We start from the raw sequence: 115,343 nt of genomic DNA, 5'->3' as shown, positions 1-115,343 counted from the left end.
CAGCTCGTCCAGTCCTACATCGACCAGAAGGTCGACGGGCTGATCGTCTCGCTCGCCAAGCCGGACGCCATGAAGGACGTCGTCCTCAAGGCCGAGAAGGCCGGCATCCCGGTGATCACGGTCAATTCCGGCGCCGAGGAGTCCAAGGCGTTCGGCGCGCTCAGCCACATCGGGCAGGACGAGACGGTGGCCGGCGAGGCGGTCGGCGAGGAGCTGAACAAGCGCGGCAAGAAGAAGGCGCTGTGCGTCCTGCACGAGCAGGGCAACGTCGGCCACGAGCAGCGCTGCGACGGTGCCAAGCAGACGTTCAAGGGCGATCTGCAGAAGCTGTACGTGGACGGCACCAACATGCCCGACGTCCAGGCGTCCATCGAGTCCAAGCTCCAGGCCGACCCGTCCATCGACGCGGTGGTCACCCTCGGCGCGCCCTTCGCCCCCACCGCCGTCAAGGCCAGGGAGCAGGCCGGAAGCAAGGCTGAGGTCGACACCTTCGACCTGAACGCGCAGGTCGCGGCGGGCCTCAAGGACGGCTCGCTGGGCTTCGCGGTCGACCAGCAGCCCTACCTCCAGGGATACGAGGCGGTCGACCTGCTGTGGCTGTACAAGTACAACTCCGACGTCCTCGGCGGCGGCAAGCCGGTGCTCACCGGACCCCAGGTGATCACCAAGAAGGATGCCGACGCGCTCCAGGACTACACGAAGCGGGGGACCCGATGAGCCACACCGACGCACCTCCCCGGCAGCCCGCCCGGCCGTCGAAGAGCGCGGGCGACGAACGGCTGCTGCACCGCTCGCTGGCGCGCCGCCTGATGGGCCGGCCCGAACTGGGCTCGGTGGTCGGCGCCATCGCGGTCTTCCTCTTCTTCTCCATCGCCGCCGAACCGTTCCTGCGGGCCTCCAGCCTCTCCACCGTCCTCTACGCGTCCTCGACGATCGGCATCATGGCCGTCCCGGTCGCGCTGCTGATGATCGGCGGCGAGTTCGACCTGTCGGCCGGTGTCATGGTCGTCAGCTCGGCGCTGATCTCGTCGATGTTCAGCTACCAGATGACCGCCAACACCTGGGTCGGCGTCGGGGTGTCGCTCGTGGTCACCCTCGCCTTCGGCGTCCTCAACGGCCTCCTGCTGACCCGTACGAAGCTGCCCAGCTTCGTCATCACGCTCGGCACCTTCTTCATGCTGACCGGCCTCAACCTCGGCTTCACCAAGCTGATCAGCGGCACCGTCTCGACGAAGTCCATCGCCGACATGGAGGGCTTCAACTCGGCGCGGGCGCTCTTCGCCTCGCATCTGACCATCGGGAACGTCGACATCCAGATCACCATCGTGTGGTGGATCGTGCTGGTCGCGGTCGCCACCTGGATCCTGCTGCGGACCAGGGTCGGCAACTGGATCTTCGCGGTGGGCGGCAACGCGGACGCCGCGCGGGCGGTCGGCGTCCCGGTCACCAAGACCAAGATCGGCCTCTACATGGGCGTCGCCCTCGCCGCCTGGATCTCCGGACAGCACCTGCTGTTCTCGTACGACGCGATCCAGTCCGGCGACGGCGTCGGCAACGAATTCCTCTACATCATCGCGGCCGCCGTCGGCGGCTGCCTGATGACCGGCGGCTTCGGCTCGGCGATCGGTGCCGCCGTCGGCGCGTTCATCTTCGGCATGACCAGCAAGGGCATCGTCTACGCACAGTGGAACCCGGACTGGTACAAGTTCTTCCTCGGCGCGATGCTGCTGCTCGCCACGCTGCTGAACGCCTGGGTCCGCAAGCGGGCGGAGGCCACATCATGACGGCGCTGGTCGAACTCCGGGACGTCAGCAAGCTCTACGGCAACATCAAGGCGCTGGAAGGCGTGTCGCTGGAGGTGCACGCGGGCGAGATCTCCTGTGTCCTCGGCGACAACGGCGCCGGCAAGTCCACCCTCATCAAGATCATCGCGGGGCTGCACCAGCACGACGCCGGCACCTTCGCCGTCGAGGGCGAGGAGACCCGGCTCGGCTCCCCGCGCGAGGCCCTGGACCGCGGCATCGCCACCGTCTACCAGGACCTGGCCGTCGTCCCCCTCATGCCGGTGTGGCGGAACTTCTTCCTCGGCTCCGAGCCGACCACCGGCTTCGGCCCGTTCAAACGGCTCGACGTCCGCACCATGCGCGAGACCACCCGCAGCGAGCTGCTGCGGATGGGCATCGACCTGCGCGACGTCGACCAGCCCATCGGCACGCTCTCGGGCGGCGAACGTCAATGCGTCGCCATCGCCCGCGCCGTCTACTTCGGCGCCAAGGTCCTCGTCCTGGACGAACCGACGGCGGCGCTCGGCGTCAAGCAGTCCGGCGTGGTCCTCAAGTACGTCGCCGCCGCCCGCGACGCCGGGCTCGGCGTGGTGTTGATCACGCACAACCCGCACCACGCCTACCTGGTCGGCGACCGCTTCGTCCTCCTCAAGCGCGGCACCATGGCCGGCAGCCACCTCAAGTCGGAGATCGCGCTGGACGAGCTCACCCGCCAGATGGCGGGCGGCAGCGAGCTGGAACAGCTCAGCCACGAGCTCGCCCGTACGGAGACCCCGGAATTCCCGGGAGGCCACCGCCCCGAGTGATCACGGCGGCGCCCCGCGGCGGCTCTCCGGCCGCCGCGGGGCCCCTCGCCCCACGTCGCGGTGCGCCGGACGGCGCGGTTGATGCACAATCGCAGCGGACCATCCGCGCCGAGGCCCCCGGCCTCCCCGAGACCCCGCAGGGACGAGACGACTCTTGCGAGCACTCAGCCGCCGCGACCGTAACGGCAGCCGTAACGGCGAAGAGGTGGGCCCATGAGCATGTACCGGGACCGGGTGCACCGAGGATCCGCCAGAGCCACCGTGCTGCGCACGGTCGGCACCCGGGAGCGCCGCTCCCACCTGACCGCCCCGCGCGTGCCCACCGTCGGCATCGACATCGGCGGCACCAAGGTCATGGCCGGCGTGGTCGACGCCGACGGCACCATCCTGGAGAAGGTCCGCACCGAGACGCCGGACAAGTCCAAGAGCCCCAAGGTCGTCGAGGACACCATCACCGAGCTGGTGCTCGACCTCTCCGACCGGCACGACGTGCACGCCGTGGGCATCGGCGCCGCCGGCTGGGTCGACGCCGACCGCTCCCGGGTGCTCTTCGCCCCGCATCTGAACTGGCGCAACGAACCGCTCCGCGACCGTCTCGCCGGCCGGCTGGCGGTCCCGGTCATGGTCGACAACGACGCCAACACCGCTGCCTGGGCGGAATGGCGGTTCGGCGCCGGCCGCGGCCAGGACCACCTCGTCATGATCACGCTCGGCACGGGCATCGGCGGCGCGATCCTGGAGGACGGTGCCGTCAAGCGCGGCAAATACGGTGTCGCAGGCGAGTTCGGCCATATGCAGGTCGTGCCCGGCGGCCACCGCTGCCCCTGCGGCAACCGCGGCTGCTGGGAGCAGTACAGCTCCGGCAACGCCCTGGTGCGGGAGGCCCGCGAGCTGGCCGCCGCCGACTCCCCGGTCGCGTACAACATCATCGAGCGGGTCGGCGGGCGCGTCCAGGACATCACCGGGCCGCTGATCACCGAGCTGGCCCGCGAGGGCGACGCCATGTGCGTCGAACTCCTCCAGGACATCGGGCAGTGGCTCGGCGTCGGCATCGCCAACCTCGCCGCCGCCCTCGACCCCTCCTGCTTCGTCATCGGCGGTGGCGTCAGCGCCGCCGACGACCTGCTGATCGGCCCTGCCAGGGACGCCTTCCGACGCCATCTGACCGGCCGCGGCTACCGCCCCGAAGCCACCATCGCCAAGGCCCAGTTGGGCCCCGAGGCCGGCATGGTCGGCGCCGCCGACCTGGCCCGCCTGGTGGCCCGCCGCTTCCGGCGCGCCAACCGCCGCCGAGTGGAGCGCTACGAGCGCTACGAACGGTCCGGCCGCCGATGACCGAACCGGACCTGCCCCCCATGCACGACGACCTGCCGCCCGTACGGGACGACCACACCGCGCTGCCGCCCCGCCCCAAGCGCCGCCGGCCCTTCCTCAAGGCGCTGATCATCTTCCTGCTGGTCACGATCCCGGCGGGCTACCTCGTGATCTCCGCCGGGCAGAGCCGCCAGAGCGGCGAGGACAGTCAGGCCGAGGCCGCCGTCACGGGCCTGACCAACGCCTTCCCCTCCAAGCTCCAGCAGCGGGTCTACGACGTCCCGGTACCGATCGGCTCCACGCCGGTCTACTACTACGAGACCAACTCCTGGCAGACCAGCTCGCTGTTCGTGCAGTTCCGGACCAACGACTGGGGCCTCGCGCACTACCTCGCGGCCGTCGGCTCCAGCACCGCGGCCCTCAAGAAGGACGCGATCACCATCGCGCCCGCACAGGCGGCCAAGGTGGGCTGGGACTTCGACGCCGACTGGCCCTGGCAGGGCACCACGGTCGCCAGGAAGGCGCCGCTGCCCACCCAGCAGATCATGGTCAGCAACGACGAACCGGGCCACCCCGTCGTCTACGTCGTCTCCACCGTGAAGTTCTGAGGGCCACGCCCCACCGCCCGCCGGCCCGCCGTGTTCCGGCCGGTTACCGGGGCGTTCCTGACCCGGGTGTCAGGATCGCGTCACGGAGTCGGTAGCGTGGTCGGGTGAGCGAGAAGACCCTGCAGCACCGGATCGACGGTCCCGACGACGCCCCCGTACTGGTACTGGGCGCGTCCCTCGGGACGACCTGGCACATGTGGGACCGGCAGATCCCCGAGCTGACCCGCCAGTGGCGGGTCATCCGCTTCGACCTGCCCGGTCACGGCGGATCGCCCGCCCACGCGGCGACATCCATCGCGGAAGTGGCCGACCGGCTGATCGCCACTCTCGACCTCCTGGGCGTGGAGCGCTTCGGCTACGCCGGCTGCAACATCGGCGGCGCCATCGGCACGCAGCTGGCCCTCACCCGCCCGCACCGCGTCACCTCCCTGGCGCTGGTGTCCTCGTCGCCGCGCTACGGAACCGCCGACGCCTGGCGCCAGCGCGGTGTGGTGATCCGGACCAACGGGCTCGACCCGATCGCCCGCACCGCGCCCGAGCACTGGTTCACCCCGGGCTTCGCCGGCGCCCAGCCCGCCATCGTCGAATGGGCCGTCCAGATGGTGCGGACCACCGACCCCGGCTGCTACATCGCCGCCTGCGAGGCGCTGGCCGCGTTCGACGTGCGGTCCTCCCTGGGCCGGGTCGGCGTGCCCACCCTCGTCGTCGTCGGCTCCGAGGACCAGGTCACCCCGACCACCGACGCCCGCGCCCTGGTCGCCGGTATACCGGACGCGGGCCTGGCACTTGTCCCCGGCACCTCGCACCTGGCCCCCGTCGAGCAGCCCGCGGCGGTCACCGAACTCCTCATCCGCCACTTCAGCACCGCCTGGCACGACAAGCCCGGCCCCGCCGGCCCGGCCGCCATCGGCGCCGCCGCCCCCAAGGCCCAGATCGCGCCCCCGATGCCGACGACGGCCCCGGCCGCCATCGAGTCCGGCCTCAGCCGGCCCGCCCAGGTCCGCGGCGGTACGTACGAGCAGGGCATCAAGATCCGCCGCGAGGTCCTCGGCAACGCCCACGTGGACCGCGTCGAGGCCGCCACCGACGACTTCAACGCCGACTTCCACGACTTCGTCACCCGCTACGCCTGGGGCGAGACGTGGACCCGCCCCGGCCTCGACCGCCGCACCCGCAGCGTCATCACCCTCACCGCGCTGGTCGCCCGCGGCCACTACGAGGAGCTCGCGCTGCACACCCGCGCCGCCCTCCGCAACGGCCTCACCCCCACGGAGATCAAGGAGGTCCTCCTCCACACCGCGGTCTACTGCGGCGTCCCCGCCGCCAACTCCGCCTTCGCGGTGGCCCAGCGGGTCATCCAGGAGGAGACGACACCGGAGGCGTGAGAGGCCCTTGTGGGGGGGGTGGGGGCGGGACTTCCGTGATCGGGCCTGAAGGGCCGGGGCCGGTCGACGGTCGCCCGCCCGCGGCCGCCGGGCGGCAGGATGGCCCCATGGAACTCACCAAGAAGACCCACGCCTGTGTCCGGATCACCAAGGACGGGCGGACGCTGGTCATCGATCCCGGTGTCTTCAGCGAGGCGGACGCAGCCGTCGGGGCGGACGCGATCCTGGTCACCCACGAGCACCTGGACCACTTCGACCAGGGCCGGCTCCGGGCGGGCATGGAGGCCAACCCGGGGGCCGAGATCTGGACCCTGGCGAGCGTCGCCGAGCAGATCTCCGCGGCGTTCCCCGGGCGGGTGCACACCGTGGGGGAGGGTGACACGTTCACCGCCGCCGGCTTCGAGGTGGAGGTGCACGGCCAGTTGCACGCCGTGATCCACCCGGACATCCCGCGCATCACGAACGTCGGCTTCCTGCTGGACGGCTCGGTGTTCCACCCGGGCGACGCGCTCACCGTCCCCGAGGGCCGCACCGTCGACACCCTGCTGCTGCCCGTCCACGCCCCCTGGAACAAGGTCGCCGAGATCATCGACTACGTCCGCGAGGTGGCGCCGCGCAGGGCCGTCGACATCCACGACAGCCTGCTCCAGGACCACGCCCGGCCGATCTACGACTCCCTGATCGACAAGCTGGGCGGAACCGACCACGGCCGGCTCGCCCCGGGCACCGGCACCGAGGTGGGGTAGCTGTCGGTGCCGGGTTGTAGGTTGGCAGACATGCGCATCGCCACCTGGAACGTCAACTCGATCACCGCCCGCCTCCCGAGGCTGCTGGCCTGGCTGGAGAGCACCGGCACGGACGTGCTGTGCATCCAGGAGACCAAGTGCTCCGCCGAGCAGTTCCCCTACGACGAGCTGCGCGAGCTGGGGTACGAGGCCGCGGTCAACGCCAGCGGCCGGTGGAACGGCGTGGCGCTGCTGTCCAGGGTGGGCCTGGAGGACGTGGTCCCGGGGCTGCCCGGCGGCCCGGACTACGAGGGCGTGCAGGAGCCGCGCGCCGTCTCGGCGACCTGCGGCCCGGCCCGCGTCTGGTCGGTCTACGTCCCCAACGGCCGCGAGGTCGACCATGCGCACTACGTCTACAAGCTCGGCTGGTTCGAGGCGCTGAGGACGGCCGTCGCCGAGGACGCGGCCGGCCCCCGGCCGTTCGCGGTCCTCGGCGACTTCAACGTCGCGCCGACGGACGACGACGTCTGGGATCCCGCCGTCTTCGTCGGCCAGACCCATGTCACGCCGGCCGAGCGCGCCGCGCTGGGCGCCCTGAGGGAGGCCGGCCTGGCGGATGTGGTGCCCCGCCCCCTGAAGTACGACCGGCCCTACACCTACTGGGACTACCGCCAGCTCGCCTTCCCCAAGAACAAGGGCATGCGCATCGACCTGGTCTACGGCAACGCGCCGTTCGCCAAGGCCGTCTCGGACGCCTATGTCGACCGCGAGGAGCGGAAGGGCAAGGGCGCCTCGGACCACGCCCCGGTCGTGGTGGACCTGGACGTCTAGGCGAAGCCGGGCCGCTCGCCGCTCGCCGGGGAGGCGTGCGGAGGTGGTGAGGTGGCGTGCGCGCCGCGCCGCGCGCCTGTGGCCCTGGCGCGGGGGCGGGTGGGACCCTCGCACCATGAACATGTCTTTCCTGGACAGGTGGCGCGGGCGCGCGCAGCGGGCCGGCTCGGTGCCGCTGGCGGAGTCGGTGCGCGCGGACCCCGAGAGCGTCGTCCAGCTGCTGTCCGAGTGCGAGCTGCTGCGTGACCAGGCGGCCACCGCGGGGGTCGAACTGGACGACTCCGTGGGGTCGTTGGAGGCGCTCGACCAGTTGCAGCCGGTGTGGCGGGACGACCCCGAGGTGCTGCCCTGGCTCGGCAACGACGCGGGGCTGTATCTCGGTACGGTCCTGGTCCGCACGGTGCGCGGCGCCGTCTGGCACGTGTGGCCGGACGGACAGCCGGTGGTGCGGCTGGAGTCCGGCCGGGAGATCGACGTGGTGGCGGCCGGCCATGAGTGGGCCGACGACGGCGCGCCCGAACTGTCCCAGGTGTACGCCGAGGTGGCCGAGGGCTGATCCGCCGGCGCGGTCCCCGCGGGTGCGGTCCCCGCGGGTGCCCGGCAGGGCGGCGGCGCGGTCCGGCCCCGGCGCCCGATGCCGCAATAGGTCCCCTCCATGCGTGTCAGCGGCTTATCGCCCCGTTCGTACGGGTAAGTTGCGGGCCCTGTGCTGCACGGACGACAGGGGGCAGGTCTCCACATGGCCGCTGAGGCGCTGATCGAACTGCGCGGGGTCAACAAGCACTACGGCGCACTGCACGTCCTCCAGGACATCGATCTCACCGTCGGCCGCGGGGAGGTGGTGGTGATCATCGGGCCCTCCGGGTCCGGGAAGTCGACCCTGTGCCGGGCCATCAACCGGCTGGAGACCATCGAGTCGGGCAGCATCGAGCTGGACGGCGTACCGCTGCCCGAAGAGGGGCGGGCGCTGGCCGCGCTGCGGGCCGAAGTCGGCATGGTCTTCCAGTCGTTCAACCTCTTCGCGCACAAGACCGTGCTGGCCAACGTGATGCTGGCGCCGGTCAAGGTGCGCCGGCAGAAGAAGGACGAGGCGGCGCGGCGGGCCCGCGAACTCCTGGACCGGGTCGGGCTCGCGGCCCACGCGGACAAGTATCCGGCGCAGCTCTCCGGCGGCCAGCAGCAGCGGGTCGCCATCGCCCGCGCGCTCGCCATGGAACCCAAGGCGCTGCTCTTCGACGAGCCGACCTCGGCCCTCGACCCGGAGATGATCAACGAGGTGCTGGAGGTCATGCGGCAGCTCGCCCGGGACGGGATGACGATGGTCGTGGTCACCCATGAGATGGGCTTCGCCCGCTCCGCCGCCAACCGCGTGGTGTTCATGGCCGACGGCCGGATCATCGAGGACCGCACCCCCGAGGAGTTCTTCACCGCGCCCCGCAGCGAACGTGCCAGGGACTTCCTCTCCAAGATCCTCAAGCACTGAACGGGGCGCCCGCGATGCCGCATCCGCCCACCTCGCCCGCGCCCCGCCGTACCCCCCGTGCCCGCCGCGCCGCCGTCGCCTGCCTCCTGGGCCTGATGGTCCTCGCGCTCGCCGCCACGGGCTGCGGCCGGCCCGGCAGCCCGCCCGTCAAGGGCCCCAGGGGCAGCGACCTGCCGAGGTATCCGGTGGCCCGGAACTTCTCGCTGCCCGCCTCCCCGATCTGGCGGGCCGCCGCGCGCCGCGGCCGGCTCGTCGTCGGCGTCAAGGAGGACCAGCCCTACCTCGGCGAACGGGACCCCGCCACCGGCACCTACAGCGGCTTCGACATCGAGATCGCCAAGATGGCGGCCGCCGCGCTCGGCTTCCCCGAGCGGTCCGTGGTGTTCCGCACCATCGCCTCCGCCAACCGCGAAACGGCGCTCCAGAACGGCCAGATCGACCTCTATGTCGGTACGTACACCATCAACGCCAAGCGCAGGCGGCAGGTGGGCTTCGCCGGCCCGTACTACATGGCGGGCCAGTCGCTCCTGGTCCGCAGCGACGAGCACGACATCCACGGCCCGCAGGACCTGGCCGGCAAACGCGTCTGCTCGGCGGCCGGCTCGACCGCCTACCAGCGCATCCGGGCCGACTACCCCCAGGCCGTCCTGGTCGCCTACGACACCTACTCGGTCTGCGTGGACAACCTGCTCACCTACCAGGTCGACGCGGTCACCACCGACGACGCGATCCTGCTGGGCTATGCCGCCAAGGTGCCCGACCAGCTGAAGGTGGTCGGCCGGCCGTTCTCCCGGGAGCCGTACGGCATCGGCGTACCGCGCGGCGACGCCCCGCTGCGGTTCGCGCTGGACGACGCGCTCGCCGCCGCCGAGAAGAACGGCAGCTGGCGGGCCGCCTACGACGCCACGCTGGGCCTGTCCGGTGTGCCCGCGCCGCAGCCGCCCCCGATCGACCGCTACCCGGCGGGCTGAGGACACCGGCCCCACGAGGAACCAGGACCGACCGATGAACGTGCTTCTCGACAACCTCTCCCTCTACGGGCAGGGCCTGCTGGGCACCGTCGAACTCACCGTCTACGCCTCGCTGCTCGCCCTCGTCCTCGGCTTCGCCATGGCGGCGTTCCGCGTCGCACCGGTCGGCTCGCTGCGGATCTTCGGCACGGTCTGGGTGACGGTGCTGCGCAACACCCCGCTGACCCTGCTGTTCTTCGCCGTGCTGCTGGGCCTGCCGCGCTTCGGGCTGGTGTTGCCCTTCCAGCTCTTCGCCGTCCTCGCGCTGGGCTGCTACACCTCCGCGTTCATCTGCGAGGCGGTGCGCTCCGGCATCAACACCGTGCCGGCCGGGCAGGGCGAGGCGGCCCGCAGCCTGGGCATGACCTTTGTGCAGACGCTCGGCCTGGTGGTCCTCCCGCAGGCGTTCCGGTCGGTCATCCCGCCCATCGGCTCGACCCTGATCGCGCTCGCCAAGAACTCCGCGATCGCCGGTTCGTTCAGCGTCGTCGAACTCCTCGGCGTCTACAAGCCGCTCAACGAGATGGGGTACGGCATCGTCTGGTCGTTCGTCTGGATCGCCGTCGGCTACCTGCTCGTGACCCTGACCATCGGCGCCCTCTTCAACGCGCTGGAGAAGCACTACGGAGTCGCCCGATGACCACCGCCCTCTACGACCTGCCGGGCCCCAGGGCCCGCCGGCGGCACCGGTGTTACGGGCTCGGCTCGACCGCCGTACTGCTCGCCCTGCTCGCCTGGATCGTCTCGCTGCTCTGGCACACGCACCAGTTCACCGCGGCGAAGTGGACCCCCTTCCTCTACCGCGGCATCCAGGACCTGCTCCTGACCGGACTCGGCAACACGCTGCGCGCCTTCGGGCTCGCGGCGGTGCTGTCGCTGGCGCTGGGCGCCGTGCTCGCGGCGGGCCGGCTGTCCGCGCACCGGCCGCTGCGCCGGGTGTGCACGCTGCTGGTGGAGTTCTTCCGCGCCATGCCCGTGCTCGTGATGATCTTCTTCGTCTATGTGGCGCTGCAGATGGCGCCGCTGACGGCGCTGGTCAGCGGGCTGACCCTGTACAACGGCTCGGTGCTCGCGGAGGTCTTCCGCACCGGCATCAACGCCGTCGAACGCGGCCAGGGCGAGGCCGCCTACGCCCTGGGCCTGCGCAAGACCCAGGTCATGACGTACGTCCTGGTGCCGCAGGCGGTCCGGGCGATGCTGCCGGCGATCATCTCCCAGCTGGTGGTCGCCCTGAAGGACACCTCGCTCGGCTTCCTCATCACCTACGAGGAGTTCCTGCACGCCGGCAAGCTCATCGCGTCCAACCTCGACTACGACCTGCCGTTCATCCCGGTCGTGCTGGTCATCTCGCCGGCCTACATCGGGATGTGCATGCTGCTGTCCTGGCTCGCCCACTGGGTCGCCGGCCGGCAGCGGCGCAGTCCCAAGGTGGCGGCGGACGAGGTGGCCGCGCCCCAGCCGGGCACGCTGCTGCCGGGGGACCACCGGGCGCGGGGCTGAACGGGCCCTGCCCGGCGCCCCGTTCAGCGGAACCGGCGGGCCATCCACGGGCTGAGCGCGGCGTGCCCGATCAGCTCCTTGTAGGTCTCGTCGCCGGGAAGCGGCACCACCAGCCACTGCCCCGGCGGGAAGAACCGGCTCCTGACATACGCCAGGTCGCCGTAGACCGCGCGCAGGAACGCCGGTACCGCGTCCCGGGGCACATCGGCGAAGTCCACCGCGTCCACGGTGATCCTCGCGTCGTCCTCGGGGTAGAGCTGGACGGTGACGGCGGGGGTGCCGCCCAGCTCCACGAACGCCTCGTGCGGGAGCGAGCCGTCCGGGTCGAGGACGGTGAACGCCCCGGCGGCGGTGCGCCGCGAGGTCCGGTCCGCGCCGATGTCGTCGGTGACGGTCAGCTCCAGGCCGTACTCGCCGGCGACGTCCCGGATCGCGGTGACCGCCGCCTCGGTCGTCGGCAGGTGCGGGTGCCGGCGCCGGCCGGGCGGCGGTGTGTCGCGGTGTCCCATGCCGCGATCATGCCGTATGCGGAGGTTCCGGGCGGGACCGGGGAGCCGGCGGCGTCAGACCTGCCAGACGCCGTCCCGCATCAGCTCCCGGTCGGCCAGTTCGTTCTCCTCGCGCCAGACCAGCAGCCGCCGCGGGGTGAACCGCAGGAAGACCCACCGCTCGCGGCCCCACGGGTTCCAGCCGAGCTTCGCCCCGAGCGCGTCCGCGGCGTCCCGCGGCAGCGCGTCGCTCGCCAGGACCTCCGCGGTGCAGTGGGCGAGCACCACGTCGCGGGTGGTCCCCAGCGCCACCCAACTCTCCCCGTTGGCAGCGAGGTTGCGGGGGGTGGGGTTCCGCCCCTTGGTCGCCATCACCAGGCGCTCGCGGTGCCAGACGAACGAGAGCGGCACCAGGGTGGGCGCCCCGTCGGCGGAGGCGGACGAGACCCAGGCGTCCTCGTCCGACTCCAGCCGCCGGAGCGCGTCCCGCTTGCGTTGCCCGGCATCGCGGGCCGGGGGGAGAGTCCTCATGGCCGGAGCGTAACGACGCGTGCCCGCCAGCCGCTTCGGGCGCGGGCCGTAGGGCGGTGGTCGTAGGCCCGGGTGCGGGCGGGGCGCGGCGGGTCAGTCGCGCACCGGCACCGACACATACGACGGGTCGTTCGCCGGGGAGGAGAACGTCAGCCGGGAGCCGGGCGGGTTCTGGGCTATGTAGAGCGGGTCGACGGTGTCCACGACCACCGCCAGCCGGTGTCCGGCCGGTACGTCGTACGCCGTGGAGAAGAGGTCCAGGTCCACGCCGAACGGCCGGCCCGGCGTCTTGCCGTGGAAGGTGAACGGGCCGTGCGTGACCAGTTTGCCCAGGCCGAGCGGGCCCACGTCGTAGAGGTAGGCGATGGCGGTGCCGCTCTCGGCGGTGCTGGTCACGGTGGTGTGCAGACGGGTGGTGCCGCGGACCCGCTGCCCGGTCTCGTACGGCGCGGACTGCCACACCGCGGCCAGCGAGCGCGGCAGCAGCGGGATCGACGCCATCGGCGGCAGCTTGAGGAACTGGTCCATCATGCTGGAGAGGAAGATCACCCCGCCGTCGGCACCGGAGTCCAGGTTGGTGCGGATCCGCTGACTGCCGTCGAGCGCGATCCTGCGGTGCGCGGACGGTACGTCCTGCCAGCTCTTGTAGCCCTCGTAGGCGCCGGTGGAGCGGGACTTGAGGAGCACCGGCGACTCGCGGTCGATGCCGTTGTCCGCGCCCTTGAGGTAGTGGTCGAACCACCGCTTGGTGTCGGTCCAGGTGTCGTTGGGCAGCCCGAAGAGGCCGAGCCCCTCGGCCGTCGCATGGTCACCGGGGCGGAACTCCAGCCGCTTGGGCCCCTTCAGCTTCTCGTAGAACGCGGCGTACTGGTTGGGCGGGAAGAGCGAGTCGCCCCAGGCGTTCCCGAGCATGATCGCCGCGCCGTTGGCGTTGATCTTGTCGATATAGGTGACCGGCGAGCGCTTCTTCCCCCACGCGATCATGTCCTTCTCCTTGGACATGTCGGCGCTCAGGAACTCCTTGAGGATCCGCTGGAGTTCGGGGCTGGGCCGGCCGGTCAGATCGCCCAGGCCGCCCAGCACCTCCGCCGCCTGGAGGTGCGGGGTGCGCCCGCTGTAGATCGAGTCGATGAGGTCGCCCCAGCCGCTGAGCGCCGCGACCGCCTTGACCCGCTTGTCGAACGCGGAGGTCAGCAGGCTGATGCCGGCGCCGTACGACACCCCGCCCATGCCGACCTTCCGCGGATCGGCCGGGGTGTGCGCCAGCGCCCAGTCGATCACCTTGGAGGCGTCGGCGATGTCCTGCGGTCCGGCCGTCTCGATCTTCCCGCCCGACTGCCAGAATCCGCGCGCGTTGTAGCCGACGACGACATATCCCGCGTCGGCCAGCTTCTTCGCCTGCGCCAGGTACTCGATCTGCGGCATGGCCCAGCTGGTGGGAAGCACGATGACCGGGTAGCGCCGGGTGCCGTCGGCGCCGGCCGGCGTGAAGACGTTCGCCTTGAGCGTGATCCCGCCCTCGCCCCTGATGTCGACGAACTTCAGGGACGGGAAGGCGGCGGCGGAACGCGCCGGGGCGGTGGGCGCGGTGGCGCGGTGGGACGCCGCGGCTCCGGCGGCCTGCGCCGGGGCGCCGGTGAGAACGGTGGCGGTGAGGACCGCGGCGGAGACGGTGCCGATCGCGGCGCGCAGCGTCGTGCGGGAGGGCGTCATCTTCTGCTCCAGATCTCGACGCGAGCCGCGCGGACGCTGTCCGAGGACAGGAGGGGCGTCCGGCGGCTCGATGTGACTGGAGGGTAAGGTCCGTTGCTTACCTCGGGTAACCCATCGGTAGGTTACGGGTGGGTAACGTCCGGGTGGGGGAGGGGTGTTCGCCGGGGCGGCGGGGGTCAGTGTGGAGGGTGTCGCGTTGCGGCGAGGGTCGGTCGAGGAGGCGTGCGAGGTGGTGGACGGGAGCCGGGTGGGCGGGGCGACCGGTGGGCACGAGGAGTCCGGCGTACGGGAGGGAGCCGTGGCGCAGACGCCGTTCGACGCGAGTGAGCGGCGGGCGTGGGCGGGACGGGCCGCGGCGTATGCGGACGGCTTCGGCAGGTTGTGCGCGTATACGGTTCCGCGGCTGCTGGACGCCGCCGGGGTGGATGCGGGCGCCCGGGTGCTGGACGTCGGCACCGGCACGGGGACGGTCGCCGCGGCGGCCGCCGCGCGCGGCGCGCGGGTGAGTGCCGTGGACGCCGAACCGGACATGGTGCGGTGCGCCGCACAGGCCGTTCCCGGGGCGGACGTCCGGGTCGCCGCACTACCCCGACTCCCCTTCCCGGACGGCGAGTTCCACTCCGTCGTCGGCAACTTCGTCCTCAACCACGTCGGCCGGCCCCGGGCCGCCCTCGCGGAACTGCGGCGGGTGACCCGGCCCGGCGGACGCGTCGCGCTGACGATCTGGGCCGCCCCCGCCGCACCGGGCCAGGCGCTGCTCGGCCGCGCCGTACGGGCCGCCGGGGTGAGCCGCCCGGCCGAACTGCCGGCCCTCGCACCCGAAGAGGACTTCCCGCGCACGGGGGAGGGGCTGGCCGGGCTGCTGCGCACGGCGGGGCGGCTGGCGGAGGTGCGCTGCGCCGCGCTGTCCTGGGAGCACCGCACGACGCCGGAGGAGTGGTGGCGCGGCCCGGCGGCCGGAGTGGCGACCATCGGCCAGGTCGTGATCAGTCGGGGAGCGGATGTCACCGAGCGGATCAGGCGTCAGTTCGCCGTGCTGGCCCGCGAGTTCACCGGACCGGACGGTGAACTTGTCCTGCCGCACACGGCACTGCTGGCGTCCGGGCGGGTGGCCGGGGCGGGGGCGTGACGCCCGGGCGCGGCGCGCGGCGCCCGCCCGGCACGGTGCCGCTCAGAGGCCCGGGTCGGGCCCGAAGACCTCGTAGTGGATGTCCGCTGGCCGCACGCCGGACGCCAGCAACTGGGCGCGGACGGCCTTCATGAAGGGGACCGGGCCACAGAGGTGGGCGGTGGTGCCTGCCGGGATGTCCAGCCGCGTCAGGTCCATCCGGCCGCCGTGTACGGTCACCGCCGGGGCCGGGCCGGGTGCCGCCGCGTCGGGCACGGCCCCCTCCTCGTACCAGAGTTCCGCCGTCGCACCGGTCAGCTTGCCGGTGAGCTGGACGAGTTCGGCGCGGAAGGCGTGGCTGTCCGGAGAGCGGTCCGCGTGTGCCGCGATGACGCGGCGCGGGGAGGCGTCGGCGGCCAGGTGGGCGAGCATGCCGATCACCGGCGTACAGCCGATGCCCGCGGAGGCCAGCAGGACCGGGCCCGGGCCGTCGTCCAGCACCACGTCACCGAAGGGCGCGCTCACCCGCAGCGTCTCGCCGACGTGGACGCGGTCGTGCAGATGGCCGGAGACCGCGCCGGCCGGTGAGCCGTCCGCTCCGGCGGCGACCCGCTTGACGGAGATCCGCAGCCCGCCGTCCGCCTGCCCCGACAGGCTGTACTGGCGTATCTGCCGGGCCCCGTCGGGGAGTTGCACCTGTACGGAGACGTACTGGCCGGGCCGGTGCGGCGGTACGGGCGCACCGTCGGCCGGGCGGAGGAAGAACGTCGCGACGTCCGCGGTCTCCTGGACCCGGCCGGCCACCCGGTATCTCCGCCACACCGCGCCGCCGACCGCGCCCGCCGCCGCGCACAGCCGTCTCTCGACGGCGATCAGGGCGTGCGCCATCAGCCAGTACACCTCGTCCCAGGCCGCGACGACCTCCTCGGTGGCCGCGTCGCCGAGCACCTCGGCGAGGGCCGCGAAGAGGTGCTCGTGCACGATCGGATACTGGTCCTCGCGCACCCCGAGCGAGGCGTGCTTGTGCGCGATCCGGGTCAGCAGGAGGTCCGGCCGGGTGTCCGGGTGCGCGAGCAGATGGCCGGCGAAGGCGGCGATGGATCCCGCGAGCGCCTGCTGCTGGCTGCCGACGGCCTGGTTGCCGCGGTTGAAGAGGTCGCGGAGCAGCTCGGGCCGGGCCGCGAACAGCTTCTCGTAGAAGAGCGGGGTGATCTCGCCGATGGCCGCCCCGACGGCGGGGAGGGTGGCGCGAACGGTGGCGGCGGACTTCGGGGAGAGCATGGGCGGGTCACTCCGGTTCTTCTTCGATCGATGCGGGCGAGGGTCGGGCGGGAAAGTGGCATGTGGGATGCGTATTTTTGGGCGTGGGGCGGTCGGGTGTGGGGCGCGATCGGGTGCGAGGGGGTGGGCGCTGGTGTGGGCTGGGCCCGGATCAGTCCGTGGCGCGGGGTGACAGGCTCAGCAGGAGCGGCCCCGTGGGGGCGCCGATCAGGTCCTCGATGGAGAGCGGGTCGAGCGCGGCGAAGAACGCCTCCTGTGCCGTGCGCAGGGCGCCCCGCAGGCGGCACCCGCCGCGCAGCGGGCAGGGCGGGTCGTCCTCGCAGCCGACGACGTCATCGGTCCCCTCCAGCGCGCGCACCAGGCGGCCGAGCGAGCCGGTCCGCCCCGCGGCGGTCAGCGTCAGTCCGCCGCCCCGGCCGCGGCGGGCCTCGACGGCGCCGAGGTGCTGGAGTCTGCTGACCACCTTGGCGGCGTGGGTGTACGGCACCTGGATGGCGCTCGCCACGTCGCGGGTGGTCGGGGCGTCCTCGGTGTCGTCCAGCACGGCCAGGCGCATGGCGATCCGCAGCGCGATGTCGGTGCTCTTGGTCAGTCGCACACCTGGACTATAGAGAAGTGGCATGTGAGATGCCAATTTTGGGTCGGTGGGGCGGCCTGTGGGGCGGCGCCCCGCGCGAGTCGCCGTTCCTGTCGGTCGGCGACAAGTGCGGGAGCCGGCGCCCGGTGACTGCGGGGGATTCGCGACGTGCGCCGAGGTGTGCGGGGCCCGGGGCGGGGTGTCGGCGACCGCCGGAATCTGCCTGACGTACCGTCAGGAAGACGTCGCGCGAAGGGATTCCAGGAACCGGGCGAGACCGGCGTTGAAGGCGTCCGGGCACTCCAGGTTCGGCATGTGGCCCGCGTCCTGAATGACGGTCAGGCTCGCCCCCGGCACCGATTCGTGGATGAGCCGCGCGTCCGCGACCGGGGTGAACGCGTCCTCCGCACCGACAACGACCCATGCCGGTACGGCGATCCGCGGCAGCAGGCCGGTGTAGTCCGGGCGCTCGGCGCGGCCGTACAGTGCGGCGGCGGCGCCCTCGGGGGAGGTGGTGCGCATCATGTCCAGGACGTGCTCGGCGACCGCCGGCTGCCGCGCGATGGTGTGCGGGGAGATCATCTTCGGCAGTACCTCCCGGGCGTAGTCGTCCATGCCGTCTTCGAGGAGGCGGGCGGCGGTCCGGTGGCGCACCGCCCTGCCCTCGTCCGTGTCGGCGAGGGCGAAGGTGTCGGCGAAGACCACCGCCCGGATCCGGTCGGGGAGCAGTCGGCAGAACTCCATGACGATCTGCCCTCCCATGGACAGCCCGCCGAGAACGCACCGCTCGATCCCCAAGTGGTCCAGGAGAGCGGCGATATCGCGGACGTGGGTATCCAGCGGGGTCTTTCCCGGGACGACGGTGCTGTCGCCGTAGCCGCGGAGGTCGGGGGCGATCACCCGCCATCCGGCGCGGCTGAAGTGGTCGATCTGGGGCCGCCACATGGAGCGGTTGAAGGGGTGCCCGTGGACGAGCACCAGCGGATTGCCGCCGCCCTCGTCCTCGTAGGCGACCGCTATCTCTCCGGAGTGGACCGATCCCATGGGATCTCCCTTCGTGCGCTGCGCTGGAGTTGACGGCTCGATGCTATAGGGGGCAATGTCTCGGCACAATGTTCACAATGTGCTCGGTGCAATAGAGGAGGAAGCGTGCCGGTGGAGGACTTTCGCGCGATCGCCGACGGCCTGGCGGCGGACATCGCCGCCGGCCGTCTCGGCCCGGGAGAACGGCTGCCGCCGCTGCGGCGGTTCGCCCGCGACCGGCGGATCGCCCCGTCGACCGCGGCGCGGGTCTACCGGGAGTTGGGGCGGCGCGGGCTGACCGTGGGCGAGGTGGGGCGCGGCACCTTCGTGCGTACCGCCGTGCCGCCGGCCGAGCCCGCACTGGCCGAGCCGGGCGGCCACCGGGTCGACCTGGAGCTGAACTTCCCGCTGCTGCCGGACCAGTCCGCGCTGCTCGCGAAGAGCCTGGCGCATCTGGTGCACCGGAGCGACGCCCTGGCCGAGGCGCTGCGGCCGGTCGGCGCGGCCGGTACGGCTGCCGCGCGGCAGGCCGCCGCCGGGCATCTCGCCCGCGGCGACTGGGCGCCCGACCCGCGGCGGCTGCTTTTCGCGGGCAACGGCCGGCAGGCCATCGCCGCCGCCGTCGCCGCGCTGGTGCCGCCCGGCGGCCGCCTCGGCGTCGAACCGCTCACCTTCCCCGTCGTCAAGGGCATCGCGGCCCGCCTCGGCGTCACCCTCGTCCCGCTGGCGATGGACGAGCACGGCGTGACCCCCGACGCGCTGCGCGCCGCCGCGCCGCTGCGCGCCGTCTACCTCCAGCCCGCGCTGCACAACCCCCTCGGCATCACGATGCCCACCCACCGGAGGGAGGAACTCGCCGCGCTGCTACGTGAGTTGGACATCCATGCCATCGAGGACGCCATCTACGGATTCCTCCGCGCCGACCTGCCACCGCTCGCCGCCCTGGCGCCGGAACGCACCGTCCTCCTCGACAGTCTCTCCAAGCGCCTCGCCCCCGGACTCACGCTCGGATTCCTGGTGCCGCCGTCGGGCGCCGCCCCGCCCGACTTCGCCGGGGCCCTGCGCTCCGGCGCCTGGACGGCCACCGGCTTCGCGCTGGACGCCGCCACCCGCTGGCTGGGCGACGGCACCGCCGCCGCCGTCGAGCAGGCGAAACGCGCCGACGCCGCGGCCCGCCAGCACCTCGCCGCCGAGCGCCTCGCGGGCTTCCGGCTGCGCGCCGACCCGCACGCCTACCACTGCTGGTGGGAGCTCCCGGACCCCTGGCGCGCCGACACCTTCGTCGCCGCCGCGGCTCGCCGCGGCATCGCGGTCACCCCGTCGGGCGCCTTCACTGTCGGCACCGGGCACGCGCCCAACGCGGTACGGCTGGCGCTGGCCTCCCCGCCTCTCGACGTACTGGCCGAGGCGCTGGACGTCCTGGCGGAACTGGGCCGCGGCACGGCGGAGGCCGGTGGCGCCGAGTAGCCGAATCCCTGAACAGACATCAATGTTCTTTTTCGGAGGTCGAGTTGAGGGGTGTGCGGGGCCCGACGGCCGCCGCACACCCCTCCTTTTTTCTCACCGGTCCCCCGGCCGCCGGCTCACGCCGCGGTGCGCTCCACCGGTATCCACAGCTCGGCGGTCGCCGCCGACCCGTCCGGTGCCGTACGGGTCCGCAGGATCTCCGGGCCCGGCCGGCTGCGGTACGGGTTCGACGGGAACCACTGGGTGAACACGTCCCGCCACAGCTCCTGGAGAGCCTCCGGGTACGGTCCGGTGTTCTCGAAGACGGCCCAGGTGCCCGCCGGGACGGTCAGGGAGTCCAGGTCGTCCGGAACCTGAGCACTCGTCACCACCGCGTGGTAGTAGTCGAGTTCGGTTCCCTCCGCGCGGCTCGGGTCGAGATCGTCGCAGACCGAGAGGATCCCCTCCGGCTGCTGGTCCGACAGGGCCTGGATGCGCCGCAGCGTCTCCTGGCCGATGCCCTTGATCATCGCGGCGATGGCCGGATTCTCCCCCTCGTGCACGAGCGGCACCCGGGCCTTCTGCCCGGCCACCCGGAACTCCTCCTTCTCCATGACGCGGTACTGCATGCTGCTGCTCCCTTCGACGATGAGACGGAAGGCCATCCGTGGCTGGGAGCGCAGTGCCGCACCGGTCCGCCGGGCCTCGCCCGGACCCACGCCGTGCACGGCGCGGAACGCGCGGGCGAACGCCTCGCCCGATCCGTAGCCGTACCGCACCGCGACGTCCAGCAGTGTCCGCTCGCCGGCGAGCACCTCGGCACCCGCGACGGTCAGCCGCCGGCGCCGTACGTATTCCGACAGCGGGATCCCGGCCAGTGCGGAGAACATCCTGCGGAAGTGGTACTCCGACGTCATGGCGATCCGCGCCAGTTCGGCCACCTCGATCTGCTGGTCGAGGTGACGCTCGATGTGCTCCATGGCCTGATTCAGCCGCTCCAGCACCTCGGTCTCCTTCCCTTGTGCCCCTCACGCTAAGGAAGGCCCACCCTGCCGGACCCGACATTCCGTGCCCGCCCCGGTCGGGTGCCCCGGCCCCGGAAGGAGCCGGTCAGGGGCGCCCCGCAGGAGGCACCGCCTCGGCCGGCGGGACCGGTTCGGGCGGGGTGCCGTCGCCGAACGGCCGGCCGCCCAGCTCCTCGCGGTGGTGCGGGGCCGGCCAGCCCGCCAGGTCGGGGCCGAGGGGCACGATGCCGGTCGGGTTGATGCCGGTGTGCACCCGGTAGTAGTGCTGCTTGATGTGGTGGAAGTCGACCGTGTCGCCGAAGCCGGGCGTCTGGAAGAGGTCCCTGGCGTACGCCCACAGGACCGGGTCCTCGGCCAGTTTGAAGCGGTTGCACTTGAAGTGGCCGTGGTAGACGGCGTCGAACCGCACCAGGGTGGTGAACAGGCGGATATCGGCCTCGGTGACGGTGTCGCCGACCAGGTAGCGCCGGTCGGCCAGCCGCGCGGAGAGGAGGTCCAGCCGCCGGAAGACATCGCCGCAGGCTTCGTCGTAGTCGCTCTGCCCGGTGGCGAAACCGGCCCGGTACACCCCGTTGTTGAGGTCCCGGTAGACCTCCTCCATCACCTCGTCGATCTCCGCGCGCAGCGCCTCCGGGTAGAGGTCGGGCGCGCCGGGCCGGTGCAGCGCCCGCCACTCGGTCGCGAAGTCCAGCGTGATCTGCCGGTAGTCGTTGGTGACCAGCTTCCCGCTGGGGATGTCGACGACGGCGGGGACGCTGACCCCGCCCGGATAGCCGGTCTCGCGGGCGTCGTACGCCTCACCGAGGAAGCGGATGCCGAGCACCGGGTCCCGGTCGTCCGGGTCCAGGGTGAAGCGCCAACCGCGGTCGTCCTGCAGGGGGTCGGCGATGGCGAGCGACAGTGCGTCCTCCAGGCCGAGCAGCCGCCGGGAGATCACCGCCCGGCTCGCCCAGGGGCAGGCGCGGCTGACCACGAGGCGGTAGCGGCCGGCCGCCACGGGCCAGCCGTCGCGGCCGTCGGCCGTGATGCGGTCGGTGAAATGGCTCCGGGAGCGCTGGAAGGGCCGGGCGCCCGGGGCGGAGTCGCCGGCGGCGGGACCGGGGTCGGGCATGGTGGCTTCTTTCGTCCGCGGGCGGCGTCGGGGCGGGGTCGGGGCGGGGTCGGGGCAGGGTCCCGAAGATCCTTCCCGGGCCGCCGCGGGCATCCCGCCGCATCAGCCGCCCGGCGGACGCCGGCCGCCCTTCGCCGCCGCTCAGCCCAGGCGCGTCAGATCGGGCCGCAGCCGGTGCCAGATCGGATGCCGGACCCGGTCTGCCGAGGTCCAGCCCGTGATGCTGATCTCGGCCACCAGCCGGGGCTCCACCCAGTGGACGCCCGGCAGGTCCACCGGGTTGCGGAACGGCGAGCGGTCGAGCGGAATCACCCCCAGGTACTGCGCGAGTTCCCGGCGCTCCCGGTCGGACAGGCCCGACCCCACGGAGCCGACGTACCGCAGCCCCGCCGGCTCCGGCAGGCCCGCCACCACCGACCCGGGGAGGCCGGTGAGCACTCCGTGGCCCTCCGTCCAGCCGCCGATGACGATGTCCAGCGTCTCCAGGTGCTTGGTCTTGCGCCAGTCGGGGGACCGCACCCCGGGGACGTAGCGGGACGTCAGCCGCTTCGCCATGACGCCCTCGTGGCCGCCGCGCAGCGCCGCCTCCCACGCCTGCTGGCCGCGGCCCTCCACGTAGGCCGGCACCGACCAGTTGGGGCCGCCGAGCCGCAGCCCGGACAGCACCGCCCGGCGCTCGTGGTAAGGGAAGTCCACCAGCCAGCCGCCCAGATACATCAGGTCGAAGAGGATGAGCTGAACGGGGAGCTCCATCGCCAGCCGGGCCGTGCGGCGCGGGTTCACCACGCCCATCCGGCGTTGCAGCAGCCCGAAGTCGGGCCGGCCGCCGGCGTCGAGCACCACCACCTCGCCGTCGAGCACCGCGGGCCGCCCGCGCAGCTGCTCGCCGAGCGGGCCCAGCTCCGGGTACGTCAGGGTCGCGTCGTTGCCGGCCCGGGTGACCAGCCGGACCGTCCCGTCGCCCGGGGTGTTCACGACGCACCGCGCCCCGTCCCACTTGGCCTCGAACGCCCACTCCGGCTGCTCGTGCTCGGCGGGCAGCGGCCCGAGGGTGGCCAGCATCGGCTGGATCACGGGGTACCCGGGATACGTGGGGTCTACGGGATACGGGGACGCGGCCGCGCTCTCGGGGTCGTGCGGGTGGTCGGGCTCATCGGCGAAGCCGCGTCCGGCGGTCGGGGCCATAGTTCGATGATCGGGGGCCGGGGCGGTCCGCGCAGGGCGGAGCCGCCGCGGCCCGGCGGGCCCGGCGCGGGGCGCGGGGCGCCTGCCCCTCGGCGTCCACGTACGGCAGCACCCGGTCCAGCCACCAGGGCGTCCACCAGGCCCGCGGCCCCAGCAGCGCCAGCAGCGCGGGCACCAGCAGCAGCCGCACCACCGTCGCGTCGATCAGCACGCTCACCGCCAGGCCCAGGCCGAGCATCTTCACCACGATGTTGTCGCTGAGGAGGAACGCGGCGAAGAGGCTCACCATGATCAGCGCGGCGCAGGTGATCACCCGGGCGGTGGTCTCCAGGGCGTGCGTGACGCTCGCCCGGGAATCCGCCGTCCGCAGCCAGTTCTCGTGGACCCGGGACAGCAGGAAGATCTCGTAGTCCATACTCAGCCCGAAGACGATCGCGAACATCATCATCGGCACGTAGCCCTCGATCGGCACGGTGCCCGAGACGCCCAGCGCCGGACCGCCCCAGCCCCACTGGAAGACGGCCACCACCACCCCGTACGAGGCGGCGATCGACAGGATGTTGAGCACCGCGGCCTTCACCGCGACCAGCACGCCGCGGAAGACGATCAGGAGGATCAGGAAGGCGAGGGCGACGACCACGGCGATGATCAGCGGGAGCCGGCCGGCCACGCTGTCCAGGAAGTCCACCTGGCCCGCCGTCGTGCCGGTGACATAGCCGTACGCGTCGTAGCCGCGCACCGCCTCCGGGAGGACGGTGTGCACCAGGCGGTGGACCAGCGTGGTGGTGCCGGGCTGCTGCGGGCCCTGGGCGGGGTACGCGGTCGCGGTCAGCGCCGCGCCGTCCGGGGTGGGCCGCAGGGGGGTGACCGCGGCGGCGCCCGGGACCCCGGCGAGAACCTGCTGGGCCTGCTCCGCCAGTGCCGGGCGGTCCGCCTGCTGCACCTCGCTCCGGTCGATGACCAGCGTCAGCGGCCCCGTCGAGCCGGGCCCGAACGCCGACGACATCAGATCGAAGGCCCGTCGGTCGGTGAAGGACACCGGGTCGGCGCCGTCGCCGATGTGCCCCAGCCGCATCGAGAAGAGCGGTACGGCCAGCACCGCGACGACGAACACGCCGCCCACCAGGTACCACCACGGCCGGCGGGCCACCCGCTGCGCGTACCGGCGCCGCCCGCCCGGTGCCGCGCCGTCCGGCGCGGGGTGCGCCTCCGCGACGGGCCGGCGGACAGGGAACCGGTCGATCCCGCGGCCGAGCAGTCCGAGCAGCGCGGGGACCAGGGTGAGCGCGCCGAGGACCGCGGTGACCACGGTGATCGCCGCGGCCATGCCCAGCTTCCCGACGAAGCCGACGCCCGAGACGGACAGGCCGGTCAGCGCGATGACGACGGTGACGCCGGACACCAGGACCGCCCGGCCGCTGCCGGCCACCGCCCGGCCCGCGGCGACCTCCGGGGCGGCGCCGTCCATGAGGTGCTGCCGGTGACGGGTGATCAGAAGGAGGGCGTAGTCGATCCCGACGCCGAGGCCGATCATCGTGGCCAGGGTGGGGGAGACGGTGGCGAAGGTGAACGCGGCGGCCAGCAGCCCCAGGCAGCCCAGCCCGCAGACCACGCCGATCAGCGCGGTCAGCAGCGGCAACCCGGCGGCCAGCACGCTCCCGAACCCGGCGAGCAGCACCAGGACCGCCACCGCGAACCCGATCGCCTCGCTGAGCCGGTCGTCGGTCCGCGGCCGGGCCAGCTCGCCCAGCGACCCGCCGTACTCCACCTGCACTCCGGCGGCGCGCAGCGGTGCCACGGCCCGGTCCACGCCGGCGAGGTACTCCGGCCCGAGGGTGACCGGCGGGACCCGGAACCGCACCGCGAGGTAGCCGGTCCGGCCGTCGGCGGACAGCGGCCCGGTGTTCGGCGTCCCCGGCGCCGGCGGCTTCGGCGGGGAGCCGGGCGGCGGCAGCGGGCTCTGTGCCGCCAGGACGTCCGGCAGCCGCCCCAGGTCGGTGACCGCGTCGGCGATCTGCCCGCCGACCGCGGCCAGCGGCTGCGTGCGGTCGTGCAGCACCACCTGGCCGGTGTAGCCGCCGGCCTCCGGATCGTGCCGGGCCAGGACGTCCCGCCCCTGGCTCGACTGCACACCGGGCAGGGAGAAGTCGTCGGAGTACTCCCCGCCGAACGTCCGCTGGAGCACCTGCACCCCGGCCAGCGCCACCAGCCACAGCACCAGGACCGCGACGGCATGCCGGGCGCACCACTCCCCGATGCGCCGCAGTGCTCCCTCGGGCCGCCGGCTGCCCGGCCCGCTCGGTGAGTTCGGCAACGACATGCCTGCATTCAAGGCAGGTTTCGCCGGGGCGGCATGCGGGGGGAGCGAGACGGGTGGTTCCGCCGGCGCGGCGGGAGGGGGGAAGCCCCGGCCGGACGGGGGAACCCGGCCGGGGCGATCGTGGGGGCGCGCTGCCACCCGAGGGGCGCGCTGCCGATTGAACGATAAACCACTGGCCCGGCATCCGGTGCGCGGGGTGACGGCTCTCACCTCCGCCCGGCCGGGCGGCCGGGCGGAGGTCGTCAGGGCGAGATCCGTACCGGCCGGAAGCCCCCGTCCAGCAGCTGCGGCAGATACCAGTCCAGGGCCTGGACGGTCTCGATGCGGTTGCCGCCGCCGTCGTGGGACAGCACGATCGCGCCGGGCCGCAGCTCGTCCACGACCGTGTCGGCGATGCTCTCGGGCCCCGGGCGGGTCCAGTCCCGGGAGTCGACCGACCAGCCGACGGGGGACATGCCCAGGTCGTCGCAGATGTCGAGGGAGGTCTGGTCCCAGTCGCCGTACGGGGCGCGGGCGAGCCGGGGGGCGGTGCCGACGACCTCCTCGATCAGGGCGCTGGTGCGGCCCAGCTCGGTCCGGACGCGGCCGGGCGGGAGGGCGGTGAGCTGCGGGTGGGTCCAGGTGTGGTTGCCGATGGCGTGGCCCTCGTCGGCGATGAAGTGCAGCAGATCGGGGAACTCCACGGCGTGTTCGCCGACGACGAAGAAGGTGGCCCGGGTTCCGTGGCGGCGCAGCGCCTCCAGGATCTCCGGGGTGTAGCGGGGGTCGGGGCCGTCGTCGAAGGTGAGCGCGATCTGTCCGGCGCGGGCCGGGACGGTGCGGGCGACATCGGCGTGCGGCGGTGAGGCGCCGGGCCCGGAGCGGGAGGTCTCGCCGGCCAGGGGGCGCAGCCGGGACGTGTCCGGTGGGGCGGAGCCCGGCGCGGCGGCGGGCGGCCGGCCGCGGGTCTGCGGGCCGGGGCCGGCGGGCGGAACGTCGTCGTCCGGGGAGAGCAGCACGCGGGCGGTGGCGAGGGTGCCGATCACGACGGCGGTGCGCAGGAGCAGGCGCCGCGTCATGGCGGGGTGATCGGACGTCACCCCCCATGGGCTCTCACGGGCCCGCGGCCGGCGGGCGGAGCGACACCGTGCGGCGCCGCTTCCGTACCCGTTCGGCTCGCAGGGCCGGGGGTTTGGCGTACCGCGTCGGAGTGGGAGGGGAGTGGCCGCTCCGCCGGACCTTAGTTTGTCCGGCTATGAGGCACCTGATCAGGCCGAAGCGGATCATGGTGGGCCGCCCGCTGGACAGCGCGCGGCTCGGCGAGACCCTGCTGCCCAAGCGGCTGGCGCTGCCGGTCTTCTGCAGCGACCCGCTGTCCTCGGTCGCCTATGCCACCGAGGAGCTGCTGCTGGTCGTGGGCCTCGGCGGGGTCGCGCTGCTGCACCTGGCCTGGTACGCGGCGGCGGCCATCGTCGTCGTCCTCGCGGTGGTCGTCGCCTCGTACCGGCAGACCTGCTACGCGTATCCGGGCGGCGGCGGTGCCTACGTCGTCAGCGCGCGGAACCTGGGGCGGAACGCGGCGCTCACCGCGGCCAGTGCGCTGCTGGTCGACTACGTGCTGACGGTGGCCGTCTCGGTGGTGTCCGGGGTCGCCGCGATCACGTCGGCGATTCCGGAACTGGGCGGGCACGACGTGGCGTTGTCGGTGGGTTTCGTGAGCCTGCTGGCGCTGATGAACCTGCGCGGGGTCCGCGAATCCGGGCGGATCTTCGCGGTCCCGACGTACGGGTTCGTCTGCTCCGTGTACCTGATGTTCGCGTTCGCCGCGGTGCGCATGGCCACCGGCGCCACCCCGCGTGCGGAGTCGGCGGACCTGCCGCTGCACACCGCGTCCGCCTACTCCGGGGCGGCGCTGGTGCTGCTCGGGATGCGGGCGTTCGCGTCCGGGTGCACGGCGCTGACCGGGGTCGAGGCGATCAGCAACGGGGTGCCCGCGTTCCGCCGGCCGAAGAGCCGGAACGCCGCCACCACGCTGCTCGTCATGGGCTTCTTCTCCATCACCATGTTCGCCGGCATCACCTTTCTCGCGATGGTGTACCAGGTCCATGTGGCGGCGGATCCCACCGTGTTGGGGCTGCCGCCGCACACCCCGACCGCCACCGCCCTCGCGCAGATCGGACGGGCCAGCTTCGGCGGTGCGCACAGCCTCTTCTACCTGCTCCAGGCGTTCACCGCCGGGGTGCTGATCCTGGCCGCGAACACCGCCTTCAACGGATTTCCGATGCTGGCGTCGATCCTCGCCGCGGACAGCTATCTGCCGCGCCAGCTGCACAACCGCGGGGACCGGCTGGTCTTCTCCAACGGCGTGATCCTGCTGGCGCTGGCCGCCATCGGGCTGATCGTCCTGTTCCGGGCGGAGCTGACGCGCCTGATCCAGCTCTACATCATCGGCGTCTTCGTCTCGTTCACGCTGTCCCAGACCGGGATGGTGCGGCACTGGCGCGGTCTGCTCGCCGGGCCCGGACTGCGGCGGCCGGTACGCCTGCGCTACCGGCGGTCGCAGGCGATCAACGCGGTCGGCGCGCTGCTGACCGGGGTGGTGCTGGTCATCGTCCTGATCACCAAGTTCACCCACGGCGCCTGGATCGTCGCGATCGCCATGCCGCTGCTGTTCCTGGCGATGCGCGGGGTGCACGAGCACTACCGGCGGGTCGCCGGGGAACTGGCGGTCGCGCCGGACGCACGCCCCTGGGAGCCGGCCGGGAACCACGTGGTGGTGCTGGTGTCCGCCCTGCACGCCCCGACGCTCAAGGCCCTCGGCTACGCCCGCGCGCTGCGGCCCACCTCGCTGTACGCGCTGACCGTCGCGGTCGACCCCCGGGATGTGCAGGGGCTGCGCGAGCAGTGGGACGCCCATGACATCGACGTGGCGCTCCAGGTCCTCAGCTCGCCCTACCGCGACTTCACCCGCCCGGTGATCGACTACGTCACGGACGTCGGCGCACGCAATCCCGGCGGCGCGCTCACCGTCGTGATCCCGGAGTACATCGTGGGTCACTGGTGGGAGCACCTGCTGCACAACCAGAGCGCACTGCGGCTCAAGGCCCGGCTGCTGTTCACGCCCGGGGTGACGGTGGTCAACGTCCCCTACCGGCTGTCGTCGAGCCGGGCTCCGCGATCGCGCCGGGACGGGCGGGTCACGGGCTGACCGCCAGCACGATGTACGCGGCCAGCAGCGCCAGGTGGACACCGGCCTGGAGCGGCGTGGCCCGCCCGGGGACCACGGTCAGGGTGCCGACGACCACCGTGAGCGCGAGCAGCACCATATGGCTGGCGCCCAGGCCCAGCACCAGCGGTCCGGGCAGCCAGACGCTGGCCAGCGCCACCGCCGGGATGGTCAGGCCGATGCTCGCCATCGCCGAGCCGAGGCCGAGGTTGAGGCTGGTCTGCACCCGGTCGCGGCGGGCCGCGCGAGCCGCCGCGATGGTCTCCGGGAGCAGCACCAGCAGCGCGATCACGATGCCGACGACGGAGGACGGCAGCCCCGCCGCGATCACCGCCGACTCGATGGCCGGGGACTCCGCCTTGGCCAGCCCCACCACGGCGATCAGCGCCAGCGCCAGCAGCCCCAGGCTGAGCAGTGCGCCGCGGGCGGTGGGCGGCTCGGCGTGGTCCTCGGTGTCGATCACCTCGCCGGCGGTGGTCACCGGCAGGAAGTAGTCCCGGTGCCGGACCGTCTGGGTGGCCACGAAGAGGCCGTACAGCGCCAGCGCGGCGAGCGCCGCGAAGACCAGCTGCGGAGGGGAGAACCGCGGGCCCGGCGCCGTGGTGGTGAAGGTCGGCAGGACCAGGCTGAGGCCGGCCACCGTCGCGACCGTGGCCAGTGCGGCGCCGGTGCCCTCGGAGTTGAAGACCGCCACCTTGCGCCGGAGCGAGCCGACGAGCAGCGACAGCCCCACGATGCCGTTGCAGGTGATCATCACGGCCGCGAAGACCGTGTCGCGGGCCAGCGCGGCGCTCTTGTCGCCGCCGTCCACCATCAACGTGACGATCAGCGCCACCTCGATGACGGTCACCGCCACCGCCAGCACCAGCGACCCGAACGGCTCGCCCACCCGGTGCGCGATCACCTCCGCGTGGTGCACCGCGGCCAGCACCGCCCCGGCCAGGAACGGCGACACCAGCACCACCAGCGTGACCGAAAGCGACCGCCCCCAGGTCAGCGCCAGCAGCACCACCGCCGCGACCGGCAGCACACCGGCCCAGTGCGGGACGGCCGAGCGGAGACGGGCGATCATGCCTCCGAGCTTCGCAGAGAAGCCCGGTGGCCGCCCGTCGGTGCACCGGGCTCAGGCCGCCGCCCGGTGCTGCCCCTTCAGCTCCGCCGGGGCGATCGCGGCCTTGGTGACGTCGGCGACCAGCTCGACGACATCGGGCCCGTACGCCTGTGAGTTGACCACCTTCAGCAGCAGGCAGAACTGGCCGCCGGCGCCGTACTTGCGGGCCAGCCGGGCCCGGTTGCGGACCAGGTGGCGGACCGCGGCCCGGTGGGTGACCGGGCGCTGCCCGGCCGCCAGGAACACCGGGCGGTCGCCCTCCCCGGCCGTGAGCCGGGCCAGCAGGACGTACTCCACCGCGCCCGGCTCCATCCGGTACGCCGTACCGCCGACGGTGAACGTGCCGCGGCCGGCGCCGGCCGCGTCGCCCGGGTGCACCGTGACTCCGGGCAGCAGATTGGACATGTGGGCGGCGAGGCGGCGGTGCGCGGTCGGGTCGCCGACGCAGAACTCGGTGCGCGCGCCGAAGCCCTGGAGACCGGTGTCGTGCGGGGCCACTTCGGGGTGCGCACCGCAGTTCTCCACCACCGAGGCCAGGCCGAGCAGCGCCAGCGCGTCGTGCCGCGGGATGCTCCATTGGGCCGAGGAGCTGTCCCGGTGCGTGACCAGGACGCATTCCGACCCCTCCGGCAGCCCGAAGAAGCTCTGTTCGCGGACCAGCTTCCGGCGGGTCAGCGCCGATTGCACGGCCCAGCCGGCGCCGAGCCCCACGAGGAGGGCCACGGTCGCCGTAAGCAGCAGGGTGTCGTCCATGGCGGGCGAGCGTAGCCGCTGACCGGGTGTGCGTTCGAGGCAGGCGGCCGGGATGGCGGGTATTGCCTGAAATGCCCGCTGTCCGCGCGGGGTTGTCGCGCGCGGTCTCCGGCCCTGGCCGCTGCCGCCGCCCCGCGCCGCCCGCCGCCCGCTTCATACCGAAGAAGCCCGATCCAGCCCGTATGTACCGGGAGTTGGCCGGGCACCCCGAGCCGTGCCCCCGTGCGCGACACCGGGCCGGAATCCCGTAACGCCCGCGGCACACGACGGGCCCGTGTGTGCCGTCCGTGTGTCGTCGACGTGCCGCGCCGCGCGTGTCGTTGCCGGCCTCTGCGGCGCCGATTAGCCTCCTGGATCCGTTCGTTCGAACGAACGGTCCCAGGGAGGGCACGCAGCGTGAGCGTTGACGAGAGTCAGGATCGCCCGAGACGCCCAGAACGCCGTATCCGCCGGACGGCCGGGGAACTGGACGGGCAGTGGGAAGGGCTCGCCGAACAGGCGCAGGCGCTGGCCGGCGGCCAGGTCGCCGCCACCGCACTGGTACAGCGCTGCCTGGAGCGGATCGCGGCCACCCAGGACACCGTCAACGCCTTCCGGCGGGTCCGGGCCGAGGCGGCGCTCGACGAGGCCGCGGCGGCCGACCGCAGACTGGCCGCCGGCGAGCGGCTGCCGCTGCTCGGGGTGCCGGTCGCGGTCAAGGACGACACGGACGTGGCGGGCGAGCCGACCGCGTTCGGCTGCGCCGGGCTGTTCCCGCCCAAGGAGCGCGACTCCGAGGTCGTCCGGCGGCTGCGCGCGGCCGGCGCGGTCATCGTCGGCAAGACCAACGCCTGCGAACTGGGCCAGTGGCCGTTCACCGAGGGCCCGGCCTTCGGCGACACCCGCAACCCCTGGAGCCTCGCGCACACCCCCGGCGGTTCCTCCGGCGGCTCGGCCGCCGCGGTCGCCGCCGGGCTGGTGCCGGCCGCCCTCGGCACCGACGGCGCCGGCTCCGTGCGCATCCCCGCCGCCTGGTCCCACCTCGTCGGCATCAAGCCCCAGCGCGGCCGGATCTCGACCTGGCCGGAGGCCGAGGCGTTCCAGGGCATCACCGGCATCGGACCGCTGGCCCGTACGGTCGAGGACGCGGCGCTGCTGCTGGACGTGGCCAGCGGCAACCACGCCGGCGACCTGCACCGGCCGCCGGCCATCGCGGCCCGCGAGGCGGCCGGCCGCGACCCCGGGCGGCTGCGCATCGCGCTCTCCTGGAAGGCCGCCGCCACCTTCACCCGCAAACCGCTGCACCCCGACGTCCGGGCGGCGGTGACCTCGCTGGCCCACACGCTGGCCGGGCTCGGCCACTTCGTCGAGGAGGCCGAACCGGACTACGGGCTCGTCGGCCTCGCCTTCGTGCCGCGCGCCACGGCCGGCGTCGGCGAATGGGCGGCCCGGGTCCCCGACCCCCGGCTGCTGGACCGCCGCACACGGGAGGCGGCGCGACTGGGCCGGCTGCTCGGCGGGCCTGTACTGCGCCGGGCGCGCGCCGCCGAGAGCCGCCAACAGCAGCGCATCGGCGCCCTGTTCGGCCCCTACGACGTACTGCTGACGCCGACCACCGCCACCCCGCCGCCGCGCGTCGGCACCCTCGCCAAGCTCAGCGGCTGGCGCACCGACCGGGCGATGATCGCGGCCTGCCCGTACGCCTGGCCGTGGAACGTCCTCGGCTGGCCGGGCGTCAGCGTCCCGGCCGGCTTCAGCGCGGACGGGCTGCCGCTGGGCGGCCAGCTCCTCGGCCCGGCCCATGCCGAGCCGCGGCTGATCTCGCTGGCCGCCCAACTCCAGGACGCGCTCCGGTGGCAGGACCGGCGGCCCGGCGACGGGCTCAGCCCAGGAGCGTGAGGATCGCGTCCGTGGTGCCGGTCTCGCCCAGCCGTGGGAAGATCTTCTCCAGGCTGTTGTGGTGCGCCGCCTCGTCCAGGTCGGTCACCGCGTCGGTGGCGACGGTGACGTGGTAGCCGTGTTCGTGCGCGGCACGGGCGCTGGACTCCACGCCGATGCTGGTGGCGATCCCGGCGAACACGATCTGGGTCACCCCGCGGCGGCGCAGCTCCAGGTCCAGGGCGGTGCCGTGGAAGGCGCCCCACTGCTGCTTGGTGACGGTGACGTCGCCCGGCTGCCGGTCGATCTCCTCGACCAGTTCGGCCCAGTCGGCGGGCGGTGTGCGGCCGCCGGCCGCGGACTCCGTACGGCCCGGCGCGCCGCCGGTGACGTTCACCAGCACGACCGGCAGCCCGCGCTCGCGGAACGCCGCGGCCAGCCGGGCGCCGCGCGCGACGATCTCGTCGGCGGGGTGGACGGTGGGCAGCGCGACGATGCCCTTCTGAAGGTCGATCAGGACGAGTGCGGTCCGCGGGTCGAGAGTGGTGACGGGCATGGATACTCCTGTGGGGGCGGTGAGTTGACGGTTGGTCAGGTAGTGGCTCGTGTCGGTCCGGTGCGCAGCGAGCGGTCGGCCAGGGTGAGGGCCAGCAGCAGCACGGCGAGGACCGCACCGGCCAGCGCGATGCCGTGCAGCCCGGAGTCCGTGGCGCGCTGTCCGTACAGCAGCCCGATGAGGCTGGAGGAGGAGATCGCGCCGAGGTACTGGGCGGTGCGCTGGAGTCCGGCGGCGGCGCCCACGCCGTCGGCCGGGGCCTGGGCATAGACGGCGGCCTGATTGCCGGTGGAGGCCAGGCCCTGCGGGATGCCGAAGAGCGCCCCGGCGACGAGCAGTACGGCCACCGGGCTGCCGCCGTCCAGCATCACGAGGACCGTGCTGCCGAGGGCGAGGAAGGCCGCGGCGACGGTCAGCGGGGCGCGGATGCCCTTCGTGCGGGCGCCGGCGAGCGAGCAGACCGCGGCGGCGCCGGACATCGGCAGCATGATCAGCCCGGCGTGGAACGACGTGAAGCCGTGCGCCTGCTCCAGCCACTGGCTGTAGCCGTAGAGCACGCAGTAGATGACGAGATACGCCAGCCCGTGCCGGAGGTAGGTGAGCACCAGCGCGCGGTTGCGGGCCAGCATCCGCAGATCGAGGAACGGCTCCGGGTGGCGCAGCTCCCACCACACCAGGGCGGCGGTGAGGGCGGCGGTCGGCGCGAGCAGCGGCCAGCGCGGTGCGTCCAGCCGCAGCAGGAAGAACATCGCGCAGGTCAGGGCGCCGGCGAAGAGCGCGATGCCGAGCGGGTCGAGGGAGCCCCCGTCCGACCCCGTGCCGTCCGCGGCGCGGGCCGTGTGCCGGGTCTCCCGGTCGGGCGGCAGCCAGGCGAGCGCACCGGCCAGTGCCAGCAGCGCCAGCGGGACGTTGACGGCGAAGACCGCCCGCCAGCCCCAGGTCGCGGCCAGCAGCCCGCCGAGGGTGGGGCCGACGGCGGCGCTGGCCAGCGCCGCGAGCGAGATCCGGCCGAGGACCGACCGGGGCGCGGGCCGCCCCACCCGGCGCGACTCGGCGCGCAGCATCGCCATCGCGGCCGGATAGGCCGCGGCGGTGCCGATGCCGAGGACGACGCGGGAGACGATCAGCAGCGTGAAGGTGGGCGCCAGCGCCCCGATGAGGCCGGCGGCGACCACCGCCACCGCGCCGGCGGCGAACACCCGGCGCGGTCCGACGCGGTCGGCGAGCCGCCCCAGCGACGGCTGGCCGACCGCGCTGGCGAGGTACATCGCGGAGATCAGCCAGGCGGTGTCGGCGGCCCCGACACGGAAGTCCTGGCCGATGGCCACCAGTGCGGTGGCGATCATCGTCGAGTTGACGGGGTTGAGGAGGGACCCCAGCAGCAGCGGGGTCATCAGCCGGGCGCCGAAGCCCGGGTCGGGGGAGGGGCGGCGGCTCGGCCGGCAACCGCCCGGCCGCTGCGGCCGGGGGCTCTGGGGGCTTCGGGGGCGCTCACGGCCGGATCAGCCGCCGTATGAGTGCGGTCGCCGCCTCCAGGGTCTGCTGCTCGTCGGCGCTCAGCCGGTCGGCGATGGCCACGGCCAGCCAGTTGTTCTTGGCCTGCCGTACCTCGGCGAGTACCCGGTGGCCGTGGTCGGTGAGGGAGAAGACGACCTGGCGCCCGTCCGTGGGATGCGGGCTGCGGGCGAGGATCCCGCTGTCCTCCAGCGCGCCGACGGTCACCCGCATCGACTGCGGGCGCACCAGCTCGGCGCGGGCCAGCGCGGCGATCGTGGAGGGCCCCTCGGAGTCGATGAGGGCGATGACCGCGCGCTGGGTGGGCGTGAGGGCGCCCTGCGGCGACGCGGCGCGCAGCTGGCGCATCAGCAGCGACACCGTCGCGCCGAGGTCGGTCGCCAGACGTTCCTGGTCCTTGTTCGGCATACTGCGACCCTAGAATCTCGACAGAGAAACTTGCAAGTTTCTCTGTCGAGTTTTGCCGGTACTTTTTCGTACGCGGTCGTACGCGGTCGTACGCGGCTGTGTGCGGACGTCATACGCCGCCCCGCGCCGCCGTGTGCGGTCGCCGTGCGCCGCCGCGCGATACCCGCGTGCCCCGCCATACGGCTCCGTGGTCCAGTCGTTCCCCGCCCTGTGCGGATTCCGAAAAGCTCCCGTAGCACGCTCGTCACCGTTCCGGAAACATGCCGGGTGTCGAATGCGGGCAGGCCGGAGAAGTCCGGTCCGCAGGGGGAGAGGCACGCCATGACGGTTACTCAACTCCGAAACCCCACGGAGGAGTTCGCCCGATTCCTGACCGATCTCGGGCGGCTGCTCGACCCGGCCTCCGGCTGGTACGGGGTCTTCGGGCAACGCGATCCGGAGGGCCTGCGGGCCTGTCTGGAGGGGCGGGAGGTGCCGCACTGGGACGTGGTGGAGTCCCTGCTGCACGACCTGGCCGCGCAGCACGGGGACGCGGCGGTGCGCACCATGGGCCCGCGCGCCCGGCGGCTGTACGCCCGCGCGGTCGCCGGCCACGACGCCCAGCCGGGCGGCCGGCCCGCGCTCCGCGACCGGCTGGAGGTGATGGTCCACGAGCAGCGGCAGGCGGCGGCGCGTGCCCGCGAACTCCGCACCGCCGCACGGTTCGCCCAGGACCCCGCGGAGGGCGAGCGGCTCTCCCGTGAACTGGCCTGGGCCCAGGACGACCACCTCCGGGCGGGCGCCCGGGTGCGCGAACTGCGGGCGCGGCTGGCGGCGCTGGAGGAAGCGGGGCAGGGTGCGGGCGCCGCGACCCCCGAGGGCGACGCGCCCGCCGCCGCGGACGACGCCCCGGCACGTGGTGGCGGCGGCCCCGTCCCAGAAGGCGAAACCCGCGCCGCGGAGGCGGCGTCCCCGGCCCCTGACGGCGACGCCGCCCGTACGGCCACACTCCCCGCCCGTATGGCCAAGCTCCCGGCCCCTGACGGCGACGCCTCCGCCCGTAAGTCCAAACTCTCGGCCCGTAAGGCCAAGGCCGCCGGCCGCCCGCGGGGAGCGCGTTTCGCCGGGCTGGAGGTGGTGGACGACGCCGCGCCCGCAGGTGACCGGACGCCGCCCGACGTGCCGGCGGCGGTGCCAGCCGCAGCCGGCACGGCCCCGCGCGGTGCCCGCTTCGCCGGGGCGTACGCCGCCCCGGACAACGGGCAGGGAAGCGGGTCGGGTGACGGGCCGGACGACGGACCCGGCGAGGCCGCGGCGGGCGGTGCGGCCGATCCCGAGGTGCGCCGCCGCGCCGCCAGTACCGCGTACCGCCTGGCCCGCCACCGGCCGCCCGGCGAGGACGGCCCGGCGTACGTCGAGATCTGCGCCGCCGCAGCGCGTCCCGCAGCCGAACTCCCCTTCCTGCTCGGCGAATTGGAGAGTGCCGGGCTGGCCTGCGACATCCCCACCCTGCTCTGGGAAGTGGCCTGCCTGCCGCCCGACGGGCTGGCCGCGGCGACCGCCGCACTGGTCGCCGCGGGCCGCACCGCCGACGCTGCCGCGCTGCTCCGGCAGAGCCTGGCCCGCCCCGTGGCCGAGGTGGCCCGGACCGCGCTGGCGCTGCTCGACCGGAGGCGTCCGGAGCAGGCCGGCGAACTGCTGGCCGCGCTGGTCCGGGCCCGTACGCCCGAGGACGCGGCGGCGCTGGCCGCCGCCGACCCGGTCACCCTCGGGCCGCTCCTCCTGGAGGCCGCCCGGACCGTCTCCCCCTCCCGGCACAGCGATGTCGCGCACGCCCTGCGCGCCGCCGGCCACCCGGCGCCGCGCTGAGCGCCCGGCGGACGCGCCGCGCTGAGAGATGGTCTTGCCACGGTGCGTGACGGGGCTTACGGTCGCCTCCACACGCGTAGATCCGCGTGCCCGCAGGCTGACGCACCGACAAAGGAGCAGCTCATGGCCGATGTTGTGCGTGCCGCACTGGTCCAGGCGACCTGGACCGGCGACACCGAATCGATGATCGCGAAGCATGAGGAGTACGCCAGAGCGGCGGCTGCGCAGGGCGCGAAGGTGATCGGCTTCCAGGAGGTCTTCAACGCCCCGTACTTCTGCCAGGTCCAGGAGCCGGAGCACTACCGCTGGGCCGAGCCGGTGCCCGACGGCCCGACCGTCCGCCGGATGCAGCAGCTGGCCCGCGAGACCGGCATGGTGATCGTGGTGCCGGTCTTCGAGGTCGAGCAGTCCGGTTTCTACTACAACACCGCGGCCGTCATCGACGCGGACGGCACGGTGCTCGGCAGCTACCGCAAGCACCACATCCCGCAGGTGAAGGGCTTCTGGGAGAAGTACTACTTCAAGCCGGGGAACGCGGGCTGGCCGGTCTTCGACACCGCCGTCGGCAAGGTCGGCGTCTACATCTGCTACGACCGCCACTTCCCGGAGGGCTGGCGGCAGTTGGGGCTCAACGGCGCCCAGCTCGTCTACAACCCGTCGGCCACCTCCCGCGGCCTGTCCGCGTACCTGTGGAAGCTGGAGCAGCCGGCCGCCGCGGTCGCCAACGAGTACTTCATCGCGGCGATCAACCGGGTCGGCGTCGAGGAGTACGGCGACAACGACTTCTACGGCACCAGCTACTTCGTCGACCCCCGCGGCCGGTTCGTCGGCGACGTCGCCAGCGACACCAAGGAGGAACTGGTCGTCCGCGACCTGGACTTCGGGATGATCGACGAGGTGCGCCAGCAGTGGGCGTTCTACCGCGACCGCCGACCCGACGCCTACGACGGGCTGGTGAAGCCGTGAACCAGCACTCCCACGACCCCGCAGGGCTGCGCGCGCGCCACCGTGCCGTCCTGCCCGAGTGGCTCGCCCTCTACTACGAGCGTCCCCTCGAACTCACCCACGGGGAGGGCCGGCACGTCTGGGACGCCGAGGGCAACCGCTACCTCGACTTCTTCGGCGGCATCCTCACCACCATGACAGCGCACGCGCTGCCCGAGGTGACCAAGGCGGTCGGCGAGCAGGCCGGCCGGATCCTGCACACCTCGACCCTCTATCTCTCCCGGCCCATGGTCGAGTTGGCGGAGCGGATCGCCGCGCTCTCCGGCATCCCCGACGCGCGGGTCTTCTTCACCACCTCCGGTACGGAGGCCACCGACACCGCGCTGCTGCTGGCGACCTCGTACCGCCGCTCCAACCAGATCCTGGCGATGCGCAACAGCTACCACGGCCGGTCGTTCTCCGCCGTCGGCATCACCGGCAACCAGAGCTGGTCGCCGACCAGCCTCTCCCCGCTCCAGACGCTCTACGTGCACGGCGGGGTGCGCTCCCGCGGCCCGTTCGCCGAGCTGAGCGACGCCGACTACATCGCGGCCTGCGTCGCCGACCTTACGGACCTGCTCCAGCAGACCGCGGGCGGGGTGGCCGCGCTGATCGCCGAACCGGTCCAGGGCGTCGGCGGGTTCACCGCGCCGCCGGACGGGCTCTACGCGGCGTTCCGCGAGGTGCTGGCCCGCGAGGGGATCCTGTGGATCAGCGACGAGGTGCAGACCGGCTGGGGCCGCACCGGCGACCACTTCTGGGGCTGGCAGGCGCACGCCGAGAACGGCCCGCCCGACCTGCTGACCTTCGCCAAGGGCATCGGCAACGGGATGTCCATCGGCGGGGTGGTGGCCCGCGCCGAGGTGATGAACTCCCTGCCCGCCAACTCCATTTCGACGTTCGGCGGCAGCCCGGTCACCATGGCGGCGGGGCTGGCCAACCTCGGCTACCTCCTGGAGCACGACCTCCAGGGCAACGCCCGGCGGGTCGGCGGATTGCTCATCGAGCGGCTGCGGGCGGTGGCAGCAGGGCTCGACGTGGTCCGCGAGGTGCGGGGACGGGGCCTGATGATCGGGGTCGAGCTGGTCCGCCCAGGGACCGACGAGCCCTCGCCCGAGGCGGCGACGCTGGTCCTGGAGGCGGCCCGGGAGCGCGGCCTGCTGGTCGGCAAGGGCGGGCAGGGCGGCGCGGTGCTGCGCATCGCGCCGCCGATGTCGCTGACCGTCGCCGAGGCCGAGGAGGGCGCCGAAATGCTCGCGGACGCGCTGCGGTGGGCGCAGGAGCGGCTGCGGGACGGGTAGTCCGGTGTCCTCCCGGCGGGCCGTCCCGGAACGCGACCCGGGGCGGCCCCCGCGGTCCGTCGGCGGCCGGTCAGCGGCCGGGCGCGACGTCCTGGTAACTCCGCCCCACAGCAGGGATGTTGAGCCAGGAGGTGGCCTCGCCGCGGACTCCGTCGGAGCGGTAGACGCCCCACGCGGTACTCCAGGTCGACGGTGCCGTCACCTCGGGCGCGCAGCGAGAGCGGCGGGGTCGAGGCGCCCGAGCCGTAGTCCTTGAGCTGCCACAGGACCCCCCAGTCGCCCGGCCGGGTCGTCGACGACGGTGACCGAGCCCGGCTTGGGCTCGACGCCCTCGAAGGAGGCGGAGCCCTTGGCGGGGTCGGCGCGCCACAGCGGCGCCGCGCGGTGCCCGGCGGCCCGGTGGGCGCCGGTCGGCCCGGTCCCGGACGGTGCCTCCTCGGCGGCGGCGGTCCAGGTGCCGACCAGCGCGACACCGTTGACGAGGGCAACTCCCCATCGTAAGCGGGTGGTTGGCGGTCGCTTCATGGCGGACTCCCGTGGTGGGGGATGGGACGGGAGTGAAAGTCAGGTTTGTTTCCAGTTGCCGTCAAGGGGGTGCGCGGGCCGCGGCGTTCCGCCGACCACCGCCAACGCCCCCACCATCCGGCAGGAGTTGACGGACCGTCCGCGACACGGCGGAGGTCCCGCCCTACGTCCGGGCGGCGGCCCCGCGGACCGCCTCGGCCACGTCGGTGAAGAACCGGGTGTGCGCACGGCGGCTCGCCGGGGCCTCCGGATTCCACGGCAGCAGCCGGGCCCGGCCCTCGATCGCCCGCCAGTGCTCATCGGTCCGCAGCGCCTCGACGCGGGCGGCGTTGACCCGGACGTCGATCAGGACGACGTCCGGGGCCAGTGCGGCGGCCTCCGCCCAGCCGACCGTCGCCCAGTTCGCGCCGGAGCCGGCCGCCGGCTCCGGCAGCTCCACCCCGTGCTCGGCCAGCGCCCGCAGGTCCGGCCAGGCACCCGGCCGGGCCAGGTGCACCCGCTCCGGCCCGGCGGGCGACAACGCCACCACCCGCGGTCGCACCGAGCCGCCGCTCGCCTGCCGCAGCACGTCCTCGGCGGCGTCCAACTCCCGTGCCATCGTGAGTGGTTCGCCGCGCCCCAGGGACCCGGCGAGCGCCGCGAAGCGCTCCCGCACCTCGGCGAGGCCGCGCCCGGGCCCCACCGCGACGGTGGCCACGGGGACGTGCGTCTCCAGCTCCAGCGCGGTCTTCGCCTCCAGTCCGTAGACCTGCTCGCTGTCGTAGGTCACCGCCACCACGAGGTCCGGCCGGGCCTCCAGGAGCGTGTCCGGGTGCAGCGCGGCACCCGACCCCAGATACGGGATCTCCGCGAGCGGCAGCTCACCGCCCTTGGCCGGGTCGGCCGCGGCCCCGTCGTGCTGGGACCCGAAGATCCCCACCGGGCGGATGCCGTGATCCCACAGCGTCGCTCCCGCCTGTATGTACGCAACGATTCGTTCCGGCCGGTTACCGGCCACCACCAGGCGCCCGCGGTCGTCGGAGAACTCCCACGGTGTGCTCTGCTCCATGGCACATCGCCTTTCTGGTCGTTTGTGCGCCTTCTGGCGTCCTCGGTGCTGATTGCGAAGGTGTGATTCGGTATTAACTTTCGAAGTTGTGGGTCCGGAGTCTTTTTACTGCCCACCGCACCGCGCCCGCACCCCTGCCGCCGCCCACCCCGGGCCCCGGGTTGAACCGCCCGGCTGATCGTCGGTGCAACACGGCCGTCCCGGCTCGTTAACCGTCACGGTATTGCCACGGTGGGTGACATGCTTCTACGGTGTCTCCTTCTCGACCGGAATCTACGGGTGTAGACCAGCTTGTGACGTGGCATCAGGTAGGGAGATGGGATAGGTGAGCCGTACGGTCATCAAGGGCGGACTGGTCATCACCGCCGCCGACGAGACGCACGCAGACGTCCTCGTGGAGGACGGCCGGATCGCGGCCCTCGCCGCGTCCGGGAGCTGGGCCGCCGCCGGCTGGGCCGAATCGGCGGACCGCACCCTCGACGCCACCGGCAGATACGTCATCCCGGGCGGCGTCGACGCGCACACCCACATGGAACTCCCCTTCGGCGGCACCGCGGCCTCGGACACCTTCGAAACCGGCACCCGCGCCGCCGCCTGGGGCGGCACCACCACCATCGTCGACTTCGCCGTCCAGTCCCGCGGCAACTCCCTGCGCGCGGGCCTCGACCAGTGGCACGCCAAGTCCGACGCCCAGTGCGCCATCGACTACGCGTTCCACATGATTCTCTCCGACGTCAACGAGCACACCCTCAAGGAGATGGACCTCCTGGTGTCCGAGGGCGTCACCTCCTTCAAGCTGTTCACCGCCTACCCCGGCGTCTTCTACAGCGACGACGGGCAGATCCTGCGCGCTATGCAACGGGCCGCCGGCAACGGCGGGTTGGTGATGATGCACGCGGAGAACGGCCTGGCCATCGACGTCCTCGTCGAGCAGGCGCTCGCCGCCGGCCGCACCGACCCGCGCTACCACGGCGAGGTCCGCCACGTCCTCCTCGAAGCCGAGGCCACCCACCGCACCATCCAGCTCGCCCGGGTCGCCGGCGCACCCCTCTACGTCGTCCACGTCTCCGCCGAGCAGGCCGTCGACGAGATCGCCCGGGCCCGCCGGTTGGGGCTCAACGTCTTCGGCGAGACCTGTCCGCAGTATCTGTTCCTGTCGACCGACAACCTCGCCGAGCCGGACTTCGAGGGCGCCAAGTACGTCTGCTCCACCCCGCTGCGGCCCCGCGAGCACCAGGCGGCGCTCTGGCGCGGACTGCGCACCAACGACCTCCAGGTGGTCTCCACCGACCACTGCCCGTTCTGCTTCCGGGGCCAGAAGGAGCTGGGCCGCGGTGACTTCTCCAAGATCCCCAACGGGATGCCCGGCGTGGAGAACCGGATGGACCTGCTCCATCAGGCCGTCGTGGACGGGCACATCAGCCGCCGGCGCTGGATCGAGATCGCCTGCGCCACACCGGCCCGGATGTTCGGCCTCTACCCGAAGAAGGGCACCATCGCCCCCGGCGCCGACGCCGACCTCGTCCTCTACGACCCCACCGCCGAGCAGACGGTCTCCGCGAAGACCCACCACATGAACGTCGACTACTCCGCCTACGAGGGCAGGCGGCTCACCGGGCGCGTCGAGACGGTCCTGTCGCGCGGCGAACTCGTCCTCGACAAGCGGGAGTTCACCGGCCGCGCCGGGCACGGGCAGTACATCCCGCGCGGCACCTGCCAGTACCTGCTCTGAGCCGCCCGCCCGCACCCGGCACACCCGTACCCCACCGCGTAAGGAGCACCCGTGGACTTCGGAGTCGTCCTCCAGGCCGATCCGCCCGCCTCCGCCGTCGTCGAGCTGATGCGTCGCGCCGAGCGCAACGGCTTCCGCTACGGCTGGACCTTCGACTCGGCGGTGCTCTGGCAGGAGCCCTTCGTCATCTACAGCCAAATCCTTGAGCACACGACCGAGTTGACGGTCGGGCCGATGGTGACGAACCCCGGTACGCGCACGTGGGAGGTGACCGCGTCGACCTTCGCGACGCTGAACGACATGTTCGGCAACCGCACGGTGTGCGGTATCGGCCGGGGCGACTCGGCGATGCGGGTCGCGGGCCGGAAGCCGAACACCCTGGCCACGCTCGGCGAGGCGATCCACGTCATCCGTGACCTGGCGGAGGGCCGCGAGGCCGAGGTGGAGGGCCGGAGACTGCGCATCCCCTGGGTGCGGAACGGACACCTGCCCGTATGGATGGCGGCATACGGCCCGAAGGCGCTGGCCCTGACCGGTCGGCAGGCCGACGGCTTCATCCTCCAGCTGGCCGACCCGTATCTGACGCAGTGGATGGTGAAGGCGGTACGGGACGCGGCGACGGCCGCCGGCCGCGACCCGTCGTCGGTGAAGATCTGCGTGGCCGCACCCGCCTACCTCACCGACGACGCCTCGCCCGCCGCGCTTGCGCACGCGCGCGAGCAGTGCCGCTGGTTCGGCGGCATGGTCGGCAACCACGTCGCGGACCTCGTCGCCAGATACGGCGAGCACTCCGGCGCCGTGCCCGAGACCCTCACCGCCTACATCAAGGAACGCCACGGCTACGACTACGCCCATCACGGCCGCGCCGGCAACCCCGACACCGCGTTCGTCCCCGACGAGATCGTCGACCGGTTCTGCCTCATCGGCACCGAGGCCCAACACATCGACAAGCTGCGGGAGTTGAAGGAACTGGGCGTCGACCAGTTCGCGCTCTACGCCATGCACGACGCCCGGGAGAAGGTCATCGACGGGTACGGGGCGGGTGTCATCCCCGCGCTGCGGCACTGAGCCCGGAGAGACCGCCGGCGGCGGGGGGCGTCCGCCGCCGGCCGCGGTTCAGGGCGTGGCCGCGTGCAGGCTTCCGCCCGGGCGGGGGCCGACGAGGACGCGGGACAGCAGGCGCGGGTCGGCCAGTGCCAGGGGGCCCGCGAGCATGTGGAAGAGGCCGGAGAAGGTCGTGTAGACCCGCGGGTCGTGGGGGACGGTGTCGATCATGCGGTTCATGAACCAGTTGCCGGCCTTGACGGGCAAGGCGGGTCGCGACTGTTCCCAGGCGCGGTCGGGGATGGTTGCCATCAGCCAGGAGAAGGCGGTGACGCGGGCCAGCCGCCTCTGGAAACCCTGCCCGTCGAAGGGGGCGCGAGTGCGCCGGCCGCGGAGCATCTGCTCCAGGAGGCGGGCCTCCAGGGCGGCGACGGTCATGCCCTGACCGTAGGCGGGATTGAAGGTGCAGACCGAGTCCCCCAGGGCGATCAGTCCGTCGGGCCAGCGGGCCAGGCGGTGGTAGGCGGTCTTGCGGTTGACCGTACGGGCGTAGCGGCGCACGGGGGAGACGGGGGTGAGGGAGGCGATGGTGTCGGCGATGGGGCCGCGCAGGGTTTTGGTGAAGGCGAGGAAGTCGTCGTCGCCGCGCGGCAGTTGGATTCCTCCTGCTCCGTGCAGGGTGACGTGGAGCGCGTTGTTCTCGATCTGGATGGCGTAGGAGCCCTTGTGGAAGTCGGGGGCCCGCAGGGGTTCCAGCACGCCCTTCCATGAGGGCGGGGACTGCCCTTCCGGGTAGGAGTAGGTGCGTGAGGCGTAGCCGACCTGTGCGTCGACGGTCGTCGTGCGGGGGCTGGGCAGGCCGAGGGCGGCCAGCCACTGCGGCAGGTGGGAGGAGCGGCCCGAGGCGTCCACCACGAGGTCCGCGACGATCTCGTCCTCGCCGTCGCCGTTCTTGACCCGCACCCCGGTGACCCTGCCGGGACCGGCCGTGCGCAGGCCGGTGACGGTCAGTCCGTCCCGCAGGGTGACGGGCTCCAGCGCCGACACCCGTCGGCGCAGGACGTGCTCCAGGAGAGGCCGGGAGAAGGTCTGGATCGGCATGCCCATCGGCGTGGGCGGCGGGGTGCCGTTGGGCAGCACTGCGCACAGGTCCTCGCCCCAGTCCCACACCGGCGCGCCCGCCTCTTCCAGCTCGGCCCGCAGCCCGGGGAAGTACCCCTCGAACACCTCGGCACCGAGGGCCAGAAGGCCATGGACGTGGTGCCCCTGGGGCACCCCCACCCTGGGCTCGGACGCGCTCGGAAGCGTGTCGCGTTCGATGACGGTGACGGCCTCGAAGCCGTCGGCCAGGACCCGGGCGGCCGCGAGACCCGCCATGCCTGCCCCGATCACCACCGCGTGCCGGACGTCGGTACCCATAGGCATGCCGCTCCCTCCCCGCTGCGGGCCGAACCCCGCTGCTCCCGGGCTCTTCCCTGCCCCGGTCGGCCGGCAGGTATGCGGAAAGGAGTGAGCCAATGGGCACGCTCTGTAGCCGGGTGGGGTGGGGGCGCCCGGCCCTGACCCATCAGGCAGGCCCTAGACGACCCAGCCGCTGGTCAGCGTCTGCACGGCCGAGCCGTCGAGGTCCTTGAGCTTCGTCGCTGCGAAGGCGCGCGCGGTGTCGGAGGTGAGGACCCGGAAGGCCGGCCGCTCGGCGGCGAGCAGATCGACGATCTGCGTGGCCACGTCCTGCGGCGTCTGCGCGTGGGCGAAGGCGCCGCGGGTGCGGTCCAGGTAGGCGGACAGGGCCGGCGCGTACGGCCCGGCCTGCTGCAGTGCGTTGTCCGGGAGGCCCACGTTGCTGACGAACTCGCTGGCCACCGCGCCCGGCTCGACCACGCTGACGTGCACGCCGGTCGTGGCCGCGACCGGTGCGAGGGATTCCATGAAGCCCTCGACCGCGAACTTGGCGGCGCAGTATGCCTCGTTGAAGGGCTGGCCGATCACTCCGCCGACGCTGGTCACGGTCAGCACGCGGCCCTTGCTCGCCCGCAGCAGGGGCAGGGCGGCCTTCGTGACGTGCAGCACGCCGAAGAAGTTGACCTCCATGACGGCGCGTACGTCCTCGACGCTCTCCTGTTCCAGGGTGCCGACGTGGCCCGCGCCGGCGTTGTTGACGAGCGCGTCCAGCCGGTCGAGGCCGGCCAGGCATGCCTCGACCGAGGCCGGGTCGGTCACGTCCAGGGCCCGGACGTCGACGGCGACTCCGGCTTCCTCCGCCGCCGCCAGCAGTGCGCCCGCCTTGGCGGTGTCGCGCATGGTGGCGATCACGTGCCATCCGCTTCGCGCGGCGGTGACGGCGGCTGCCAGGCCGATGCCGGAGGAGGTGCCGGTGATCAGGACGGTCTTGGTGGTCATCCTCGTGCTCCCAACTTACTTATGTCGAATAACTAATATGCTCCATAACTATGGGCACGGATATTTGATGCTGTCAAGCACATGGGTACGCTGGACGCCATGTCCAACCCACCGGATGAGCTCAGCAGGGAGATCGTCGGCCTCTTCGCGGCCATCAACCGTCGCTACGGCCAGGAGTCCGAGGCAGCCGCGACGCCCCACGACCTGACCCCGCTCCAGGCCAAGGCGCTGCTCGCCGCCGAAGGCCCGGTTCCGATGCGCCGCATCGCCGAGCGGCTGCACGCGGAGCCGTCGAACGTGACCGTGATCATCGACCGGCTGGAGTCCAGCGGCCTGGTCGAGCGCAGCCCCGACCCGGGCGACCGTCGCGTCAAGCGTGTCGCCGCGACCGCCGCCGGCCGCACCGTCGCCGCCGATCTCCGCGCACGCATGCCCTTCGCCGCCGACCCCCTGGCCCCGCTCACCGCGCAGCAGCGCGAGACCCTGCGCGAGCTCCTGCAACTGATCCTGGAGGCATGACGGCGGCGGGCGCGGCTCCCCCGTGACTCGACGGCCGGCACGCAGTCGGTCCGGACGCCGAACCGACAAGCGACCCGGCGATGCGGGCAGGGCCGTTCGTAGTGCGCCGACCTGCCCACGGCGTCCAGGGCCGGAGCATCCCGCTCACCCGGCTCTCCTTGCCCGACGGGCTCAGTGCAGCTGGGCCTTGGCGACCACGATGACGAGGCCGAGCACCAGGTTGACGGCGCCGGAGACCACCACCACGCGCAGCGAGGCGCCGGCGCGGACGGCGGCCGTGCTCGCCCAGCCGATCTGCTCGGCCACGGCGACGGACAGCGCGAACCACGCGGTGCCCTCAAGGTCCAACCGCAGCAGCGGACTTACCGCCACGGCGACGGCCGGCAGCACCGCCGCCTGGACGATCGGCCACTCATGCCCCGCCACGTGCCGGATCGCGGCCCACGTCAGATGCCGGTACGACAGCAGGTCGCCGACGAGGAGGGCGTAGACGTGCGCCGCCCAGAACACCAGGCCGGTGATGAGCAGCAGCAGCAGGAGCCCGAGCCGGGGGAACGGTCCGAACGTGGCGGTCCCGGCCACGACGGACGCGGCCAGAAGGGATCCGTAGATCGCACCCGCGTAGTTGCCACCCGGCTGCTCCGGCCGCTGTCGACCCTCGTCGCCCGCCCGGTCGTCGGTGTTCGCGCCATCCGCCATGTCCTCAGGATCGCCGGGGGCGCGCCGACCCGCACGCGCACGCGCGGGGGCGGGCAGGCCATCGGGTGAATGACCTCCGGCGAGCGGAGGGCATTGCCGCGTTCGCCGGCTGAACGGGTGCCGGGACGGGGCGAGTTGCCACCCCGAGGCGGCCGGCGGCCCGCGCCGTGCGCAAGGGCCCTGAGGGGCGCCGGTCCGGTCCCCTTCCGCGCGCCACCGCGGCCCGTACGGACCGCGGTACCGGTCACGGGATGCGCGTGGTCCACTCCTCGTTCGCGAACTTGGTGCGTACGAGCTCCTGGGCGCGGGCCATCTCCTGGGCGGTGACGGCCCCGCGGGTGAGGCCGTAGCGCGACCGGAAGGAGTCGACCATCTTCTCGATGACCGCTTCGCGGGGAAGTCCGGTCTGACGGCGCAGCGGGTCGACGCGCTTCTTCGCGCTCCTCGTGCCCTTGTCGGAGAGCTTCTCCTTGCCGATCCGCAGCACCTCGACCATCTTGTCGGCGTCGATGTCGTAGGACATGGTCACGTGGTGCAGCACCGCACCGGGCCCGCCCTCCGGTCCGACCATCCGCTTCTGCGCGGCGCCGGCCACCTTCCCCAGCTCGGTGGCGATGTCGTTGAGCGGCTGGTACCACGCCCTGATTCCGAGGTCGCCGAGGGCGGCCAGGACCCAGTCGTCGAGATAGGCGTAGGAGTCCGCGAAGGAGAGCCCGGAGACCAGTGCCTCGGGGACGGACAGGGAGTAGGTGATGGTGCTCCGCGGCTCCGCGAACATCGCTCCGCCGCCGGAGATCCTGCGGACCACGGTGACGCCGTGGCGGGCCGCGCCCGCGGGGTCGACCTCGTTGCGCAGCGACTGGAAGCTGCCGATGATGACGGCGGGGGAGTCCCATTCCCAGACGCGCAGCGTGGGCGGCCGGCGGCCGGCCGCCACCTCCGCGGTGATGACCTCGTCGAGAGCCATGTGCAGCGCCGGGGGCTCGGGAGCCCCGTGGATGAGCTGCCAGTCGTAGTCGCCCCAGTCGGTGGCCCGGGCCAGCGCGCGCCGCACCGCGACGGCGACGCTCTCACTGGTGAATCCGAACAGCACCGCCGACTCGGGGAGCGCGGCGTCGATACGGGCGGTGAGCCCGGCGGTGTCGGTGTCGGCCGGGGCGCCCTCCAGCGCGGAGTTGATCCGCAGGAGAGCCTCGTCGGGCTCCAGGAAGAAGTCCCCGGCGACGCGGACGTTGCGCAAGGACGCGTCCTCGACGTCCAGATCGACGACCACCAGCTTGCCGCCGGGGACCTTGTACTCGCCGTGCACCGCGCACTCTCCGCTTCGTCGGCACCGTCACCCGGACCGGTGCCGGATTCTCGTCGGCCCGGATCCGGGTGGATCCGGATCCGCGTCACCACCGTAACGGCCGCGGCGGCCGGATTTGCCTTCGAGTGGACTCCAGCCGCCACACTGACCGGGAGACGATCCGCGCTGCGGACGGAAAGGCGGCAGCTGATGGAGACGACGAGCCGGCCGGGACACCCCTTGCCGTACGACACCTACCGGCAGGCGATCGAGCGGGAGACCCTGCGCTTCGCCGAGGTGGTCGGCGGGGCCGACCCGGCGACCGCCGTGCCCTCCTGCCCCGACTGGACGCTGGCCGAACTCGCCCGCCATGTGGGAGCGCTCCAGCGCTGGTTCAGCACGCTGCTGACCCGGCGGGTGCAGGAGCCGCCCCGCAGCCGCGACGTGGAGCTGGGGCTGCCGGAACGCGCCGAGGAGTATGCGGGTTGGGTGGCCGCGGGCGTCCCGGGCGTGGCCGGCGTGCTGCGCGACACGGATCCGGGGGCGGCGATGTGGACCTGGGGCGAGGACCCGCACGCACGGTTCTGGGCCCGCCGGATGCTGTACGAAACGCTGGTGCACCGGGTGGACGCGGAACTCGCCGTCGGCCGGGAGCCGGACGTCGACGCCGCCCTGGCGGCGGACGGGATCGACGAATTCCTCGTCAACCTGCCCTACGCGGGACTCTTCGCCCCCGGCGTCGCGAAGCTGCACGGCACCGGCGAGACCCTCGCCTTCCGGTGTGCGGGCCCGGACGGCGGGACCGGCGAGGAGTGGCGGGTACGGCTGGAGCCGGACGGCTTCCGACCGCTGCCGCCGGCCGCGGCCGACGACGCGCCGTCCGAGCCGGACGCCGTCGTACGGGGGCAGGCGGCGGACCTCCTGCTGCTGCTCTACGGGCGACGGACCTACCAGGAGGCCGCCTTCGAGGTCTCGGGCGACCAGGCGGTGCTCGACCACTGGTTCGCGCACACGGCCTTCTGAGCCGCCGCCGGGGGACCGGGGGACCGGGGGCCGGCGGGCCCGTCCGGCCGCTCGCGGTCAGCCGAACCGCTCCAGCAGGCGGGGCAGCGCGGTGCCGATCGGCTCGCGGATCACCTCGGTTGCCAGAGCGTCGTACGGCGTCGGCTCGGCATTGACGATGATCAGCCGCGCGCCGTGGTCCGCGGCCACCCCGGCGAGCGAGGCGGCCGGCTGCACCTGGAGCGTCGTACCGACCGCCACGAAGACCTCGGCCGCCTTCGCCACACCCAGCGCCGTACCGAGCACCTGCGGATCCAGCCGCTCACCGAACATCACCGTCGCCGACTTCAGGATCCCGCCGCACACGAGGCACGCCGGATCCGGATCGCCCGCCGCCACCCGCTCCAGCGCCTCCTCCATCGACGAACGGGTATGGCAGCGGGTGCAGGTGACGGCGCGTGCGGTGCCGTGCAGTTCCAGGACCTTGCGCTCGGGCAGCCCGGCGAGCTGGTGCAGTCCGTCCACGTTCTGGGTGATCACCCGCACCGGCGTCCCGGACCGGGCCAGCGCGGCCACGGCCTCGTGCGCGGCATTGGGCCGGGCCCGGAAGGCCGGGCTCTCCTGCCGCATCCGCCACGAGCGCCGCCGGATCTCCGGATCGGCCATGTACACGTCGTAGGTGACCAGCTTCTCGGCATCCGGGTCGCGCCGCCACAGCCCCTTGGGACCGCGGTAGTCGGGGATCCCGGAGTCGGTGGAAATGCCGGCGCCGCTCAGGATCGCGACGAGCGGACGGTGCTGCGGCCGGCCGGGCCCCGCCGGCTCCTCCGTGCTGGTCATGGCGCGAGCGTACGGAAGGAGGCGGGGCGCGGCGACCTGGTTTCGGGGCGTCGGCGGGTGACATCGGGGTGCCGGCCCGGCGCGTGCCTTCGGGCTGGGGGCGCCCCCAGCGGTAGCCGGGGGAGCGTCCCAGGCGGCGGCGCCCCCGGGGAGCGGCCAGCCGCGGGTGAGACCGGAGCCGGGGAGCAGCCCCCGCAGCTCCGCGTCCAGGCGCCGGCCCGCCGCGGCGATCTTCAGGGGCGCGAGCGGGTCGCCGCCGTCCCGCCGCCGCTCCAGCCCGGCGACGCGCTCCTCGTACGCCCGCAGGACGTTCCCCCAGCTACCGCTGGGAGGTGCCCCCGGGCGGCCAGGGTGGCCGCCGGCCCTCGTCCACGGGGTCGCCGTAACCGAACCAGGTGATGTGCCCCCGGTCCGGGTCGTGCGCCGCCGGCGTCGTCCACGCCCTGCACCACCGCCGGCCGCCGCCCGTCGGCCGTCTCGCAGCGCAGCTCCGGCCCGTCCGGTCTGCCCGGTTCGTCCACCGCGAGCGCGAGGCCGTCCCAGCGGGCGCCGTCGGTGTGGCGGGGGAGCGCGGTCCGGTGCAGAGCCGTGCGGGGAGGGTACGGGGGATCCGTACACCCCTGCGAACCCCGGACGCAGGCGGAGCGCACCGATCCACCGACGGCAAGGAGGCCCCGTGTTCACCACCCGCCCCACCCTCCAAGGCACCTTCGGGATGGCCGCCAGCACCCACTGGCTGGCCTCCCAGACCGCGATGGCCGTCCTGGAGGACGGCGGCAACGCCTTCGACGCCGCCGTCGCCGCCGGATTCGTGCTGCACGTCGTCGAGCCGCACCTGAACGGGCCGGCGGGCGAGGTGCCCATCATCCTGGCGCCCGCCGGCGGGCCGGTGCGGGTGCTCTGCGGCCAGGGCCCGGCCCCCGCCGGGGCGAGCGTCGCCCACTACACGGCCCTCGGACTCGACCTGGTGCCCGGCACCGGTCCGCTCGCCGCCGCCGTCCCCGGCGCCTTCGACGCGTGGATGCTGCTGCTCCGCGACCACGGCACCAAAACCCTGGCCGAGGTCCTGCGGTACGCCGTCGGCTACGCCGAGCACGGCCACCCCGCCGTGGAGCGGATAGGGGAGACCGTGGAGAGCGTCCGGGAGCTGTTCACCACCGAGTGGACCTCGTCCGCCGAGATCTACCTCCCCGGCGGCAGGTCCGTGGCCCCCGGCGGACTGCTCACCAACCGCCCGCTGGCAGCCACCTGGCGCCGCCTGATCACGGAGGCGCAGGCCGCGTCGGCGGACCGCGAGGCGCAGCTCGACGCCGCCCGCCGCATCTGGCGCGAGGGCTTCATCGGCGAGGCACTCGCCGACTTCGCGGCCCGCCCCGCCCTGGACACCTCGGGCGAACGCCACGCCGGCACCCTCACCGGCGACGACCTCGCCGCCTACTCCGCCAGCTACGAGGACCCCGTGACCTACGACTGGCACGGCTGGACCGTCGCCAAGGCCGGCGGCTGGTCCCAGGGCCCCGCCTTCCTCCAGCAACTCGCCCTGCTCCCCGACGAGTTGCCCGCCTACGGCAGCCCCGAATACGTCCACCTGCTCATCGAGGGCAGCAAGCTCGCGATGGCCGACCGCGAGGCGTGGTACGGCGACGCCGCCGAGGTGCCGCTGCCCGCCCTGCTCGGCGACGGCTACAACGCCGAGCGCCGCAAGCTCGTCGACGACCACGCCTCGTACGCGCTGCGGCCCGGCAGCCCGGACGGGCGCCCGCCCCGGCTCGGCAGGCACGCCCTGGCGGTGGCCTCGGGGGCGGGCGGCTTCGATCCGCTGGGCATCTCGGGGAGCGGGGCGGGGGAGCCGACCGTGGCCCGCGGCGTGCCGTCCACCGCCGAGCCCCGGGTCGACCCGGACGGCACCACCCGCGGCGACACCTGCCACCTCGACGTCGCCGACCGCTGGGGCAACCTGGTCTCCGCCACCCCCTCCGGCGGCTGGCTCCAGTCCAACCCCGTCGTCCCCGCGCTCGGCTTCCCGCTCGGCACCCGGCTCCAGATGGCCTGGCTGGAAGAGGGCCTGCCCAACACCCTCACCCCCGGGCGCCGCCCCCGCACCACCCTCACCCCGTCCCTCGCCCTGCGCGACGGCGTCCCCGTCATGGCCTTCGGCACGCCCGGCGGCGACCAGCAGGACCAGTGGCAGCTGCACTTCTTCCTCGCCGCGGTGCTGCGCCCGGAAGTCCGCGGCGGCCCCGACCTCCAGGGCGCCATCGACGCCCCGAACTGGCACCAGGACTCCTTCCCCGGCTCCTTCTTCCCGCGCGGGATGCGGCCCGGCAGCGTCACCGTCGAGTCCCGTATCGGCACCGACGTCGTCGAGGAGCTGCGGCGGCGCGGGCACGACGTCACCGTCGGGGCCGCCTGGTCGGAGGGGCGGCTGTGCGCGGTGGCCCGCGACCCCGGGACCGGGGTGCTGTCGGCGGCGGCGAACCCGCGCGGGATGCAGGGATACGCGGTGGGGCGCTGACACCGGCCCGCCGGCGCGGGGTGGGCGGGGGCGGCCGGAGAAGGGGCGGCCGGCGGGTGCGCGACCGGCCGCCGCCCTCCCGGCCGCACCCGCCCGTGCCCTCCGCGGCATCGGGAATTCACCCGCAGTACAGCAGCCGTGTCAGTGGCTCGTGGTTCGATGGACGCATGATCGAAGCATTTCGTCCCCACGATTCGGGAGATACCACGAATATCACCGAAGACCTCGCGACGACCCCCGCGGCCCCGGTGACCCCGTCGCCGGACCTCTCCGCACTGGACCTGGCCGCCGTCGAGGACGCCGTCCGCCAGGCCGCCGCCGACGAGATCATGCCGCGCTTCCGGCAGCTCGCCGCCGAGGACATCGTCGAGAAGAACGGCCCGCACGACCTCGTCACCATCGCCGACCGCCGTGCCGAGGAGCAGCTCACCGCCGCCCTGACGGCCCTGCTGCCCGGCTCCCGCGTCGTCGGCGAGGAAGCGGTGCACGCCGACCCCACCGTCCTCGACGCGCTGCGCGGCGACGCCCCCGTATGGATCGTCGACCCCGTCGACGGCACCCGCCAGTTCGTCCACGGCGACCCCGGCTTCGCCACCCTCGTCACCCTCGCCCACCACGGCGAACTGCTCGCCTCCTGGACGTACGCGCCCGCCCTCGGCCTGATGGCCACCGCCCGCCGCGGCGCCGGCGCCTGGCTGAACGGCGAACGGCTCACCGCCGGCCACCCCGCCGCAGGCGCCGACCTCGAAGTCGCCACCTCCCACCACGACTTCACCGACGACGACCAGAAGCGCGTCCTGGCCGCCCTGGACACCGGAGGCATCGCCCCCCGCCCCTGCGGCTCCGCCGGCCTGGAATACCTCCACATAGCCCAGGGCCGGATCGACGCCACCGCCTTCAGCTGGGAGAACGCCTGGGACCACGCCGCCGGACTGCTGCTCGTCCACGAAGCGGGCGGCGCCAGCGGCACCGTCGCCGGCCAACCGTTCCGCATAGCCGGCGGCAACGCGCTCCCCTTCACCGCCGCACGGGACGCCGAGACCGCGCGGCGTATCCTCGGACTGCTGGCAGCGGCCAACTGACCCTCACCGACGAGGGTCGGACGTGAGGGGAGTGGCGCAGGTGCCGAGGATGCTCGATGCCGTCGTGATCGGGGCAGGACCCAACGGCCTGACGGCGGCGGTCGAACTGGCCCGCCGCGGCATGTCCGTGGAGATCTTCGAGGCGCGCGACACCATCGGCGGCGGAGCCCGCACCGAGGAGCTGACCCTCCCCGGCTTCCGCCACGACCCCTGCTCCGCGGTCCACCCCCTCGCCATCGGCTCACCCGCCTTCCGCACCATGCCCCTGGAGCGGTACGGCCTGGAGTGGCTGCACCCCGAACTCCCCATGGCGCACCCCTTCCCCGACGGCACGGCCGGGGTGCTGGCCCAGTCCGTCGGCGAGACCGCCATGTCCTTCGGGCCGCGCGACGCCGGCACCTACCGCCGGCTGGTCGCCCCCTTCGTCGGCAAGTGGGACGCCCTCTCCCGCGACTTCCTGCGCACCCAGTGGCTCGGGCTGCCCGGCGACCCGGTCACCTACGCCCGGTTCGGGCTGGTCGCCATGCAGCCGGTCACCCTCCTCAACCGCCGCTTCCAGGACGAGAAGGCCCGCGCCCTGCTGGCCGGCCTCGCCGCCCACGCCATCGCCCCGCTCCGCGGCTTCGGCACCAGCGGCCTGGCCCTGATGTTCGCGCTCGCGGCGCACGCCAACGGCTGGCCGGTGCCCCGCGGTGGCTCCCAGGCCCTCTCCGACGCCCTCGCCGGACTGCTGCGCGCCCACGGCGGCGCCGTCCACACCGACTTCGAGGTCAAACGCCTCGACGACCTCCCGCCGGCCCGCGCCTACGTCTTCGACACCTCACCCACCGCGCTCGCCCGGATCGCCCGCCTCGGCAACGCCTACCGCGACGTCAAGTACGGCCCCGGCGTCTTCAAGATCGACTACGCGATGGACGGCCCCGTCCCCTGGACCGCCAAGGACGCCCAGCGCGCCGGCACCGTCCACATCGGCCCCACCAGCGCCGAGATCTCCGCCGCGCTCAACGCCGCCTCCGAGGGCCGCGACCCCTCCGTCCCGTTCCTCATCACCGCCCAGCCCAGCCTCATCGACCCCACCCGCGCCCCCGAGGGAAAGCACACCTTCTGGGCCTACGGCCACGTCCCCAACGGCTGGGACGGTGACGCCACCGAGGTCGTCGAGCGGCAGATCGAACGCTTCGCCCCGGGCTTCCGTGACCGCGTCCTGGCCCGCGCCGTCGCCGGCCCCCCGCAGCTCGCCGCCCGCAACGCCAACTACGTGGGCGGCGACACCGCCACCGGCTCCGCGGCCGGCCTGCGCCTCCTCATCCGCCCCAAACTCGCCCGCGTCCCTTACGAAACCGCGCACCCCGCCGTCTACCTCTGCTCCCAGGCCACCCCGCCCGGCCCCGGCGTCCACGGCATGTCCGGCCACTACGCCGCCAAGGCGGTCTGGCGCCGGCTTCGCGCGAGCAGCCGCTGACCCCGGCGCGTCCGTCCCGCCCGCGCCGCCCCGCCCTCCTACGCTCTTCGCCCATGAACACCACCCTCACCTTCAGGCAGGGCGACATCACCGAACAGGCCGTGGACGCGGTGGTCAACGCCGCCAACTCCTCCCTGCTCGGCGGCGGGGGAGTGGACGGCGCGATCCACCGCCGCGGCGGCCCGGACATCCTCGACGAGTGCCGCGCCCTGCGCGCCGCGAAATACCGCCGCGGCCTGCCCATCGGCGCCGCCGTCGCCACCACCGCCGGCCGGCTCCCGGCCCGCTGGGTGATCCACACCGTGGGCCCGCGTTTCACCCCCGAGGAGGACCGGTCGGAGCTGCTGGCTTCGTGCTACCGGGAGTCGCTGCGGGTGGCGGACGCACTGGGCGCCCGTACGGTTGCCTTTCCGGCGGTCTCCGCGGGCATCTACGGGTGGCCGATGGAGGACGCCGCCCGGATCGCGGTGGAGACGGTGCGGGCGGCGGAGACGTCGGTCGAGGAGGTCAGGTTCGTCCTCTTCGACGAGAAGGCGTACGAGGCTTTCGCCCGGCAGATCCGGTGACCACGGTCGCGACCCGTTCACTCAACTCGCCCGAGTCCCCTGTCCAACTGCGCCGAATGCGCTGATGTCGAGCGGGAGATGTCAGCGCATTCGGCCTTGTGTACGGAGTGAAGACGTCGGTGTCGACATGGTCTCGATGACGCATCATGTGGAGTGCGTGGTCATTCTGGAGCGGGCGGCCAAGGGCTCCTGATCTGCGGTTTGTCGGTCCTATTGGTTCCCTTGACCTGTTTCCGTGCATTCGACAGGTCAAGGGCGGGTGGAGGCCGCGTCGGCTGCCCAAAACGATTGCCTTGCGGATGCAGGACGGTGCGACACCTGCTCAGGTAGTGGCTCAGTGGCATGCTCAGAGTTCTGAGCTCAGATGACACATGTTCTGAAGCTCCGTCACATTGGCCTGAAGAGCAGCCTGTGACGCGAGCCGACCCGTATTGCCGCTCATGGCAAGCAGGCGGCACCTTGGGGTTCGGGCGGTGCACCTACCGGCGTGATTCAGCCAAGTGCTTTGGTCCCCGCCCAGGAGCATCACCCCCACGGCAAAATGGCCGCTGATGACTGCCGCCGCCATCGCTCTGGCCGGTGAACCGGACGCGTTCAGCCCCTTCACCCACCTCACCGTGCAGAACGCCGCGCTCTACCGACAGGTGATGCGGACGTTCGTCGTGGCCAAGGAACACTTCGCCGTGCACCTGCGGCCCGAGGACGTGTACGAAGCGCTGCCCGGGGAGGTGCGGCCCGGCGAGCTCGACGGGGTGGTCAAAGCACTCGACAAGCTGGTCGAGTGGGGGAACCTACGGGCCGATCCGGACACGGGTCGGGTCACCGCCGTGGAGGACTTCTACCGCAAACGCTTCATCTACCAGCTCACCCAGGCCGGGGAAGCCGCCGAGGAGGCGCTTGCCGCTTACGACGAGGCGCTCGGACGGCGCGGCGCCCTCCAGGCCATCGCACTGCACGACATTGTCACGCAGCTGCGGGCCCTCCTCGTGCTCACCGCCGACGAGCATCCCGATCCCGGCAAGACACATCTCGCGCTCGACGCGCTCGCCAGCCGGTTCGCCGCTCTCGCCGACAACGCCCGGGCGTTCATGGGCTCGTTGCAGCGCACGATTGACCTCCACGAGGTGGAGGAAGCGGTCTTCCTCGCCTACAAAGATCGCCTCATCCAATACCTGGAGCGCTTCATCCAGGACCTGATCACCCTGGGAGGGCGCATCGCCCAGCTGATCTTGGAGTTGGAGGAATCGGGCAGGTTCGAGGCCCTTCTCAGGGCTGCCGCCGGACGGGAGGCGGCCGACGCCGCGCCCGAGGAGGCGGCGCACGCCGCGCAGGAGGCGTACGCGCACTGGGCCGGACGCTGGGAGGGGCTCGCGGCGTGGTTCCTCACCCGGAACGGACGCGAGTCGCAGGCCAGACTGCTACGGGGCCGGGCCCTGGGAGCGATCCCGCAGATGCTGGCCGTCGTCCGTGCGTTGGGGGAGCGTCGGGCCGGGCGGTCCGATCGTTCCGCGGATTTTCGCACGCTCGCCCGCTGGTTCGCCGAGACCTCCGACGACGCATCGCGGCACCGGTTGTGGCGGGCGGCTTTCGGGCTCTATCCCGCCCGTCACCTCACGATCGACGCGGACACCCTGGCCGCCCGCGTGGCCGCACCGGTTTCCGCCGCCACTCCCTGGTCCGCTGCGGAGCCGCTGCGGATCAGCCCTCAGCTGCGCCGCACCGGAAGTTACGAGCGGCGGGGCAAACCCCGCAAGGTCGAGGACCGTCAGGAGCGGCGTCGCCACCTCGCCGAGGTGGCAGCCAAGCAGGCTGCCGAGACCGCCGCGGCCCGGGCCCGACTCGTCACGGACGGAACGGTCCGGCTGTCCGAACTCGGCGAGCTCGACCCGGCGTCCTTCGGGCTCTTCCTCCAACTGCTCGGCGACGCACTGGCCACCTGGCGTCCGGGCATGCGGCACACCGTGGCCACCAGCAATGACGGCTCCATGGAGATCCGGCTCAGCGCACTGGCCGACGGACCGGCGGCGGAGATCCGTACGCCGTCCGGCACCTTTCGCGGGCCCGATCACCTCATCGAGATCGTGGACCTGACCGACGGCCCGACGCACGGAGCGAACGACCGATGACCACGCCACTGGCCGAGGTGCTCGACGGACAGCACGCCGCCGAAGTCCGCAAGGCCGCCCGCGCCCTGCTGAAGCAGCCCCTCCTCCTCTCCCACGGCAGGCACGCGGAGGAATTCCGGCTCGTGCGACGGCACGCCTCCGAACTCCGTGAGTGGTTCGACCGCAACACCGGCTGGCCTCTCCACGTCGACGCGGAGACCGCCCGGCTGCGCAAGATCCCCGGCGTGCTCAATGACGCCACGCATCCTGCCCGCGAGGCGACCCGCGCCCCCGCTCCCTTCACACGCCGCCGCTACGTCCTGCTCTGTCTGGCCCTGGCCGCCCTGGAGCGCGGCGAGTCGCAGATCGCTCTAGGCCGTCTCGCCGACCAGGTCGTCCTAGACGCCACCGACCCCCGACTCGTCGCGGCAGGCATCCAGTTCGCCTTGGACCGCCGGGACGAGCGCCTCGACCTCGCGGCGGTCGTGCGGCTTCTGCTCAGCCTCGGGGTACTCCGCAGGGTCGCCGGAGACGAGGACGCGTACGTGAACGGAGCCGGCGACGTGCTGTACGACGTCGAACGACGGGTGCTGGCAGGGCTGCTCGCGACGCGCCGTGGGCCCTCCACGGTGCAGGCTGAAAGCATCGCCGACCGGCTGGCGCAGCTCGTCGCCGAAACCGCCCTCGACAGCGACGAGCTGCGCTTTCGCGCGATGCGGCAGACACTCACCCGCAGACTGCTGGACGATCCGGTGCTCTACTACGACGAGCTGAGTGACGCCGAACTCAGCTATCTCACCCGGCAGCGGGGGTTCCTCACGGCCCGTGTGGCCGACCTGACCGGCCTGGTTCCCGAGATCCGGGCTGAGGGCATCGCCATGGTCGACCCCGAGGACGACCTCACCGACGTCCGGATGCCCGAGCAGGGCACCCACGGCCACATCACCTTGCTGCTCGCGGAGTACCTGGCCAGGGCCGGCGGACCGGTCACAGCTGACCAACTCGCGCAGCGTGTACGGGAACTCGCCGCCGAGCACGGCGGATTCTGGGCCAAGTCGGCACGGGAACCGGGCATGGAGACCGAGCTGGCCGAGCAGGCCGTCGCCCGGCTGGCCGCCCTCGGCCTCGTCTCCCGTACTGCCGACGGGGCCGAACCCCGCCCCGCTCTGGCCCGCTACTCGGTCGGCGAACCGGTCGTACACGAACCCGGCACCCTACGCATGCCGACACAACGAAAGGCCGGTCAGGCGTGACCACCGCACTCCCCGAACCGCTCCGCACCCGCTGGCAACCCCTCCGGATCGGGCTCGTCGATCTCTTCCACTACGACGTGGAGGAATTCCACTTCCGCGACGGGCGTCTGCTGCTGCGCGGCAACAACGGCACCGGCAAGTCCAAGGTGCTCGCGCTCACCCTGCCCTTCCTGCTCGATGCCGACCTGAGCCCGCGACGGGTGGAACCGGACGGCGACCCCGGCAAACGGATGGAATGGAACCTCCTGCTCGGCGGTGACCACCCGCACTCCGAGCGTCTCGGCTACACCTGGATCGAGTTCGGCAGACTCGACCCGGCCAACGGGGAAACGCACTTCCGCACGCTGCTGTGCGGACTGAAGGCGGTGAGCGGGCGCGGTATCGCCCGGCACTGGTACGCGGTCACCGGCCAACGGGTCCATCATGGCCCCGGCACCACCGCGGAGGGGTTCCTCAGCCTTGTCGACGCGACGGGCACGGCTCTGTCGCGGGACCGTCTCATCGAAGCCGTCGGTGGCCATGGCATGGTGTACGACCAGGCCAGGACTTACCGCAGAGCCGTGGACGAGGCGCTCTTTGGGCTCGGCGAGCAGCGCTACGGCGCCCTGGTCGACCTGCTCGTCCAGCTGCGCCAGCCCCAGTTGTCCAAGCGCCCCAACGAGGGAGCCCTCTCCCGCGCGCTCACCGAGGCCCTGCCACCCGTGGACCAGGCAGTCATCGCCGACGTGGCCGAGGCGTTCCGTTCGCTGGACGAGGAGAAGGCCGAACTGGCGGCTGCCTCCGCAGCCGAGCGTGCCGCCGCCGAATTCCTGGAGCACTACCGGCGCTACGCCCGTATCGCCACTCGCCGCCGCGCCCGCCTGCCCCGTGTCGAGCACTCCCGCTATGAGCACCGCCAACGGGACCTCGCCGAGGCGCAGGCCCAACAGGCCAAGGCCGAGGAGGAGCGGGAGGCCGCGGCGGAGTCGACCCGCACGCTGGAGGAACAGCAGAGCAGGCTGCGTGCCCAGGACGCCGCTCTGCGCGAAGGCCCCGAGATGCGCAGCGCCAAGGATCTCGACCAGGCGCACCGCGAGACGGACCGCACGGCGCACGCCGCGGAACGTGCGCGGAGCGACCGGGACCAGGCACTGCGACTGCACACCAGGAGCCTGGATCGGCTCGGTGCGGCCGAAAATCGTCTGCGGGTGGCGGAGCAGCACGTCAAGGACACCTATCGGCAGGCGGGCGAGGCGGCCGCCGCGGCCCGGGTCGCCCTGCCCGGGGAGGACGGGCTCACCGGGGGCGAACTGCGCGGCTCCGTCGAACAGTCCGTGGAGCGGGGCCGACGTGCTCTCACCCATGTGGAGAGCCTTGCCCAGGCAGCCGCCCGTGCTGCGGAGGAACGGCGCAAGCGAGCCTTCCGGCTCGATGAGGCCGATGCCGACCGGGGCGCGGCCGCGGCTGAGCTGAGCCTGGCCGAGGAGGAGGTGGCGCACGCCGGCCGGGCACTGCTCGACGAGGTCCGTACCCGTGCCCGTGGCTGGACCGAACTCGCCTATCCGGATGAGACCGGGCTGCTGGACGAACTGCAGGAGTGGGTGGGCCGTCTCGACGGCTCCTACCCGGCGCGGACCGAGGCCGCGCGTGCCCACAGTGCCGCATCCGCGCGCCTGGCCGAGCAGGCCGCCGAGGCCGCGCGGCGCCGGAGCGCACTCACCGAGCAGGCCGACAGACTGCGGCAGGAACTGGCCGCGCTGGAGGCCGGTGGGCGGCGTCCGCCGCAGCCGCCGTCCACGCGCACCCCCGGTCTGCGTGAGCGGCTGACGGGCGCCCCCCTGTGGAGACTGGTGGACTTCCAGGACGGCCTCCCCGACGGGGAACGCGCCGGTCTGGAGGCAGCCTTGGAGGCGTCCGGGTTGTTGGACGCCTGGGTACTCCCCGATGGCGTGGTGCTCGCGGCCGACAGCCATGACGTACTGCTCGCCCCTGCGTCGGGTCCGGTACGGGGCGCGTCACTCGCGGGGCTGCTGCGCCCCGCGGTGGACCACGAGGACGCCGATGCCGCAGCCGTGGGTGAGGGCACGGTGGCCCACCTGCTCGCCGCGATCGGTGTCGGACGGGCCGGAGAGGCGGCCGTCGAGCCGGAAGGTGAAACCGGAACCTGGGCGGCTGTGGATGGACGCTTCCGGGTCGGTGCGCTCACCGGCCGGTGGGCCAAGGCCACCGCTGAATACATCGGTGAGGGCGCGCGGGAAGCCGCCCGGCGGACTCGTATGGCTGCCCTCCGTGCCGAACTCGACCAGGTTCAGGAGGAGTCGGCAGCCGTCGCGGACCTGGCCGCCACCGTGGCAGCCCGCCGTCGCGTCCTCGATGCCGAGGTGGCGGAGGTGCCCGACGAAGGTGCCCTCGCCCGGGCGCATGCTCGGGTGACGGCCGCCGCCGCGTCCTTGCACCGGATCAGCACGCGGCGCGCGGAGCGGGCCGCTGCCCTGCGGGAGGCGACTGAGCAGAGCGAGGCGGCCGCGGCCGAACTCGCCCGGACCGCCGAGGATCTGAGGCTGCCCGCCGATCAGGAAGGGCTGTCCGCGGTGCGCGACGCTCTCGGTTCGCTCGCCGAGGTGCTGGCCGCTCTCTGGCCCGCATTGCGTGAGCGCGGCGAGGCGGCCGGCCAGGCGGACGACGAACGCACCGAGGCCGGCCAGGCCGCGGAGCGAGCCGCAGAGCTCGCGGCTCGCGCGAAGGAGGCGGAGAGCGAGGCGGCAGCCGCCGACGAACGCTTCACCACCTTGCGCGCCACGGTCGGCGCCGCCGTCGCCGAACTCCAGCGCATGCTGGCACAGACCGCGGAGGCGTTGCGCACCTGCGAGAACGAGCAGCGTCTCAGCCGTAAGCGCCATGCCGAAGCCGATCGGGCGGCTGGTAAGGCCGAAGGTCGTATTGAGCAGTTGCACGAAGGGCTCAGGGAGGCGGCTGAGGCGCGCACGGAGGCCATCGCCGCGCTTCAGCGGTTCACGGAGACCGGTCTGATGGGCGTGGCTCTGCCCGACATCCGGGTGCCCGCCGCAGATGGCGAGGCTTGGGCAGCCACCCCCGCCATCGCGTTGGCTCGCGGCATCGACGCGGGCCTGTCCGCCACCGACGACTCCGACAGCGCTTGGGAGCGGGTGCAACGTCGGCTCAGCGAGGAACTCAAAACCCTCCAGGACACGCTGTCCCGGCACGGGCACCGCGCCTCCGCCCGGATGGTGGAGGACGGGATGGTCGTCGACATCGTCTACCAGGGCCGCGAACGCGCAGTACCGGAACTGGCCGACGCGCTGGCTGCCGAGGTCGGCGAACTCGCACGCATCCTGTCCGCACGGGAGCGGGAGATCTTGGAAACCCACCTGGTCACCGAGGTCGCGGGCACGCTCCAGGAGCTGATCGGCGCGGCCGAACGGCAGGTGCGGGACATGAACGTCGAGCTGGAGGAGCGGCCGACCTCGACCGGCATGCGGCTGAGGCTGGTATGGCGAGCCTCCCGCAAGGCCCCCGCGGGGCTCGCTCAGGCCAGGGATCGGTTGCGCAGGTCGGCCGACATCTGGACCGTCGAAGACCGGGCAGCCGTAGGTGAGTTCCTCCAGGAGCAGATCGCGCGCCAGCACGCCGACGACGCATCGGGCAGCTGGCTGGAGCACCTCACCGCGGCACTCGACTACCGCACCTGGCATGAATTCGGGGTCGAGCGGCACCAGCAGGGCCGTTGGGTTCCGGCCACGGGGCCCGCGTCGGGCGGCGAGCGGGTGCTGGCCGTTTCCGTGCCGCTGTTCGCCGCCGCGTCCTCCCACTACGCAAGCGCGGGCAGCCCGCACGCGCCGCGACTGGTCACCCTCGACGAGGCGTTCGCGGGAGTGGACGACGACTCGCGCGCCAAGTGCCTCGGGTTGCTGCATGCCTTCGACCTCGACGTCGTGATGACCAGTGAACGCGAGTGGGCTTGCTACCCCCAGGTGCCCGGCATCGCCATCGCCCAGCTGTCGCGGATCGATGAGGTCGCGGCGGTGCTCGTCACTCGCTGGGAATGGGACGGCACTCGGCGGCTGCGCGGTCCGGAGCCGGTGCGGCCTGAGTATCACCAGATCCCCCGGCCCAGCGCCGAAGCACCTGCCGGAGCGGAGCCACTGTGGAACTGACACCCGACCCCGCCGTGACCGCCGACAACGTACGGCTGCGCCGGTTGCTGGGGGACCCCGGACTCGACTGGTTGGTCGACCGTGCACGCCGGCGCCTGGAGCGTGAGCAGCCGCTCACCGGACCGGTTCTTCTGAGCGCGCCGACCGCAGAGCAACGAGAAGCGGCCGAAAGGCTGTTGGGGCGGGCTCCTGGCAGTGGACGGTCCTTGTCTGTGCGGCTCGACGCGGTGGACGACCTCCTGCGCCGCTCCGGCATCAGCCCTGCAGGGCTGGCTGCGGCCGTGGTCGCGCTCACCGGTCCGGTCAGACTCCTCGGCCCGGCTCGCGCCGAGGAACAGCGGGCATGGCAGGAGGCGTACCTCCCTGTGGAGGCTCTGGCGGAGGAGGTCCCTGCTCTCCATGCCTGGGTCGACCGGCTCCGGAGCGACGGACTGGTACGCCGCCTCGCCGGCACCCCCGCCGCGGCGGCCGACCTGCTCAGCCGGGCCGCGACCGCACTGCGCGCGCTCCCGGCGGAACCGCCGGTGTCGCTGCCGACCTTCTCGTCCCAACTGCTGGGCAACGCACACGCATTGGATGACGGAACCCCGCTGTGCAGTCTCACGCTCTCCGGTGTCCGGGCTCTGACCGGCTTTCCGGACGGCAGCGGCGCGCAGTGGCGGCGTGAGGTGTGGGCTTCGGCGGGACTGCTGCGTGACGAACTCTCCTCGACCGTGCTCACCCTCAATCTGCCGGGCACACCAGCCCTGGACTGGATGGCCGACGAGGGCGAGCCCGCCGTACTGACCCTGCGGCAGCTGATCCGGCACCCGCCTGCCTCAGCACCGCCGGCGGTCTGGATCTGCGAAAACCCGGCTGTGCTCGCCGCTGCCGCCGACACGTACGGCGCGGATTCCGCACCCCTGGTCTGCCTCCAGGGGCAGCCGTCCGCCGCTGCCCTCACCCTCCTGCACCACCTCCACACACACGGCACCGGTTTGTGCTACCACGGGGACTTTGACTGGGGAGGCCTGCGCATCGCGGCCGCCCTGCTACGCCGCGTCCCCTGGAGTCCCTGGCGCTATACCGCCGCCCACTATCGTGCCGCGGTGCGCACCCTGCCCGCCGGCCCGCCGCTCACCGGGGCGCGGGCCGACGCCCCCTGGGACCCGGACCTGGCGGGCGCGTTGGCGGATTCAGGCGTGCGGGTGGAGGAGGAAGCGGTCCTGGACGACCTGCTGTCCGACCTCGGATGAGGAAGGGCGCAGTTGCCCAGAGACAGATCGTCCTTTCGTCACCAGTCGTACCCGTCCCGTCCCGGACCGCCCGACCTCCGACGAGAACCTCCGTGCAGGCCAAAGAGACCGTCTTCGCCGACCTGATGCAGGGCCGGACCCAGCAGTTCCAGGTCCCGCTCTACCAGCGCACATACTCCTGGTCGGAGAAGCAGCTCGCTCAGCTGTGGAACGACATCCTCGAACAGGCCGAACTCCTGGACTCCGGTGCGTCGGCGAGCACGCATTTCCTCGGCTCCGTCGTGCTCGCGCCGTCCCCGCAGAACGAAGCGACGTGGCGTGTGTTGTGATCCTTGAACGGGCCGCGAAGAGCTCCTTACCTGCGGTTTCGTGTGTGCGCATTATGTGCGGTGCGGGCGTTACGGGCGAGGTCTCGACGCTGAAATGACGCTCGTGACGCCCATTCTGATGGAGCGTCAGGCGCTTTGCGTCGCTGGTCGGATGGTCTGCTGGCTACGCGAGTGTGGCAGGTTGCCGGGAATTTCGTGGTGCCGAGCGGCCTTGCTCGCCCACATGTGTGGGGCGCCCAGCAGGTTCTTGGCCTGCTGGTGGTACAGCGCTCATGGTGGCGCCGACCTGCTGCAATGGCGGCTGTGACTGCCGTCGGGAGAGCGGTGGTCCGTGCACGGTCCGGATCTTGGCATCCGCTACTTGATTGCCGGGCCGCGGCGCCGGCAGCGGCAAGGGAGGGCGACAGCTGCCAGGCCGGCGGCGCGTGATCAGGGGCAGCGAGACGTGGGGGAGGGCCCGGGAGCAGCTGAACGTGCATGGGCACGGCGGCCTGGACATGTACTGGGCGCGGTGATCACCGTGGGTCGCCTCACCACCGCGGCGGATGCGCGATGGAATCGCCCCGACGGTGATTCATCTTCCTCTGTCCTGATCCGCAGGAGTCCGATTCCTCCCTGGCCTGAAGGCCAGGGCATCCTCAGAGGAAGCCGGTGAAGACGCCGAGTGGTGTCCGTTCCGGCTGGGGACGGCACCAGTCGGCAGAGGAGACCAGGCCGATCGGCGGCACCGAGAAGAGGTGGACGGTCCGGTGGCCTCGCCGCAGGGGTCGCGGCAGACCTCCTGACGGCTGGTCATGGCCTCAGGCGAGGGGAGCCGCCGCCAGCCAGGCGGCGAGGGCCTGGGTGATGGGCTGGTCGGTGTCGAGCTGGATGAAACCGAACTGGCCGCCCTGGTTGCATTCGAGGAACCACCAGGTCCCACTGCCGTCCTCGGCGAAGTCGAATGCTCCGTAGGCGAGTTGGGCGGCGCTCATATAGGCGGCCACCGACCGGCGGACGAGGTCGGGGACCTCGGCGGGCTTCCAGGCGCCGTTCTCCGTGAAGCGGCTGTCCACCTCGTCGGGGTCGGCCTCCTTGCGGGCGGCGAAGAGTCGACCGTCGACACAGGTCAGCCGGATGTCGGCCTGTTTGCGGACGTGCTGCTGGAGCAGGGTCGGGCCGGCCGCGACAGCGGTGAAGTCCGCGTCGGGGCTGATACGGGTGGTGGGCAGCACCATCGGAGGGTCGCCCGGGTGCTTCCCGGACACCGACTTGACCACGAGATCCTGGTACGTGGCGGCGAACTGACGCGCGACCGCGGGGAACGAGGTGATCAGCGTGGCGGGCACGACGAAGCCGCTCTCCTGGGCGGTATGGAGCTGCCAGGGCTTGTACCGGGCCTGTCTGGCCGCCGCGGGGTGGTTCATCCAGCGGGCCCGGGTGGCGGTGAGCATGCCGTAGAGCGCCTGCTCGGACTCCTCGGTGAGCCACGTCGACTGTTCCGCCGCGCGACTACCCGGTGTACCGGGCCGGCGGACCCACACCGAACGCAGGCTGCTCAGGCTCACCATGCGTTCGTTCGTCTTGAGGTAGCCATGGAAGCCCTTGCCGACGTATTCCGCCGAGAGGTCGATCCTGCCGGGCAGATCGGCAGGATCGAGGCGGACGAGCGGGACACCGAGGTCGTGCAGGTTCGCGACGACCATGTCCGCGGTCAGGTCTTCCTCACAGGTGAGGACCAGAACGGTCATCGACGTTCAGTCGTCGAAGTGGGTCTTGGAACCGGCGGTGGAGGCAGTGGTGCTGGTAGCAAGCAGGACCAGTCGGCTGCTCGTGGCCGGGCGCCCGTCGGGCAGGACGTTGAGTTGCCGCGTGGCGTCGTAGGTGTACGGAGTGACAGCCTCCGGCTTCACCGCCGGACGGGCGTAGCTCAACGCAAACGGTCGCATACCTTCTCCCTCGAAACCCCGTGTTCCATCCCCATGACACAGTCAGGGATGGTCGTTTAGTCGAACAACTCTGCACATGTGACGCAACTATTCGGTCGTTAGTTGCCACCTTTTGTGGTTTCCTGCGATCCACTTGACGGAACTGGCGTCGGAACGTATCTACGGACCGCTGCACACCGCCCGAGGGTGAGGACAGCACTACGCTGCGCATGCCCCGCACCCGCAGAGGCCCGACGGTCGAGCGACGGTGGCTGGTGGACGAGACTCCCTGGCCGGAGCAGGCCACGCTGGTCGACGGCGAGATGGTGGAACTGCCGACGCAGCATCCGCCCATCCCGCAACTGGGCCGGTTCGGGCCGGAGAACGTGGGTAGCCGCGGTGTGATCGTCGCGTGTGCCATCGCGATGGCTACGTTGGGCCGTTCTACTCGATGGTGACCGAGGACGGGCATCGAGTCTGTCCGGCGATGGGGACGGCGACGTCGTCGTCGGGTGATCGAGCGCGCCATCTCATGGCCGTCCGGCTACCCGCAGGCTCAGCCCCCTACGAACGTGACCCCCGCAACTACCTGGCCTTTCGCGGACTCGCCGAAGTGGGCCGCCACCAGCCGTGGCGTGTGGTCCCACTCGGCAACGAAGCTGTCCGGGCTGTGGAAGCTGGAGTTCGCCCCGAACCCGGACTCTCTGCCGGGCGGTGCCAGGGCCGATGACCCGAGTGCGCCGTACAAGAACATCGCCAACGAGATCGCGGTGGACCCCAAGGGCCCCAGCCAGGTCCTGCCCGCGGTGGGCCGGCGCGGCGATGACAGCTACAACGACCTCTACGCCAAGCCTGCCGAGCCCTTGCGCAGCCGGGTGGCCACGATCACGGGAGCGCAGGTTGCGGTCTTGACGGAGACGATCTGGAAGTGCAGGCCGCGCTGCTCGGTGTAGCCGAAGGAGGCGCCCTGCTTGGCCGGGCCGTAGACCTGCTTGACCTTGGAGTCGATGTCCACGAACACCACCTCGTCCCGCCGGGGGACCAGACCGGTGTGAGCTGCGAGAGCGCAGGTGAACGCCCGCACCGCGGACTCCAGTTGGCGTACGTGGCCCCAGGTGATGGCGCGCAGGAAGCTGCTGAGTGTGGACGGGGCGCGCACGCCGCCGAACAGGCGGGACAGGTCACCGTGCCGAAGAACCTCCAAGTCCTCGATGCTGTCCGTCCCGGCGATCATGCCGCCCACGATCGACAGGGTCTTCGCGTCGGCTGCCGTACCGGCACCGTTCCCCGCGCCGGTGAGTTCCACCTTCTCGGCCACCACCCAGGGCGGACCGCACCGCTCGGCCAGCCGGATCGTCGGGACCAACCCGGCATGCGCGATCAGGTCCGGGTCGTCGAACGCGGTGAACAGCGTCGCCGGGCTGTAGGAGACTTTCACCTACGAGGTGCCTTGCTTCGTGGGACTGATGAGGGCGTAGGAACTCCCTTCATCCCAGGTCAGCGGGCACCTCTTCTCATTTCGCCGCCCAAAGACCGACTATCGCGCGGTGGATCCAGGATGAGCACATCCGGCCCACAAGGCGTATATGTGAAGCCATTGGAGGTACAAACAGGGTGCGGTAAGCCGAACCGTGCGGGGGCTCCGTTCCTTCCGGGGCGCGAGCGAGGCCAGGCAGCAGGAGATGCACCGTGACAGTCCTGCAACCCACGCTGGCGAAGATGCCGTGGATGCTCGCGGCGCTGGCCCTCGTGGCTGGCGTCCTGCTGGACCTTTTCGCGCCCCAGCCGTATACGGGACTCCCGCTGCTGGCCGCCGCACCGCTCGTCGCGGGCGCCACGCTCTCCTTCCGCTCCGCGCTCGCCGTCGTGTGTGTCACGTGCGTGGTCTCGGTGGCGGTGGACATCGAACGCGGACGTCCGGCGACGCCGTTGTTCGTCGATCTGGCCGTGGTGGGCGTGATCGGCGTGCTGGCTCTCGCGGTCAACCGGCTCATTGTTCGGCAAGGGCGCGATCTGGCGCTGGCCAGGGATGTCGCGGAGGCAGTCCAGCGAGCGGCGCTTCCGGACCCGCCGAGGGAGGTGGGGCCGCTGGCCGTGGCTGCCGGGTATACGGCGGCGCAGGCCGAGGCGCGTATCGGCGGTGATCTCTTCGCGGTGCAGGAGACGCCGTTCGGGGTGCGGATGATCATCGGGGATGTGCGGGGCAAAGGTATTGCGGCTGTCGCCGCCGTGTCGGTCGCGATCGGAGCGTTCCGTCAGGAGGCCGAGTACGCTCCCAACTTGGCCACGTTGGGACAGCGGATGGACGAGGCGATGGCCAGGACAGCGGCCCGAAGCGGCCCGGTGATCTCCACGGAGGGTTTCACCACTGCTGTGCTGGCCGAGGTCTCCGCCGACGGGGAGGTGCTGAGCCTGGTGAACCGCGGGCATCCGCCCCCGTATCTGGTTCACGACGGACAGGTCGTACGGCTCGATCCGACCGCCCCACAGCTGCCCCTCGGGGTGGGGCTGGGCGATATCGCTCCTGGCGGCTCGGTGCCTGTCGATGTGGTGCGGCTGCCCCTGGGGGCCTCGCTGTTGCTGGTGACTGACGGTGTCACCGAGGCGCGGGACAAGCGGGGGACTTTCTATGATCCGGTCTCCTCAGGGCGTATGCGCAGACGGTTCAGGGACCCCGATGCCCTGGTGGATGCCCTGACCAAGGATGTTGGCCGCTGGACCGAGGGCAAACACGATGACGACATGGCCATCTTGGTGGTCACCCGGCGCCGCCGCCCTCCCCACGCCGTCTGATCAGGAAGTGAGCCCCCACGGAGCCGCCTCGCCCACGACTCCACTACGGGAACACGACTGCGAGGGGCGTGCTGCAGCCGGGGCGGGGTGGTCAGCAGCTGGTCCGGTGGGCGGTGCGAGGAGTGGTGTCGACGCGAGTGGCGGCGGGCGCGAGGAACCGCTCGACCCGAGCCGGAGCCAGAGCGGCGGCGAGGTTCTCGAGCTGTGGGCCGCTCCGGCCGGCCAGTCGTTCATCGGCCAGTACGCTGCAGCACGGTCTGACGGCGCTGGGCGGGTCCGTCCGCCTCGCAGTAGCGCCCGGCGTGCGGGCGTCTCCCTTCGAGCGATCCGCCGCCCGCGCAGCTGGCGCCAAGGTTGATGTCGGATTTCCGCCAGCCCGGACCGCCCTCCTGCGCAATCCTTGAGGACATGCACACCGACACCGAGCGCTGTCTGCGCGCCGTGCAATCCAAGGACGCCCGCTTCGACGGCTGGTTCTACACCGCCGTGCTCACCACCGGCATCTACTGCCGCCCCAGCTGTCCGGTCGTGCCCCCCAAGCCCGAGAACATGCGCTTCTACCCCAGCGCCGCCGCGGCCCAGCAGGCCGGATTCCGGGCCTGCAAGCGCTGCCGCCCGGACGCCAGCCCGGGATCCCCGCAGTGGAACGAACGGGCCGACCTCGTCGCCCGCGCCATGCGACTGATCGCCGACGGCATCGTCGACCGCGAAGGCGTCCCCGGCCTCGCCGCCCGCCTCGGCTACAGCACCCGCCAGATCGAACGCCAGCTGCTCGCCGAACTCGGCGCCGGGCCGCTCGCGCTCGCCCGCGCCCAGCGCGCCCAGACCGCCCGGCTCCTCGTCGAGACCACCGAACTCCCGATGGCGGAGATCGCGTTCGCGGCCGGCTTCGCCAGCATCCGCACCTTCAACGAGACCGTTCGGGAGGTCTTCGCGCTCTCCCCCTCAGAACTCCGCGGACGCGCCGCCCCCGGCCCGCGGACCGCCGTACCCGGCACCCTCACGCTGCGGCTCCCCTTCCGCCGGCCGCTCAACCCCGACAACCTCTTCGGACACCTCGCCGCCACCGCCGTCCCCGGAGTCGAGGAATGGCGCGACGGCGCCTACCGCCGCACCCTCACCCTCCCCTACGGACACGGCATCGTCGCCCTCTCCCCCCGCCCCGACCACATCGACTGCCGTCTGTCCCTCACCGACCTGCGCGACCTGGCCGGCGCCATCGCCCGCTGCCGCCGCCTCCTCGACCTCGATGCCGACCCGGAAGCCGTCGACGGACTCCTCCGCGCGGACCCGCAACTCGCACCACTCGTCGACAAGGCACCCGGCCGCCGGGTGCCGCGCACCGTCGACGCCGACGAGTTCGCGGTCCGCGCCGTCCTCGGGCAGCAGGTCTCCACCGCCGCCGCCCGCACCCACGCCGGCCGACTAGTCCTCGCCCACGGCGAGCCCGTCGACGACCCTGCCGGCGGCCTCACCCACCTCTTTCCGTCCGCCCCCGCCCTCGCCGAACTCGACCCGGAATCCCTGGCGATGCCCCGTACCCGCCGCGCCACCCTCACAGGCGTCGTCGCGGCCCTCGCCTCCGGCGCGCTGCAACTCGGCGTCGGCAGCGACCGGGACGAGGCCCGCGCCCGGCTCGCCGCACTGCCCGGCATCGGCCCCTGGACCGTCGAATGCGTCGCCATGCGCGCCCTCGGCGACCCCGACGCCTTCACCCCCACCGACCTCGGCCTGCGCCGCGCCGCCGCCGGCCTCGGCATGCCCGCCACCCCCGCGGCCCTCATCCGCCACTCCGCCGGCTGGCGCCCCTGGCGCGCCTACGCCGTCCAGTACCTCTGGGCGACCGACGACCACCCGATCAACCACCTCCCCTCGAACTGACCATCCGCCCCTCCCCACGAACCGAGCCGCAGCCATGACCCCTGCCACCCCGCACCCCGACCGGACCACCACGGACCGGCCCCCTACGGACGGCACCACCACCGGCCGGATCACCCACACCGTCCTCGACGACACCCCCGTGGGCCCGCTCACCCTCGTGGCCGACGGCGACGCCCTCACCGGCCTCTACATGACCGACCAGCGCCACCGCCCGCCCCAGGAAACCTTCGGCACCCCGGCCGACCCCGCAGACCCGCCCTTCGCCACGACCATCGCCCAGCTCCGCGCCTATTTCCGCGGCGAGTTGACCACCTTCGACCTGCCGCTGGCACTACGCGGCACCCCCTTCCAGCGCCGCGTCTGGGCAGCGCTGCGCACCATCCCGTACGGCGAGACGCTCACCTACGGCCGGCTCGCCGAACGCCTCGGCGTCCCCACCGCGGCCCGCGCCGTCGGCCTGGCCAACGGACGCAACCCGGTCGGCATCATCGTCCCCTGCCACCGCGTCGTCGGCGCCGACGGCAGCCTCACCGGCTACGGCGGCGGCCTCGACCGCAAGCGCCGCCTGCTCGCCTTCGAGCGCACCGACGACGGACTGTTCCCGGCGGCGGAGTGCGGATGAACGACGGCTCCCGACGCGGCGCCTGACGCGGGGACGGTCCCGCACAGATCTCCTCCTTGTGGCGGAAGTGCTTGTACAGCGCGGCCGCCGAGCACCCCCGGATCGCTACCCCTCTGCTTCGACCACCTCCCGTACCTCGGCCACCAGCTGTTCCGCCACGGACAGGGAGTGGCGCAACTCGCCCTCCGTGCAGCCCAGTTCGCCGAGCAGGGCGGTAGCTCGGGGGCCGAAGCCGGGTGGAGTCTCGGGTAGTGCCGCGGCGGCGGCCAGGGCGCCCTTCTCGTTGAGGCACCAGATGCCGTGGTGGGCGTGCAGGCTCTGGACGAGGGCGCCGACGGCCCGCGACAGGCACAGGGACGCATGCAGGACGTCCGCGGTCGAGGACGACTTGGCGGCCATGGCCACCGAGAATCCCGCGTCCCAGACGGCGGCGCCGGTGAGTGCCTTGCGGAGCGCCTCCGGATAGGTCCGGGTCTCCTCCTTGAGGCGGGCCAACTCCCCGGTGTCGTCGGCCAGTACGCGGCCCAGGGCCACCTCGCCCGGATAGGCGGGGGACCAGAATCCCAGGGGGTGTCCGGCCTGTATTCCCGTCTCGAAACGGCCCGCGCGGCAGTCCTCCCACACGCGCCGCACCCGGTCGATGTCCCGGAAGATCCAGTCCACATGGCTGCCGTCCGGCATGACCAGCCATGCCCCGCCGTTGACCCAGGGGCCCCAGGCGCCCGGTGCGAATATCTCGACGGGGCCGCCGGTCACCTCGGCCGCCAGCTTCTCCAGAGCGGGCAGATCCAGTTCGCCTCGGTAGTAGACGCCCAGATCCCAGTCGGAATCGGGACGGTTGGTTCCTCGTGCGCGGCTGCCGCCGAGCATGACCCCGACGACTCCCGGCACCTGCGCGATGCGGGTGGCGTTTTCGTTCATGGGGAAAGGCTAGATCGCGGGTGGGCGGAGGCAATCACCCCACGGGTCTCGGTGTTGGGCGGGGGAGTCGGCCCAGGGGTCTCCTACCCAGGTTCTACGAGGTGTCATGGCGCCGCGGTGTCACGAACGTTCACCGCGGACCGCCGGTGCCCGCCGGACCGGCCGGAGGCAGGCCGTCCTCCAGTTCCACCGGGCCGCGTCCACCCTCCAGCGCGTCCAGTGCGCCGCGGACGCGCAGCCGCAGCCCCTCGCCCAGCATCGTCTCGGCCTCGTCCCAGTGGACCAGGCGCCAGGACAGCAGTTCCTCCTCCTGCACCCGGATCGCCGCGAACTGCTCGGCGTCCAGCACCCCGCCGTCGAACAGATACGACACCAACGGCGGCCGGGCCGAGCCGCGCACCCAGTCGACGGCGAGCAGCGGGCCCGGTGCGATGTCCAGACCGATCTCCTCAAGGGTTTCCCGGCGGGCGGCCTGGCGCGGGGACTCGCCGGTGTCCGACTCGACGGTGCCGCCGGGCAGGACCCAGGTGTCGCGGTAGTTCGGCTCGACGAGGAGGATGCGGCCCGCCACGTCCCGGAAGATGACCCCCGCGCCCGCGAGTACGCGGGGCAGTCCGGCGATGTAGGTGGCGTAGTCAGTGGTCGTCACGCCGCGAGCCTAGGACACGTGGGGTGGGGCGGGTGCGCCGTGTCGGTTTTCGTCGGCCGCTGTGTGCCGGTGCCCGGTGGCCCCGGCCGCCGCGCTCGGGCCCGACCTCCGGGCGAGGTGCGCGACACTGAGCGGATGACCAGTGATCCCCGCGAGCAGGAACCGACCACCACCGGGGCGGGCGCAGAGCCGATCGGTTCCGACGGGCTGACCGTCGGCCGGGCGGCTGCGCTCGTCGGGGTCAGCGTGAAGACGCTGCACCACTGGGACGCGATCGGCCTGGTGCGGCCGGGCGGGCGCACCTGGGCCGGGTACCGCGTGTACTCGGGCGACGACGTGGCCCGCATCCACCGGGTCCTGGTCTACCGGGAGTTGGGCTTTCCGCTCGCCGAGATCGGCCGGCTCCTCGATGACCCGGCCGTGGACGCCCGCGACCACCTGCGACGGCAGCGGTCGCAGCTCGTGGAGCGGATTTCCCGACTGCAGCAGATGCTGGGTGCCGTCGACCGGATGATGGAGGCGTCGCGTACCGGGATGCGGCTGACTCCGGAGGAGCAGGTCGAGATCTTCGGTGACGACTGGCAACCCGCCTGGGTCGACGAGGCGGAGGAGCGCTGGGGTGACACCGCGCAGTGGGCGCAGTACGCCGAGCGGGCCGCGGGGATGACACCCGAGGACTGGAAGGGCGTGGCGGCGGCGACCGATGCGCTGAACGCCGATCTCGCCGCCGCGCTGCGGGCCGGGGTCGTACCGGGTTCCGACGCGGCGAACGCCCTCGCGGAGCGGCACCGGGCGATGATGTCGACGTATTTCGACTGCACGCATGCGATGCAGGCGTGCATGGGGCGGCTGTTCGTCGGCGATCCCCGGTTCGCCGGGTTCTACGAGGGGGTCGCGCCGGGCCTCACGGTCTGGATGCATGACGTGATCTTCGCGAATGCCGAGGCGAACGGAGTCGACCCGGAGACCGCCACGTGGGAGTGAGCGGCCCGTTCGGGGTGCGCTGGGTGTGCCGGGTGCGCGCGGGGCGTTCCGGGCTGCAGGTCGTCGTCCTTCGTCCCCCTTTTCGCCCCCTTCGGCCGTTCCGGAACCGTCCGCTCTGTTCGCCGGGCCCCTGGCCGGATAAGGTCGCAGCGGCGCGACTGCCAGTTCGAAAGCAAGGGGAAACACGGTGGCGGACGCAGCAAGGACAAAGACAGCACATGTGCTGATCGCCGCGGACAAGTTCAAGGGCTCGCTCACGGCCGTCGAGGTCGCCGAGCATGTCACGGCCGGTCTGCGGCGCGTGGTCCCCGGACTGGACGTGGCGGCCGTGCCGGTCGCGGACGGTGGAGACGGGACGACGGCGGCGGCGATCGCGGCGGGTTTCACCCGGCACGAGGCCCGTGTCACCGGCCCCACCGGCGAGCCGGTGACGGCCACCTTCGCGCTGCGCGGCGACGGTACGGCGGTGGTGGAGATGGCGGAGGCGTCGGGTCTCCAGCACCTCCCGAAGGGCGTTTTCGCGCCGCTCACGGCCACCACGTACGGCACCGGCGAGCTGCTGCTCGCGGCGTTGGACGCGGGGGCGACCTCGATCGTCTTCGGGGTGGGCGGCAGCGCGACCACCGACGGCGGCGCGGGCATGCTGGCGGCGCTGGGCGCGCGGTTCCTGGACGCGAACGGGGAGCCGGTGGCGCCCGGTGGCGGGCCGCTGCGCGAGCTGGCCACGGCGGATCTGTCGGGGCTGGACCCGCGTCTGGCCCGCACGGAGATCGTGCTCGCCAGTGATGTCGACAATCCGCTGACCGGCCCGAAGGGCGCGCCCGCCGTCTACGGCCCCCAGAAGGGTGCCGCCGAGGCGGATGTCGCCACGCTGGACGCCGCCCTCGCGCACTACGCCGAGGTGCTGGAGCGGACCGTCGGAGCCAGGGCCGCCGAGCACGCGCTGGCGCCCGGGGCGGGGGCCGCGGGCGGGATCGGCTATGGCGCGCTGGTCGGGCTGGATGCGACGTTCCGGCCCGGTATCGACGTGATGCTGGACGTGCTGGGCTTCGCGCCGGCGCTGGCCCGGGCGACGTTCGTGATCACGGGGGAGGGGTCCCTCGACGAGCAGACGCTGCACGGCAAGGCGCCGGCCGGTGTCGCCGCGGCGGCGCGGGCGGCGGGCATCGACGTGGTCGCGGTCTGCGGCCGGCTCCAGCTGTCGCGGGAGGCGCTGGCCGCGGCCGGTATCCAGCGGGCGTACGCGCTGACGGACCTGGAGTCCGACCCGGCCCGCTGCATGGCCGAGGCCGGGCCGCTGCTGGAGCGCGCGGCGGAGAGTCTGGCCCGCGACTTCCTGGTCTGAGCCTGCCGGCCGGGGCCCGACGGGGATGATCCGGCGGGTCCCGGCCCGCGGGCGCCGGAGGCGGCGCCTCCGGCGGCCCGCCCGGAGCGCCCTGCCCAAGGCGCCGGGCCCGCACCGGAGGCACCGGTTCCGGCCCCGCCCCCGTATCTCCCGCGTCCGCGAACGCCGAGAGGCCCCGACGGAAGTTCCGTCCGGGGCCTCTCGGCGCGCTGTGCAGTGCTGTGCGGGTGTGCCGCCTGTCAGGGCTGGTGCGCGGCGCGCGACTCGGCGCGGGACTCGCGGCGGTTGTCGCGGAAGGTGTTGACCCTCCGGGCCGTCGCGAACAGCGGGATCATCGCGCCCATGACCACCTGGAGCGAGCAGCCGGTCTGGAGCAGCAGCTGACCGCCGGGCGCGTCCAGTGCCCAGGCGGCGAGCATGCCCATGCTGAGGACGATCCAGCTGAGCATCGCCACCGCGAGCCGGCCGCGCGGCTTGGGGTACTCGACCCGGCTCACCATCAGCCAGGCCACGCCGATGATCGCCAGCAGCGTCGGCAGGAACGGCAGCTCCAGCAGGACGATGGCGACGACGGTCAGGGCCCCGAACGGGCTCGGCATGCCCTGGAAGATGCCGTCGCGGATCGTGACGCAGGAGAAGCGGGCGAGCCGGAGGACCACCGCCAGCAGGACGACCACCGCCGCGACCACCGACACCCGCTGGTGCGCGTCCTGGGCGACCATGCCCCAGGTCACGACGAAGTACGCGGGCGCCAGGCCGAAGCTGATCAGGTCGGAGAGGTTGTCGAGCTCGGCCCCCATCGCCGAGGCCCGCAGCTTGCGCGCCACCAGTCCGTCGAACAGGTCGAAGACCGACGCGAGCAGCATCAGGATCACGGCCATCGCCGCGCTGTGCCGGGCCATCCCGCCGTCCTCGGTGCCCGTCAGATGCGGGATGAGGACGCCGGTGGTGGTGAAGTACACGGCCATGAAGCCGCAGATGGCGTTGCCGAGGGTGAGGGTGTCCGCTATTGACAGCCGCGTGGACAGCGGCATGTCGTCCTCGTCCTCGTCGGTCTCGGGCGCCCAGCCCGCCTGTGTCTCAGGATCAATCACGGTCAAGGCGAGTCACCCCCGCGGTGGTGGCCTGGCCGACCTCGACCGCGGCCTCGACGCCCTCCGGGAGGTAGACGTCGACGCGCGAGCCGAAGCGGATCAGGCCGATGCGCTCGCCCTGCTCGACCTTGGTGCCCTGCGGCACGTAAGGAACGATGCGGCGGGCCACCGCCCCGGCGATCTGCACCATCTCGATGTCGCCGAGCTCGGTGTCGAAGTGCCAGACGACCCGCTCGTTGTTCTCGCTCTCCTTGTTGAATGCCGGAACGAATCCGCCGGGGACGTGTTCCACGGACGTCACCGTGCCGGCCAGCGGCGCGCGGTTGACGTGAACATTCAGCGGGCTCATGAAGATCGCGACGCGGGTGCGCCCGTCCTTCCACGGCATGATGCTCTGCACCACGCCGTCGGCCGGAGAGATGACGCGTCCCTGAGCGATCTCCCGCTCCGGGTCGCGGAAGAACCACAGCATGCCCGCCGCGAGTGCGGTGGTGGGCACGGCGACGGCAGCCCAGCGTCCCGAGCGACGGGACCGGGCCAGGCTGACCGCTGCCGTTGCCACGGTCGGGAGGAGCCACGGCGACGCTCCGCGCGCGAGGCGGACGCGACCGCGTTGTGCAGAGGATTGGCTGTGGGGCATGGATGACCTTCGTAGCGGAGGATGCCGCGTATGGATGCGGGGGACGGCGCGGCTTTCCTGGGATGCTATCGGTTGCGAGCGGCAACTGGCCAAGAGCCAGAGCCAATCCGTGGCCGAAGAACGATGACAGGGTGTGATCTTTATCTAGCCGAAAACTACCCAAACGGGACGTTCACCCCTGGATCCGGTACTCCTCAAGTAGCCGCCGCCCAATGATCATTTTCTGGATCTCGGCCGTGCCCTCGCCGATCAGGAGCATGGGGGCCTCCCGGTAGAGGCGCTCGATCTCGTACTCCTTGGAGAAGCCGTAGCCGCCGTGGATGCGGAACGCGTCCTCGACCACCTCCTTGCAGTACTCGGAGGCCAGGTACTTCGCCATGCCTGCTTCAAGGTCGTTTCGCTGGCCGGAGTCCTTTTTGCGTGCGGCATTAACCATCATGGCATGGGCCGCTTCGACCTTTGTCGCCATTTCGGCAAGTTTGAACTGAATTGCCTGGTGCTGGGCGATCGGCTTTCCGAAGGTGTGGCGCTGCTGCGCGTACGACACGCCGAGTTCGAAGGCGCGCTGGGCGACACCGCAGCCGCGTGCGGCCACGTTGACCCGGCCGACCTCGACACCGTCCATCATGTGATAGAAGCCACGCCCGGTCTCGCCGCCCAGGACCCGGTCGGCCGGAACGCGCAGCCCGTCCATGATCAGCTCGGTGGTGTCGACGCCCTTGTAGCCCATCTTGTCGATCTTGCCGGGGATGGTCAGGCCGGGCCGTACCTCGCCGAAGCCCGCCTCCTTCTCCACCAGGAAGGTCGTCATCGACTTGTGCGGAGGGGTGCCCTCCGGGTGGCCCTCGTCCGTCCGGCACAGCACCGCGACCAGCGTCGACGAACCGCCGTTGGTGAGCCACATCTTCTGGCCGTTGAGGACGTAGGCATCGCCGTCCCGCACGCCCTTGGACGAAATGGCCGACACATCGGAACCCAGCGCCGGCTCCGACATCGAGAAGGCGCCCCGGATGTCACCGGCCGCCATCTTCGGCAGGAAATAGTCCTTCTGCTCCTGCGTGCCGTGCTGCTTGAGCATGTACGCCACGATGAAGTGCGTGTTGATGATGCCGGACACGCTCATCCAGCCGCGGGCGATCTCCTCGACCGTCAGCGCGTAGGTGAGCAGGGATTCGCCGAGGCCGCCGTACTCCTCGGGAATCATCAGCCCGAACACGCCGAGTTCCTTCAGGCCCTCGACGATCTGCGTGGGGTATTCGTCACGGTGCTCCAGCTCCGTGGCGACCGGGATGATCTCCTTGTCCACGAAATCGCGGACGGTGGAGAGGATTTCCCGCTGGATGTCGGTCAGACCCTCGGTCTGTGCGAGACGCGCCATCGAAGTCACTTCTCCTTCTTGGCCGCGGGGGCCTGCAGCTCGGGGCGGCCGGGCTGCTCGCCGCCGCGCTCCTTGATGTACGTGGCGGTCGGCACCATCACCTTGCGGCGGAACACGCAGACCAGGGTGCCGTCCTGCTTGTAGCCCTTGGTCTCCACGTACACGATGCCGCGGTCGGACTTGGACTTCGACGGGGTCTTGTCGAGCACCGTCGTCTCGCCGTAGATCGTGTCGCCGTGGAAGGTCGGCGCGACATGCCGCAGCGACTCGATCTCCAGATTGGCGATGGCCTTTCCGGAGACATCGGGCACCGACATGCCCAGCAGCAGCGAGTAGATGTAGTTGCCGACGACCACGTTCTTTCCGAAGTCGGTGGTCTTCTCCGCGTAGTTGGTGTCCATGTGCAGCGGATGGTGGTTCATGGTCAGCAGGCAGAAGAGGTGGTCGTCGTATTCGGTGACGGTTTTCCCCGGCCAGTGCTTGTACACATCGCCGACGGTGAACTCTTCGTAAGTACGGCCGAACTGCATCGCGGTCATGCCTCCGGGGCTTCGAACGTGGACGTACGCGTCATGCCGGCGGCCCGGCCCTTTCCGGCGATCACCAGCGCCATCTTCCGGCTGGCCTCGTCGATCATCTCGTCTCCGAGCATCGCCGAACCCTTCTTGCCGCCCGCCTCGGACGTGCACCACTCATACGCGTCGAGGATCAACTCGGCGTGGTCGTAGTCCTCCTGGGACGGCGAGAAGACCTCGTTGGCGGCCTCCACCTGGCCCGGGTGCAGCACCCACTTGCCGTCGAAGCCGAGCGCGGCGGCGCGGCCGGCGACCTCACGGTAGCCGTCGACGTTCTTGATCTGCAGGTACGGGCCGTCGATGGCCTGGAGGTCGTGGGTGCGCGCCGCCATCAGGATGCGCATCAGGATGTAGTGGTACGCGTCCGCCGGGTAGCCCGGCGGCTGCTCGCCGACCACCAGGGACTTCATGTTGATCGATGCCATGAAGTCCGCCGGGCCGAAGATGATGGTCTCCAGGCGGGGCGAGGCGGCGGCGATCGCGTCGACGTTCACCAGGCCCTTGGCGTTCTCGATCTGCGCCTCGATGCCGATCCCGCCGACCTCGAAGCCCATCGCCTTCTCGATCTGCGTCAGCAGCAGGTCGAGCGCGACGATCTGATGGGCGTCCTGGACCTTGGGCAGCATGATGCAGTCGAGGTTCTGGCCGGCGCCCTCGACGACCGTGGTGACGTCCCGGTAAGTCCACTCGGTCGTCCAGTCGTTGACCCGCACCACCCGGGTCTTGCCCGTCCAGTCACCCCCGTTGAGGAACTTCACGATGGTGTGCCGGGCTTCCGGCTTGGCCAGCGGCGCGCAGGCGTCCTCCAGGTCCAGGAAGACCTGGTCGGCCGGCAGCCCCTGGGCCTTCTCCAGGAAGCGCGGGTTGCTGCCGGGGACCGCGAGGCACGAGCGGCGCGGGCGGAGGCGGCGCCCCTCCGGGGCGGTGGCGGGCGTCATGCGGTGACCTCCAGGGGGTCGAGTTGGTTCGCTGTGCGGATCTCGTCCACGATGCGGCCGATGATCTCTGTGATACCGAAGTCCTTGGGCGTGAAGACGGCGGCGACACCCGCGTCGATCAGCTCGGCGGCGTCCGCCGGCGGGATGATGCCGCCGACGATCACCGGGATAGGGGCATCTCCCGGGCCGTCAGGCCCAGAGGAAGCATCGACACCGGCCCGCCGGAGCCGGGCCAGCACGTCCGGCACCAGCGCGGCATGCGAGCCGGAGAGGATCGACAGCCCCACGCAGTGCACGTCCTCCGCGACGGCCGCCGCGACGATCTGCTCCGGGGTGAGCCGGATGCCCTGGTAGACCACCTCGAAGCCGGCGTCCCTGGCGCGTACGGCGATCTGCTCGGCGCCGTTGCTGTGCCCGTCCAGGCCGGGCTTGCCGACCAGGAGGCGCAGCCGGCCGGTGCCGAGGTCGGCCGCGGTCCGCGCGACCTTCTCCCGGACCACCGCGAGCGGGGAGCCCTCCTCGGCGGTGACCGCCACCGGCGCGCTGGAGACGCCCGTGGGCGCCCGGAACTCCCCGAAGACGTCCCGCAGCGCCCAGGCCCACTCGCCGGTCGTCACACCGGCGCGGGCGCACTCCAAAGTGGCCTCGAAGAGGTTGGCGTCGCCCGCCGCGGTCTTCTTCAGGGTGGACAGCGCCTCCTGGGCGCGGACCTCGTCCCGGTTGTCCCGCCACTCGTGCAACGCCCGGACGACGCCCGCCTCGTTGGCCGGGTCGACGGTCATGATCGCGGTGTCGAGGTCGGCGGTGAGCGGGTTCGGCTCGGTCGACTCGTAGCAGTTGACGCCGATGATCTTCTCGTCGCCGGCCTCGATCCGGGCCCGCCGCTCGGCGTGCGCGGACACCAGCTGCGACTTGAGGTAGCCCGACTCGACGGCCGCCATCGCGCCGCCCATCTCCTGGATGTGGTCGATCTCGGCCAGGCAGTCCGCGACCAGCGCCTCCACCTTGGCCTCGACGACATGCGACCCGGCGAAGATGTCGTCGTACTCCAGCAGGTCGCTCTCGTGCGCCAGCACCTGCTGTATGCGCAGCGACCACTGCTGGTCCCACGGCCGCGGCAGTCCCAACGCCTCGTTCCAGGCGGGGAGTTGGACGGCGCGGGCGCGGGCGTCCTTGGAGAGCGTGACGGCCAGCATCTCCAGCACGATCCGCTGGACGTTGTTCTCCGGCTGGGCCTCGGTCAGCCCGAGGGAGTTGACCTGGACGCCGTAGCGGAAGCGGCGCTGCTTGGGGTCCTCGATGCCGTAGCGCTCGCGGGTGATCTTGTCCCAGATGCGGCCGAAGGCGCGCATCTTGCACATCTCCTCGATGAAGCGGACGCCCGCGTTCACGAAGAAGGAGATACGGGCGACGACCTCGCCCCGGCGCTCCTCGGGGACCTGGCCGGACGCGAACACCGCGTCGAGCACCGCGATCGCGGTGGACATCGCGTACGAGATCTCCTGGACCGGAGTGGCCCCCGCCTCCTGCAGGTGGTAGCTGCAGATGTTGATCGGGTTCCACTTCGGGATGTGGTTGACCGTGTACGTGATCATGTCGGTGGTCAGCCGGAGGCTCGGTCCCGGCGGGAAGACGTGCGTCCCGCGCGAGAGGTACTCCTTGACGATGTCGTTCTGCGTGGTGCCGGACAGCCTGGTGATGTCGGCACCCTGCTCCTCTGCGACCACCTGGTACAGGGCCAGCAGCCACATGGCGGTGGCGTTGATGGTCATCGAGGTGTTCATCTGTTCCAGTGGGATGTCCTGGAACAGTCGCCGCATGTCACCGAGATGGGACACCGGGACCCCGACCCGGCCGACCTCGCCGCGGGCCAGGACGTGGTCGGGGTCGTATCCGGTCTGCGTCGGGAGGTCGAACGCGACCGACAGGCCGGTCTGGCCCTTGGCGAGGTTGCGCCGGTACAGCTCGTTGGACGCCTCGGCGGTGGAGTGCCCGGCGTACGTCCGCATCAGCCACGGACGATCCTTCTGACGCTCTGTCATGAAGTGGACCTCAGACGTTCCTGAAGCGGTTGATGGCATCGATGTGCTTGGCGCGCATCTCCTCGTCGCGCACGCCCATGCCCTCCTCGGGTGCGAGGGCCAGTACACCGACCTTTCCCTGGTGGAGGTTGCGGTGCACGTCGTACGCCGCCTGACCGGTCTCCTCAAGGGTGTACGTCTTCGACAGCGTCGGGTGGATCTTGCCCTTGGCGATCAGCCGGTTGGCCTCCCACGCCTCCCGGTAGTTGGCGAAGTGCGAGCCGACGATCCGCTTCAGCGACATCCACAGGTAGCGGTTGTCGTACTCGTGCTGGTAGCCGGAGGTGGACGCGCAGGTCACGATCGTGCCGCCCTTGCGGGTGACGTACACCGAGGCGCCGAAGGTCTCCCGGCCCGGGTGCTCGAAGACGATGTCGACGTCCTCGCCGCCGGTCAGCTCGCGGATCCGCTTCCCGAAGCGCTTCCACTCCCGGGGGTCCTGGTTGTGCTCGTCCTTCCAGAACTTGTAGCCCTCGGCGTTGCGGTCGATGATCGCCTCGGCGCCCATCTTGCGGCAGATCTCCGCCTTCTGGTCGCTGGAGACCACACAGATCGGGTTGGCGCCGCCGGCCAGCGCGAACTGCGTCGCGTACGAGCCGAGTCCGCCGCTCGCGCCCCAGATCAGGACGTTGTCGCCCTGCTTCATGGCCGCGCCGTTCTTGGAGACCAGCTGGCGGTAGGCGGTCGAGTTGACCAGGCCGGGCGCCGCCGCCTCCTCCCAGCTCAGGTGGTTGGGCTTGGGCATCAGCTGGTTGGACTTGACCAGCGCGATCTCGGCCAGGCCGCCGAAGTTGGTCTCGAAGCCCCAGATGCGCTGCTCGGGGTCGAGCATCGTGTCGTTGTGGCCGTCGGAGGACTCCAGCTCGACGGACAGGCAGTGCGCGACGACCTCGTCGCCGGGGTGCCAGGCGTTGACGCCCGGCCCGGTGCGCAGCACCACGCCCGCCAGGTCGGAGCCGATGACGTGGTACGGCAGGTCGTGGCGCTTGGTGAGCGGGGAGAGCCGCCCGTAGCGCTCCAGGAACCCGAACGTCGACATCGGTTCGAAGATCGAGGTCCAGACCGAGTTGTAGTTCACCGAGGAGGCCATCACGGCCACCAGCGCCTCGCCCGGTCCGAGCTCGGGCACCGGCACGTCCTCGACGTGCAGGGACTTGCGGGGGTCCTTCTCGCGGGTGGGCAGGCCGGCGAACATCTCGGCCTCGTCCTTGTGCACGGTGACCGCGCGGTACGAGTCGGGCAGGGGCAGGGCGGCGAAGTCTTCGCGCGTACTGTCGGGCGCGAGGATGGCGTCAAGAATCTGATTCACGGTATGCCTCCGGCGCATGGGGTGTCCCCTGCTCGAACGGAGTTGAGAGCTTGGGGAAACGTCTACGGGAACGGCTTGAGGGAACGTCGGGGGTGGTGCTGGGGTGGTGCCGTCGGTTCGGCCGGTGGTGCTCGGCATCGCGCGGGTGAGCGCGGATCAAGGTGCCTGTGACGCAGGCGTCCGGGCGCACAAGGTGCTTGTGGGGACAGCCGGCGCACCACTGTCTGGTCGATGCGCCGGCCGCCCGGACACTCTCAACGTATGACACCGCGTGCCACTCGACAAGACACTGAGTGCCAAGAATTTCTCTCAGATGTCATTTGGCTGGCACGCATGAGCAACAGATTCCCCGCTGGCGGGGTGTTTTGTCTCGTTATGACGTCATCGGCGTGCGGTGGGTGACCGGAGGTGTGATTAGGCCGTCCGTGTCACAGGCCGGGCGGCGCCTGGGAAACACCCCGCCGGCGGAGGTGCGGGAAGACGGAACCGGGCCCGCTCCGGGCGCGCCGTCGTCCTGCCACGAGGGCGGTGACAAGCGCGACCGGAACGGGCCCGTCGGGTCTTCTCCGGGCCGCCCGGGGGCGGGCCGGAGACGGCTACTGATGCGTCTTGAGCGCCTTGCGGATGGTGCGCATGACCTCGTCCAGCGGGGCGTCCGTGCGGGCCACCGCGACCAGCACCTCGCCCTGGCGCGAGACCGTCGCCGGGGGCGCCTCCGCGGTGGCGCGGCCCGCGCCGATGCCGGTGCCGAAGGTCTCCCGGACGATCTCGAAGGCGTGGTCCAGCTGGGCCTCCACGTCGCCCTCCGCGCCGGCCCGCAGCCAGCGGCGCAGGACGTGGTTGTGCGCGGTGACCACCGCGGACGCGGCCACCTCGGCGAGCAGTGGATCGTCGTCGCCCTCGCGGTGCGCGCCCTCGTCGAAGTGGCCCAGGAGATAGCGGGTGAACAGCCGCTCGTAGCGGGCCACCGAGGCGATCTCGGCCTCCCGGAGGGTGGGTACCTCGCGGGTGAGGCGGTAGCGGGCCACGGACACCGCGGGGGCGGACGCGTACATCCGCATGACCTCCTTGATGCCGCGGCACACCGTGTCGAGCGGGTTCTCGTGCGGCGGCGCGGCGTCCAGGACCGCCTCGGCGCGTACGAGGGTGTCGTCGTGGTCGGGGAAGATCGCCTCTTCCTTGGAGCGGAAGTGGCGGAAGAAGGTGCGCCGGGCGACGCCCGCGGCAGCCGCGATCTCGTCGACCGTCGTCGCCTCGTAGCCCTTCGTCGCGAACAGTTCCATTGCGGCGGCCGACAGTTCGCGGCGCATTTTGAGCCGCTGGGCGGCGGCGCGGCGGGTGCCGGGAGTGGAGGTCTCGGAGGCGTCGGACGACTGCGGGCGAGCGGGCTGGGACATGTGGGGACGGTACTGCATATTCACGCGGCCTGCGGCATGAGGTACCAGCTCCGGCCCTGTGACCTGGGGCGGGCTGCCGGGACCACCGTCCGGCGGCTCCAGCAGCCCGCCCCACCCGCCCCCGGCCCCGGGGCGCCGCCGCGCGTCAGCGCCGGGCGTACTCACGGAAGCCGCGGCCGGTCTTCCGGCCCAGGCAGCCCGCCGCGACGAGGTGCTCCAGCAGCGGCGCCGGGGCCAGACCCGGGTCGCGGAACTCGGCGTGCAGCACCTTCTCGATGGCCAGCGAGACGTCCAGGCCGACCACGTCCAGCAGCTCGAACGGGCCCATCGGGTAGCCGCCGCCCAGCTTCATCGCGGCGTCGATCTCGTCCAGCGACGCGTAGTGCTCCTGGACCATCTTGATCGCGTTGTTCAGGTACGGGAACAGCAGCGCGTTGACGATGAAACCGGCCCGGTCGCCGCAGTCCACCGGGTGCTTGCGGACCTTGGCGCAGACCTCGCGCACGGTGGCGTGCACCTCGTCGGAGGTCAGGACCGTACGGACCACCTCGACCAGCTTCATCGCGGGCGCCGGGTTGAAGAAGTGCATCCCGATGACGTCCTGCGGGCGCGAGGTGGCGCGGGCGCAGGCGACGACCGGCAGTGAGGACGTGGTGGTGGCCAGAACGGCACCCGGCTTGCAGACCTTGTCCAGCGTCCGGAACAGCTGCTGCTTGACGGCCAGGTCCTCGGCCACCGCCTCCACTGCCAGATCGACGTCCGCGAACGCGTCCAGCGAACCGGCCGGGGTGATCGCCGCCAGCGCCGCGTCGCGCGCCTCGGCGGTCAGCCGGCCCTTGTCGACGGAGCGGCCCAGCGACTTGGCGATCCGCTCCTTGGCCCGCTCCGCCTTCTCCGGGCTGCGGGCCGCCAGCACGACCGAGTAGCCCGCCTTGGCGAAGACCTCGGCGATCCCGCTGGCCATCGTCCCGGAGCCGGCGACACCGACGCTGCGGACCGTGCGGCCGGTCCGCTGCCCGCCGTTGCCGGCCGCGGGGCTCGCCGCGTCCGGCACCACGGCGGCGCTGCCCGGCGCCTCGTAGGTGTAGAAGCCGCGGCCCGCCTTGCGGCCGGTCAGCCCGGCCTCCGCCAGCTGGCCCAGGATCGGCGCCGGGGCGTGCAGCCGGTCGTGCGACTCGGCGTACATCGCCTCCAGGACCGTACGGGCGGTGTCCACCCCGATCAGGTCGAGCAGCGCCAGCGGGCCCATCGGCAGACCGCAGCCGAGCTTCATCGCGGCGTCGATGTCCTCACGGGACGCGTACTTCGACTCGTACATCGCCGCGGCCTGGTTGAGGTAGCCGAAGAGCAGCCCGTCGGCGACGAAACCGGGCCGGTCGCCCACCGCGATCGGGTCCTTGCCCAGGTCGCGGGCGAGCTCGGTGACGGCGGCGACCGCGGTCGGGGCGGTGAGCACCGACGAGACCACCTCGACCAGCTTCATCGCGGGCGCCGGGTTGAAGAAGTGGACGCCGAGCACCCGCTCGGGGCGCTGCGAGTCGGCGGCGAGCCGGGTCACGGACAGCGCGTTGGTGCCCGTGGCGAGGATCGCCTCCGGACGGACGATGCCGTCCAGCGCGGCGAAGACCTGCCGCTTGAGTTCGTAGTCCTCCGGCACCACCTCGATGACGAGGTCGGCGTCCGCGGCGGCCTGGAGGTCGCCGAACGTACGGAAGCGGGCCAGCACGTCCTGCCGCTCCCGCTCGGTGATCCGCTCTCGGCGCACCGCCCGGGCGGTGGAGGCTTCGAGGGTGGCGCGGGCCTGCCGGATCGCGGTGTCATCGGTGTCGATGCCGATCACCTCACGGCCGGCCCGGGCGAGCACCTCGGCGATACCGGTGCCCATGGTGCCGAGACCGACCACGGCGACCGTGGCAAGGGACAGTGAGGAAGCGGGGGTTGAGAGGTCAGGGGTGGACTGAGGGCCCATCGCGAGACTCCTGAGGGTGTTCCCCTGGGGCAGGGGAGAAGTGACGACTGAGGGGTGTCCGCGGAGCGGACGAACGGGCCGCGCGGAGTGCGAGAAGCAGCGTGCGGCGGCGGGCGGCGAGGGGCCGCGGGCCGCAGCGCTGCGGGCAGCGCCGGCGGTGCGGGAGGCACGGCGGGCCCTGTCCCGGGGCCGTGCCGTATCTCCGTACGTGTCGTGCGGTGCGTGGCGATGAAGCGTGCCTACGCGTCGTGCTGTGCGGTGCCGAACCGACTTCACTTTTCGGCGGCTGCGTCACCAGGCCGCCCGAGCAGGGGTGCTGCTCGTTCCGCCAGGTTAACCGGTGGGTAACCGAAGCACCAGGGGTAGTGCGGGTCATTAGGCTGTGGTGCAGGCCACGTCGCGCGGATCCGGGCGGCCAGGCGGGAGGGGAGCGACAAATGGAAGAAGAATTCCACGAGTTGACGGACCGGGTGCGGGCCGAACTCCGCTCCCCACAGGATCTGGTCGCCTACGAGCGGCTGCTCGGGCTGGCCCGCAAGAACACCCCCGCGGGGCGCGAGGAACTGGCCCGCATGCTGGTCGCAGTGGAGCGCCCCCTGTGGGCCCGCGAGATCGCCGCCTTCATCCTCGGCTGCGCCGGCGACAAACGCGCCTTCGAAACCCTCGTCCTGCTCCTGAACTACCGCGAACCGGTCCGCTGCGCCACCGCCGCACACGCCCTCGGCAGGCTCGGCGACCCGCGCACCGCCCGCGCCGCCGCGGCCCTGGCCACCAACCCGCTGCGCACCGCCTACGCCCTGCACCCGGTACGCCTGCTCGTCGAACTCCGCGCCCCGCAGTCCGTCCCCGCGCTGATCGCCACCCTGGAGCGGCTGCTGACCCCGCACAACCCGTACTGGCGGGTGGCCCTGGCCTGCGTCGAGGGCCTGGGCGCCCTGGGCGACCGGCGCGCGGTCCCCGCACTCACGGCCGCCACCGCCCACCCCCGGCTCGCCGCGGCCGCCGCGGCCTCACTGGCGCGGCTCGGCGTCCACGAGGACGCGGCGCGGGCGGCGGGCGGCGGCACACCGGGGGAGGGGGCGGCGGCCGACGCCGGACCGCGGGGCGGTCCTCCGGCGGACAGGTCCTAGAGGCTCAGGCGGGGCGTCCCGGGGGCTCGGGCGGGTGGTGCCGGACGCCGGTAGCGCAGTTCCGGGACGCTCCGGCCCGCCACCCCGTACGCCTCCTCAGCCCCGTCCGGCGCGAAGTCCGGCGCGAACCCGGCCCGCTCGGAGAACCGCCGGGCGCGCGGATTGCCGCGCACCCCAGAGGCACAGCGCGCCGAATCCGCCGGCCCGGGCCCGGGCCGTCCCGCCGGCCGGCAGCGCGCGGCCGACGCCGGTGCCGATCGGACCGGGCTCCGCACAGAGGGCCGGCAGCTCGCCCACGGGCAGCCGGGAACCGGTCAACCCGCCGCCGTCCAGGGCGAGATCGGCATCCCGGCCGGTCCGACCGCGACCCGGCCGACCACCTCACGCACCTCCCGGGCCCGCTCCGCCACCAGCTCGACGACGCCCGGTCGCCGTCGCCGGAACCGCTCGCGCCGCCGCCGGGCGTCCTCCGCCACGCTCATCGCGTCCAGGTGGGCCCGCGGCATCAGCCCCCGGTACGCCGTCTGCCGGCCGCGCACCCGGACCCCCGAGACCGCGTCGACATCTGCCTCCGTCATCTCGCGTATCCGCAAGGGGCGCGACGCCTGCTCCACCGTCCCCCGCCTGCCCCGTCCCGCCCCGGCACCCTGGGCGACTCCCCGGTCATCTCCCCGTCCCCCTCCATGCGGCACAGGTTCGACGCTCGCCCGGACGCCCGTCAACGGGGTTTCCCGGTCGCCCTCCCGGCCGGATTCCCCGGCCGGACGATCGCCCTCCGGATGCGGGCCGCTTGACCCTGCCCCTGGGGACAGGGTTCGACACTCCCGCCATGGAACAGCGCACGCACCCCGCCACGGCCACCACTACCGACACGCGCGCCCGCACCGCGGACACCGCCCCCGACGTGCCCGGGACGCGCGGCAGAGTCGTCGCCGTCACCGGGGCCGGCACCGGAATCGGCCGTGCGAACGCCCTGGCGTTCGCGGCGGAAGGGGCACGCGTGGTGGCGGTGGGCCGACGGCCCGAACCGCTCGCGGAGACGGCCGCGTTCACCGCAGACGGCGACGGCGACGGCGAGATCGTCCCGTACGCCGCCGGCATCCTCGACGGCGACATGACCACCGCACCGCCCTCGTCCGAGAGCCTGCGTGTCGCCCGTGAGCGGCTCGCCGTCATCGACGCGCGCATCGCCGCCCGGACGGCCGCCCGCGACCGCCTGGCACGGGTCCTGGAGACCGTTCCGGCCGCTTCCGGCAGCCCGGGGCCGAGGCGGGCGCGGCGGGCCCGCACGGACGCCGTGGGGCGCCCCCGGCGCGGCGGTCGGCCCTCACAGCAGCGTCAACTGCGTGGCCCCGGAAGCCGGATCGCCCACCGCGGGTGGCGCCGCATCCGTACCGGGGCCGCCGCCGTCGCGCGCCGTGATCCGCCGGGCCGCTCCGGGGCGGGACGGGCCGAGGCCGTGTTCCGCGGCCAGTTCGTGGACCTGGCGGGTGATCCGGCGCTGGTACCACTTGGGGGCGTACGGGCCGTCGGCGTACATCGTCTCGTAGCGGCGCACGAGGTGCGGGTGGTGGTGGCCCAGCCAGGCCGTGAACCACTCGCGGGCGCCGGGGCGCAGATGCAGGACGAGGGGGGTGACCGAGTCGGCGCCGGCCTCGGCGACGGCGCGGACGGTGGCCCGCAGCCGGTCCGGGGTGTCGCCGAGGAAGGGGATCACGGGGGCCATCAGGACGCCGCAGGGTATGCCGTGCGCGGTGAGCGTGCGCACCACGTCCAGGCGCCGTTCGGGGGCGGGGGTGCCGGGTTCGACGGTGCGCCACAGCTCGCGGTCGAGGAAGCCGACGGAGACCGAGATGCCGACGTCGGTGACGCGGGCGGCCTGCCGCAGAAGGTCCAGGTCGCGCAGGATCAGGGTGCCCTTGGTGAGGATCGAGAACGGGTTGGCGTGGTCGCGCAGCGCGCCGATGATGCCGGGCATCAGGCGGTAACGGCCCTCGGCGCGCTGGTAGCAGTCGACGTTGGTGCCCATCGCGATGTGGTCGCCGCGCCAGCGGCGGCCGGCCAGTTCGCGGCGCAGCAGGTCGGGGGCGTTGACCTTCACCACGATCTGCGAGTCGAAGTCGAGGCCGGTGTCCAGGTCCAGGTAGCTGTGGGTCTTGCGGGCGAAGCAGTACACGCAGGCGTGACTGCAGCCGCGGTAGGGGTTCACGGTCCATTCGAACGGCATCCGGGAGGCGCCCGGTACGCGGTTGACGAGGGAGCGGGCGCGCACCTCGTGGAAGGTGATGCCGCGGAATTCGGGGGTGTCGACCGTTCGGGTGACGACATCCGTCCCGAACAGCGCGGATGGGCTTTCACCCAGATTGTCCCAGCGCATGGGGCCTCCTGTTGTGATCCGGCCGTGCCCCCGTTCTGATAATAGAACATGTGTTCCCTTCGCGTTCGTCAACCGGATTTGGGCCCGGTGCGCAGTGGTGGTTGGCTTGGCCGCGCACCGCAGGTTGGCGGCGCACCGCAGGACCGGCAGCCGACTACTGGAGGAAGACAGACATGGGGCAGGTCGAGGCCACCACGCAACGCGAGATCGCGGCGGACCCGGAGGATGTGTTCGACGCGATCGCCGACTACAGCGGCACGCGTCAGCAGCTGCTGCCCGAGCACTTCAGCGAGTACGAGATCCGCGAGGGCGGCGACGGCAAGGGCACCCTCGTCCACTGGAAGCTCCAGGCCACCAGCAAGCGCGTCCGGGACTGCCTGCTGGAGGTCGACGAGCCGACCGACGGCCAGCTCGTGGAGAAGGACCGCAACTCCTCCATGGTGACCACGTGGGTCGTCACCCCGGCCGGCGAGAACCGCGCCAAGGTCGTCGTCACCACCACCTGGCAGGGTGCCGGCGGCATCGGCGGCTTCTTCGAGCGGACCTTCGCCCCCAAGGGACTTGGCCGGATCTACGACACGATCCTCGCCAACCTGGCCGCCCACATGGAGAAGTGACCCGGCACCCTCGCTCCGGTAACCCTTTCGGGGCGCCGTCATGCTCACCGGTTCGGGTGGTTTCCGCTGAGTCGCACCCTCCGGCCCTCCGGCCGACGGGCCGGCGGAAACCCCTGATGGGAGCCCAATAGGCGCCGCGGGCAACGTACTTGACGTCCGTTCCCGCCCACCGTGCTCTGATTCTCCGCGCTTGATCGCCGTTGTCGCCCAATGCGAGAAATGGGCGGCCGTATGAGGTGGATGAGGCGTACCGAGGGGAGCAGGACGTGGGCGGGACCACCCTGAGCGAGCGGGGCCGGCGGGCCGGACCGCGCGCCGCCGGCGCCACGACGGGCCCGGCGCCGCAGCCGGCCGACCCGGCGGCGGGCGACGGCGCGCCGCCGATGAGCCGGCGCCGGACGCGGACCGCCTTCCTCGGGCTGCTGCTGACCCTGCTGCCCGCCGCCCTCGCCCAGACCGTCGCCGCCACCGCGCTCCCGAGGATCGCCGGCGAGCTGCACGGCCTGCCCGCGATGCACTGGGTGGTGACCTCCTACCTCCTGGCGTCGGCCGTCGGCCTGCCCGTCTACGGCAGGCTCGGCGACCTCCTCGGCCGGAAGCCCGTCTTCCTCTTCGCGGTCCTGGTCTTCACCGCCGGCTCCGCGCTCGCCGCCTGGTCACGTTCGATGGACCAGCTGGTCGCCTTCCGGGCCGTCCAGGGCATCGGGGGCGGCGGCCTCCTGATCGGCGTTCAGGCGATCGTCGCCGAAGCCGTACCGCCGCGGGCCCGCGGGCGCTGGATGAGCCTGATGGGCGCCGCGTTCGGCCTGGCCTCGGTGGCCGGGCCGCCGCTCGGCGGCCTCTGCGCCGACCACGCCTCCTGGCGCTGGTGCTTCTCCCTCGCCGTGCCGTTCGGCCTCCTCGCCTTCCTCCTGGTCGCCGTCGCGCTCAGGCTGCCCCGGCCCGCCGCCCGCCCCCGGCTGGACGTCGGCGGTGCCCTGCTGCTCGCCGTGTTCGCCACCTGCGTTGTCCTGCTGGCCAGTTGGGGCGGTACGCGGTACGCCTGGGGTTCGTGGGCCGTCCTCGGGCTCGGTGCCGGGGCGCTGGTCAGCGCGGCGCTGTTCCTCGTCGTCGAGCGCGCGGTCGGCGAACCGCTCGTTCCGCCGCGGCTGTTCCGCGACGCGGTCTTCAACCTCACCGGCCTGATCGGCGCCGCCATCGGCCTGGCGCTCTTCGGCGCGACCAGCTATCTGCCGAGCTTCCTGCAGATGGCCGGGGGCGCCACGGCCACCGCCTCCGGACTGCTGATGCTCCCCATGACGGGCGGGGTGGTGCTCGGTGCGCTCGGCACCGGGCAACTCATCAGCCGCACCGGCCACTACAAGATCTTCCCCATCCTCGGCTGCGCGGTGGCCGCGGAGGGCATGTGGCTGCTGTCCCGGATGCGGCCGGACACCTCCCGCGGCGTCTACAGCCTCTGGACGGGCATTCTGGGCCTGGGCATCGGCCTGGTGCTGCCGGTGCTGGTGCTCGCCGCGCAGAATTCCGTACGCCGCCAGGACCTCGGTGCCGCGACCGGCGCCGGCAACTACTTCCGGCAGCTCGGCGGCAGCGCCGGCGCGGCCCTCTTCGGCGCACTGTTCGCCAACCGCCTCGCCGCCCAACTCGGCGACCGGCTACCGCACCCGGCGCCGCCGCCCGACCCGGAGTCGATCACTCCGCAGCTGCTGCGCGCCCTGCCCGCCGCGCTGCGCGACAGCTACGCCGCCGCCTACGCGAAGGCCATGCCGGGGATCTTCCTCTACCTCGTGCCGGTACTCGTCCTGGGCTTCCTGCTCGCCATCTTCCTGAAAGAGAAACCCCTGGTGTCCCACGCCTCGCACGCCCCCCAGACCCCGCACGCGCCGTACGGCGACCCGGCGGACCCCGCCGCCGTGCCGCCGGCCCGCACCGCGCACGACGCGGCCACCGGGTACGCGCCCTCGGGCAACTCGTACGGCTCCAAGGGGGGTTACGCGGCCGGTCACGCCCACACCCACGGCGCCGGGCAGCCGGCGACGCTCCGTGCCGGCGTCCCCGTGTGCGGCACGGTCCAGCACCACGACGGCAGCATCGTGCCGCGCGCCGCGCTCACCCTCATCGACGTCGCCGGGCGGCAGATCGGCCGCGGCGCCACCGGCGACGACGGCCGGTACGCGCTGAGCACCCCGGGGGCCGGGGCGTATGTGCTCATCGCGGCCGCGGGCGGGCACCAGCCGCAGGCCGTCACGGTGACCGTCGGCGAGCGCCCGGTGGAGCTGGACGTGGTGCTCGGCGGCGCCGGGCGGCTGGCCGGCGCGGTCACCACCGCCGACGGCACACCGGTCCGCGACGCCATGGTCACCCTCACCGACGTCCGCGGCGAGGTGGTCGCCACCACCCGCAGCGGACGCGAAGGCGGCTATGTCATCGGGGAGTTGGTGGCCGGCGAGTACACCCTCGCCTCCAGCGCGCCGGCGTTCCGGCCGGCGGCGCTGCCGGTGACGGTCCAGGCGTCCCGGGAGACCCGCCAGGACATCGAGCTGGCCGGGGGCGCGGTGCTGCGGGGGACCGTACGGGCCGGTGGCGGGCGGCCCGTCGAGGACGCCCGGGTCACGCTGCTGGACGCGGCCGGGAACGTCGTCGACACCGCGACGACGGGCCCCGACGGGCTGTTCCGCTTCGTGGACCTCTCGGCCGGCGAGTACACGGTGATCGCCGCCGGATACCCGCCGGTGGCCACCGTCCTGCAGGTGGCGGGCGGCGGGCGCACCGAACGCGATCTCCAATTGGGGCACGAGGACTGACGCGCCGTCACAGGGGGCGCACGCTCCGGCGCACGCCCTCTTCGCGGAATGCTGCCCGCCGCCTCCGCCGCGGCCGTACCGTGGTAGCGGTGGTGCAAGATCGGTGTACGAAGGAGCAACCGCCCATGGAGCGTGGCCCGTTGTACGGCGAGGAGCGCTCCGGTGCGGCACCCCGGGTGCCCGGGCGGATTCCGCTCGCCGTCGTGGTGGTGGACGCGGAGGGTCTCATCTCCCACTGGAGCAGCGGCGCCCGCAGGCTCTTCGGCACCGGCCGCGAGGAGGCGGTGGGCGCCCTCGCCGTCGACCTGCTGCCCGTCACCGGCGCACTGGGCGCAGCGGAGTGGGACGGGCGTGCGGCGGCGCACGGGCCCGGCCTGGAGGCGTTGCTGGGCGGCGGCACGTCCTATCCGACGGCGGGCCGCGCCCGGATGGCCGCGGCGCCCGGCCCGCTCGATCTGCTCTGGTGGGCCTACCCCCTCGTCGGCCCCGGGACCGAGCGGCTGCTCGTCCTCGCCGCGGACGCCGGCCGGTTGCACGGCGGCAGCGGCGGGCGCGGGGCCGACGGCCGCCCCGCGGACCAGGAGCGGTTCGCGCCGGCGTTCGCACTGCACACCGACTTCCCCGGTGCCGAGGAGCTGGCCCGCCGGCTGCCCGACATCCTGCCGAGCATGAGCCCCCGGGAGAGCGCCCGGATCGTCTCCCAGGTGCTCGAACTGGGCTATCCGATACTGGAGATCAGCCAGCAGGAACGCGTCCCGGTGACGCCGGACTGGGGCGTACCGCGCCGGGTCGAGCGCCGGGACCGCCTGTTGCGCGCGGCCCGGACGGCACAGGACCCGCTGGCAGCCGAGGCGGCCGCCGCCGAGCTGGAGTCCGACCTCGAATACGCCGCGGTCCGTGAGCGGTTGGAGTTCCTCAACGAGGTCAGCGGGCGGATCGGCTCCTCGCTGGATCTCGCCCGGACGGTCCAGGAGGTCAGCGAGGCCGTCGTACCGCGCTTCACGGACGTCGCCGGCACGTATCTGCGCGAACAGGTCGTCGCCGGCGAGGGCTTCCCAGACGGGCCGCCGGACGCCACGACACTCTGGCACCGGGTCGCGGTCGAGCACAACGACGAGCCGGGGCGCTGGGACGACGTCGTACCGGTCGGCGAGTCGATGCCGTTCCCCGTGCACACCCCGTTCTTCCAGTGCATGACCACCGGGCAGCCGGTGCTGGTGCCGCGGATCAGCGAGGAGACGGGCAACGCCATCGCCGCGCAGTTCGAGAAGCGGGACATCAGTCCGCTGATCAACGGCCGGTCGCTGCTGGTCGTCCCGCTCAAGGCGCGCAACGTGGTCCTCGGCTTCATGATCCTGCTGCGGCACCCGGCGCGTACGGAGTTCGACGACATGGACCGGGTGACGGGCGCCGAACTCGCCGCCCGCGCCGGGCTCGTGCTGGACAACGCACGGATGTACACCTTCCAGGAGAACGTCGCCGAGACGCTCCAGGACAGCATGCTGCCGCAGCGCGCGCCCCGGATGGCCGGCTGCGACACCGCCACCCGCTATCTGCCCGGCACCCGCCTGGGCCGGGTCGGCGGCGACTGGTTCGACACCATCAAACTCCCCGGCTCGCGCACCGCGCTGGTGGTCGGCGACGTCATGGGCCACGGCCTCAACTCGGCCGCGATGATGGGACAGTTGCGGACCGCGGTGCAGACCATGGCGGCCATCGACATGCCGCCGGCCCAGCTGCTGCGCAGCCTCGACGACCTCGCCCAGCGGCTCGGCGACGGCTATCTGGCCACCTGCCTCTACGCCGTCTACGACCCGATCGGCCAGCGGCTGACGCTCGCCAACGCCGGGCACATCCCACCCGTCCTGGTGCGCGCCGAGGACGGCCGCAGCGAACTGCTCCGGCTGCCGACGGGCGCGCCGATCGGCGTCGGCGGGGTGCCGTTCGAGGCCGTCACGGTCCCGGTGGCACCCGGCGACCGGCTCGTCCTGTGCACCGACGGCCTGGTGGAGGTGCGCGGCGAGGACATCGGGGTGGGGCTGGCGGCGCTCGCGGAGTCCGCGGCGCATCCGGCCGCCTCCATGGACGACGCCTGCGACGCCATCATCCGGGCGCTGAACGTCACCGACGACCGCAAGGACGACGTGGCGCTGCTGATGGCCCGGCTCAACGGCATCCCGCCGGAGTCGGTCGCCGAATGGCGGCTGCGCCTGGACGCCCGGGAAGTCGGCCGGGCCCGGCGGCTGGTGGGCGACCAGCTCGTGCGGTGGGGCCTGGATCCGGCCGTCGAGACGGCGCAGCTGCTGGTCAGCGAGATCGTCACCAACGCCGTCCAGCACGCGCACACCCAGCAGGTGGTGCTGCGCCTGGTGCACACCGACGCCCTGCTGTGCGAGGTCTCGGACGACGACCACGCGCTGCCGCAGCTGCTGAACGCGGGCCCCGGCGACGCGTTCGGCCGCGGGCTGCGGGTGGTGAGCCGGCTGGCCCGGGAGTGGGGGACCAGCCGGACGGCCGGCGGCAAGACGGTGTGGTGCGAGCAGTCGCTGCCCCGGGGACGGCGTACCGCACGGTGAGCCGGGCGGTACGCCACGCCGCCTCGAACACCGTGTGAAACGTCCGCCGAGGGTGGCGCGCTCCCCCTTGCGGGGCGATCACCGGCGGGCGTAGCAAGTCACCCATGAGTGCTTCGAGCCACGATCTCCAGGCATGGGAAAGCTTCTGGCGCGCAGCCCCGGCCGGCGCCGGCGCGGTCTTCTGGGACGCCGATCCGTCCCTGACCGCACAGCTCCATCTCCCGTTGTTCGACGGCCACTTCGATGCCGGACTGCCGCTGGTCGACCTGGGCTGCGGCAACGGCACCCAGACCCGCTACCTGGCCGGCCGCTACCGGCGGGCCCTGGGCGTGGACCTCTCCGCCGCGGCCGTCGAGCATGCCCGAGCCGATGACGCCGACGGCGTGGCCGAGTACCGCCGGCTCGATGCCGCGGACGGCGCGGCCGTGCGGGCGCTGCACGCCGAGCTGGGCGACGCCAACGTCTATCTGCGGGGCGTGCTGCACCAGTGCACACCCGAGGACCGCTCCCGGATCGTGGCGAACCTCGCGGTGCTGCTGGGCGCCCGCGGCCGGATCTTCGCCGTCGAACCGGCCGAGGCGTCGAAGGGGATCCTGATGGCGCTGGCACGGGGCCCGGCCGGACCGCCCGGCAAGCTGCGGGCGATCCTGGCGCACGGCATCGCGCCCGGGGAGATGGCCGACTCCGAGGTGCCCGAGCTGCTGCGGTCGCAGGGGCTGCCGGTCGCCGCGTCCGGGCGGCTGCCGCTGACGACGACCGAGTACCGGGCGGACGGCACCCGGATCGAGCTGCCGACCAACTGGGTGGTGGCGGGGGCCGGTTGAGGCCGGTCCTGGGAGCCGTGGGCCGGACCGCCGTCCCGGCGCGGGGCAGCTCGCGGCCGTGATGTACCGGCCCTCGGAGGGACCCGCCCAACTGATGTCTCCTCGGCCTCAGTTGGACAAGCCCCGTGCGCCGTTCCCCGGGCCGGGCTACCGGGACTCATCGCGGTGCGCCGGGCTTTGGCTCGGTGGTGAAGCGGTTCTGAGAAGTGCTCTGAACCGCAGGCTGGAGCGGATGATTTTGCTGCTTGATGTACTGACGGACGATCGACGGCGGAGCCCCGCCGACCGATCCGGCGAAGTACGAGCCGGACCACAGCCGCTGTGCCCGCCAGTAGTGCCGGACCAGTTCCGGGTACTCCTGGCGGAGCCTGCGGGAGCTGACGCCCTTGAGGCTGTTGACCTACTTGGACAGGGCGACCTTCGGCGGGAAGTTCACTGACAGGTGGACGTGGTTGTTCTCGCCGTTGAACTCGATCAGCTCGTACGCGAAGTCGGCCCAGACGGCGCGCATGATCTCCTCTGTCCGCTTGAGGTGCGCATCGTTGAAGACCTTGTGACGGTACTTCGTCACGAAAACCAAGTGGGCGTGGAGCGCGAACGTGCAGTGTTGGCCTGCACGGATGTTCTGCATGTCAGCCATAAACCAACTGCACTACGGTGACCTACATGCAGCTTCGGTACTCCTTCCGCCTCTACCCGAACGGGCCCCAGCGTTTTGCGCTGGCCCGTGCGTTCGGGTGTGCGCGGGTGGTCTACAACGACGCCCTTCGGGCCCGTGAGACCGCCCGCGCAGGCGGTGAGGCGTTCCCGAAGACCGGGGACCTGTCGAAGCTGCTGATCACCGAGGCGAAGAAGACCGAAGAACGGGCCTGGCTCGGCGAGGTCTCGGCCGTCGTCCTGCAACAGTCCCTTCGGGACCTGGACACGGCATACAAGAACTTCTTCGACGGTTTGAAGGGCAAGCGCCCGCTCATGGGCGCACCCCGGTTCAAGAGCCGCAAGGACAACCGGCAGACTGTCCGGTTCACCGCCAACGCCCGCTGGAAGATCACGACCGGCGGCGACCTGGCATTGCCGAAGATCGGCGATGTGCGGGTGAAGTGGTCCCGCGCACTGCCTTCGGTGCCGTCCACGGTGACCGTGGTCAAGGACGCGGGCGGCCGGTATTTCGCCTCCTTCGTGGTCGAGACCGACATCGAGGAACTGCCCGAGACGGACGCCGTGGTCGGCATCGACCTGGGCCTGTCCCACTTTGTGATCCTCTCGGACGGCACGAAGATCGAAGCCCCGCGTTTCCTGCGCCGGGCCGAGAAGAAGCTGAAGAAGGCGCAGCAGAACCTGGGTCGGAAGGCCAAGGGCAGCAACAACCGGACCAAGGCCCGTATCAAGGTCGCGCGCGCCCATGGACGGGTGGCCGATGCGCGGCGCGAGTTCCTTCCCCAAGCTCTCAACTGCGTTCGAGCAGGGGAGACCCCAATCCAGCTCTCATCGAAGATCATCCGCGAGAACCAAGCGGTTGCCGTTGAGGACCTGACGGTCAAGGGACTCGCCCGAACGGGCCTGGCCAAGTCCGTGCACGATGCGGGCTGGTCCCAGTTCGTAGCGTTCCTGGAGTACAAGGCCGTGCGATACGGGCGCGGCTTCCACCGCATCGGACGCTTCGAGCCCACCTCCCAGGTCTGCTCGACCTGCGGCGTCAAGGACGGCCCCAAGCCGTTGAACGTCCGTGAGTGGACGTGTGGAGCTTGCGGGGCCGTCCTGGACCGGGACATCAATGCGGCGGTCAACGTCGCCAAGGCCGCCGGACTGGCGGTATCAGCCTGTGGAGCGCAGGTAAGACGGGCATTCGTGCCCGCGCAGCGCGGTGAAGCAGGAACCCACCGAGACGGTCAGCCGACCGTGGTAGGAATCCCCGCCCATTAGGGCGAGGAGCGGAAGTCAATTCTCCTGGATGGCGGCGGCGATGGCGGCCAGCGCCTGGACGACGTACGACTCGGTGGCGGCCTTGTCGATACCCAGGCCGGTGAGGACGCCCGAGCCGTCCTCCTGCTCCAGCAGCGCGAGCAGGAGGTGTTCGGTGCCGATGTAGTTGTGGCCCAGCCGCAGGGCCTCGCGGTAGGTGAGTTCCAGTGCCTTTCGTGAGGGGACGTCGAACGGGATGAGGGTGGGGAGGGTCTCCGCGGCGGGCGGCAGCGCCGCGGTCGCGGCCTCGCGGAGCGCCTCCGGGGACACGCCCTGCGCCGCGATGGCCTTCGTGGCGAGCGCTTCCGGTTCGCAGAGGAGCCCGAGGGCGAGGTGCTCGCGGTGGATCTCGGCGTTGCCCGCCGTGCGGGCTTCGGTCTGCGCCGCCACCACCACCTTCCTGGCCCGGGGGGTGAAGCGGCCGAAGCCCTGTGCGGGATCGAGATCCTCCGCCAGGTCCACCGCCTTCGGCACGAAGCGCTTCTGGGCGGCCTGCTTGGTGACGCCCATGCTCTTGCCGATCTCGGTCCAGGACGCGCCCGAGCGCCGCGCCTGGTCCACGAAGTGGCCGATGAGGTGGTCGGCGATGTCGCCGAGGTGATCCGCGGCGATCACCGCGTCGGAGAGCTGGTCGAGTGCGTCGGTGTGCGCCTTCTTGATGGCTTCGATCAGGTCGTCGAGCCGGACGGGGTTCGTCATGGGGTCTGGATTCGTCATGCGTCAACGTTAGGTTGACGAGGGTCCTGGCGTCAACCCTTCGTTGACGATTGGCGCGCTCCGGTGTCGGGCGCCCGCATGCGCGTCGATGTCCCGCCGTCGCGCTCGGGGCTGCTGCGGTTCCGGCCGGAGGGTGTTGCGGCGGGTCACTCGCTCGTATGCCCCCGTTCCTCCGCGGGCGGCACAACTCCCGGCATGCGAGCGGGCGGCTATGGTGCGCCCGCAAGGCCGCTGACGCAGCGATCGGCGCCACCGAACCGGCCCTGATCGCCAGCACCCTGGCCGGACGCGGCGGGAACCGGAACGGCGGGCCGGGCGCACCCGCCGACCGGGCCGGCGGTCGAGTGGCGCCCGTGAACCGATCCGGCAGCCGGGAAGCCTTCAGGTGCCCCCGGGCGGTGTGCCGTCCCGCGAGCACCGAAGCGGAAGCGCGCCCGGCCGGGGCAACTGCCCACCGCGGCCGACCGGTTCGCGCCCCGTCACCCGTCATCCTTCACCCGTCACCCTCCACCCGCTCCGGCGGCAGGCTGCCGGCGGGAGGGCCCCGGTCCTGACGGGAGGGCCCTGAGGGACGGGCTCCGACGGTACGGCTACGGCAGCCCCGGCTGCTGTGTCGGGTCCATCCACCACGCGGCGGTCGACCCCGGGAGTGTCCCGGCGGGACAGGCGCCGCTCGCCAGCAGCGGCACGCCCGCCACGGGTGCGGGCACCGGCTCCGTGCCGAAGTTGATCGCGCACACCAGGCCGTCACCGCGAACGAACGCCAGCACCTGGGCCGGCGACTCCAGCCAGCGCAGGGTGCCCTCGCCGAGCTGCGGAAGGCCCCGGCGCAGCTGGAGCGCCTCGCGGTAGAGGTGCCAGAAGGAGCCGGTGTCGGCCACCGCCCGGTCCATGGTGTGCCCGGCGAACCCGGCGGGCTGCGGCAGCCACGGCTCGCCCTCGGCCCCCGTACTGAAGCCGAACGGCGCCGCGTCCCCGGACCACGGCAGCGGCACCCGGCACCCGTCCCGGATGTGCTGCCGGCTGCCCGTGCGGTGGAAGATCGGGTCGGTGAGCACCTCGTCCGGCAGGTCGGTGACCTCGGGCAGGCCCAGCTCCTCGCCCTGGTAGACATACGCCGCGCCGGGCAGGGCCAGCATCAGCAGCGCGGCGGCGCGGGCCCGCGCCGGGCCCAACTCGCCTTCCGGGGTGCCCGGTTCGCCCGCGTAACGGGTGACGGTGCGCACCTGGTCGTGGTTGTTGAGCACCCAGGTGACGGTCGATCCGGTGCCCGCGATGTCGGTCAGCGCATCGGAGATGACCGTGCGGAAGAGCCCGACGTCCCACCGCGCGGTCAGCAGGTGGAAGAAGAACGCCTGGTGCAGCTCGTCGGCCCGGACGTACGCGGCCTGCTCGCCCGGAGTGCGCACCGAGACCTCGCCGACCAGGAGCCGGTCCCGGCCGTCCACGGAGGTGTACTCCTCGCACAGCGCCCGCCAGTCGCGCCACACCTGGTGCACCTCGGGCTGGTTCCAGGCTAGCGGGTTGACCGAGTCGCGGGTGCGCTCGTCGGCCGACGGATCGGGGGAGTCGGGGAGTTCGGGGTGCTTGTAGAGTCCGGCGGCCACGTCGATGCGGAACCCGTCCACGCCCCGGTCGAGCCAGAAGCGCAGCACCTTGTCGAAGTCGGCGGCCACGTCGGGGTTGCGCCAGTTCAGATCGGGCTGCTCGGGGGTGAACATGTGGAGGTACCACTGGCCCGGGGTGCCGTCCGCCTCAGTGATCCGGGACCAGGCGGGGCCGCCGAACATCGCGCGCCAGTTGTTGGGCGGCAGTTCACCGGCCTCCCCGCGCCCGTCGGCGAAGTGGAAGAGCGACCGCGACGGGCCGCCCGGAGCCTCCTCCAACGCGGCCCGGAACCACGGGTGTTCGCTGGAGCAGTGGTTGGGGACGATGTCCAGCAGCACCTTCAGGCCGAGCTGGTGGGCCTCGGCCACCAGGCGGTCGAACTCGTTGAGATCGCCGTACGCCGGATCGACGTCGCGGTAGTCTGCGACGTCGTAGCCGTGGTCGTGCTGAGGGGAGGGGAAGAACGGACTGAGCCACATACCGTCCACGCCGAGCTTCTTGAGGTACGGGAGCCCCCTGCGGACCCCGGCGAGGTCGCCGGTGCCGTTGCCGGTGGTATCGCGGAAGCTGCGCACGTAGACCTGGTAGATGACCGCATCGCGCCACCAGCGCTGGGCCGTGTCCTGGGTGGCGGTCGGGTGGCCGCGTTGCGCGGTGGCTGTGAGCATCTGCCGTGATCCCGTTCTTACCTGTGCAAGTCGGCCTGGCCGCCTGCGAGTTGCTGTTATGCATGTATGTTAGGTAGCAGTGTCTTTTCGGTGTCAACAGAATGTTCAAAGTTGTCACAGAGGTGCCCGGGATTGCATGGAACGGGCGTGACGCCCGTGCCTGACTGCTCGGCATCCGGCCCGGTACGGCCGATCGGCGCCCACCGCAATTCCCCTCCGATGCTTGGGTGTTGGGTGGGCTGCGCAGCGCCCGTCGCGGGGCGGGAACCGGATCGGGGAGCGGTCCGGGCGAGCGGACCGGGTGAGGGGGAGCGGCAGGGGCTGCCTGCCGTACGGCTACCCCGCGGAGCCCGCTTCACGCCGTGCGCCGGCGGGCCCGGCCGGTGGACCGGCCCATGAATAGCCGTTCGCGGTGCGGGATACTGGATACCTCGGGACGAGACGACGGCGAGCCGATTCACCAACGGGGGAACCCGACAACCGACATGTAGTGCCGGAGGGAGAGGGAGAGCGTGCGGCTGCCACTCCTGGCGCTGCTGGTCAGCGGACCCGCACACGGATACGAACTCAAACGCGCCCTGGAGGCCCTGCTGGGCGTGGCCTACCCGTCGCCGAACATCGGTCAGATCTACGTCACCCTGGGCAGGCTGGAGAAGGCCGGTCTCCTCGAGGGGGAGGACGTCGAGCAGCCGGACCGCCCGAACAAGCGCATCTACCGCATCACCGCGGCGGGCCGGGAGACCGTGGACGCCTGGTTCGAGGAGTCCACCGTCGAGCCCCGAGTCCGCGACGAGTTCTTCATGAAGTTCGCCCTCGCCCCCCGTACCGGCACCGCCGACCGGATCGCCCTGATCGACAGGCAGCGCCGCCAGTACCTCAAGAGCATGCGCGCACTGTCCCGGCTCGCGGCGGCCGGGAACCAGGGCAACCGGCTCGCGCAGCTGCTGATAGAGGGCGCGATGCTCCACCTCCAGGCGGACCTCGACTGGCTGGAGCGCTGCCAGGAGGAGCTGGAATAGCGGGGCGCGCTGAGCCACACAGATGATCTTCAGTGGTCTGGACCGGTGGAGTTATCCACAGCCCTGGTCCGGGTGTTCGAGCCCGCGTACCGTGACGGATCAAGGGCCGCGCATCCGGCCTCCCGCCTGCGATGGGACTGACAGACGGTGAAGATCCTGATCTCCGCGGACATGGAGGGTGCCACGGGCGTGACGTGGCCCGCCGACGTGCTGCCGGGCACGCCGCAGTGGGAGCGCTGCCGCCAGATGTTCACCTCCGATGTGAACGCGGCCGTCGCCGGGTTCTTCGACGGCGGGGCGGATGAGGTCCTCGTCAATGAGGCCCACTGGTCGATGCGCAATCTGCTGCTGGAGCGGCTCGACCGGCGGGCGGAGATGCTGACGGGGCGTCATAAGTCGCTCAGCATGGTGGAGGGGGTGCAGCACGGAGACGTCGACGGGATCGCCTTCGTCGGGTACCACACGGGCGCCGGTACGGAAGGCGTGCTGGCGCACACGTATCTCGCCAACACGCTGACGGGTGTCTGGGTCGACGGGGTGCGGGCGAGCGAGGGCCGTCTCAACTCCCTTGTGGTGGCCGAGTACGGCGTGCCGGTGGTGCTGGTGACCGGTGACGACCGGACATGCCAGGACGCGCTGGGGTACGCCCCGCGGGCGCCGGGGGTGGCGGTGAAGGACTATGTGTCGCGCTATGCGGCGGTCTGCCGCCCGCCGGCCCGTACGGCGGCCGAGATCCGGGCCGCGGCCTGCAAGGGCGCGGCGCTCGCGGTGCGTCACGATCCGGTCCGGGCAGGCCCGTTCCGGTTCGAGTTGGAGTTCGACGCGGAGCACCTCGTGGGTGCGGCTACGTGCGTGCCCGGCGTGGAGCGCTGCGGGGAGCGCCGGGTCGCGTATACCGGTCAGAACATGTACGAAGCCATCCGGTGTTTCAAGGCGGTCACCACGGTCGTCTCGTCCGCCGTGGAGGAACAATATGGCTGAGAATCAGCGGGCGGAACAGAGCGCGGGCACGGCCGCGGGAGCGGTCGACCAGCAGGCGCTGGACGAGGTGGTGCGGTTCACCTCCGATCTGATCCGTATCGACACGAGCAATGCCGGTGACGGTGCCTGCCGGGAGCGCCCGGCCGCCGAGTACGTCGCCGAGCGGCTGGCCGACGTGGGGATCGAACCGGTCCTGCTGGAGCGCAGCAAGGGGCGGACGAACGTCGTCGCCCGGATCGAGGGCACCGAACCCTCCGCCGATGCGCTGCTGGTGCACGGCCATCTGGACGTGGTGCCGGCCGTGCCCGGCGACTGGCGGGTGCACCCCTTCTCCGGGGAGGTCCGCGACGGTGTGGTCTGGGGCCGGGGCGCCGTCGACATGAAGAACATGGACGCGATGATGCTCGCCGCCGTCCGGCAGTGGGCGCGCGGCGGGGTGCGGCCACGGCGCGACATCGTGCTGGCGTTCACCGCCGACGAGGAGGCCAGCGCCGAGGACGGATCGGGATTCCTCGCCGACCATCACGCCCAGCTCTTCGAGGGCTGCACCGAGGGCATCAGCGAATCCGGCGCGTTCACCTTCCACGCCGGCGGCGGGATGCGGATCTATCCGATCGCGGCGGGGGAGCGCGGCACGGCCTGGCTGAAGCTGACCGCCCATGGCCGCGCCGGGCACGGCTCGAAGATCAACCATGCCAACGCCGTCAGTCGCCTGGCCTCCGCGGTGTCGCGGATCGGCGAGCACGAGTGGCCGGTGCGGCTCACCCCGACCGTCCGGGCCGCGCTGCGGGCGCTCGTCGCGCTGCACGGCGTGGACGTCGACGTCGAGAGCCCCGCATGCGACGTCGACGCGCTGCTGAGCAAGCTCGGGCCGTCCGCCAAGCTGGTCGCGCCGACGGTCCGCAACAGTGCCAACCCGACGATGCTGACGGCCGGTTACAAGGTCAACGTGATCCCGGGATCCGCCGTCGCCTATGTGGACGGCAGGGTCGTCCCGGGCGGCGAGGCGGAGTTCCGTACGACCATGGACGCGCTCACCGGACCCGACGTGACGTGGGACTACCACCACGGCGAGGTCGCGTTGCAGGCGCCGGTCGACTCCCCGACGTTCGCCGCGATGCGCGCGTCGGTCGAGCGCTTCGACCCGCAGGGCCGCGTCGTGCCGTACTGCATGTCCGGCGGCACGGACGCCAAGCAGTTCTCCCGGCTGGGCATCGTCGGCTACGGCTTCTCGCCGCTGAAGCTGCCCGAAGGCTTCGACTACCAGGCGCTGTTCCACGGCGTGGATGAACGCGTACCGATAGAGGGCCTGCACTTCGGCGTCCGGGTGCTCGATGACTTTCTGCGCGGCGCTTAGTGCCTGTCCCTGGTGCCTGACCCGAGTGCCCGGCCCATCGGACCGCCCCGACGGCCGGAGAAGGGGCGGTCGGCCGGCCGCCGGGGTCCGGCCGGCCGACGGCGAACCGTCCCGGACACCCCACGGGGAGGAATCGACAGCATGGTGACCACGGCTCCGTACGGCTCCTGGGCGTCCCCGCTGGACGCCCGGACGGTCGCCGCCCGCGACGGCCGCCCGGCGGGGGTCGGCTTCGTCGGGCACGACGTGTGGTGGACGGAGCCGCGCCCCGCCGAGGACGGCCGGCGGGCGCTGATCCGCCGGCGGCCGGACGGCGCCGAGGAGTCGGTGCCGCCCGCGCCCTGGAGCGTCCGCAGCCGGGTGACGGAGTACGGCGGCCGGCCCTGGGCCGGCACGGTCACCGAGCGCGGCCCGCTGGTCGTCTTCAGCAACTCCGTCGACCACCGGCTGTACGCCTGCGAACCGGACGGCGCCGCCGCGCCCCGTCCGCCGACCGCGCGCTCCGCAGCGGGCGGCCGGCTGCGGTGGGCCGACCCGGTGGGCTTCCGCCGCGCGGACGCCCGGGCGCGCGCCCTGGAGGCCGAGCTGGCCCTCTGTGCCCGGTCCTTCGGCATCGCCCGCGGCGATGTCCCGCCGCTGGAGCCGCACCCATGACCGCGGCGCAGGCGCCGGAGCCGAACCGACCCCGGCGGCTGCGGCCCGGCGACCGGGTGGCCGTCGTGGCGCCGAGCGGCCCCGTCACGCCCGAGCTGCTGGCGAGCGGGCTGGAGGTCCTGCGCGGCTGGGGCCTGGACCCGGTCACCGCACCCCATGTCCACGCCGGGCACGGCACGTTGGGCTATCTCGCGGCGGCCGACGAGGCCCGTGCCCGCGACTTCCAGGAGGCGTGGTGCGACCCGTCCGTCACGGCCGTGTTCGCGGCCCGCGGCGGCTACGGGGCCCAGCGGATGGTCGACCTCCTGGACTGGGACGTCCTTCGTGCGGCGGTGCCGAAACCGCTGATCGGGTTCAGCGACGTGACGGTGCTGCACGAGGCGTTCGCGGTACGCGCCGGTGTCACCTCGCTGCACGGCCCGTCCGTCGCCGGACGGGCCCTCTCCCGGGACGAGCCCACCCGCGAGCATCTGCGGCGCACGCTGTTCGCGCCGGAGACGGTGCGCACCCTGGCGTCGGCCGCTTCCCGGCCGCTTCCCGGCCGCTGGTGCCGGGCCGCGCCCGCGTGACCCTCGGCGGCTGCCTGACCCTGCTCGCCGCCGAGCTGGGCACGGTGCGGTCCCGCTCCGGCGCGGCCGGCGGCCTGCTCCTCCTGGAGGACACCGGCGAGCCGCCGTACCGCATCGACCGTGCGCTCACCCAGCTCCTGCGCGCCGGCTGGCTGGACGGCGTCGCGGGGATCCTCCTCGGCTCCTGGACCCGCTGCGGCCCGTACGAGCGGGTGCGGGAGGTGCTGGCGGACCGGCTGGGCGGCCTCGGGGTGCCGGTGGTGGAGGAGTTCGGGTTCGGGCACGGCGACTCCGCGCTGATGGTGCCGCTCGGCGTCCCGGCGGAGCTGGACGCGTCGGCGGGCACGCTGACCTGTGCGATACCGGCGCTGGTCTGACGGCCGGCGGTCCGGCATTCGGCTGACGTAGCGTCAAAATCCCCGTCATCGGGACGCCGCACGCCCTATATATCCGTGGGTAGCAATGAGCTGACGCTCCGACATCACCGCATGTCGTGAGCGTTGACATGCCCGTTACTCGTGTCACACCATGACCCGGCCGCTACCGACCAGTTGGTACGGCGTGTCCTTGTGGAGGTCTCGTGCCCAGCGTGTCCCGAGCCGTGTCCCGCCCCGTACTCCGCGCGTCCCTCGCTCTGCTGGCCGGCACCGTCCTCGCCGTGCCCGTCGTCCTCAACGCCCCCACCGCGGCAGGGGGCGCCGCCGCCCCGTTCACGGTCACCGCGCTCACGGTGACCGTCCGCGCCGGCGGCCGTACCTGCCCCGTGGACGTGGACCTGTACCGCCCCCGGGGCGTGGACGCCGCGCACCCGGCGCCCGCCGTACTGACCACCAACGGCTTCGGCGGCAGCAAGGCGGACGGCTCGACCGACGGCATCGCCCGGGCCTTCGCCTCCCGCGGCTATGTCTCCCTGGCCTACTCCGGTCTCGGGTTCGGCAAGACCGGCTGCCCGATCTCCCTCGACGACCCCGGCATCGACGGCAGGGCGGCTAGCCGGCTGATCGACCTGCTGGCGGGGACGCGCACCGCCGACGACGGCACCCGCATCGACTACGTCACCCAGGACCGGCCCGGCGATCCGCGGGTCGGCATGATCGGCGGGTCCTACGGCGGCGCGATCCAGATGGCGACCGCCGCCGTGGACCACCGCGTCGACGCCCTGGTGCCGCTGATCACCTGGAACGACCTCGGGTACTCCCTCGACCCGAACAACACCGGCCGCAGGCGGGGCGTCAGCGGACAGGTGCCCGGGGCGTACAAACACGAATGGACGAACGGGTTCTTCCTGCTCGGCGAGGCGCAGGGGCTGCTGCATCCGGGACTGGACCCGTCGTGGATCGGCGGCGCGGGCTGTCTGCACTTCGTCGCGCCGGCCTGCCGGACCAAGCAGCTGCTGGATTCCCGCAGGTATCCGCCCGGCCGGACCCAGGAGGTGTTCCGGTACGTGCGCAGCGTCTCACCGGTCTCCTACCTGAAGTCGGTCACGGCGCCGACGCTGCTGGTCCAGGGGGAGGCCGACACCCTCTTCAACCTCAACGAGGCCGCGGCCACGTACCGGACCCTCCGCGCGCAGGGCACCCCGGTCAGGATGATCTGGCAGTCCTGGGGCCACAGCGGCGGGATCAAGAACCCTCCGAAGGGCGAACTGAACCTGGCCACGGGCAACTTGGACAGCAGCTATGTGGGACAGCGGATCCTCGCCTGGTTCGACCGCTATCTGCGCCACCGCACGGAAACCGGCACCGGCCCGGCCTTCGCGTACTACCGCGACTGGGCGACCGGCCGAAGCGCCTACGCCACCTCGTCCGCCTTCCCCACGGGGGGCCGGCAGCGGCTCTATCTCTCCGGCGACGGCAGGCTCGTCGGCAACCGCGGCGAGGTCGTGCGCGGCAGCCGTGAATACCGCAACGTGCTGGTGCCCACCAGTCATTCGGAGAACTCGCTGGCCGCCCTCATCGGCCTGCCGGACGCGCCGCCGTACGACATCAAGGGCACCTACCTGGACTGGATCTCGGCGCCGGTGACCGGTGGACCGGTGGACGTCGTGGGCCCGCCCAAGGTGACGCTGAGGGTCTCCTCGCCGCAGGCCGAGGAGGTGCAGAACTCCTCGGACGCGGCGGACAAGCTGCTGCTCTTCGTCAAGATCTACGACGTCGCGCCGGACGGCGGCAAGACGCTGGTGCACCGGATGGTGGCCCCGGCCCGGGTGCCCGATGTGACCCGGAAGTTCACCGTGGAACTCCCGGGCATCGTGCATCGCTTCGCGCCGGGGCACCGGCTGCGGCTGGTGATCGCCGCGAGTGACACCGCCTATGCGGGCAATCGCGGCGTGAAGCGGGTGACGGTCACCAGCGCTCCCGGGGACACCGGGGTCCTCGAACTTCCCGTCACCGAAGGGGTGTTGCGGTAGCGGATGGGGTGGATGCCGTAGTGATCGGAGTCCGGGGCGGAACGTCGCGTGCGCGCCGCGGTCGCCTGGTGCCGGCCGGGAGCCGTGCGCATCGGCCGGACGCCATGGGCGTCAGCCGGGGGCCGCGGGCGTCATCCGGGCCGTCCGCGCGTGGGGGGTGAGTCGTCCGGCGTCACTCCTCCGTGGCTGTGATGGCCTGTACGGGGCACGCGCGGACGGCCTCGCGCACCAGGGGGTCGCCGCCGCCGTCCTCGCGGCCGGGCAGCAGCTGACTGAACCCGTCGTCGTCCTGGGTGAACACCGACGGCGCGGTGAGCGCGCACTGGCCGGCGCCGATACAGACGTTCGTGTCGATGGTGATCCGCATGTCGGACCCCTTTCCGTGGGCTGCCTCCTTGGTGGAGACCGTGCGGCGCTACCAGGCCAGAGGCAGTTCGAGCATTCCTTGGAGAGTGTCCCCCGGCTTGAACGGAATGTCGGCAGCCGGCACGGCGAGTCGCAGATCGGGGATCCGCGTGAACAGCGAGCGCAGCGCTATCTCCATCTCCGCGCGGGCGAGGTTCTGCCCGAGGCACTGGTGGATGCCGAAGCCGAACGCGATGTGGTGGCGGGCCGAACGGCCGACGTCCAGCTCGTCCGGTGACGGATAGGCCGTCTCGTCGCGGTTGATCACAGACGTGGGGAACACCACCCCGTCGCCCGTCCGGATGGTCTGCCCGGCGATCTCGATGTCCTCGGTCGCCACCCGCAGCATCCCGTCCGCTATGGACAGGAACCGGAGCAACTCCTCGACCGCGGACGGCATCAGGCCCTCGTCCGACCGCAACCTGTCCAACTGCTCCGGGTGTTGCAGGAGGGTGAAGGCACCGAGCGAGATCATGTTGGCGGTGGTCTCATGGCCGGCGACCAGCAGGACCATGGTCAGCCGGACCAACTCGACGCGCTCGACGGCACCGGTCGGCAGCCGCTCCTCGATCAGCTCGTCCAGCAGGCCGTCGCCCGGATCCCGCTCCTTGCGGGCGATCAGGTCCGAGAGATAGTCCTCCAGATCGATGCGGGCCTGCTCGACTTCCTCGGCCGTACGTCCGCGGAGCATCCGGTGGGACCGCTCCTCGAAGAACTCGTGGTCGGCGTACGGGACGCCGAGCAACCGGCAGATGACCATCGAGGGCACCGGCAGGGCGAACGCGGAGACCAGCTCGGCGGGCGGTCCCTGGGCCAGCATCCCGTCCAGCAACTCGTCCACGATGCGCTGGATCCGCGGACGGAGTGCGACGGTCCGCTTGAGGCTGAAGCTGGGGATCAGCATCCGGCGCTGGGCGTTGTGCTCGGGGTCGTCCGTGCCGATCAGCGGGGTTCTGAACCGCCGGGCGGCGGCCCTGAAGCGCTCGACCGGCGCCGGGAACGACGGGTTCCGCCGGTCGCACGACAGCCGGGGGTCGGTCAGCAGCGCCCGCGCCTCGGTGTGGCCGGTCACGGCCCAGACATCGCGGCCGTCGTAGAAGGTGACGTGCGCGAGCGGGCCCGCCTCGCGCCGCGGCCGGTAGTTCGCCGGAGGGTGGTAGGGGCAGGTGCGGTCCTGGGGGAAGGAGACGGTCTCGGTCACGGATTCCTCCCGTGCGGGTGAGGTGAGCCGGTCGTCGACGGGGTGTCACGGCCGACTTCCGTAGGACATGCCGGCCCTGGACGCGAGCCCGGCCGCGCCGGTCCCCTCGCGATGCCCACGGCACCCCGTGCGGTCCGGTCGACTCGGTCCGGAATCGGCCCCGTTCGCCACCCTCACCCCCTCTCGGCGGCGGATTCCGATACGTCTGGATCCGGGCTCACCTCGCGAACGTCCGGACGCGCGGCGGTAGTTCCCGCCGGACGCAACAAGGTCTCCAGCACCGCGTCCAGATGGAGGTCGCGGGCGTCCCCGGCCGGCAGCGTCCCGGGCACCGCGTGGCTGAGCTGGGTGTGCCCCAGGTAGGCGGTGTACGCGAGCAGGCCGCGGCGCCGAGCCTCGTCCTCCGGGAACCCCAACTCCGCGAAGAGCGAGGCGATATGGCCGATGCGGCGGTCGGTCACCCGCGTGAGCGTGGCCGCCACCCGCGGATCGGCCGCGGACGCCAGCAACGACACCTCCAGGGGGTCCTCGGCGGCGGTTCGGGTGGCCCGCTGGAACAGCCGGCGGAGCCGGGTGCCGGCGTCGGGCTCGTCCGCCAGCTCGGCGATCACGGCCTCGGTGCGGCTCTCCTCCCAGCGCTCCAGCGCGGCCTCGATCAGCGCGTCCCGATTGGTGAAGTGCCAGTAGAAGCTGCCCTTCGTGGTGCCCAGCCGGGCCGCGAGCGGCTCCACGGCCACCGCCGCGAGTCCGCCCTCACCCATGGCCGCCAGGGCCGCATCGGCCCAGTCCCGCACCGTCAGCCGCCGTCGCGCGCCGCTACGGGCCGCCCTCTCTCGCTGTCGCACCATGGCCATACGCTACCGTACGGTCAAACATACGCCACCGTATGGAGGTGTTCCGTGCGCACGGTCCGCAACGTCCATTCCCGCACCGTCCAGGCCCCGGCGAACGCCGTGGGAGCCCTGCTCGACCGGCTCGGCGGCGATCCCGATCCGCTCTTCCCGACGCCCGCCTGGCACCCGATGCGCTTCGACCGTCCCCTGGAGGTCGGTGCCGTCGGTGACCACGGCCTGGGCCCCTACCAGGTGGCCGTCCACGAACCGGGCCGCCGCATCCGCTTCGACTTCCTCCCGGGCCCGCACGGCGACGCCACCGGCTACCACGAGTTCACCGTCCGCCCCTTGGGGCCGGACCGCTGCCGGGTCGAGCACGTCCTGGAGTGCCGGCACGGCCTCGCCCGCCGGCTCGTGTGGCATCTGGCGATCCGCGCCGGGCACGACACCGTCGTCGAGGAGGTGCTCGACAACATCGAACGGGCGGCCACCGGACGGCTCGGCGCCCCCGTCCGCTGGTCGCCACGGGTGCGGCTGCTCAACCGGCTGCTGTGGGACCGCCCGACGGCCGTCGCCCTCCCGGAGAGCGCTCGACTGGCACGCGGTGCCTTTCCGCGTACGGACTTCCAGGACGCCTGGCAGCTGCCGCTGCGCCCCGGCATGCCGGCGGAACCGGAAGCCTGGGAAGGGGTGTTGCGCGGCGCGCCGTTCCCGGTGGTGGGCCGGGAGGGCGGCGAGATCCTGCTCGGCAAGGACGCCGGCCACCTGGACTTCCGGGCCTCCGTCCTGGTCGCCGACGGCCACGTCACCCTCGGCACGGTCGTCCGCACCCACCACCGGGGCGGGCGGCTCTACCTCGCCCTCGTGCGGCGCGTCCACCCCTTCATGGCCCGTACGGTGCTGCGCCGCACCCATCGCCGGCTGGCCCTGGCGGCGCCCGGCGCGGGGGAGCGGTGGGCCGCGCGCCCGCCCGCGGGGCGGTGATCCGCGCGACGCCGGGATCCACTGGTCACGGGTGGCACTGAGTGCCAAACTTGCTTCATGGGGCAACGACACGACGTGGAGCAACGGCACGACACCGGTACGGATCTGGCCTGGGCGGCACTGGCGGGCGACCCGGGCCTCACGCGGCGGATCGCGTACGGCGGGCCGCCCGGCCTGCTGCCGGCCCGGCTCCCCGTGATGGACCTGGCCCGCGCCGCCGTCGCCGCCTGCGCGCTCGCCGCGGCGGAGCTGGCGGCGCAGCGCTACGGCGGCCCGCTACCCGCCGTACGGGTCGACGACGGCGCGGTGGCCACCGCCTTCGTCAGCGAGCGCCATCTGCGGATCGACGGCCGCGCACCCTCGGCGTTCGCGCCGCTCTCCCGCTTCTGGCGCACCGCCGACGGCTGGGTCCGCACGCACGCCAACTACCCGCACCACCAAGCCCGTCTGCTGCGCGCGCTGGGCCTCCCGGAGACCGCCGGCCCGACCGAGGTCGCGACCGTCGTCGCCGAACGCACCGCCGACGACGTCCAGGAGGCCGTGTACGCGGCGGGCGGGCTGGCCGTCGCCGCCCGCACCTCCAAGGAATGGGCCGCCCACCCGCAGGGTGCCGCGCTGGCCGGGCTGCCGCTGCTCAGCCGCGAGGCCCTCGGCGGCGGCACCCCGCCGCGTCCGCTGCCCGCCCTCGCCGGCACCCCGACGCTGCCCGCCGCCGGGCTGCGCGTCCTGGACCTGACCCGGGTGATCGCCGGACCGGTCGCCACCCGCACCCTCGCCCTCCTGGGAGCGGACGTCCTGCGCATCGACGCCCCGCAGCTCCCGGAGAGTCAGGACGCGCACAACGACACCGGGTTCGGCAAGCGGTCCACCACCCTGGACCTGGGCTCGCACGGCGGTCGGGCGTCCTTCGAGGCGCTGCTCGCGGACGCGCACGTCGTGGTGACCGGCTACCGTCCCGGCGCCCTGGACCGCTTCGGGCTCGCCCCCGAAGCGCTCGCCGAACGCCGCCCCGGGCTGGTCGTGGCCCGGCTCTCCGCCTGGGGGGACGACGGCCCCTGGGGCGCCCGGCGAGGATTCGACAGCCTGGTGCAGGTCGCGACCGGTATCGCCGCCGCGGAGGCGGACGCCGACGGGAATCCCGGTGCGCTGCCCGCCCAGGCGCTGGACCACGCCACCGGGTATCTGCTGGCGGCCGCGGTGCTGCGGTCGCTCACGGAACAGGCCCGGACCGGCGGCGCGCAGCTGGCGACCCTCGCGCTGGCCCGTACGGCGCGGTGGCTGATGCAGGACCTGGGGGAAAGGCCCGAGAGGCCCGCCGCGCCCACGGGGACGGCCGCCCCTCCCACGGGCTACGACCCCGACCGCCACCTCCGCGAGACCGACAGCCCCGTGGGTCGGCTGCGGCACGCCCGCCCACCGGTCGCCTTCGACGGGGGACCGGCCAATTGGGCGACTCCCCCCGGCCGTTGGGGGACGGACGCGCCCGTATGGCGCTGACCCCGGCCCCATGAGGCCACACAGTTCCGCCCGTACGGGGCAGGTCCGCACCCGGGCCGCCTCCCCGCGCGGGCGGGACGGCCGGCGCCCGAAATGCCGCTTGGTCACGCACCCCCGCCCCTCGTACGATCTGCCGATGACGAGCTCCGACGATCGCTACCTCGCGCGTGGCCCCCGGGTGGGCATCCGGCCCTTCACCGCCGCCGACCGGGAGGAATTCACCACGCTCGCCCGGCAGAGCGCCGAGCTGCACCACCCCTGGCTCTACCCGCCGCTCACCGACGACGCCTACGACGGCTATCTGGCACGCCTTCAGGAACCGGCCCGCGAGGGCTTTCTGATCTGCGAACACGCCACCAGGCGGATCGCCGGCTACCTGACCGTCAACAACATCGTGCATGGCGCGTTCCGCTGCGGCGCCATCGGCTACGGGGCCTTCGCGCACGCCGCCGGACGCGGCCTGATGAGCGAGGGGCTCCGGCTCGTCCTGCACCACGCCTTCGGGGAACTGGGCCTGCACCGCCTGGAGGTCAACGTCCAGCCGGGCAACAGGGAGTCGATCGCCCTGGTCCGGCGCGCCGGCTTCCGGCTGGAGGGGTTCTCCCCGGACTTCCTGTTCATCGACGGCGCCTGGCGCGGGCACCAGCGCTGGGCCATGACCAGCGAGATGCTCCAGGACGCGGCGGAGCGGCCCACCGGCTCCCCGCACACGCCCCAACCCGTCGTCCTCCAGCGCCCCGTACCGGTCTTCCGGATCTTCGACGTGGCCAGGGCGAAGGACTTCTACGTCGGCTACCTCGGCTGCGCCCTCGACTGGGAGCACCGCTTCGCACCCGGAGCGCCGCTCTACACCCAGGTCTCCCGCGGCGCCCTGGTCCTGCACCTCTCGGAGCACCACGGGGACGCGACCCCCGGCTCCACCGTCTACACCGAGCTGACCGGCGTCCGCGCCCTGCACGCCGAACTGGCCGCCAAGGACTACCCGTATCAGCGCCCCGGCCTGGAGACGGACGAGTTCGGGACCTCGCTCACCCTCACCGACCCGTTCGGCAACCGGCTGCGGTTCAACGAACGGGG

The 115,343-nt window shown here is 72.5% G+C and carries 96 protein-coding genes and 4 pseudogenes (2 of these 100 running past the window's edge); 55 read left to right on the top strand and 45 right to left on the bottom strand.

Translation table 11 applies throughout. The features are described from left to right. From GR130_RS28585 to GR130_RS28525, 13 genes are all read left to right on the top strand, one after another. Positions 1-717: the 3' portion of a sugar ABC transporter substrate-binding protein gene (locus tag GR130_RS28585; RefSeq protein ID WP_443043683.1), read on the top strand. It extends 267 nt beyond the left edge of the window; only the last 717 of its 984 coding nucleotides appear in the window; its start codon lies beyond the left edge, outside the window; its stop codon occupies positions 715-717. Next, positions 714-1,784, top strand: coding sequence for an ABC transporter permease (locus GR130_RS28580; protein ID WP_159507378.1), 1,071 nt, complete (start codon positions 714-716; stop codon positions 1,782-1,784). The genes GR130_RS28585 and GR130_RS28580 overlap by 4 nt, the downstream gene beginning before the upstream one ends. Then, positions 1,781-2,590: an ATP-binding cassette domain-containing protein gene (locus tag GR130_RS28575; protein ID WP_159507377.1), complete on the top strand. Its 810-nt coding sequence runs from the start codon at positions 1,781-1,783 to the stop codon at positions 2,588-2,590. Before GR130_RS28580 ends, GR130_RS28575 begins: the two co-directional genes overlap by 4 nt. A 213-nt stretch (positions 2,591-2,803) precedes the next feature. After that, positions 2,804-3,925 (top strand): ROK family glucokinase, encoded by a 1,122-nt coding sequence (locus GR130_RS28570; RefSeq protein WP_159507376.1) that lies wholly within the window; start codon positions 2,804-2,806, stop codon positions 3,923-3,925. Continuing rightward, positions 3,922-4,512 (top strand): hypothetical protein, encoded by a 591-nt coding sequence (locus GR130_RS28565; RefSeq protein ID WP_159507375.1) that lies wholly within the window; start codon positions 3,922-3,924, stop codon positions 4,510-4,512. The genes GR130_RS28570 and GR130_RS28565 overlap by 4 nt, the downstream gene beginning before the upstream one ends. A gap of 104 nt (positions 4,513-4,616) precedes the next feature. After that, positions 4,617-5,897, top strand: coding sequence for a bifunctional 3-oxoadipate enol-lactonase/4-carboxymuconolactone decarboxylase PcaDC (pcaDC, locus tag GR130_RS28560; protein WP_159507374.1), 1,281 nt, complete (start codon positions 4,617-4,619; stop codon positions 5,895-5,897). Between the two features lie 107 nt (positions 5,898-6,004). Continuing rightward, positions 6,005-6,643, top strand: a complete 639-nt coding sequence (locus GR130_RS28555) for an MBL fold metallo-hydrolase (protein ID WP_159507373.1) — start codon at positions 6,005-6,007, stop codon at positions 6,641-6,643. Positions 6,644-6,673: 30 nt separating this feature from the next. Next, complete coding sequence (locus GR130_RS28550; protein WP_159507372.1) at positions 6,674-7,453, top strand: exodeoxyribonuclease III; 780 nt, start codon at positions 6,674-6,676, stop codon at positions 7,451-7,453. Between the two features lie 115 nt (positions 7,454-7,568). Next, positions 7,569-8,009, top strand: a complete 441-nt coding sequence (locus GR130_RS28545) for a DUF6278 family protein (RefSeq protein ID WP_159507371.1) — start codon at positions 7,569-7,571, stop codon at positions 8,007-8,009. A gap of 183 nt (positions 8,010-8,192) precedes the next feature. Then, a complete protein-coding gene (locus GR130_RS28540) occupies positions 8,193-8,936 on the top strand; it encodes an amino acid ABC transporter ATP-binding protein (RefSeq protein WP_159507370.1) in 744 nt (247 codons plus the stop codon). A 14-nt stretch (positions 8,937-8,950) separates the two neighbouring features. Further along, positions 8,951-9,907: a glutamate ABC transporter substrate-binding protein gene (locus GR130_RS28535; protein WP_159507369.1), complete on the top strand. Its 957-nt coding sequence runs from the start codon at positions 8,951-8,953 to the stop codon at positions 9,905-9,907. Between the two features lie 34 nt (positions 9,908-9,941). Beyond that, positions 9,942-10,586: an amino acid ABC transporter permease gene (locus GR130_RS28530; protein ID WP_159507368.1), complete on the top strand. Its 645-nt coding sequence runs from the start codon at positions 9,942-9,944 to the stop codon at positions 10,584-10,586. Next, positions 10,583-11,446: an amino acid ABC transporter permease gene (locus GR130_RS28525; RefSeq protein WP_159507367.1), complete on the top strand. Its 864-nt coding sequence runs from the start codon at positions 10,583-10,585 to the stop codon at positions 11,444-11,446. Before GR130_RS28530 ends, GR130_RS28525 begins: the two co-directional genes overlap by 4 nt. Positions 11,447-11,469: 23 nt before the next feature. Here GR130_RS28525 and GR130_RS28520 read toward each other — a convergent pair whose 3' ends face one another. The 3 genes from GR130_RS28520 to GR130_RS28510 all read right to left on the bottom strand — a co-directional run bounded on the left by GR130_RS28520 (position 11,470) and on the right by GR130_RS28510 (position 14,178). Then, entirely contained in the window at positions 11,470-11,955 is a 486-nt protein-coding gene (locus GR130_RS28520; RefSeq protein WP_159507366.1) for a hypothetical protein, read from the bottom strand. Between the two features lie 54 nt (positions 11,956-12,009). Beyond that, positions 12,010-12,465, bottom strand: a complete 456-nt coding sequence (locus GR130_RS28515; RefSeq protein ID WP_159507365.1) for a pyridoxamine 5'-phosphate oxidase family protein — start codon at positions 12,463-12,465, stop codon at positions 12,010-12,012. 93 nt (positions 12,466-12,558) lie between these two features. After that, a complete protein-coding gene (locus GR130_RS28510) occupies positions 12,559-14,178 on the bottom strand; it encodes an alpha/beta fold hydrolase (RefSeq protein WP_159507364.1) in 1,620 nt (539 codons plus the stop codon). Between the two features lie 298 nt (positions 14,179-14,476). Here GR130_RS28510 and GR130_RS28505 point away from each other — a divergent pair, with 298 nt between their 5' ends. Beyond that, positions 14,477-15,307 carry a class I SAM-dependent methyltransferase gene (locus GR130_RS28505; RefSeq protein WP_159510276.1) on the top strand — a complete coding sequence of 277 codons (831 nt, stop codon included), beginning with the start codon at positions 14,477-14,479 and terminating at the stop codon, positions 15,305-15,307. Positions 15,308-15,349: 42 nt separating this feature from the next. Here GR130_RS28505 and GR130_RS28500 read toward each other — a convergent pair whose 3' ends face one another. The 3 genes from GR130_RS28500 to GR130_RS28490 form a co-directional block, all read right to left on the bottom strand. Next, positions 15,350-16,567 carry a globin domain-containing protein gene (locus GR130_RS28500; protein ID WP_159507363.1) on the bottom strand — a complete coding sequence of 406 codons (1,218 nt, stop codon included), beginning with the start codon at positions 16,565-16,567 and terminating at the stop codon, positions 15,350-15,352. 151 nt (positions 16,568-16,718) lie between these two features. Continuing rightward, positions 16,719-17,165, bottom strand: coding sequence for an RrF2 family transcriptional regulator (locus GR130_RS28495; protein ID WP_159507362.1), 447 nt, complete (start codon positions 17,163-17,165; stop codon positions 16,719-16,721). A 213-nt stretch (positions 17,166-17,378) separates the two neighbouring features. Further along, positions 17,379-18,188: an alpha/beta fold hydrolase gene (locus GR130_RS28490; RefSeq protein WP_159507361.1), complete on the bottom strand. Its 810-nt coding sequence runs from the start codon at positions 18,186-18,188 to the stop codon at positions 17,379-17,381. A 111-nt stretch (positions 18,189-18,299) separates the two neighbouring features. Here GR130_RS28490 and GR130_RS28485 point away from each other — a divergent pair, with 111 nt between their 5' ends. Beyond that, complete coding sequence (locus GR130_RS28485) at positions 18,300-19,634, top strand: aminotransferase-like domain-containing protein (protein ID WP_201305024.1); 1,335 nt, start codon at positions 18,300-18,302, stop codon at positions 19,632-19,634. Positions 19,635-19,750: 116 nt separating this feature from the next. Here the strand turns inward: GR130_RS28485 and GR130_RS28480 are convergent, their stop codons facing one another. The 5 genes from GR130_RS28480 to GR130_RS28460 all read right to left on the bottom strand — a co-directional run bounded on the left by GR130_RS28480 (position 19,751) and on the right by GR130_RS28460 (position 26,312). Then, on the bottom strand, positions 19,751-20,617 hold the full coding sequence (locus GR130_RS28480) for an AraC family transcriptional regulator (protein WP_159507359.1): 867 nt from the start codon (positions 20,615-20,617) through the stop codon (positions 19,751-19,753). Between the two features lie 106 nt (positions 20,618-20,723). Beyond that, positions 20,724-21,749: a glutathione S-transferase family protein gene (locus tag GR130_RS28475; protein WP_159507358.1), complete on the bottom strand. Its 1,026-nt coding sequence runs from the start codon at positions 21,747-21,749 to the stop codon at positions 20,724-20,726. A gap of 141 nt (positions 21,750-21,890) precedes the next feature. After that, positions 21,891-22,934 carry a non-homologous end-joining DNA ligase gene (ligD, locus tag GR130_RS28470; protein WP_159507357.1) on the bottom strand — a complete coding sequence of 348 codons (1,044 nt, stop codon included), beginning with the start codon at positions 22,932-22,934 and terminating at the stop codon, positions 21,891-21,893. Next, a complete protein-coding gene (locus tag GR130_RS28465; RefSeq protein WP_159507356.1) occupies positions 22,900-25,254 on the bottom strand; it encodes an MMPL family transporter in 2,355 nt (784 codons plus the stop codon). The genes ligD and GR130_RS28465 overlap by 35 nt, the downstream gene beginning before the upstream one ends. Before the next feature lie 242 nt (positions 25,255-25,496). After that, on the bottom strand, positions 25,497-26,312 hold the full coding sequence (locus GR130_RS28460; RefSeq protein ID WP_159507355.1) for a polysaccharide deacetylase family protein: 816 nt from the start codon (positions 26,310-26,312) through the stop codon (positions 25,497-25,499). Positions 26,313-26,488: 176 nt separating this feature from the next. Between GR130_RS28460 and GR130_RS28455 the strand changes: the two genes are divergently transcribed. Further along, positions 26,489-28,441, top strand: a complete 1,953-nt coding sequence (locus GR130_RS28455; protein WP_159507354.1) for an APC family permease — start codon at positions 26,489-26,491, stop codon at positions 28,439-28,441. Here GR130_RS28455 and GR130_RS28450 read toward each other — a convergent pair. Both GR130_RS28450 and GR130_RS28445 read right to left on the bottom strand, forming a co-directional pair. After that, positions 28,431-29,531: a calcium:proton antiporter gene (locus GR130_RS28450; protein WP_159507353.1), complete on the bottom strand. Its 1,101-nt coding sequence runs from the start codon at positions 29,529-29,531 to the stop codon at positions 28,431-28,433. The genes GR130_RS28455 and GR130_RS28450 overlap by 11 nt on opposite strands. Before the next feature lie 51 nt (positions 29,532-29,582). Continuing rightward, entirely contained in the window at positions 29,583-30,323 is a 741-nt protein-coding gene (locus GR130_RS28445; RefSeq protein ID WP_159507352.1) for a hypothetical protein, read from the bottom strand. A gap of 396 nt (positions 30,324-30,719) precedes the next feature. On the opposite strand from GR130_RS28445, the gene GR130_RS28440 reads away from it, so the two are divergent. Further along, positions 30,720-32,201, top strand: a complete 1,482-nt coding sequence (locus tag GR130_RS28440) for an amidase (protein WP_159507351.1) — start codon at positions 30,720-30,722, stop codon at positions 32,199-32,201. On the opposite strand, the gene GR130_RS28435 is transcribed toward GR130_RS28440, so the two are convergent. The 3 genes from GR130_RS28435 to GR130_RS28425 form a co-directional block, all read right to left on the bottom strand. Continuing rightward, complete coding sequence (locus tag GR130_RS28435) at positions 32,185-32,736, bottom strand: isochorismatase family protein (RefSeq protein ID WP_159507350.1); 552 nt, start codon at positions 32,734-32,736, stop codon at positions 32,185-32,187. The genes GR130_RS28440 and GR130_RS28435 overlap by 17 nt on opposite strands. A 35-nt stretch (positions 32,737-32,771) precedes the next feature. Continuing rightward, positions 32,772-34,130, bottom strand: a complete 1,359-nt coding sequence (locus GR130_RS28430) for an MFS transporter (protein ID WP_159507349.1) — start codon at positions 34,128-34,130, stop codon at positions 32,772-32,774. Between the two features lie 97 nt (positions 34,131-34,227). Next, entirely contained in the window at positions 34,228-34,659 is a 432-nt protein-coding gene (locus GR130_RS28425) for a MarR family winged helix-turn-helix transcriptional regulator (protein ID WP_159507348.1), read from the bottom strand. 321 nt (positions 34,660-34,980) lie between these two features. Here GR130_RS28425 and GR130_RS28420 point away from each other — a divergent pair, with 321 nt between their 5' ends. The 3 genes from GR130_RS28420 to GR130_RS28410 all read left to right on the top strand — a co-directional run bounded on the left by GR130_RS28420 (position 34,981) and on the right by GR130_RS28410 (position 38,792). Next, the gene (locus tag GR130_RS28420) at positions 34,981-36,507 is read left to right on the top strand and encodes a hypothetical protein (RefSeq protein ID WP_159507347.1); all 1,527 of its coding nucleotides are present in this window, start codon (positions 34,981-34,983) and stop codon (positions 36,505-36,507) included. A 123-nt stretch (positions 36,508-36,630) separates the two neighbouring features. Then, a complete protein-coding gene (locus GR130_RS28415) occupies positions 36,631-37,473 on the top strand; it encodes a nitrilase-related carbon-nitrogen hydrolase (protein ID WP_159507346.1) in 843 nt (280 codons plus the stop codon). Beyond that, on the top strand, positions 37,470-38,792 hold the full coding sequence (locus GR130_RS28410) for an aspartate aminotransferase family protein (RefSeq protein WP_159507345.1): 1,323 nt from the start codon (positions 37,470-37,472) through the stop codon (positions 38,790-38,792). Before GR130_RS28415 ends, GR130_RS28410 begins: the two co-directional genes overlap by 4 nt. A gap of 198 nt (positions 38,793-38,990) precedes the next feature. On the opposite strand, the gene GR130_RS28405 is transcribed toward GR130_RS28410, so the two are convergent. Together GR130_RS28405 and GR130_RS28400 are read right to left on the bottom strand one after the other, a co-directional pair. Further along, positions 38,991-39,317 (bottom strand): hypothetical protein, encoded by a 327-nt coding sequence (locus GR130_RS28405; RefSeq protein WP_159507344.1) that lies wholly within the window; start codon positions 39,315-39,317, stop codon positions 38,991-38,993. Between the two features lie 163 nt (positions 39,318-39,480). Continuing rightward, complete coding sequence (locus GR130_RS28400; protein ID WP_159507343.1) at positions 39,481-40,365, bottom strand: ABC transporter substrate-binding protein; 885 nt, start codon at positions 40,363-40,365, stop codon at positions 39,481-39,483. A gap of 325 nt (positions 40,366-40,690) precedes the next feature. Here GR130_RS28400 and hydA point away from each other — a divergent pair, with 325 nt between their 5' ends. Beyond that, positions 40,691-42,097, top strand: coding sequence for a dihydropyrimidinase (hydA, locus tag GR130_RS28395; RefSeq protein ID WP_159507342.1), 1,407 nt, complete (start codon positions 40,691-40,693; stop codon positions 42,095-42,097). A 51-nt stretch (positions 42,098-42,148) separates the two neighbouring features. Continuing rightward, positions 42,149-43,165 carry a TIGR03842 family LLM class F420-dependent oxidoreductase gene (locus GR130_RS28390; RefSeq protein ID WP_159507341.1) on the top strand — a complete coding sequence of 339 codons (1,017 nt, stop codon included), beginning with the start codon at positions 42,149-42,151 and terminating at the stop codon, positions 43,163-43,165. Positions 43,166-43,213: 48 nt separating this feature from the next. Here the strand turns inward: GR130_RS28390 and GR130_RS28385 are convergent, their stop codons facing one another. After that, complete coding sequence (locus GR130_RS28385; RefSeq protein ID WP_159507340.1) at positions 43,214-44,566, bottom strand: NAD(P)/FAD-dependent oxidoreductase; 1,353 nt, start codon at positions 44,564-44,566, stop codon at positions 43,214-43,216. Between the two features lie 153 nt (positions 44,567-44,719). After that, positions 44,720-45,541: an SDR family oxidoreductase gene (locus GR130_RS28380; RefSeq protein ID WP_159507339.1), complete on the bottom strand. Its 822-nt coding sequence runs from the start codon at positions 45,539-45,541 to the stop codon at positions 44,720-44,722. Positions 45,542-45,640: 99 nt separating this feature from the next. Between GR130_RS28380 and GR130_RS28375 the strand changes: the two genes are divergently transcribed. Continuing rightward, positions 45,641-46,060, top strand: coding sequence for a MarR family winged helix-turn-helix transcriptional regulator (locus tag GR130_RS28375; RefSeq protein ID WP_236573587.1), 420 nt, complete (start codon positions 45,641-45,643; stop codon positions 46,058-46,060). Between the two features lie 171 nt (positions 46,061-46,231). On the opposite strand, the gene GR130_RS28370 is transcribed toward GR130_RS28375, so the two are convergent. Together GR130_RS28370 and GR130_RS28365 are read right to left on the bottom strand one after the other, a co-directional pair. Beyond that, positions 46,232-46,759 carry a hypothetical protein gene (locus tag GR130_RS28370; RefSeq protein ID WP_159507337.1) on the bottom strand — a complete coding sequence of 176 codons (528 nt, stop codon included), beginning with the start codon at positions 46,757-46,759 and terminating at the stop codon, positions 46,232-46,234. Between the two features lie 244 nt (positions 46,760-47,003). Next, on the bottom strand, positions 47,004-48,068 hold the full coding sequence (locus tag GR130_RS28365; protein WP_159507336.1) for a lipoate--protein ligase family protein: 1,065 nt from the start codon (positions 48,066-48,068) through the stop codon (positions 47,004-47,006). Positions 48,069-48,257: 189 nt separating this feature from the next. On the opposite strand from GR130_RS28365, the gene GR130_RS28360 reads away from it, so the two are divergent. Continuing rightward, a complete protein-coding gene (locus GR130_RS28360; protein WP_159507335.1) occupies positions 48,258-49,070 on the top strand; it encodes a maleylpyruvate isomerase family mycothiol-dependent enzyme in 813 nt (270 codons plus the stop codon). 57 nt (positions 49,071-49,127) lie between these two features. Here GR130_RS28360 and GR130_RS28355 read toward each other — a convergent pair whose 3' ends face one another. Then, entirely contained in the window at positions 49,128-49,889 is a 762-nt protein-coding gene (locus GR130_RS28355; RefSeq protein WP_159507334.1) for an SIR2 family NAD-dependent protein deacylase, read from the bottom strand. Positions 49,890-50,565: 676 nt separating this feature from the next. On the opposite strand from GR130_RS28355, the gene GR130_RS28350 reads away from it, so the two are divergent. The 9 genes from GR130_RS28350 (at position 50,566) to GR130_RS28310 (ending at position 64,590) form a co-directional block, all read left to right on the top strand. Then, entirely contained in the window at positions 50,566-52,404 is a 1,839-nt protein-coding gene (locus GR130_RS28350) for a gamma-glutamyltransferase family protein (protein ID WP_201305023.1), read from the top strand. Between the two features lie 167 nt (positions 52,405-52,571). After that, a complete protein-coding gene (locus GR130_RS28345) occupies positions 52,572-53,486 on the top strand; it encodes an inositol monophosphatase family protein (protein WP_159507333.1) in 915 nt (304 codons plus the stop codon). Between the two features lie 40 nt (positions 53,487-53,526). Further along, positions 53,527-54,948, top strand: a complete 1,422-nt coding sequence (locus GR130_RS28340; protein WP_159507332.1) for a phytoene desaturase family protein — start codon at positions 53,527-53,529, stop codon at positions 54,946-54,948. Between the two features lie 53 nt (positions 54,949-55,001). Continuing rightward, entirely contained in the window at positions 55,002-55,514 is a 513-nt protein-coding gene (locus tag GR130_RS28335) for an O-acetyl-ADP-ribose deacetylase (RefSeq protein WP_159507331.1), read from the top strand. Between the two features lie 551 nt (positions 55,515-56,065). After that, entirely contained in the window at positions 56,066-57,640 is a 1,575-nt protein-coding gene (locus GR130_RS28330; RefSeq protein ID WP_159507330.1) for a TIGR02677 family protein, read from the top strand. Continuing rightward, on the top strand, positions 57,637-58,872 hold the full coding sequence (locus GR130_RS28325; RefSeq protein ID WP_159507329.1) for a TIGR02678 family protein: 1,236 nt from the start codon (positions 57,637-57,639) through the stop codon (positions 58,870-58,872). Before GR130_RS28330 ends, GR130_RS28325 begins: the two co-directional genes overlap by 4 nt. Next, entirely contained in the window at positions 58,869-63,026 is a 4,158-nt protein-coding gene (locus GR130_RS28320) for a TIGR02680 family protein (protein WP_159507328.1), read from the top strand. The genes GR130_RS28325 and GR130_RS28320 overlap by 4 nt, the downstream gene beginning before the upstream one ends. Next, positions 63,017-64,261 (top strand): TIGR02679 family protein, encoded by a 1,245-nt coding sequence (locus tag GR130_RS28315; RefSeq protein WP_159507327.1) that lies wholly within the window; start codon positions 63,017-63,019, stop codon positions 64,259-64,261. The genes GR130_RS28320 and GR130_RS28315 overlap by 10 nt, the downstream gene beginning before the upstream one ends. Positions 64,262-64,353: 92 nt before the next feature. Then, on the top strand, positions 64,354-64,590 hold the full coding sequence (locus tag GR130_RS28310; protein ID WP_236573586.1) for a DUF262 domain-containing protein: 237 nt from the start codon (positions 64,354-64,356) through the stop codon (positions 64,588-64,590). 800 nt (positions 64,591-65,390) lie between these two features. On the opposite strand, the gene tgmB is transcribed toward GR130_RS28310, so the two are convergent. Both tgmB and tgmA read right to left on the bottom strand, forming a co-directional pair. Further along, a complete protein-coding gene (tgmB, locus tag GR130_RS28305; protein ID WP_159507326.1) occupies positions 65,391-66,320 on the bottom strand; it encodes an ATP-grasp ribosomal peptide maturase in 930 nt (309 codons plus the stop codon). Positions 66,321-66,326: 6 nt separating this feature from the next. Beyond that, a complete protein-coding gene (tgmA, locus tag GR130_RS28300) occupies positions 66,327-66,518 on the bottom strand; it encodes a putative ATP-grasp-modified RiPP (protein ID WP_159507325.1) in 192 nt (63 codons plus the stop codon). A gap of 254 nt (positions 66,519-66,772) precedes the next feature. Between tgmA and GR130_RS28295 the strand changes: the two genes are divergently transcribed. Next, positions 66,773-66,955, top strand: coding sequence for a hypothetical protein (locus tag GR130_RS28295; RefSeq protein ID WP_159507324.1), 183 nt, complete (start codon positions 66,773-66,775; stop codon positions 66,953-66,955). Between the two features lie 383 nt (positions 66,956-67,338). Here the strand turns inward: GR130_RS28295 and GR130_RS28290 are convergent, their stop codons facing one another. Next, positions 67,339-67,935, bottom strand: coding sequence for a hypothetical protein (locus GR130_RS28290; protein WP_159507323.1), 597 nt, complete (start codon positions 67,933-67,935; stop codon positions 67,339-67,341). Positions 67,936-68,207: 272 nt separating this feature from the next. On the opposite strand from GR130_RS28290, the gene GR130_RS28285 reads away from it, so the two are divergent. The 3 genes from GR130_RS28285 (at position 68,208) to GR130_RS28275 (ending at position 71,793) form a co-directional block, all read left to right on the top strand. Beyond that, positions 68,208-69,290, top strand: coding sequence for a PP2C family protein-serine/threonine phosphatase (locus GR130_RS28285; RefSeq protein WP_159510274.1), 1,083 nt, complete (start codon positions 68,208-68,210; stop codon positions 69,288-69,290). A 408-nt stretch (positions 69,291-69,698) separates the two neighbouring features. Further along, positions 69,699-71,171, top strand: coding sequence for a DNA-3-methyladenine glycosylase 2 family protein (locus tag GR130_RS28280; RefSeq protein ID WP_159507322.1), 1,473 nt, complete (start codon positions 69,699-69,701; stop codon positions 71,169-71,171). 34 nt (positions 71,172-71,205) lie between these two features. Then, positions 71,206-71,793, top strand: coding sequence for a methylated-DNA--[protein]-cysteine S-methyltransferase (locus GR130_RS28275; protein ID WP_159507321.1), 588 nt, complete (start codon positions 71,206-71,208; stop codon positions 71,791-71,793). Positions 71,794-71,898: 105 nt separating this feature from the next. Here GR130_RS28275 and GR130_RS28270 read toward each other — a convergent pair whose 3' ends face one another. Together GR130_RS28270 and GR130_RS28265 are read right to left on the bottom strand one after the other, a co-directional pair. Further along, positions 71,899-72,714 (bottom strand): nucleotidyltransferase domain-containing protein, encoded by an 816-nt coding sequence (locus GR130_RS28270; RefSeq protein WP_159507320.1) that lies wholly within the window; start codon positions 72,712-72,714, stop codon positions 71,899-71,901. 130 nt (positions 72,715-72,844) lie between these two features. Next, on the bottom strand, positions 72,845-73,363 hold the full coding sequence (locus GR130_RS28265; protein WP_159507319.1) for an NUDIX domain-containing protein: 519 nt from the start codon (positions 73,361-73,363) through the stop codon (positions 72,845-72,847). A 135-nt stretch (positions 73,364-73,498) separates the two neighbouring features. Here GR130_RS28265 and GR130_RS28260 point away from each other — a divergent pair, with 135 nt between their 5' ends. Next, complete coding sequence (locus GR130_RS28260; RefSeq protein ID WP_159507318.1) at positions 73,499-74,347, top strand: MerR family transcriptional regulator; 849 nt, start codon at positions 73,499-73,501, stop codon at positions 74,345-74,347. Between the two features lie 220 nt (positions 74,348-74,567). Next, positions 74,568-75,692, top strand: coding sequence for a glycerate kinase (locus GR130_RS28255; protein WP_159510273.1), 1,125 nt, complete (start codon positions 74,568-74,570; stop codon positions 75,690-75,692). A gap of 239 nt (positions 75,693-75,931) precedes the next feature. On the opposite strand, the gene pssA is transcribed toward GR130_RS28255, so the two are convergent. The 9 genes from pssA to GR130_RS28210 form a co-directional block, all read right to left on the bottom strand. After that, positions 75,932-76,792, bottom strand: a complete 861-nt coding sequence (gene pssA / locus GR130_RS28250) for a CDP-diacylglycerol--serine O-phosphatidyltransferase (RefSeq protein WP_189303834.1) — start codon at positions 76,790-76,792, stop codon at positions 75,932-75,934. Further along, positions 76,779-77,426: a phosphatidylserine decarboxylase gene (locus tag GR130_RS28245; protein ID WP_159507316.1), complete on the bottom strand. Its 648-nt coding sequence runs from the start codon at positions 77,424-77,426 to the stop codon at positions 76,779-76,781. Before GR130_RS28245 ends, pssA begins: the two co-directional genes overlap by 14 nt. A gap of 172 nt (positions 77,427-77,598) precedes the next feature. Further along, the gene (locus GR130_RS28240; protein ID WP_159507315.1) at positions 77,599-78,804 is read right to left on the bottom strand and encodes an acyl-CoA dehydrogenase family protein; all 1,206 of its coding nucleotides are present in this window, start codon (positions 78,802-78,804) and stop codon (positions 77,599-77,601) included. Between the two features lie 5 nt (positions 78,805-78,809). Then, on the bottom strand, positions 78,810-79,334 hold the full coding sequence (locus GR130_RS28235) for a MaoC family dehydratase (RefSeq protein WP_159510272.1): 525 nt from the start codon (positions 79,332-79,334) through the stop codon (positions 78,810-78,812). Positions 79,335-79,339: 5 nt separating this feature from the next. Then, positions 79,340-80,317 (bottom strand): HpcH/HpaI aldolase/citrate lyase family protein, encoded by a 978-nt coding sequence (locus GR130_RS28230; RefSeq protein WP_159507314.1) that lies wholly within the window; start codon positions 80,315-80,317, stop codon positions 79,340-79,342. Further along, on the bottom strand, positions 80,314-82,359 hold the full coding sequence (locus GR130_RS28225) for a protein meaA (protein WP_159507313.1): 2,046 nt from the start codon (positions 82,357-82,359) through the stop codon (positions 80,314-80,316). The genes GR130_RS28230 and GR130_RS28225 overlap by 4 nt, the downstream gene beginning before the upstream one ends. A gap of 10 nt (positions 82,360-82,369) precedes the next feature. Then, the gene (gene ccrA / locus GR130_RS28220) at positions 82,370-83,707 is read right to left on the bottom strand and encodes a crotonyl-CoA carboxylase/reductase (RefSeq protein WP_159507312.1); all 1,338 of its coding nucleotides are present in this window, start codon (positions 83,705-83,707) and stop codon (positions 82,370-82,372) included. A gap of 596 nt (positions 83,708-84,303) precedes the next feature. Beyond that, positions 84,304-85,104: a TetR family transcriptional regulator gene (locus tag GR130_RS28215; RefSeq protein ID WP_201305022.1), complete on the bottom strand. Its 801-nt coding sequence runs from the start codon at positions 85,102-85,104 to the stop codon at positions 84,304-84,306. 145 nt (positions 85,105-85,249) lie between these two features. Further along, positions 85,250-87,073, bottom strand: a complete 1,824-nt coding sequence (locus GR130_RS28210; protein ID WP_159507310.1) for a 3-hydroxyacyl-CoA dehydrogenase family protein — start codon at positions 87,071-87,073, stop codon at positions 85,250-85,252. A 437-nt stretch (positions 87,074-87,510) separates the two neighbouring features. Here GR130_RS28210 and GR130_RS28205 point away from each other — a divergent pair, with 437 nt between their 5' ends. After that, positions 87,511-88,203, top strand: a complete 693-nt coding sequence (locus GR130_RS28205) for a HEAT repeat domain-containing protein (RefSeq protein ID WP_159507309.1) — start codon at positions 87,511-87,513, stop codon at positions 88,201-88,203. A 314-nt stretch (positions 88,204-88,517) separates the two neighbouring features. On the opposite strand, the gene GR130_RS41675 is transcribed toward GR130_RS28205, so the two are convergent. Next, on the bottom strand, positions 88,518-88,781 hold the full coding sequence (locus GR130_RS41675) for a hypothetical protein (RefSeq protein WP_328707571.1): 264 nt from the start codon (positions 88,779-88,781) through the stop codon (positions 88,518-88,520). 251 nt (positions 88,782-89,032) lie between these two features. Here GR130_RS41675 and GR130_RS42075 point away from each other — a divergent pair. Continuing rightward, a pseudogene (locus GR130_RS42075) lies at positions 89,033-89,245 on the top strand (SDR family NAD(P)-dependent oxidoreductase); the annotation flags it as partial. Between the two features lie 285 nt (positions 89,246-89,530). On the opposite strand, the gene GR130_RS28190 reads toward GR130_RS42075, so the two are convergent. Beyond that, positions 89,531-90,580 carry an Rv2578c family radical SAM protein gene (locus GR130_RS28190; RefSeq protein WP_159507308.1) on the bottom strand — a complete coding sequence of 350 codons (1,050 nt, stop codon included), beginning with the start codon at positions 90,578-90,580 and terminating at the stop codon, positions 89,531-89,533. A gap of 173 nt (positions 90,581-90,753) precedes the next feature. Between GR130_RS28190 and GR130_RS28185 the strand changes: the two genes are divergently transcribed. The 4 genes from GR130_RS28185 (at position 90,754) to GR130_RS28170 (ending at position 97,401) form a co-directional block, all read left to right on the top strand. Further along, on the top strand, positions 90,754-91,197 hold the full coding sequence (locus tag GR130_RS28185) for an SRPBCC family protein (RefSeq protein WP_159507307.1): 444 nt from the start codon (positions 90,754-90,756) through the stop codon (positions 91,195-91,197). Between the two features lie 266 nt (positions 91,198-91,463). Next, complete coding sequence (locus GR130_RS28180) at positions 91,464-94,001, top strand: MFS transporter (RefSeq protein WP_443043681.1); 2,538 nt, start codon at positions 91,464-91,466, stop codon at positions 93,999-94,001. Positions 94,002-94,126: 125 nt separating this feature from the next. Next, positions 94,127-96,577 carry an ATP-binding SpoIIE family protein phosphatase gene (locus GR130_RS28175; RefSeq protein WP_159507306.1) on the top strand — a complete coding sequence of 817 codons (2,451 nt, stop codon included), beginning with the start codon at positions 94,127-94,129 and terminating at the stop codon, positions 96,575-96,577. Positions 96,578-96,681: 104 nt separating this feature from the next. Next, entirely contained in the window at positions 96,682-97,401 is a 720-nt protein-coding gene (locus GR130_RS28170) for a class I SAM-dependent methyltransferase (RefSeq protein WP_159507305.1), read from the top strand. A 229-nt stretch (positions 97,402-97,630) separates the two neighbouring features. Here GR130_RS28170 and tnpA read toward each other — a convergent pair. Then, a pseudogene (gene tnpA / locus GR130_RS28165) lies at positions 97,631-98,041 on the bottom strand (IS200/IS605 family transposase); the annotation flags it as partial. A 26-nt stretch (positions 98,042-98,067) separates the two neighbouring features. On the opposite strand from tnpA, the gene GR130_RS28160 reads away from it, so the two are divergent. Further along, a complete protein-coding gene (locus tag GR130_RS28160; protein ID WP_159507304.1) occupies positions 98,068-99,324 on the top strand; it encodes an RNA-guided endonuclease InsQ/TnpB family protein in 1,257 nt (418 codons plus the stop codon). Between the two features lie 15 nt (positions 99,325-99,339). Here GR130_RS28160 and GR130_RS28155 read toward each other — a convergent pair whose 3' ends face one another. Next, entirely contained in the window at positions 99,340-100,080 is a 741-nt protein-coding gene (locus GR130_RS28155; protein ID WP_159507303.1) for a Clp protease N-terminal domain-containing protein, read from the bottom strand. Positions 100,081-100,670: 590 nt separating this feature from the next. Further along, complete coding sequence (locus GR130_RS28150) at positions 100,671-102,356, bottom strand: glycoside hydrolase family 13 protein (RefSeq protein WP_159507302.1); 1,686 nt, start codon at positions 102,354-102,356, stop codon at positions 100,671-100,673. A 512-nt stretch (positions 102,357-102,868) separates the two neighbouring features. On the opposite strand from GR130_RS28150, the gene GR130_RS28145 reads away from it, so the two are divergent. From GR130_RS28145 to GR130_RS28120, 6 genes and pseudogenes are all read left to right on the top strand, one after another. Further along, positions 102,869-103,375, top strand: a complete 507-nt coding sequence (locus GR130_RS28145) for a PadR family transcriptional regulator (protein WP_159507301.1) — start codon at positions 102,869-102,871, stop codon at positions 103,373-103,375. A gap of 147 nt (positions 103,376-103,522) precedes the next feature. Continuing rightward, positions 103,523-104,356, top strand: coding sequence for a M55 family metallopeptidase (locus GR130_RS28140; protein ID WP_159507300.1), 834 nt, complete (start codon positions 103,523-103,525; stop codon positions 104,354-104,356). Next, positions 104,349-105,713 carry a M20/M25/M40 family metallo-hydrolase gene (locus GR130_RS28135; protein WP_159507299.1) on the top strand — a complete coding sequence of 455 codons (1,365 nt, stop codon included), beginning with the start codon at positions 104,349-104,351 and terminating at the stop codon, positions 105,711-105,713. The genes GR130_RS28140 and GR130_RS28135 overlap by 8 nt, the downstream gene beginning before the upstream one ends. Before the next feature lie 141 nt (positions 105,714-105,854). After that, positions 105,855-106,253: pseudogene (locus GR130_RS28130) on the top strand (S9 family peptidase); the annotation flags it as partial. A 110-nt stretch (positions 106,254-106,363) separates the two neighbouring features. After that, positions 106,364-107,313 (top strand): annotated as a pseudogene (locus GR130_RS28125) (S66 peptidase family protein). A gap of 212 nt (positions 107,314-107,525) precedes the next feature. Beyond that, entirely contained in the window at positions 107,526-109,346 is a 1,821-nt protein-coding gene (locus tag GR130_RS28120; protein ID WP_159510270.1) for a CocE/NonD family hydrolase, read from the top strand. A 172-nt stretch (positions 109,347-109,518) separates the two neighbouring features. Here GR130_RS28120 and GR130_RS28115 read toward each other — a convergent pair whose 3' ends face one another. From GR130_RS28115 to GR130_RS28105, 3 genes are all read right to left on the bottom strand, one after another. After that, positions 109,519-109,713: a ferredoxin gene (locus GR130_RS28115; RefSeq protein ID WP_159507298.1), complete on the bottom strand. Its 195-nt coding sequence runs from the start codon at positions 109,711-109,713 to the stop codon at positions 109,519-109,521. Between the two features lie 48 nt (positions 109,714-109,761). After that, the gene (locus GR130_RS28110) at positions 109,762-110,952 is read right to left on the bottom strand and encodes a cytochrome P450 (protein WP_159507297.1); all 1,191 of its coding nucleotides are present in this window, start codon (positions 110,950-110,952) and stop codon (positions 109,762-109,764) included. A 173-nt stretch (positions 110,953-111,125) separates the two neighbouring features. Then, positions 111,126-111,806 (bottom strand): TetR/AcrR family transcriptional regulator, encoded by a 681-nt coding sequence (locus GR130_RS28105; RefSeq protein ID WP_159507296.1) that lies wholly within the window; start codon positions 111,804-111,806, stop codon positions 111,126-111,128. Positions 111,807-111,851: 45 nt separating this feature from the next. Here GR130_RS28105 and GR130_RS28100 point away from each other — a divergent pair, with 45 nt between their 5' ends. From GR130_RS28100 to GR130_RS41670, 3 genes are all read left to right on the top strand, one after another. Beyond that, positions 111,852-112,769: a DUF2867 domain-containing protein gene (locus GR130_RS28100; protein WP_159507295.1), complete on the top strand. Its 918-nt coding sequence runs from the start codon at positions 111,852-111,854 to the stop codon at positions 112,767-112,769. Between the two features lie 57 nt (positions 112,770-112,826). Then, on the top strand, positions 112,827-114,266 hold the full coding sequence (locus GR130_RS28095; protein ID WP_159507294.1) for a CoA transferase: 1,440 nt from the start codon (positions 112,827-112,829) through the stop codon (positions 114,264-114,266). Between the two features lie 136 nt (positions 114,267-114,402). Continuing rightward, positions 114,403-115,343 carry the 5' portion of a glyoxalase superfamily protein gene (locus GR130_RS41670; protein WP_328707570.1) on the top strand. 22 nt of this gene lie beyond the right edge of the window, so the window shows 941 of its 963 coding nt (coding positions 1-941); the start codon lies at positions 114,403-114,405; its stop codon lies beyond the right edge, outside the window.

It is taken from the genome of Streptomyces sp. GS7, assembly GCF_009834125.1.
In the GTDB taxonomy this organism is placed as follows: domain Bacteria; phylum Actinomycetota; class Actinomycetes; order Streptomycetales; family Streptomycetaceae; genus Streptomyces.
Note: the sequence above shows the minus strand (reverse complement) of the source record. Positions and strands in the feature narration are given on the sequence as shown.

What these genes read in the sequence shown, in the direction of transcription:
- GR130_RS28580 (WP_159507378.1), top strand. Translation starts at nt 714, where the DNA reads ATGAGCCACACCGACGCACCTCCCCGGCAGCCCGCCCGGCCGTCGAAG.
- GR130_RS28575 (WP_159507377.1), top strand. Translation starts at nt 1,781, where the DNA reads ATGACGGCGCTGGTCGAACTCCGGGACGTCAGCAAGCTCTACGGCAAC.
- GR130_RS28570 (WP_159507376.1), top strand. Translation starts at nt 2,804, where the DNA reads ATGAGCATGTACCGGGACCGGGTGCACCGAGGATCCGCCAGAGCCACC.
- GR130_RS28565 (WP_159507375.1), top strand. Translation starts at nt 3,922, where the DNA reads ATGACCGAACCGGACCTGCCCCCCATGCACGACGACCTGCCGCCCGTA.
- GR130_RS28555 (WP_159507373.1), top strand. Translation starts at nt 6,005, where the DNA reads ATGGAACTCACCAAGAAGACCCACGCCTGTGTCCGGATCACCAAGGAC.
- GR130_RS28550 (WP_159507372.1), top strand. Translation starts at nt 6,674, where the DNA reads ATGCGCATCGCCACCTGGAACGTCAACTCGATCACCGCCCGCCTCCCG.
- GR130_RS28545 (WP_159507371.1), top strand. Translation starts at nt 7,569, where the DNA reads ATGAACATGTCTTTCCTGGACAGGTGGCGCGGGCGCGCGCAGCGGGCC.
- GR130_RS28540 (WP_159507370.1), top strand. Translation starts at nt 8,193, where the DNA reads ATGGCCGCTGAGGCGCTGATCGAACTGCGCGGGGTCAACAAGCACTAC.
- GR130_RS28535 (WP_159507369.1), top strand. Translation starts at nt 8,951, where the DNA reads ATGCCGCATCCGCCCACCTCGCCCGCGCCCCGCCGTACCCCCCGTGCC.
- GR130_RS28530 (WP_159507368.1), top strand. Translation starts at nt 9,942, where the DNA reads ATGAACGTGCTTCTCGACAACCTCTCCCTCTACGGGCAGGGCCTGCTG.
- GR130_RS28525 (WP_159507367.1), top strand. Translation starts at nt 10,583, where the DNA reads ATGACCACCGCCCTCTACGACCTGCCGGGCCCCAGGGCCCGCCGGCGG.
- GR130_RS28520 (WP_159507366.1), bottom strand. Translation starts at nt 11,955, where the DNA reads ATGGGACACCGCGACACACCGCCGCCCGGCCGGCGCCGGCACCCGCAC.
- GR130_RS28515 (WP_159507365.1), bottom strand. Translation starts at nt 12,465, where the DNA reads ATGAGGACTCTCCCCCCGGCCCGCGATGCCGGGCAACGCAAGCGGGAC.
- GR130_RS28510 (WP_159507364.1), bottom strand. Translation starts at nt 14,178, where the DNA reads ATGACGCCCTCCCGCACGACGCTGCGCGCCGCGATCGGCACCGTCTCC.
- GR130_RS28500 (WP_159507363.1), bottom strand. Translation starts at nt 16,567, where the DNA reads ATGCTCTCCCCGAAGTCCGCCGCCACCGTTCGCGCCACCCTCCCCGCC.
- GR130_RS28490 (WP_159507361.1), bottom strand. Translation starts at nt 18,188, where the DNA reads ATGGGATCGGTCCACTCCGGAGAGATAGCGGTCGCCTACGAGGACGAG.
- GR130_RS28475 (WP_159507358.1), bottom strand. Translation starts at nt 21,749, where the DNA reads ATGCCCGACCCCGGTCCCGCCGCCGGCGACTCCGCCCCGGGCGCCCGG.
- ligD (WP_159507357.1), bottom strand. Translation starts at nt 22,934, where the DNA reads ATGGCCCCGACCGCCGGACGCGGCTTCGCCGATGAGCCCGACCACCCG.
- GR130_RS28465 (WP_159507356.1), bottom strand. Translation starts at nt 25,254, where the DNA reads ATGTCGTTGCCGAACTCACCGAGCGGGCCGGGCAGCCGGCGGCCCGAG.
- GR130_RS28460 (WP_159507355.1), bottom strand. Translation starts at nt 26,312, where the DNA reads ATGACGCGGCGCCTGCTCCTGCGCACCGCCGTCGTGATCGGCACCCTC.
- GR130_RS28455 (WP_159507354.1), top strand. Translation starts at nt 26,489, where the DNA reads ATGAGGCACCTGATCAGGCCGAAGCGGATCATGGTGGGCCGCCCGCTG.
- GR130_RS28450 (WP_159507353.1), bottom strand. Translation starts at nt 29,531, where the DNA reads ATGATCGCCCGTCTCCGCTCGGCCGTCCCGCACTGGGCCGGTGTGCTG.
- GR130_RS28445 (WP_159507352.1), bottom strand. Translation starts at nt 30,323, where the DNA reads ATGGACGACACCCTGCTGCTTACGGCGACCGTGGCCCTCCTCGTGGGG.
- GR130_RS28435 (WP_159507350.1), bottom strand. Translation starts at nt 32,736, where the DNA reads ATGCCCGTCACCACTCTCGACCCGCGGACCGCACTCGTCCTGATCGAC.
- GR130_RS28430 (WP_159507349.1), bottom strand. Translation starts at nt 34,130, where the DNA reads ATGACCCCGCTGCTGCTGGGGTCCCTCCTCAACCCCGTCAACTCGACG.
- GR130_RS28425 (WP_159507348.1), bottom strand. Translation starts at nt 34,659, where the DNA reads ATGCCGAACAAGGACCAGGAACGTCTGGCGACCGACCTCGGCGCGACG.
- GR130_RS28420 (WP_159507347.1), top strand. Translation starts at nt 34,981, where the DNA reads ATGACGGTTACTCAACTCCGAAACCCCACGGAGGAGTTCGCCCGATTC.
- GR130_RS28415 (WP_159507346.1), top strand. Translation starts at nt 36,631, where the DNA reads ATGGCCGATGTTGTGCGTGCCGCACTGGTCCAGGCGACCTGGACCGGC.
- GR130_RS28405 (WP_159507344.1), bottom strand. Translation starts at nt 39,317, where the DNA reads ATGAAGCGACCGCCAACCACCCGCTTACGATGGGGAGTTGCCCTCGTC.
- GR130_RS28400 (WP_159507343.1), bottom strand. Translation starts at nt 40,365, where the DNA reads ATGGAGCAGAGCACACCGTGGGAGTTCTCCGACGACCGCGGGCGCCTG.
- GR130_RS28385 (WP_159507340.1), bottom strand. Translation starts at nt 44,566, where the DNA reads ATGCCTATGGGTACCGACGTCCGGCACGCGGTGGTGATCGGGGCAGGC.
- GR130_RS28380 (WP_159507339.1), bottom strand. Translation starts at nt 45,541, where the DNA reads ATGACCACCAAGACCGTCCTGATCACCGGCACCTCCTCCGGCATCGGC.
- GR130_RS28375 (WP_236573587.1), top strand. Translation starts at nt 45,641, where the DNA reads ATGTCCAACCCACCGGATGAGCTCAGCAGGGAGATCGTCGGCCTCTTC.
- GR130_RS28370 (WP_159507337.1), bottom strand. Translation starts at nt 46,759, where the DNA reads ATGGCGGATGGCGCGAACACCGACGACCGGGCGGGCGACGAGGGTCGA.
- GR130_RS28360 (WP_159507335.1), top strand. Translation starts at nt 48,258, where the DNA reads ATGGAGACGACGAGCCGGCCGGGACACCCCTTGCCGTACGACACCTAC.
- GR130_RS28355 (WP_159507334.1), bottom strand. Translation starts at nt 49,889, where the DNA reads ATGACCAGCACGGAGGAGCCGGCGGGGCCCGGCCGGCCGCAGCACCGT.
- GR130_RS28345 (WP_159507333.1), top strand. Translation starts at nt 52,572, where the DNA reads ATGATCGAAGCATTTCGTCCCCACGATTCGGGAGATACCACGAATATC.
- GR130_RS28335 (WP_159507331.1), top strand. Translation starts at nt 55,002, where the DNA reads ATGAACACCACCCTCACCTTCAGGCAGGGCGACATCACCGAACAGGCC.
- GR130_RS28330 (WP_159507330.1), top strand. Translation starts at nt 56,066, where the DNA reads ATGACTGCCGCCGCCATCGCTCTGGCCGGTGAACCGGACGCGTTCAGC.
- GR130_RS28325 (WP_159507329.1), top strand. Translation starts at nt 57,637, where the DNA reads ATGACCACGCCACTGGCCGAGGTGCTCGACGGACAGCACGCCGCCGAA.
- tgmB (WP_159507326.1), bottom strand. Translation starts at nt 66,320, where the DNA reads ATGACCGTTCTGGTCCTCACCTGTGAGGAAGACCTGACCGCGGACATG.
- tgmA (WP_159507325.1), bottom strand. Translation starts at nt 66,518, where the DNA reads ATGCGACCGTTTGCGTTGAGCTACGCCCGTCCGGCGGTGAAGCCGGAG.
- GR130_RS28280 (WP_159507322.1), top strand. Translation starts at nt 69,699, where the DNA reads ATGCACACCGACACCGAGCGCTGTCTGCGCGCCGTGCAATCCAAGGAC.
- GR130_RS28275 (WP_159507321.1), top strand. Translation starts at nt 71,206, where the DNA reads ATGACCCCTGCCACCCCGCACCCCGACCGGACCACCACGGACCGGCCC.
- GR130_RS28270 (WP_159507320.1), bottom strand. Translation starts at nt 72,714, where the DNA reads ATGAACGAAAACGCCACCCGCATCGCGCAGGTGCCGGGAGTCGTCGGG.
- GR130_RS28260 (WP_159507318.1), top strand. Translation starts at nt 73,499, where the DNA reads ATGACCAGTGATCCCCGCGAGCAGGAACCGACCACCACCGGGGCGGGC.
- GR130_RS28245 (WP_159507316.1), bottom strand. Translation starts at nt 77,426, where the DNA reads ATGCCCCACAGCCAATCCTCTGCACAACGCGGTCGCGTCCGCCTCGCG.
- GR130_RS28240 (WP_159507315.1), bottom strand. Translation starts at nt 78,804, where the DNA reads ATGGCGCGTCTCGCACAGACCGAGGGTCTGACCGACATCCAGCGGGAA.
- GR130_RS28235 (WP_159510272.1), bottom strand. Translation starts at nt 79,334, where the DNA reads ATGCAGTTCGGCCGTACTTACGAAGAGTTCACCGTCGGCGATGTGTAC.
- GR130_RS28230 (WP_159507314.1), bottom strand. Translation starts at nt 80,317, where the DNA reads ATGACGCCCGCCACCGCCCCGGAGGGGCGCCGCCTCCGCCCGCGCCGC.
- GR130_RS28225 (WP_159507313.1), bottom strand. Translation starts at nt 82,359, where the DNA reads ATGACAGAGCGTCAGAAGGATCGTCCGTGGCTGATGCGGACGTACGCC.
- GR130_RS28215 (WP_201305022.1), bottom strand. Translation starts at nt 85,104, where the DNA reads ATGTCCCAGCCCGCTCGCCCGCAGTCGTCCGACGCCTCCGAGACCTCC.
- GR130_RS28210 (WP_159507310.1), bottom strand. Translation starts at nt 87,073, where the DNA reads ATGGGCCCTCAGTCCACCCCTGACCTCTCAACCCCCGCTTCCTCACTG.
- GR130_RS28205 (WP_159507309.1), top strand. Translation starts at nt 87,511, where the DNA reads ATGGAAGAAGAATTCCACGAGTTGACGGACCGGGTGCGGGCCGAACTC.
- GR130_RS41675 (WP_328707571.1), bottom strand. Translation starts at nt 88,781, where the DNA reads ATGACGGAGGCAGATGTCGACGCGGTCTCGGGGGTCCGGGTGCGCGGC.
- GR130_RS28190 (WP_159507308.1), bottom strand. Translation starts at nt 90,580, where the DNA reads ATGCGCTGGGACAATCTGGGTGAAAGCCCATCCGCGCTGTTCGGGACG.
- GR130_RS28185 (WP_159507307.1), top strand. Translation starts at nt 90,754, where the DNA reads ATGGGGCAGGTCGAGGCCACCACGCAACGCGAGATCGCGGCGGACCCG.
- GR130_RS28175 (WP_159507306.1), top strand. Translation starts at nt 94,127, where the DNA reads ATGGAGCGTGGCCCGTTGTACGGCGAGGAGCGCTCCGGTGCGGCACCC.
- GR130_RS28170 (WP_159507305.1), top strand. Translation starts at nt 96,682, where the DNA reads ATGAGTGCTTCGAGCCACGATCTCCAGGCATGGGAAAGCTTCTGGCGC.
- GR130_RS28160 (WP_159507304.1), top strand. Translation starts at nt 98,068, where the DNA reads ATGCAGCTTCGGTACTCCTTCCGCCTCTACCCGAACGGGCCCCAGCGT.
- GR130_RS28155 (WP_159507303.1), bottom strand. Translation starts at nt 100,080, where the DNA reads ATGACGAATCCAGACCCCATGACGAACCCCGTCCGGCTCGACGACCTG.
- GR130_RS28150 (WP_159507302.1), bottom strand. Translation starts at nt 102,356, where the DNA reads ATGCTCACAGCCACCGCGCAACGCGGCCACCCGACCGCCACCCAGGAC.
- GR130_RS28135 (WP_159507299.1), top strand. Translation starts at nt 104,349, where the DNA reads ATGGCTGAGAATCAGCGGGCGGAACAGAGCGCGGGCACGGCCGCGGGA.
- GR130_RS28115 (WP_159507298.1), bottom strand. Translation starts at nt 109,713, where the DNA reads ATGCGGATCACCATCGACACGAACGTCTGTATCGGCGCCGGCCAGTGC.
- GR130_RS28105 (WP_159507296.1), bottom strand. Translation starts at nt 111,806, where the DNA reads ATGGCCATGGTGCGACAGCGAGAGAGGGCGGCCCGTAGCGGCGCGCGA.
- GR130_RS28095 (WP_159507294.1), top strand. Translation starts at nt 112,827, where the DNA reads ATGGGGCAACGACACGACGTGGAGCAACGGCACGACACCGGTACGGAT.